Origin of the sequence: Caballeronia sp. INDeC2 (genome assembly GCF_023631325.1) — a bacterium.
In the GTDB taxonomy this organism is placed as follows: Bacteria; Pseudomonadota; Gammaproteobacteria; order Burkholderiales; family Burkholderiaceae; genus Caballeronia.
Map to the genome: position 1 here is coordinate 1 of NZ_JALQDG010000040.1, position 110,629 is coordinate 110,629.

Below are 110,629 nucleotides of genomic sequence, written 5' to 3' on the forward strand. Positions count from 1 at the left end.
CGCGATGCGAAGAAGGGTCTCGCGTCGCTGTGCATCGGCGGCGGCATGGGTGTCGCGCTGGCTGTGGAACGTCCGTAACGAAAGCAACAAACCGGCGCCGCACACACGCCGCCCGACGCGATATCCAACACTACAAGCGTCGAGGCGACATCGCAGCGCCGGTGCCATTCCGAGCTTCATCAACCTGAGAGAAATTGACGAGGAGTATCAGCATGACTAAGCGTATCGCATTGGTGACGGGCGGCATGGGCGGCCTCGGCGAAGCCATCAGCATCAAGCTGCACGACGCCGGTTACGCGGTCGTCGTGACGCATTCGCCGGGCAACGCGAAGGTCGGCGAATGGCTCGCGAGCATGGATCGCCAGGGCTACAACTTCCGCGCGTACGCCGTGGACGTCGCCGACTACGATTCCGCCCAGCATTGCGTGGCGAAGATCCAGGCCGAAGTCGGCCCGATCGATATCCTCGTGAACAACGCCGGCATCACCCAGGACACGACCTTCAAGAAGATGACCAAGGTGAACTGGGACGCCGTGCTGCGCACCAATCTCGATTCGGTCTTCAACATGACCAAGCCGGTTTGCGAAGAGATGGTGTCGCGCGGCTTCGGCCGCATCATCAACATTTCGTCGGTGAACGGCTCGAAAGGGCAGATCGGCCAGACGAACTATGCGGCCGCGAAGGCGGGCATGCACGGCTTCACGAAGTCGCTCGCGCTCGAAGTCGCGAAGAAGGGCGTGACTGTGAACACGATTTCGCCGGGCTATCTCGCGACCAAGATGGTGACCGCGATTCCGCAGGAGATTCTCGACACGAAGATTCTTCCGCAGATTCCGGCGGGGCGTCTCGGCAAGCCCGAGGAGGTCGCCGCGCTCGTCGCGTTTCTGTGCTCAGAAGACGCCGGCTTCGTCACCGGCTCGAACATCGCGATCAACGGCGGTCAGCACATGAGCTGATGCTCGCAAGCGGCGCGCGATGCTTCGTGCGCCGCCTCACGTCTTCATCGATTCACATCTTCGCGCCATGAACGACATCAGCGCAGGCATATCTCTCTATAGCGTCGGTCATCTCGATTCGGCGATCGACCATCTCGAGCAAGTGCTGAGCCTCGAAGGCGCGAATTCGCTCTTCTCCAAGACATACTGGCGCCAACGCGTCATGCAGGCGATCTCCACGCCGGGGCTCGCGCCCTGTCAGCATTCGCGTCTGCAACGCCTGCTGGATCGCATCGCTCAGGCTTGAGCGGGAACATCGGATCGCACACGCGGTCGATCGTGAATGCCGGAATACAGCGCGCCTGTCCTGCGGTTTGTGAAGAAAATCGCAGGCGCTTGTACCATTCGGGTCGATCTCAAAATTCACGATCCACCAGCATGTTCTCTTACCTAAGATCAATACGCCCCGCGCCGCGTGCTTTCGGGGCGCTCGCATTCGCATTGCTGCTTGCCGCATGCGGCACGACCAACGGCGTCACGGCCGGCGCGCAGCCCGACACGTACACGGTCACCGGCAAGGCGACGGGCACGCGCATGTCGTGGGTGACCGCGCGCAACGCGGCGATGGACGCCGCCGCGGATTACTGCAAGCAGCGCTCGCAGCGCGTCGCGATCAGATCCGAAGCGACGAGCGGCGTGCGCTCGCTTCAAGAGCAGACGTCGACCGTTTCGTTCACTTGCGTGCCGGAGAATGCCGCGCGCGGCTGAGCAATTCTTCCGACGACATCACCGCCGCGTACTTCTGCGCCATATCGAAGAGACTGGCGTCGTGCGGGCCGAGCGCGCGATCGCCGACGCAATCGGATAGCACCACGGGACGAAAGCCGTACTGCATCGCATCGACGACGCTTGCGCGCACGCAACCACTCGTCACCGCGCCCGCGACGACGAGCGTACGCACGCCGCGCATCGTGAGCCAGCTTCCGAGGGAGGTGCCGAAGAACGCCGACGGTACGTTCTTGCGCACGACGAGTTCGCCCGGCGCGGGCGCGAGTTGCGGCACGATTGCGCTGTCGTGCGCGTGCTCTTTCAACGTCGACATGCCGGGCACTTTGAGCGAGAAGACGTTCGCGTCCGAGTCGTCGTCGGCATAGACGATACGGCTGTGCGCGACCGGCCAACGCATCTCACGCGCCGCGTGCAGAAGCGGCACCGTGCGCTCGATCGCTTCCGCGATGTTGCCGCCGCCGAACACGTCGGGATTCGCGAAACCGTTCACGAAATCGACGATCAGAAGCCCGATCTGCCCTTCGATCTGCAGCTCGTTGCCGAAGCCCTGACGTTGATAAACCGGGTCGTCGCTCATAACGTGTCCTCGATGGTCTTGCCGTCGCGAACCACGTCCACGCCATCGAGCGAGACGGTGCAGCGGCGCAAGGGAATGTCGATATGGCATGCGGTCGTGCGCGTGCCGCCGCCTTCGTTGTTCGGTCCGAGCGAGATCAGGAAGTTGCCGTCGAACGCGCGCGCGTCCATGCCGAGCGTCGCTTCGCGATCGTAGAGACCGAGCGTCGACCAGTGCGCGCGCTTTTGCAGTCCCCAGCCGATATGCGAGATCGCGAAGGCTTCGGGATCGTCGAAGCAGAGCATGTATTCGCGCAACAGATCCGCATCGACGCCGCCTTCGATCTTGCGCGCATAGCCGCCTTCGACCGTCAACGCGATCGGCTCCGAGCAATAGCTTTTTTGCGGCAGAAGAATGTCGCCGCGGTCGATCACGATGCGTCCGCTCGCGCCGCCTTCGTTCGGAAACGTGAGCGCGAAGCCGCTCGGCCAATGATCCCAGCGGCCGGGTTCATCGACGAAACCGTATTCGGCGATCGCCGGAAACTCGCCGAGCGGGCAGCGCAGATCGGTGCCCGCTTTCGACGTGATGCGCATCTCGCGCGCGTGCCCGATGCGCGTTGCGGCGGCGAGCACGCGCGCTTTGTCCGCGAGCGTGGGCGTCATGCGCACGAGCACTTCCGGCGGCTCGACGGCGAGCAGGATCTTCGTGCCCGACGCGAGAATCTCGTGCTGCTCGGGAGAAAAAAGCAGCGTCATCAGATCGAGCACGAGATCGCTCGCTTTCAATGCGGCGATGGCCGCGCGATTCCCGGTGAGCGGCGTTTCGCCGAGATAGGCGAGGGCGTCCCGGCTCAGCGCCTTGTCGCCGTTGACGGGCGGAAGATCGAGCCGATTGACGATCGCGCCCATCGATTGCGTTGCGATCGATGCGCACGCGAGCGTCTGCGGATGCGTCGCCGCGCCGGTGAGGATGGTGACGGTCTGCCCCGCTTCCAGCCGCGAGAGCGTGAGCACCGTTTTCCACGCTTCGATGAATTGATAATCGCTGATTGGCATGATTTGTCGCCTCAAATGAGCGGTGCGCCGAAGAACGAACCGATCGCGCGATGAAAGCCCGCTTCGTCGTCCCACGGAATCATATGGCCCGCCTTCGGCACGTTCACGACTTCGAGCTGCGGCATCAGTTCGCGCATTTCGGCGATGTCCACGTCGCGGATTACATCGCCTTTGCCCGCGGTCATCAAAAGCGCGGGTTGCCGGACGTGCGGCATGTCGGCGTGAATGTCGTCGGTGTGGAAGCCTTCGAAGCTCGCGCGGATCGCGCGTTCGTCGCAGGTATGCAGCCACTGCGCGCGCAGACGCAATTGATCGTCGGTCCAGCTCGGGCAGAAGGCGCGCATGCCTTCGGCGTCGATGCCTTTGCGTGCGAGCGCGATCGAATCGACATACCACGCGAGTTGCGCGGGATAAGCGCGCCGGCCGGGACCGGAGACGGGCGGATCGATGAGCGCGAGCCGCGCGATGGTCTTCGCTCGTCGCGCGGCGCGCAAGGCGATACGCGCGCCCATCGAATGACCGAGCACGCTTGCCTGCTTCAGACCGATCGCATCGATGAACGCGACGAGATCCTCGGCCTGCGCATCGAGGCTGTAATCGAGCGTCGATGATGCTTCAGATAGACCACGTCCGCGCACATCGAGAACATACGTATCGAACTGACGGCCGACGGTTTCGGCGACGAAGCCCCAAGTCACCGCCGGACTCGTGATGCCCGGAACGATCACGATCGCATTGCGTTCTTCGCGCGCGCCGCCATAACGCAGATAGTGCTGACGGATGCCGTTCGCGTGGACGTTCGCGCCGTAGAGAAAGGTCGATGCCATCGATCAGTACGCCCCTGACAGCAGCGCGCCCGCGCCCGGCACGATCGGCTTGAGATCCAGTTCGCGCAGCATCGCGTAAGTGGTGGCGATCGCGGCGGTCACGACGGGCTTGCCCGTCAGCGCTTCGACCATCGGCACGACGGGCAGCGAAGGCATCTGCACGCACGCGGAGAGCACGATTGCATCGGCGTTCGCGTAGTTCATCGATTGCACGATGCCCGGCAGATTGCGCGGATCGTGACGCGCGACATCGAGGTTGTCGGGAATCTCCAGCGCACGATAGTCGATCACTTCGAAGCCTTCGTTGCGGATGTAATCGACGACGAGCTCGGTCAAGGGCTTCATATAGGGCGCAACGACGACGACGCGCTTTGCCTTCATCACCTTCAGCGCGTCGATCAATGCGCCCGCGCTCGTGATGACCGGCGCTGCGCCGCCGTTGTGCGCCGTGTGTTTCGTCAAGCGCGCCTGGGATACGCGGTGATACCCGTGCCCCATCGCCATAATCGCGACGAGACACGCGTAGCCGAGCACATCGACGCGCGCATCGGAAAGCTCGACGGCGCAGCGGTCCGATTCGGCGTCCATCGCGGCGAGCTCTTCCTTCATGACTTTCTTCATGCGCATACGGCTCGAATGAAACGTGAAGCGCTCCGGCTCGGTGGCTTGACGCGCCATCAGCATCGCGGGGATTTCGGTTTCCATCGTCGTATTCGAGCTCGGGACGATCTGCCCGATGCGGTACGTTCTGTTCGACATGTCAGGCCTCCAGGGAAACATCGGACAAGGCCGCGCGCGGCGCGAAGTCCGTCGCGTTGTACGCATAGACCCAGTTCGCCTGGATGCCCGACGCCTGCGGATTCAGATACGACTTGAACTTGTAGATGAGATCGCGCTTTCTCTGCGCGAATGCGCTCGGCAAGTGATACGTGCGGCCACGCTCACGCGATTCGAGCTGCACGCGGCTCGTGCGCGGCAGGCGCTCGGCTTCGTAATCGCGCAGTGCATTGCCGATGTCCTTGCCGTGCGCCGCGAGCGATTGCGCGAGCACATAGCCGTCCTCGATCGCCATCGCCGCGCCTTGCGAGAGGAAGGGCAGCATCGGATGCGCGGCGTCGCCGAGCAGCGTGACGTTGCCGCGCGACCACGTGCGCATCGGATCGCGATCGAACAAGCCCCATTTGAAGACCGATTCCGCGCGCTCGAAGAGACGCTGCAAATTCGGATGCCAGCCTTCGAACGCGGCGAGCAATTCTTCGCGGCTCGATTTCGCATTCCACGATTCCTCGACCCAGCTCTGCGTCTCCGCCACCGCGACGATGTTCACCGCCGCGCCGCCGCGCACGTAATACGTGACGACGTGCGCGTGCGGGCCGAGCCAGAAGGACGAATCGGGGCTGACGAACGCCGGCGTTTCATCGAACGGCACCACCGCGCGGAAGCACATGTTGCCGGTGAAGCGCGGCGCTTCCTCGCCGAACAGTTTCGAGCGCGCGATCGAGCGCACGCCGTCCGCGCCGACGATCAGATCCGCTTCGAACTCGCTGCCGTCGTCGAACACGGCGACGGCGGCGTCTTTTTCCTGCCGTACGTCGATGCAGCTAGTCGACAAACGCGCGGCATCGGCGGACACCAGCGTCGTCAGAATGCGATGCAGATCCGCGCGATGCACGTGATAGAAGGGCGCGCCATACAGCTCGGGGCACGTCGATGCGAGCGGGATGCGAAAGTTCTCGCGCGACGTCTCCCAGTTGCGGCCGACGATCGCTTGCGGCACGAACGCGACATCGCGCAGCGCATCGCCGATACCGAGCGCCTGCAGCACCTTGACGGCGTTTGGCGTCATCTGGATGCCCGCGCCGACGTCCCCGAAAACGCTCGCGCGCTCGAAGAGCCGCACTTCGATTCCTTGCTGCGCGAGTGCGCCCGTCAGGGCCACGCCGCCGATTCCGCCGCCGATCACGCCGACGCGAAGTGTTCTGCTCATGATCTCGTCCTTCCGAATGAAGTCGTGTGGATTCGGAACAGATATTATATGGCCGTATAAATAAATGCAATCTTCCATGCGATGAAGCCCGTGACAGCGTGATAGGCTGCGCCCTTAACGCACCCGAACGACAAGGACGAATCAAGCTTTGATCAAGGCCATCTTGTGGGACATGGACGGCACGCTCGCGGAAAGCGAGTCGCTGCATTTGCGCACGCTGATCGCGGCGCTCGCGCGACATGGCGTGGAGGCGGGCGAGGAGATGCATCCGCTCATCTTCGGAAAGACGGGGCGCGAAGTGCATGCGCTATGTTGTGAGCGCTTCGGCTTGTCGGTGGATTACGCGGAGTGGTCCGCGTTTCGCGCACGCGCCTATCTCGACGGTGCGCCCGCGCTCGTGCCGCGTCCGGGCGCGCTCGAGGTATATCGCGCGGCGAAGGCGCAGGGCATCACGCAGGCGATCGTGTCGAATGCATCGCGCATGCTGCTCGAAGCGAATCTGCGGGCGCTGGGCATAGAAGAGCCGTCGCTCGTGAGCATCAGCGTCAACGATGTGCGCAACGGCAAGCCGAGCCCCGAGCCCTACGAGCGCGCGGCCTGGTTGCTGCGCCTCGCGCCCGAGGAAGTGATCGCGGTGGAAGACAGCCCGACCGGCGCGCGCGCCGCCATCGCCGCGCACATGCGTGTGCTGGCATGGCCTTTCGACGATGAAGGCGCCGCGCTCTTTCCCGCGCAAGCGCAGGTCGTGCGATCGCCGCGCGAACTGGCGCAAGCGCTGGGTCTCGATGCGGCGCGGCTCGCTGACTAAGCGGTCCGATCGTCGAGAACGATCTTGTGGATGTTCGTCGCGTAGACCCAGTTGCGCGCCTGCCGCTCGACCAGGTCGATGAAAGCACGCGGGCCGCTGCAGTAGATCTGCGTGCTTGCGTGCGTCGGACTCATGGCGACGGCGCTCTTTTGCGCGCGCAGATCATCGGGCAGATCGAAATGATGATAGACCTCGCCGTGACCGCGAAGCGCGTCGAATGCTTCGAGCATAGCCGCGCGGTCGGCCGATCGCGCGAAGTTGTGCACCTCGAATCCTCGCCCCGCCGATGCGAGCCGCCTCGCGATGTCGACGATCGATGCTGTGCCCGTTCCACCGCAGTACAGAATGGATCGCACACGAGCGTGCTGAGCACGGGGAGGCATGCCGACGAATGGCTCGTCTCGTTCGATGACGGATTGCAGGTTGCCGCGCATGACTTCTCCAATAGAGCCTGCGTCCTCCACAATGGGATGACGAGGCGATGTATGGATCGTACGGAATGGCCGACCCGGCAGCTATGGGAGGGCTGGCTCACATGCAGGTTAGGGCGGACAGCAATCGCCGACAAGGCGCTGCGGTTGAATACCAGTCATATCGTCGTGCCGATGAGCGCAACACGGCGAGATCGGGGAAAGTGCCCTATTTTTAGGGCCGAAAACGCCACGAGCGACCGCAATGGGTCGCTCGTGAAAACATGCCGGAAGCGGGGCGATGAACCCCGCGTCGACTTACATCGGGTGGCCGGCCACGAAGTTCTTGTACGAGTAGTAAGCAGCCTTCGGCGTTTGTCCGTCCGACTTCATCAGACCGAAATTGCCTTCGGAGTCGTCATAGAGTTCGAATGCCTGGATCGACTGGATGTTGTACTTCGATGCAACGCTCTGAAACTGCGCCATCATCGTATTGCCGGCCATGTAATTCGCGATCTGCTGATCGGTGCCGTAGTTCGGACGCACGCCGAATTCGTTGACCCACACCGGCTTGCCGAACGAATGGAGAATGCCCAGCATGTCGTAGCAACCCGTGCCGCCGCATGCATGCGTCATGTCGTTCTGATTCGAATACCAGTGCCACGCGGTGACGTCCCAGCTCACCGTCGGGTGACCGCGCGTGCCGTCGGGCTGCGAGCCGTCCATCAGCATCTGGAAGAACGCGTAGTGCAGCCACGTGCCGTTCACGACGATCTTCGCCGAACCGTCCACCGACTTCACGCCCGCGATCAGCCCGCGAATGACGCCGCGCGCGAGGACGTAAGGCTGGTTCTTGTAGTGCGTCCAGCTCGTGCCGTCGACGTTGCCGTTGAGCGCTTGCGCCTCGAGCTCGTTGCCGACTTCGTAATACTTGTACTTGTAGGTGCTCGCGACCTGCTGGCCGAGCGTGTAGGCCGCGTTGTACGCATCCTGCTCGGAATTGAAGCCGGTGCCCAGCAGAATCACGGGGTACACGGTGACTCCGCTCGCTGCCATCGTTTGCGCCATCTTCGCGACGACCTTCGCGGAGTTCAGGCTGTACACGTCGTTACGATAGATCGTCGCGCCGATGTCCTTCAGTTGCGCGAGCTGCGTCGTTACGGACGTCGCGTCATACGCGCCGCCGTTCGTGTTCCGGCCGTTCGCGCCGTAGAAGATGGAGGTGCTGGTCGCGGCCTTCGCCGTCGACTCGGGCGCGGCGCTCTTGGCGGTGGCGTCGTCGAGGGCGCTTTCGCCGCCGCCGCCGCAGGCGGCCAGCAGTACGCTCGTGAGAACTGCTGTCGCGATTGCCGCGGCCTTGCGTGCCGAGAAAACGTTGAGGTTGCGATGGGAGGTGTGATTTCGATTCGTCATTGCAGTTAGCATTGCTAATTGATTGTCGTAAGGCTCTTAAAATCCGAAACGCTGCCAGACCTTCTCAGTGATTCAAGATGCGTATCGCGGTAATCCGTGCCGTTGTCTGGGTGACACTAATTAGTCATCCAAAGTACCGGCGCAGCACGAGTCGGTCTGTCCGATGCCGACATTCAGGCATTGAGGGGCAGACTGCACGGCACGGAGTCACTGACCGGGTCCATAGCGCAACACAGCAAGCGCTCCGGATGGCGGAGTCGGGCAAACGATTGCGTTCGCCCGCATGGCCTTACGAAATGACAAACCAGCTCAGTTCGAAGGCGGCGTCGTCGGGAAGTGGTAACGTTTGCGCAATTTCGGTCAAAACACCCGAATATTTCGGGTTCTTCGCGCTACATCGGCAACCGTTGCCGAAAAACCTGACTGACGGCAGCAAGGTTATCGTCTTATGAGATGAATGTAAATCCCTGTCACAGTAAAAAAATCTTGCGTTACGCCGGGTCGCAGAAAAACTTACTTCATACGAGTGAATGAGTGGATTCGGCCGGAGGGGGAGACGCGCGCCATGCGCTCATAGGTAGTGCCCCGCGATCTGTTGTATCTTTCAAAGCGACTCCGGATAACCAGACTTTGAGCGGATGCCCGCAGGCGTCATCGCTTAGAGCCAGAACGCCAAGGGAAAAACATGCGAGCTGCCGACATCATGACGACATCGATCGTTTCCGCCACGCCCGACATGTCCGTGCGCCAGGCCGCAGGAACGATGGTCTTCGCGGGCATCAGCGGCATGCCCGTGATCGACGAGGACGGCAAGTTGCTCGGCATCGTCACGGAGGGCGATCTGATGCATCGGGCGGAGATCGGGACGGGCGTGAGGCAGCGCGCGTGGTGGCTCGAACTGGTTGCATCGACGCGTGAACTGGCGAGCCAGTATGTCAAGGAGCACGCGCGCAAGGTCAAGGATGTAATGACGACCGACGTCGCGACCGTGAGCGAAACGTGCCCGGTCGCCGATATCGCCGAATTGCTCGAACGCAAGCGCATCAAGCGCGTGCCAGTGATGCGCGACGGAAAGGTCGTCGGCGTCGTGAGCCGCGCCAATCTGATTCGCGCGCTCGTGACGATGGCGCCCGAACTGCCCGTCGAAGCCGATATCAGCGATCACTCGATCCGCGAGGCGGTTCTCGCCGCGATGGCGGCTCATCCTTGGGCGCTGCCTCGGGAGAATGTCATCGTGGAGAACGGGACGGTGCATCTGTGGACGCGCGTCACGAACGAGGACGAAGCGAAGGCTATTCGCGTGGCGGCGGAGAACGCACCGGGGGTGAAAGAGGTCGTTACGCACGTCGGTCCTCCGGCGGCCGTTCCGCCGTTGGGCTAGCAACGCGCTTCGGCGTCGAACGGCGAACCATTTTCGATGCGAGGTGCGGCCATGAAAAATCCTGATGGTGACGACTTCGCATGATCGGCTCGCAACACCGGCAAGAAAACCGGCTTCTGGCTGGAGGAATTCGCGGCGCCTTATTTCACATTTCTCGATGCGAGCGTCGACATCACGGTGTGCTCGCCCAAGAGCGGGCAGCCGCCCGTCGATCCGAAAAGCGATACGCCGGAAGGCCAGACCAAGCTGACCGAACGTTTCAAGGGCGATGCCGGCGCGCAGCGCGTCCTCGCCAACACCGCGGTCCTCCCCGACATGAACGCCGACGACTACGACGCCGTGTTCTATCCGGGCGGTCACGGACCGCTGTGGGATCTCGCGCAGGATGCGCATTCGATCGCGGTGATCGAGCGCTTCTACGAAAGCGGCAAGCCCGTTGCATTCGTATGTCACGCGCCGGGCGTGTTGCGTCACGTCGAAGTGAGCGACGAGCCGCTCGTGAAGGGCGCTCTCCGGCTTGACGAACTCGGAAGAAGAAGCGGTGCAACTCACGAACGTCGTGCCGTTCCTCGTGGAAGGCGAACTCAAGCGCCTCGGCGGCCGTTTCGAGAGAGTCGAGGACTGGCAGCGCTGTCGATCATCGATGGACGTTTCGCGCGGGGATCTGATGGAGGTGCTGCGCGGGTAGGATCGGGACGTGCCGATGCGAAAGTCGAGCGCTTACGGCACGAGCTGACCGACGCGCATGATTAGTTATCCGGAGTATGCGCATTTCCAAGCGCGACATATGCGCGAGCTTTCATCCTTGGCGCCGATCAGATGAAGCTCGCGCCTCCATTGACCGGAATGGTCTGCCCGGTGATGAATGCATTGCCGATGAGCAACATCACGACGTCAGCGACTTCGCTCGCTTCACCCAGCCTTCCGACGGGCAACCTCTCTGCAACATTCGATGCCTTGAGCGGCCCGGCCATTTCGGTGTCGACCGGTCCCGGCGCGACGGCGTTGACGGTGATGCCGTCGCGCGCGAGCCGGGCCGCATAGCCGCGCGTCAGGCCTTCGAGACCCGCCTTCGATGCGTTGTAATGGATGCCCACCAGACCCGGCCCGCGCGCCGCCGCTGATGACAGATTCACGACGCGGCCCCAGCGCCGCGCGCGCATCCCAGGAAGCACGGCCTGCGTGCACAGAAACGCGGACTTCAGATTGACGGCGAGCGTCTGATCGAACTCAGCCTCGGTGAGATCGTCGATGTCGATCATCGTCGCGGTGCCGGCGTTGTTCACGAGTATGTCGATATGGTCGAGTCGCTGTTCGATGTCGGCGATCATCGCGTCGACTTCGCCGCTGAGCGATACGTCGGCGCGCACAGCGATCGCACGGCCGCCGAGGCGCTCGATTTCCGCGACGACATCGGCGGCTTCGTTATCGCGCTGCCGAAAGTTGATCGCCACCGTTGCGCCACAAGACGCAAGGGCGAGCGAAATCGCGCGTCCGATGCCGCGTGAGCCGCCGGTCACCAAGGCGACGCGGCCGTTCAGGTCGAGGATACGAGCGGGCATGATGGGATCCTTTCTGGCGAGGAAGAAGGGGATAGTTTGCGCGCGTCGTAATGATCTCGCTGATTGTGGATCGGCTTGAGCTGCGTGTGCGTTGCGTCGGGGCGCTTGATGAAAAAAACCGATGTCCGGTTAAGGACATCGGTTCTTCCTTGCACTGCGCTGCTTGATTAACGGCCGCCGTGGCCTCCGCCGCCACCACCGCTGCCGCCACCGCCGTGACCGCCGCCATGGCCGCCACCGCCGTTGCCGCCGCCGTTGCCGGCGCCGCTGCCGCCACCGCCATGGCCACCACCGCCGTTACCGCCGCCGCCGTTGCCGCCATTACCGCCGTTACCGCCGTTGCCGCCGTTGCCGCCGTTGCCGCCGCCATGGCCACCACCGCCGTTACCACCGCCACCGTGACCACCACCGCCGCTGCCGCCGCCGCCGTTACCGCCGCCGCCGTTACCGCCGCCGCCGTTACCGCCGCCGCCGTTACCGCCGCCGCCGTTACCGCCGCCACCGTTGCCACCACCGCCGTTACCGCCGCCACCATGGCCACCACCGCCGCTGCCGCCACCGCCGTTGCCGCCGCCACCGTTGCCACCACCGCCGCTGCCGCCACCGCCATGGCCACCACCGCCGTTACCGGCGCCACCGTGGCCGCCACCGCCGCCATGGCCACCACCGCCGTTGCCGCCGCCGTTGCCACCACCGCCGTTGCCACCACCGCCGTTGCCGCCGCCGCCGTTGCCACCGCCGCCGTTGCCACCGCCACCGCCGCTACCGCCGCCGCTGCCGCCACCGCCATGGCCACCACCGCCGTTACCGCCGCCGCCACCGCCATGGCCACCACCGCCGTTACCGCCGCCGCCGTTGCCACCACCGCCGTTGCCACCACTGCCATGGCCACCACCATTACCGCCGCCATTGCCATTGCCGCCACCGCCGTGACCACTACCCGAGCCACTGCCGCCGCCATGACCGCCAGGCGAGCCGTTGCCGTGGCCGCCGCCATCACCGTGGCCGCCATCGCCATGACCGATGCCACCATGACCACCATCGCCGTGGCCACCATCGCCGTGACCGCCGTCGCCATGACCACCATCGCCGTGGCCGCCGTCGCCGTGGCCGCCGTCGCCATGACCACCATCGCCGTGACCGCCGTCGCCATGACCACCATCGCCGTGGCCGCCGTCGCCGTGGCCGCCGTCGCCATGACCACCATCGCCGTGACCGCCGTCGCCATGACCACCATCGCCGTGGCCGCCGTCGCCGTGGCCGCCGTCGCCATGACCACCATCGCCGTGGCCGCCGTCGCCGTGACCGCCGTCGCCATGACCGCCGTCGCCGTGGCCGCCATCGCCATGGCCGTGGCCGCCGTCACCATCGCCATGGCCATGACCGTCGCCGTGTCCATCGCCATGTCCGTCACCATGACCGTGACCATCGCCGTCACCATGACCGTGGCCATCGCCGTCACCGTGGCCGTGGCCGTGGCCGTGGCCATCGCCATCGCCATCGCCATGACCGTGTCCATCGCCATCGCCGTGACCATGGCCATCGCCGTCACCATCGCCGTGGCCATGACCGTGACCGTGACCATGTCCATCGCCGTCACCATCGCCATCGCCGTGGCCATGACCATGACCATGACCATGTCCGTGCCCATCTCCGCCCGTGTCCCCGCCCGAATCACCACCGCCGGAATCGCCACCGCCGGAATCGCCACCACCCGAGCCCGGGCCCGAGCTGCCGTTTCCGCTTCCGGTCGATCCTCCCGTACCCTTGCCGCCGCCCGAGTTCGTGCCGCCCGCGCCCGCCGTCGAACCCGGTCCGCTGCTGGCCGAGCCCTGGCCGGAGCCGGTGCCTGCGCCGGACCCTGAGCCGGATCCAGAGCCAGCGCCAGAGCCGCCCGAACTTACTCCAGCCGATCCATCGCCACCGCGCCCGCCCTGGAGCAAAGGCACGACCGCCGACACCGTATCGACCGTCGGTTCCGTCGACGGCGATACGCTCGTCGACGAGTCCATCGCCGCAACCGTCATCACGGCGCTCGGGCCGATCGGCGCACATCCCTCGGAAGTCTGGTTGCCGCAAGGATTCCCCGCCGATTGCGCCGACGCGAAATTCGACATGGCCGCCGCGATCACGATCACGCTGAGCTTGATTGCGGTATTCAATTTGAATTTTTTAGGATTACTCATGTGTACCCCTTGTAATGTTTCTTAGCCACGCGTCCACCTGGAGAGTCAAACGCGATGTGGGGCAAGAATGACAGGCTGTACGCAGCGTTCTGTGCGGTACTGAACCGGAGGCGAGGGCGGCGTCGTTTCACGCCGTGCGGGAGCGCGCAGAGAACGTTTGCGGATGATCGAAAGAGCCGGAATGCGTTCGACAGTTGCGGCTTCACTCCTCGAAGCATGGCCGGGAATGACGGCCATTGCGACCGCCAGCTTTGTCCGGAACCCGCGTGCGAACACGAAAGCTGTTTATAGAGTATGTGTAGGCTATCTGTATGGAATGGGCGGCGTCAAACGCGCTGTGTGCTGTGGACCGCAGATCGAATCGCACGATCGATCACACGGCGCGAAAACGCCCTTATCCGCTGATCAAAGTCGATAGGTCGAGATCGGCCAAAATTTGAACTAGAGTTCATTATTGTTCGCTTTCCTGATCGTATTGCCATGCGTGCGCTCGCATTCGTCGAAGTTAAGCGCGCACCGGAACCCGGGTCATACCCGCATGCATCCGACGAATCAGACCACGAACGCGTCATCGATCAAACGGCGTAGCGTTGTTCATAAGAATTAGGAATACCAAACAAATGGAAGACCGATGTTCATCAGACACATCGTATCCATCAACCGGAGGGTGTCATGCAAAGAACGAAACGAGTCGCCTGCGTGGAGGCGACGGCGGTTGTCGCACTGTCGATAGCGAGCGCGAACGTCGCATATGCGGAAGATGAAGTCGTCGTGAATACGAATCCGGCCGCATCGCGCGCAGCAACGGCGGATGTCTCGAGTCTCAAGCCGGTGGTCAACGTGCTTCTGCCTCCGGACACATCAACGATCGTCCCGAACACCGGTCCCGAACCTTATGCGGCGGGCGTGAACACGCAAAGTGGCATCGTGAGCAATGCGCAGACGAGAGCGTATGGCGATTTCGGCATTCCCTATACGACAGGCCGCGTGCAGGACGGCAATCAGAGCGCGGCCGGCACGACGAGCGCGAATTTCCTCAGCACGACCTATCCGTATCGCGCGATCGGCAAGCTCACCTTCTCCGCCGGCTACTGCACCGCGAGCCTGGTTCGCAGAAGCGTGATCGTCACGGCGGCGCACTGCATACAGGCGTTCGGAAGCGGGAATTCGCTGTACTCCAACTGGCAGTTCATTCCCGGACATTACGGCGCTTCCGGCGCCACCGCGGCCCAGATTGCGCCTTATGGCAGGTGGACATGGGCTGGGCTCGTGCGGCCATCGACATGGGCGAACGGCACCGATACCGGATCGGGTTCGGCGCGCAACAACGATCTCGCGGTGATCGCGATAGCGAAGAACGCATCGAATCAGTTCATCGGCGACATCACCGGCTATCTGAACTATGGGTACAACAACTATTCCTTCGTATCGTCGCCGAAGACCGGCAATCTTCAGACGGCGGCCGTGACGACCTTCGGCTATCCCGCATTGATCGATGGCGGCGCGATCATGCAACGCACCGATGGCCCGACCTATACGACGACGGTCAGCGGCGCATCGCAACTCTGGCAGGGCAGCAATCTCACGGGCGGCGCAAGCGGCGGCCCGTGGATCGTGAACTTCCGGGCGCGCGATGCCGTTCTCTCCGGCGGCGCGGTGATAGGCAATTCGTCGACGCTCGCGATCGTCGGCGTAACTTCGTGGGGATCGTCCGATCCGAACGCGCCCAAGGACAACTATGCGTCGCAGTTCCGTCAGAACACGCAGTATCCGAACGCGACGTATGGCAGTTACGGGTCGGGCAATATCGCATCGCTGCTGAATACGCTGTGCGGCAGCGCGGCGCCGGGCGGCGGCACGTTCGCATCGCAGGGATATTGCAATTAGCCTAGCCTTCGGTGGCTCGCTCGTTCGAATGGACGACGAGCCGCCGGCTTTTTCTGTCGATGAAAGAAGATGCGATGCGGCGACTCACGATGACGTCTCTGATCGCCCTTCAGACGAATTCACTCGAACATGCCTGAAACGCCCTTAAAATAAGAAGCGATCCGGGCCGCAAGCCAGACGCGGCTTCTCACTTCATCGGCAGCACCGCCCAGGCATGACGAAAGACGACACCACTCACGTCCGCGCACATGGCGCGTCGAGCAAGCGCAAGCGGCTCGGCCGCCCGACGGGCAACATCAATCAGCGCGAGAACATCCTCGACGCGGCCGAGGTCGATTTCTCGCAGCGGGGCTACGCTGGCACGTCGCTCAAGGAAGTGGCCGCGTCGTGCGGCGTCACGCAGGCGCTCATCACGTATTACTTCGGCACGAAACAGCAACTTTTCGAACAGGTGTTTCTGCGCCGCGCGATGCTCATCTCCGAGGAGCGCGTGACGCTCCTGCGCCAACTGACCGACGGCAAAGAGACGAACGTGCGCGACATCGTGCACGCGTTTCTGCTGCCGCTCGTCGCGCTGCGCAAGACCGATGGCGGCCGCGCGTTCATTCGCCTGCAGGCGCGGTTGCACACGGAGCCGCCCGAAATCTCGTACAGCCTGCGCAGCACCGCATATGGCGATTCGACCGATGCCTACGTCGAAGCCCTGCGCGCCGCGCTGCCCGGCCTTCCCGCGAAAGATCTCTACTGGCGCGTGACGATGATGATCGGCGCGTATCTCTACGCGTTCTCCGACACGCATCGTCTCGATGTGCTCGCCAAAGGCGCGTGCGATCCGTGGGACGCGAACGAGACGCTCGAGCAGTTGACGAACTTCATCGTCGGCGGTCTGGAAGCGCAGGCGAGCGCCAAGAAGACCAAATCGAAGACGACCCGCGCCGCCTGAAAAGATCAGCGCCGCAAACCGATTTCCATCGATTCGATGACCTGCGCGATGGTCGAATGCATCGACGCAAGCGTCGCGCCGGGCAAGTCCGACGACGCCGTTTCGCCGATCATCTCCCGCAGCGTCTCCTGCACATCCGCCGATGCCTGTTGCGGCAGCGCCGCGGCGATCACGCTGAGCGCCGCGGTTAGGCCGTGCAGCTTGCCGGTCAACGTTTCTAGTTCCTGACTCATATTTGCTTCCTGTCGTTACGGTGAGGTGAAGCGAGCCGCCCGCTGTGCGAGCGGCCCGCGGACAATCAGGCGTGTTCCGTCTGCGGATGCGCCTTGAGCTTGACGAAGAGTGCGATGCCCGCGATCACCGAAGGCACCGCGAGCAGCGCGAAGACGGCGGGCAGGCCGAGCTTCCATTGCGCGAAGAGGCCGCCGAGCGCGACGCCCGCGATGCCGCCGAAGCGCCCGACGCCGTACATCCACGAGACGCCCGTCGCGCGGCTTTGCGTCGGGTAGAACATCGCGGCGAGCGAGGGCATCGACGATTGCGCGCCGTTCATCGTCGTACCCGCGAGAAAGATCAGCGCGCTTACGAGCCCGACGCTGCCGATCGCCTGACCGACCACGAAGATGAGCACGGCGGTCAGCAGATAGCCGAGCATCACGATGACGTTCGCGTTCCAGCGATCCATCAGCCATCCCGACGCGATCGTGCCGATGCCGCCGCCGAGCGGAAAGAGCGCGGTGAGCAGCGCGGAGCGCTCCGGCGTGAAGCCGGCTTCGTTCATGAGCAGCGGCATCCAGCTCATCAGCAGATAGAAGATCACGAGGCCCATGAAGTACACGAGCCACAGCATCAGCGTGCCGACGACGTAGTTGCGCGAAAGGATCGCGCCCACCGACGACTTCGCGTGCGTCTGCGCGCGCTCGGACAGGCGAAACGAATCGATGCGCGCGAGATCGAGCGGCGCGATCTTCGAGAGCGGCGCCCAGATCTGCTCCTTCGGCGCGCCGCGCTTGACGAGATAGCGGACCGATTCCGGCACGAGCATCACGACGAAGCACGCGAGCACGAGCGGCAGTACGCCGCCCACCACGAAGAGGCTATGCCAGCCGAACGCGGGAATCAGCCACGACGAGATGAAGCCGCCGAGCGCCGCGCCGACCGTGAAGCCGCAATACGTCGTGTTGACGATGATCGAGCGGCTTTTCGCGGGCGCGTATTCGGAGACGAGCGTGATGGCGTTGGGAATCGCCGCGCCGAGTCCAATGCCCGTCAGGAACCGCAGCGTGACGAGCGATTCGATCGAGCCGCTGAACGCGGTCGCGAGGCTCATCGCGCCGAAGAACGCCGTCGCGGCGATGAGCACGGCGCGCCGCCCGAATCGATCCGCCGCGGGACCGGAGACTACCGCGCCGGCCGCGAGCCCGAAGAGCGCGGCGCTCAGGACGGGCGCGAGCGCGCCTTTCGTGATGCCCCAGCCTTTGACGAGCGCCGGCGCGATATAGCCGATGGCCGCCGTGTCCATGCCGTCGATCAGCACGATCAGGAAGCACACGCCCATCAGCGTCCATTGGAAGCGCGAGAAGCGGTGTGCGTCGATGAACTCCTCGACGGGCACGCTCCCGCTCCATGCATCGGCACGGTCGGATGCCGTCGAATGCCCGGCGCGCGGCGGAAATGCCGGGCCAGTGTGAAGCTCTGCTTGCGACATGTACAACTCCTCGTTGTCGACGGCTCGCGCCGTCTCGAATGCCACTGGGCCGGCGACATGCCGGTGTTCACGCGAAGCGGGGGCCCGCCGGTTTCGACGCTGGTTTATTATATGTATCTATAATTAATAAACGCAATCGGGGAAAAAAATAGTCGCAGGGGAGGAGGAACGTCTTCACGCATCGATGGCCCACATGGGACGAGAATTAAGAGCCACGGATTCGCCCGACGCGAAGACCGCATCGAAGGCGCGAAGAGGGGCGCTGTGGAAGCCGGACCTCTCGAAAGGCTTGCCGACGGAGCCGGCGACCCTGCGCTCGTCGGCTTAGAGGCGTGACCGCAAAATGTCGCGCGTGCTGGCGGGTTTTCGAATGAAGAACTGGAAGCGTTCGCCATGCGATTCGGCGAGCGGCGCGCCAACAAAAAGCCCCGCGCGAAGCGGGGCCGATGAACGCGCTATCCGCAGCGGCGAACGCGCCGCCGCTTGCGGAGACTTCTGCCTACTCGACCGAGCCGTGATCCTCGTAGGCGAGCACCCGGCTGCCGCAAGCCGTCAGATAACCGTGCAGCGCGACGCCCTTGCCGTTCGTGTCGGTCAGCATGTGCGAGCCTTGGATGATTGGATTCGTGCCGTGCTCGGGGCATGTCACCAAGTCACCCATGCGGGCGACTCTGCGCCCCTTGATGTCCATCGTCTCCGAACCGGTGATGATGCGACCACGGTGAGTGGTTTCGTCGCCTACGCATGCGATTGAGGTCATATGTGCGCGTCTCCTTGCGACACAGAAGCCATTAATTTTGGAAAGGGATGTTTCTTGACATGCCCCTTCTTACGAACTCGCAACCAATCAATCGGCCGTTGAACACGAAGCAATTGCCGCTGTGCAAAGCAGTGCGTATCCCGTAGGTCAGCAGTTGCTCGTCTGTCGGCAGTTTTTCAAGTTGGCTTATCAAGTCTTGCAAGCCAAATGTTTCCAGCCCCAGTTCGGTCGAATTGTTCTGACGCATTCTCGCTCGTTGCAGGATGAACGACACACGGTCTGACTGAGGGTTACCGTGAATTTCTTCTGCATCAGCCGCGTTCAAAACCGCGAGTAGTGGCGAAATCCAGTCCCTCTTATCGAGATCGCCGGTCAACGAAATCAAGTGTCCAATATTGCTCATTACAAACAGCCCTCCCTCGAAACGTTCACGCCGGTCCGTGTTCCAGTTTGTAGCATCTCGGGCTCGCCCCAATCATTGATGTGCGTCCACCCCCACGCCCACGCATCGCCTTCGGATGGTGCTCCTCGCGGAACACTCAGCATGATCCCACCGGGGCCATCCTTGTTGGCGTGAGACAGTGCCAAATCCTTATTTGGCGTCCAAGAGACATACTGACTTTGTCCCGTGAGTCCGCCCTCGGCATGAGCTTCCGGCGATATATTTGCCTTTGGATTCGCGGGTTGCACAATACCGTTCTTCGCATCTCCTATCGCGGGATGATTCGCACGTACGCCTCGGTACAGCATCGGACATGTGGTGAGCCCAAGAGGATCAACCCACTGCGCCGGGTTAGCATTGCCGTATCGATAAACGTTCGTCCCGCCGGCCAGCCCGATCGGGTCCGGCGTAATGTAACGCCCTGAGATTGGATCGTAGTGCCGGTTCCGGTTGTAATGCAGACCCGTCTCGTCATCGACATACTGACCTTGGAACTGGAAGCCATCAAAGAGTTTTCTGACGACGAGAAACAGACCGTGCGTGAACTGCTCGAAGGACTGATCCTCAAGCATCAGGCGCGGCGTTGGGGAAACCGCACCACGGCACATAAAGCAGCAGGACGATGAAGGAGAGAAGGAGCACGTAAATGAAGCGCGGGCCGCATGGGCGGCAACCCACACGGCCCGCTGACCACCACCAACTCAATACAGGAGTTGATCATGGCTAACGCAAATCTTAAAGCACGACCACCTGTCACGGAACGGTTCGTGACCATTCAGCAGGCGTGGCGACCTCCGCACTACAGCAGCCTGTATGCAACACAGCCGCTATATTCGAAGGCCCGATCTACAACCTTTGCATCGCTCAGGCTCGCGGGCGTCTGGTTGGAGAACGCCGGATTTGAACCCGGCTCTCGCGTTCGCGTTCACATCGAACACGGACGACTCACCATTACCGCCGAGTAAAGGGACAAAGGGCCGCGCGAGCGACCCTTTGTCCATTCATTTATGGCGTTCCAAGATATCCATGGGTAATGCTTTCAATGTTTATCCAGTCACACAGGAACGCGAGCTCTGTCCCGCTCAAACACTTCACTCGCACAACAACTGATTCGCCTACGTCCTCGAAATCAAACGTATCGACAATGTTGTCATGTGCCCATTGTTCAAACCTCATGCCCCTAATGCCAATGAACGATAGCTCCAAATAAACTTGGTCGTAGTCCTTCGGCCATCTACGAGGAGGTGACTTAGGTTTCTGACCAGTTACGAGCTTAACAAGCAACCTTGGCTCACCCTCTTTGAATCGGGCTTCCGTAAGTCGTGCTCCTCGAAGCGACGGGAAATCACCGTAAGTAGAAACTACAGCCTGGGGATTTAAAATCCGAGCGGTCGTCGTCATTTCTTATTCCGGCAATTGAAGTAATAGTGATCATCCATACCATCAACCTTGCCCGTTCGCTCATCGCCTTCCGGTCGCACGTTGTGGTGCGATGGCTGATCACCAACGCCACCTTGGCCGTAGTAGTGGCCCGCCGAATGGTCTTGAATGACTACATTCTGGCCATTTACATTATAGGTTAGCTCCCTCGTTCGAATGGGTTGCTTACCATCGCCGAGAATCCAATCGCCATTTGAATCAGTCAACGGAACCATTTTTTGACTTATCGGTTGAACGTGCTGTTCTTCCGCGATCAGATTGTCTGCATCGTCGTAATGGAGACGAACGACACTGCTATTGGTCTGCGCCGTAACGAGCCGTCCGCGCGCGTCGTAATAAAACTGTTCAGCCGAATGTTTGCCGATGGTTCGTTTTATGAGCCGCCCCATCGGGTCACGCTCATAGCGCGTCTCGACACCGGCCTCGGTCGATGCCGCAAGCCGTCCGGCGTCGTCCCATTCATAAGCGACGCTGCGCCCGTCGAAGCCGGTCTGCTCGATCAACTGCCCGAGCGCGTCATAACGGAACGTCGTCAATTCATCGTTCTCGTTGCGCAGCTTGATAAGCCGCCCCTGCCTGTCATAGTAGTAGCCGATGCCGTCGCCCCATTCGCCGGGGACAGCCGCCGTGCGGCGTCCGTACAACTGGTTGAGCTGGTCGTACCCGTAACGCGTCTCCGTGCCCGCGCCATCGCGGTAGGTCAGCAGATTGCCGTTGCCGTCCCATGTGAACTTCTCGACTGTCCCATCGGCGCGCGTGATGCTCTGCATCTGTCCGCGCGCGTCGCGCCGGTAGCGCGTTCTGCTTGGTCGCCGATGGCCTTGACCCCTTGAGAGGCAAAGAGCGACACTGCCTGACCCGCCGCGACCGTATAGTTGCCGCCGATCGCGGCATCGGCATTGCCGCCCGTGGTCGTGAACAGATGCCCGCCCGCCGACAGTTGCATGTGCTCGCCGCTCGTGAGCGCGACGCCATGCGGAGCGGACGCAAGCAGCACCGCCTGCTGCAAGTCCTTCAGTTGCGTTTCCAGCAGCGCCTTCTGCGCTTCGCAGTCGGCGACGACCGCTTGTGCCTTCTTGACCGCTTCCGATAAGCTCTGCATCCGCGCTTGCGCCGTCTGCAACTGTGAGAGCGCGGCCGACATGTCGAGCACCTGACCGCCTGCGACCTTCTGCGTATCGGCGGACAGAAACAGCCCCTTACCTCCGCGCAGCGCCCCCCACGAATCCGAGCGCAGCTCGAACCCTTCACCTCGTTTCTGGCGTCCGGAATCGACGATGTAGCCCAGATTCAGTTGCGTCTTGCCGCCGTATTCTGTGGCGAGCTTCGCGCCTTCTTTGCCCTTGGCGTCTTCGAGCCTGAGCTTGTTATTGCTGACGGTGCGAATGACGTTGCGCGTGTTCCATCCGTCGCGCCCGTAGATCAGGTCGGTCGCGAAGCTGTGATGATGCACATGGGCGATAAACGGATATCGCGGATCGCCTCCCGCAAATGCGATGCCGACTTCCGTGTTGCGCAACAGTGGAAAGTGCATGCCCGTCTGGTTCGCCCCTGCAAACGGCTTCGCCAGTCGCATCTGCACGCTTTCACCGCCGCCCGGCCATTCGTCCGTGTCGAAGTCGAAGCGCACCGAATAGTGGCCGTGCTCGTCCATTTCGGCGAACTCGGCGTCGTCGTCCCGCGTCGTGATGCGTGCGCTCAACGTGCCGGCGATCTTCGGCCAAAGATGCTCGCGCATCGGCATCCGGTAGGGCCGGTCGGACGGAATCGCCCGGAAGGTGTTGTGATACGACTTGTCGCGCGCCGCCTGATGAATGACTTCGACCAGCACCATGCCATGCGGCGCATCGGTCAGCTTCTCGTCGGTGCGCACTACGAGTCCCGCGCAGAACGCGGACACCGTGCTCGTGCCTTCGAACCGAATCTGCCCGGATAGCGCTTCCTCGTGGCGCAGTCGCGCCTCCCATTTGGCGCTGTCGGCATCGAGATGATGACTGCCCCACGTGTAGGACTGGCCGTACGTGGTCTTGTCGTCGCGCGCGAGGTTGGCTTCCGACTCGAACGGCTCCCATGATTTCGCCGGGTTGTAGTTTCGAACCCGCACCGATTGGGCGACCGTGACGCTGTGCGTCTGCAACGAGAGAATCGCTTCGTTGCCGGTTTCGAGGCCCGACGTTTCGCGCACCATCGCGGGGGCGCGAAAGCTGTAGTCGTAGCCGTCGATATCATCGGCGAAGATCACCTGATCCCCGAAATCGCCCGGTCGCGCATAGCAGAAGAGACCCACCTGACGCATCAGAAGATGGACGAACTCCCAATCCGACATCTGGTGCTGCATGTGGAAGGCGAGCTTCGGGAACGTGCGTCGCAGCTTGAATGCGAACTGATGCGTGAGAAAGCCGTGCGACAAGAGGATCGCCTCGATGATCTCGGCGACGGTCTTGTTTTGATAGTTGCGCGAGCGCTTGGTGAGGCGCAATCGCGCGAGCGGCGACTCGACCACGACGCGAAACGCGCAGAAGTCGCGCGTCTTGCGGGTGCGGGTGAAGCGCGTGATGACGCCGTTGAACTCGCGCGGCGTGCCTTCGTCGGGCGCTGGCTCGATGCTGAAGGTGGCGTTGCGCCCGAGATAGTCGGCGCGCGCCAGCTCGACGTCGGCGGTCAATTCGAGCGTAATGTGATACGGCTCGCCTAAGCGCTCGACTGCTCTGAACGACTTGATCGACAGGCCATCGGTCGGGGCTGCGCCGCGAACCTTGAGGTAATAAGACTGCATGCCAGTGATCCAGCGCGCGAGCGCACTGGAGCGCTTTGCTTGTGCTTCCATTGGGGTTCCGTGCGAAATCGAGGGATGGTAGACGTGATGCCTGACGATCGCCGAGGGTTGACACTGCTGATTGTTTTAGAGGGGTGTTACAGCGGGCGCAAGGAGATCTATCTGAAAGGGGCGCGTCTTGATTCAAGTCGCGGCTGCGTTGACGCGGCGGGAATCATCCACGCGTCTACACGTGCTCAGGAAAAGGGAAACCGCGAAGAAAAAAGCCGCTTCGATCATTAACGACCGAAGCGGCTTCGAAAAACGATCCTACTGACTTGCGCCCGTGCCGATGCCGGCCTTCTTCTGCGCGTTCTGAATATCCTGCGGGTAACTCGCGTCGTCGCGCTTCGCGGGGTTGTAGCCGGCATCTTCGAGCTTCTTGAGCTCCGCGTTCTTCTTTGCGCGCGCCTGCTTGCGTGCGGCTTTCTTATCCGCCTTCGTGGCCGGCGCGGCCTGCGTCGTGCCGGTGGCGGTCGTCGCGTTGTTCTGCGCGCTCGCGAGCGGCGCAGTCGTCACGCCGAAAGCGGCCATCATCAACGAGACGGCGAGTTTGCTGCCAAACGTTGCTTTCATTTCCCTCTCCAAAGATCGGTTGACCAACAAGCCCGGCCGATGATGCGTTTCCTCGTGGCCGCGGCGACACGCGTGCGCAATGTCGCGGATTCATTGTAAGGCGGCCCGTCCAAACGTTCAGCGAGATGAAAGTATCCGAACGAACGTGCCGAAAAGCGCTACAGTGCTACCCTTCGCGAGCATGTCCGAGGGCCGCCACGGCGCGGAGTCGAACCGGGTATGATGCGCACCGGCTGAACAAAAATTACAACTTTCGGGATGGTCGCCGTCATACGGGCCGCGTCGATACATCGGCCCGGCGCGACCTTCACGCTTATCGGAGCTGTCTATGCCATTGCGGTCCGGTGTCGACGAGGCCAGTTTTCGTCGCATTCTCCTTCGCAACATCGCGCTGCCGCTCGGAACGGGCGTCGTCACCGCGATCGCGTTCGTCGTGCTCGTGCTGTATCTGCTGTCGGGCATCAACTGGGTCGAACATTCGGAGCGCGTGATCGGCAACGCGCAGGAAATCGGCCGGCTCGTCAGCGAGAAGGAAAGCGCGGTTCGCGGCTATCTGATCACAGGCGACGAAGCGTTTCTCGCGCCCTATGAAACCGCGAAGCCGAAGCTCGTCGCCGATATCGACACGCTTGCCGATCTCGTCTCCGACAACACGCCGCAAGTCGACCGCCTGATCCGCGTTCGCGCGTTGCAGATGCAATGGGACAAGGTCGCCGAGGGCTTGATCGACGCGCGCCGCCACGCGCAGGATTCCGTCGCGCTCGTGCGCGCGGGCCGCGGCTCGGCCGAACGCGCGGAAACAGAACGCGAGCTCGCCGCGTTTCTCAACATCGAACAGACGTTGCGGTTGCAGCGCGTGGAGTCCGCGAAGCAGCTGACCACCGTGACCGTCGTCGTGTTTCTGTTTCTGAGCTTGATGCTCTCGGTGATTCTCGCGATCTTCGGCAGACGCGAACTGATGCAGCTTTCCAACGCGTTCGGGGCCGCGATCGACGAACAGGAGCGTCAGACCCGCGCGTTGCAGGAGCAAGCGTGGCTCAAAGAAGGGCAGACGCAGCTCGCGGAGAAAGTCATCGGCCAGCAATCGCTCGATCAGCTTTGCCAGACGATACTCGATTTCCTCGCGGATTACCTGAAGGTGTCGATAGGCGCGTTCTACGTGCGCGAAGGCAATGGCGCATTGAAGCGCACCGCGAGCTTCGGCTTCGATCCTGAGACCGCGCCGGTGCCGGAGTCGCTCGGGGGCGTGAAGAGCCTCGTCGGACAGGCGGTGCACGCGCGCAAGCTGACGACCATGAACAACGTGCCCGGCGATTACTGGAAGGTGACGTCGGCGCTCGGCGCGAGCGTGCCCGCGAGCCTCGTCATCGTGCCGGTCGAAAACGAAGGCCAGGCGAACGGCGCGATCGAACTCGGCGCGATGCACACGCTGACCGAGCGCGACGAGCAGTTCCTGAAGACGATCGCGGGCAATATCGGCGATTACGTCGAGGCGGCGCAGTATCGCGAGCGGCTGCAACATGTGCTCGAAGAAACGCAGCAGTTGAACGAAGAGCTGCAGATGCAGCAGGAAGAACTGCGCACGACCAACGAGGAACTCGAACAGCAAACAACGGCGCTTTCGCAGGCGCAGGCGTATCTCGCGAATCAGAAGGCGGAACTGGAGCAGACCAACGATCAGCTCGCGGAACAGGCGCGCGTGCTCGACGAACGCAACGTCGCGCTCAACGCCGCGCAGGGCGAACTGGAAACGCGTGCCGAAGCGCTGCAGCGCGCGAGCCGCTACAAGTCCGAGTTCCTTGCGAACATGTCGCACGAATTGCGCACGCCGCTCAACAGTTCGCTGATCCTCGCGAAGCTGCTCTCCGAGAACAAGGCCGGCAATCTCACGAACGATCAGATCAAGTACGCGCAGACGATCTATTCCGCGGGCAACGATCTGCTCAATCTCATCAACGATATTCTCGATCTCTCGAAGGTCGAGGCGGGCAAGCTCGATCTGCATATCGAAGACGTGCCTTTGCAGCGGATCATGGATACGCTCTCGCGCACGTTCGATCCGCTCGCGCGGCAGAAGAAGCTCGGGCTCGAGCTTCGCAACGAAATCGACGAATATCCGACGCTCACGACCGATTTCCGGCGTCTCGAACAGATCCTGAGGAACCTGCTGTCGAACGCGCTGAAATTCACGGACGCGGGCACGGTGTCGCTCACGCTCAGGCGCGCGGGCGGAACGGGAGACATGAGCGCGGTACAGTTCGTCGTGACGGATACGGGCATCGGCATTGCGCCGGACCAGCTCGAAGCGATCTTCGAAGCGTTTCAGCAAGCCGACGGCACCACGAGCCGTCATTACGGCGGCACGGGTCTCGGCCTGTCGATTTCGCGCAGCCTCGCGCACTTGCTCGGCGGCGATATCTCGGTGCGCAGCACGCAGGGCACCGGCAGCACGTTCACGCTGACGATGCCCGTCGTCTATGGCGCGGCCGCGTTGCCGGGCGCCGTCGACGAGGCGCCGGCGCCAGTGCCGGTTGTCGTCGAAGAACGTGCGCCGGTCGAAAAACCGATCGAAGTGATCCACGTCATCGACGACGATCGCGCCGAGACCACGCCCGGCCGCCTCGTGCTCGTCGTCGAGGACGAACCGGACTTCGCGCAAGTGCTGCTCGATCTCGCGCACGAACTGGGTTATCGATGCATCGTGAGCGGAACGGCGAGCGAGGCGCTCAAGCTCGCGCAAGACAACGCGCCGAACGCGATCCTGCTCGACATCGGCTTGCCGGATCGCTCGGGACTCGTGGTGTTGCAGGAACTGAAGGCGAATCCGAAGACGCGGCACATTCCGGTGCATGTCGTGTCGGCGTCGGACAGAAGCGAGGCCGCGCTGCATCTCGGCGCGATCGGCTACGCGGTGAAGCCGACCACGCGCGAGCAGTTGACGACGATCTTCCAACGGCTCGAAGAGAAGAGCAGTCAGAAGATCAAGCGCGTGCTGCTCGTCGAGGACGATGCGCGGCAGCGTCAGAGCATCGTCGAACTGATCAGCGACACGGACGTGGAGATCACGCCCGTCGAGTTCGGCCGCGACGCGCTCGAACTTTTGAAGACGACGATCTTCGACTGCATGATCATCGACCTGAAGCTGCCCGACATGCATGGCGGCGACCTGCTGCGGCAGATGGCCGGCATCGACGCGTATTCGTTCCCGCCGGTGATCGTCTACACGGGCCGCAATCTCACGCACGAAGAGGAAGCGGAACTCATGCGCTACTCGCAGTCGATCATCATCAAGGGCGCGCGCTCGCCGGAGCGTCTGCTCGACGAGGTGACGCTGTTCCTGCACAAGGTCGAAACGGATCTGTCGGCGGATCGCCAGGCGATGCTGCACGTCTCGCGTTCGCGCGATCGCGTGCTCGACGGCCGCCGCGTGCTGCTCGTCGACGACGACATCCGCAACATCTTCTCGCTATCGAGCGCGCTGGAGCATCAGGGGCTGAAGGTGGATATCGGCCGCAACGGGTTCGAGGCGATCGAAGCGCTCGACAAGCATCCGGACATCGACATCGTGCTGATGGACGTGATGATGCCCGGCATGGACGGACTCGAAGCGACGCGGCGCATCCGCGAGGACGCGCGTTTCAGGAAGCTGCCGATCATCGCGATCACGGCGAAGGCGATGAAGGACGATCAGGAGCAATGTCTCGCGGCGGGCGCGAGCGATTATCTGGCGAAGCCGATCGACATCGACCGGCTCTACTCGCTGCTGCGCGTGTGGATGCCGCGGCGCGTCTAGATATTCAAGGCGCGCTTGTCCACGGCGAGCGCGGCCTCGCGCATTACTTCCGACAGCGACGGATGCGGATGACAAATGCGCCCGATATCCTCGCTCGCCGCCTTGAACTCCATCGCCACGACCGCTTCGGCGATCAGATCCGACGCGTTCGCCGAAATGATGTGCACGCCGAGAATCTCGTCGGTTTTCGCATCGGCGATGATCTTGATGAAGCCGTCCGTCTCGCCGATGCCCATCGCGCGGCCGTTTGCGAGCATCGGGAACTGGCCGGCCTTGATCGCGCGGCCTTCGGCCTTCAGCGCCTGCTCGGTCTGCCCGACCCAAGCGATTTCCGGATGCGTGTAGATCACCCACGGAATGCAGTTGTAGTCGATGTGCGGCTTCTGCCCGTCGATGATCTCCGCCACCAGCACGCCTTCGTCTTCGGCCTTGTGCGCGAGCATCGGGCCGCGCACGACATCGCCGATCGCGTAGACGTTCGCGACTTTCGTCGCGCAATGGCCGTCGACGGGAATGAAGCCGCGCTCATCGACTGACAGGCCGATGGAATCGAGGCCGAGATCGTCCGTGTTCGGCACGCGGCCGATCGACACGATCAGGCGATCCGCCTCCAGCGTCTGCGCGTTGCCGTCCTTGTCCTTGTACGAAATGGCGACGCTCGAATCCGTCGTCTGCACGCCGTCGATCTTCACGCCGAGGTGAATAGTCAGACTTTGCTTCTTGAAGACCTTCGCGGCTTCCTTTTGCAGGGCGATATCGGTCGTGCCGAGGAATTCGGGCAGCGCTTCGAGTATCGTCACTTCCGCGCCGAGCCTGCGCCACACGGAGCCGAGCTCCAGCCCGATCACGCCCGCGCCGATCACGGCCAGCTTCTTCGGCACGGAGGTGAAAGCGAGCGCGCCTTCGTTGTCGGAGACGATCTTGTTGTCGACCGGCACGTTCGGCAGATGACGCGCCTTCGAGCCCGTCGCGATGATCACGTGTTGCGCGGTGTGGCTTTCGCTCTTGCCGTCGCCGCTCACGTCGATCTTGAAGTTGGCGCCGTCCTTGCCCGCGAGCTTGCCGTGACCTTTGAGCCACGTGATCTTGTTCTTGCGAAAGAGGAACTCGACGCCGCCCGTGATCTTCTCGACGATCGCTTCCTTGCGCCCGACCATTTTGTCGACATCGACGGCAAGGTTGTCCATCGTGATGCCGAGTTCGCCGAAATGCAGTTGCGCCTTCTCGAATTGCTCGCTCGATGCAAGCAGCGCCTTCGACGGAATGCAGCCGACATTCAGGCACGTTCCGCCGAGCTTCGGCTTGCCGGCGGGGTTGATCCATTCCTCGACACACGCGACCTTGCGGCCGAGTTGCGCGGCGCGGATCGCGGCGATGTAACCGCCGGGACCGGAGCCTATGACGATGACATCGAAGTCGGCCTTCTGGCCTGAAGCAGCGGCGGGGGCGGGCGCGGGTGCGGGCTGAGCAGCAGGTTGCGCGGCGGGTTTTTCCGGTGCGGGAGCGGGCGTAGCGACGGAAGCCTTCGCTTCCGTATCGATGATCGCGAGCAGTTCGTCCGCGTGAACGATATCGCCTTCCTTCTTCACCACTTCCGCGAGCGTGCCGGCGGCGGGCGCGGGCACTTCGAGCACCACCTTGTCCGTTTCCAGTTCGACGAGGATTTCGTCTTGCGTCACCGCGTCGCCCGCTTTCTTCTTCCACGGCAACATCGTCGCTTCGGTGACGGATTCGGAAAGCTGCGGAACCTTGACTTCAACCCTGGCCATTCAGATTCTCCTTGTGAGCGATTTCTCGCGATTGGAAACGTCAGGTGTTGCGTGACTTGCGGATGCGGCCTTCGGGCCGGGCCGGCGCGCCGAAGTCGTAGGATACGCCCTGTCCGCACGCGGCGCGCGGATGTGACCCGCGACCCGTGTTTTTGCCGTCGTTATATTCGGTGGTATATTGCGAAACACATCCGGCCCAGCCGATCGAGCACGAGGTGATGATGCAAACCCCTCCGTTTCAACTCGCCCGCACGAACGCTCACGCGCATCGCGACGCCTGCTGTCAGCCGACGGAGGCCGACTTGCGCACGTCGCGCCGTCGCGCGCGCCTTGCGGAACTGGATCCGCATCTGCATTGCTCCGTGATCGGCACCTGTCTTTCGACGGGCGAACTGCGCAAGCTCGTGCCGAAGTTCACCGACCTCGACCGCCATCACGCGAGCGATCTCGAGATTCATCATGCGGCCGTCGAACTCGCGAGTGCGGGCGGCGCGGGCGCGAAGGCGTTGAATAAGGCGCTCGACGAACGCTACGCCGGCGCGATCCGCCGCTTCGACGCGGCCCGCGATTCGCAGGCGCTTCTCGATCTTTGGAACGACGCGCTGAAATCCGGCGATATTCCGCCCGCGTACTGGGCGGTGATGTCGCATCCGCACGCGACCATCGACGTGCGGCAGTCCGCGTTCGGCGAGTTGCACATGCTGTCGCATCTGGTCGGCGCGGCGAACCGCGCGGATATCCGGCGTCTCGTCGCGCTCGAAGCGGAGAATCAGGAACTGAGGGAAAAGGTCGAACGTCAGCAGGCGCGTCTGCTCGAACTGAGCGCGGAACGCGATGCGTCCGTCAGGCAATCGAACGAACTCGCGCTGCAACTCGCCGCGCTCGGGCAACGCAGCGCGGACATGTCGACCGCCGAACTCGAAGCGGAAATCGAGCGTTTGCGCGAGAAAGTCGAGGATGGCGAGCGGCGCCTCGCGCTGCACACGAGCCGCCGCGAAGCCGCCGAGCAGCGCGCGCTCGCCGAAGAGGAAGCGACGCGCGCGTTGCGCAACAAGCTGGGCGAAACGCGTGCACTGTTGAACGCGGTGCAGGCCGAATGCGCGGCGCTCGAACGCGCGACGCTGGCTGTGGACGATCAACCCGGCGTGCGCCGGCGCGGCGTCGAATGGGTAAGCGGCAAGCGCATCGTCTATGTCGGCGGAAGGCCGAACTCGAATGCGGTGCTGAAGACGCTGGTCGACGCGGCGGGCGGCGAGTTGATCGTTCACGACGGCGGCATCGAGGATCGCAAGGGGCTGCTCGCGGCCGCGCTGCCGAACGCGGATGTGGTGCTCTTTCCCGTCGACTGCATCGATCACGATTCGATGAGCATGTTGAAGCGCGTGTGCGAGCGGCACGGCGTCGAGTATTCGCCGCTGCGCACGGCGAGCGTCGCGAGCTTCGTGGAGTTCGTCGCGCGGCTAGGCGCGAGCGTGCGGAACACGCCCGCGAGCGCACCGCCGCCCTCGGCGTTCTGCTTGCGTCACGGTTAAGGCTTGAGCAACTGCGTGAGCGATTCGATCTGCGCGGCGCAGGCCGCTTGCGCCTGCGTTTCGACATCGCGATAAAGGCGGACGATGCTCTCGCCGACCGGCGTCAGCACGCAGCCGCCGCCGCTTTGCCCGCCTTGCTCGGAAATCGTCGCGGGCGATTTCAGCGAACGGTTGAGCTCGTCGATGAGGAGCCACGCCCGCCGGTACGACATGTCGAGACTGCGCGCCGCCGCCGATATCGAGCCGTGCTTGCGCACCGCTTCCAAGAGCGAAATCTTGCCGGGACCGATGGCGATCGTCTCGCCTTTCGTGATGCGCATGCGAAAGCGCACTTCGGCCGGCTGGTTCGCCATGTCCGTCGCCTTTGCGCTGTCAGTCGTCTTCAGGGTCGTCGCCATGCCCGAGAGAATACACGAACGAAACCGGACGGACGTTTCATGGGGGGCCGCCGGCGTTATCGGTTGTCCGGATAGCAGAAAGCGAAATCCTCGCATCCCGGACAGCCTGGCGACCAGGTCGGCACGACGCCTTTCGCGCGCGCGACTTCCTGCGCGAGAAACTTTTTCCAGCGCAGATTCGCAACATTGCGCGCGATGAGATTGGGATAGTGACGCCCGAGCATATCGGTGACGTCGTCGCGTCCGGCGAGACCGAGATCGCGCCACAGATGATCGGGCCGCAGCGACGCCGCGGCAATGATCGACGCGAGACACGCCGCGTCTTCCCGATGCCGCGCCGCCGTGCGATCGTGCCACATCAAGAGCCCGCGCAGATCGCGCACGAACGGCCAGTGCGCCGACCAGAGCATCGCGGCCGGCGGACGATCGATCGTCGCGCCGGGAAAATGTCGGCCGATCAGTTGTGAGAGCGCGCCCGCGCCGAGGCCGAGCAGAAGCAGATCGCCCGATTCGATGCGCGCGCCGATGAGCCGCGCGAACAGCACGGAATCGGGCGCGTCGGGATGGATAGCGTGCGCGAGCAGCGCGCGCGCGGATTCGTTCATCGATGCGATGTCCCCAGCACGTGCGCATCCACACGCACGAGGCGCTTCATGTGGCGCGGCGCATGCACCGTGTCCGCGCCCGACACGAGCACCGGCAAGCCGTCGTCGATGCCCAGTTCGCGATCCGCGCACTCATACGCGACGATCACCTGCGCGCCGATCGGCGTATTGAACAGTTCGTGCCATGAAAACGTCACGGCATAGCCGTCGTGTGCGTGCGCAAGAAACACGGTCCGCTTGAAATCCGTGTTGTCGGGCCGGCGCACGCCCGCCGCGTCGAGCAGCACGCGCAATTGCACGCCGCGATAGCTTCCCATCGGACGAATGTAGCGGCCCGTCGAAAAGCACACGAGATCGAACGGCTCGATGCTCGCGCACGCGAACTCGCGCAATGCGGCAAGATCGAGCGTGAGCGGCCTTTGCACCGCGCCGCCGATCTCGACGACAACGGGTTGACCGGCGAGCGATGACGAAGGAAGCGAGTAAGCGAGGTCCATGAGTGTGGCCTTGAGCAGCGTTATGTCTGCGAATATATTACGATGTCCGGTGCGATGCCATGCTTTGCGCGGCATGCCGGACATGATCTTCGGCTTATCGATGGGAGAAGCGCATGAACCGGCGCGCGATGGCGGCATTCGCGGTATCGATATTCCTCGCGGCGTGCGGCTCGGTCGCGCCGGGCACGGGCGCGCAGAACGTGCCGCTCGCGGGCACGCCGAACGGCGTCGCGGTGCGCGATTCGGACGGCGCGGTCTTCGTCACCGACGACAGAACCAACGGCATCGTGATGACGACGCATATCGGCGACGAGGACGCGCCCGCGTTCTCGCTCTACGCGCGCATTCCGGCGGCCGCGGGCGAGCGCCCCGGCCTGAGCCAGATCGCGTTCGCGCCGAACGGGCATCTGCTCGTCGAGCAATTCGGCTTCGGCACGGCGGCCGCGGTGTTCGACGTCGCGCCGAGCGGCCAGGTGGCGCTCGCATCGGACACGAATTCGGCGCGGCGTCGGCTGGGCTTGCTCGTGCTCGACAGCGGCACGTTTCTGTCGAGCTGGTTCGTGAAGGAAGGCAGCGCGCCGGCCGAAGGCGGCGTCAGCCTGATCACGCGCGGCAGTGCGCCCCGGCAGATGATCGAGCGCGACATCGTCACCGGACTGGCGAAACCGGTCGGGCTCGCGGCGGTCGGCGACATGCTCTATGTGAGCGATCAGGCCGCGAACCACATCTACAAAGTGGACTTGCAGGCGGCGCGGGCGGCGAACGCGCCCGTGCCCGCGAGCGATGTCTTCGCGACCGTCGACGCGCCCGATCTCATGGCCGCGACGCCCGACGGCACGCTCTACACGAAGTGCGGCGCGCATGCCGTGTGCAGCTTCTCGAAGCGCGGCCGGGCCACGGTCGTCGCCGACGGTTTCGAAGCGCCGCGCGGCGTGGCGGTGGATGTCGCGCGCAAACGGCTAATCGCTGTGGACCGGTCGAGCGCGCCGGACAAGCCGAGCGCGCTGCGCGTGGTGCCGATCAGATGACGGTGCTTCAGCGCGGCGACGACCAGCCCTTGTAGCTGCCGACGTTCTCCCTTGTCACCAGCGTCGACGGCAACAGGATCGTCGTGCTGCTCGGCTTCTTGCCGTTCATGAGATCGTAGCCGACGCTCACCGCCTGCTGCGCCATCGCCCACGGATCCTGGCTCGCCGATGCCTGCACCATGGTGTCGGACTTGAGCGCCGTTTCGATATCCGGCGCGCCATCGACCGACGTAATGACGATGTTGTTCCGATGCAGTTGCTTCGCCGCGAGGTCCGTGCCGATCGCTTGCGGATCGTTGATCGCGAACACGCCGTCGAGTTTCGGGAAGCGCGTGAGATAACCCTGCATCGCGTTCATGCCGCCTTCGCGCGAGCCTTTCGCGTCCTGATCGTCGGACAGGATCTTGATGCCCGGGCTCTTCGCGAGCACGGTCTTGCAGCCGTTCACGCGATCGATCACCGCCGACACCTGCGGCCCGTTCTCGATCACGACGTTGCCCTTGCCGTTGAGCCTCTTCGCCAGATAGTCGCAGGAGATTTCGCCGGCCTGCACGTTGTTGGTTTGCACGGTGGCGTCCGCGCCCGCCGCCGCGACGTCCACCGCGACCACGACGATGCCCGCCTTCTGCGCCTTCTTCACGGCCGGCTCGATCGCTTTCGGATCGACGGCGTTCAGCAGAATCAGATCGACGTGCGCCGAGATGAAGTTGTCGATCTGCGTGAACTGCTTGTTCATGTCGTAGTCCGACGACACCGCCTGCACCTTGGCGTTCGGGTTGATCGCCTTGGCTTTGGCTTCCGCGCCCCTCGAGATGGTGACGAAGTACGGATTGCCGAGCGAACCGACCGTGATGCCGACGGACTTCAATTGCTTGTCGGCGGCGTTGGCGGATAGCGACAGGGTGAAACCGAGAGCGAGTGCGACGCTCGCGAAAAGCTTATTGTGTTTGCGCATGTTGTTGTCTCCAGTGGGTCCATTTTTCGAGGGCGGGCGCACGCGGACCCGAATGCGCCCGGATAGCGGGAATTCAGGTGCGAGCCGAGCCGCGTTGACGGTATCGATCGAGCGCCACCGCGCCAATGATCACGAGGCCCTTGATGATGTACTGCCAGATATCGGACACGCCGAGCAGCACGAGACCGTTCGTCAGCACCGCGATGATAAGCGCGCCGACCAGCGTGCCGACGATCGAACCCACGCCGCCGACGAAGCTCGTGCCGCCGAGAATGACCGCGGCGATCGCATCGAGTTCATACGACTGGCCGAGCTGCAAGCCGTTCGCGGCGTAGAGACGCGCGGCGGACATCACGGCGCCCAGACCCGCGAGCAAGCCCGAGATCGCGTAGACGAAGAGCTGGATGCCCCACACCTTGATACCCGAAAGACGCGCCGCCTCGGGATTGCCGCCGACCGAATAGATGCGCAGGCCGAGCACCGTGCGGCGCAGGATGAACCACGACACGATCACGACCGCGATCGCGATCACAACGAGCCAGGGCACGCCGAAGAGCGTGTCGTTGCCGATGAACGCGAACGACAGTTGCGGATTGAAGATGGTCGTGTCGTGCCCGATCAGCCGCGCGATGCCGCGCACGGCGGTGAGCGAGCCGAGCGTCACGATGAACGGCGGCAGCTTGAGCAGGGCGATCAAGAGGCCGTTGACGACGCCGAAGCCGAGACCGACCGCGAGCGCGGCCGGAATGCCGAGCCACCCCCAGCCCGGAATATTCGATGCGAGCAGCGCCGTGACCGCCGCCGCCGACAGCACCGAGCCGACCGACAAGTCGATGCCGCCCGTCAGAATCACGAAGGTCATGCCCGCCGCGAGCACGATGTTGATCGATGCCTGCTGCGCGACGATCGACATGTTCTGGAAGCTGAAGAAGCCGTCCGTCACGATGCCGAAGCCGATGCACAGCAGGATCAGCACGGGCAGCATGCCCGCGGTGCGCATCAGCACCTGCATGCGTTCGCGATGCTCGATGCGGCTCTGCCGCTGGGATGTGCTTTCCGCTTTTGCAACCGGCGCGCCGCCCGTGTCGTGGTGTTTCGTGCTGTTTGCCATGTCTCTCTCCGAATTCCTTGGTTGCTCAAGCCGCCTGATCGAGCGCGACCTTCGAGCCCGTCGCCAGTTCGATGATCCCTTCCTGCGAAATCGGCTTGCCGGAATGGCCGCCGAGTTCGCCCGCGATTTCGCCTTCGCGCATCACGAGCACGCGGTCCGCCACGCCGATGACTTCCGGCAGCTCGCTCGAGATGACGATCACGCCGACGCCCGAGCGCGCGAGATCGTTGATGATCCGATAAATCTCCGACTTCGCGCCGATATCGACGCCGCGTGTCGGCTCGTCGAGGATCAGCACGTCGGGCTTGGTTTCGAGCAGACGCGACAACAGCACCTTCTGCTGATTGCCGCCCGACAGCGCGCCCACGTTCACGCGCATGTTCGGCACGCGGATGGTGAGCGCGGCGATCGCGTCCTTCGCGCGCGTGTTGCCGCGCGCGAGATCCATCACGCCCGCTTTCGCGTCGCGCCCGGCGACCGTGATGTTGATGTTGTCGCGCACGCTCATGTCGAGAAAGAGACCTTGGCCCTTGCGGTCTTCGGTGAGATAGACGAGGCCCGCGTCGATCGCGTCGCGCGGCGTGCGCAGCTTCACCGGCTTGCCGTGCATCGACACTTCGCCGCGCACTTTTTCCTCCGCGCCGAAGATGAGGCGCGCGAGCTCCGTGCGCCCCGCGCCGACGAGTCCCGCGATGCCCAGTACTTCGCCCTTGTGCAGATCGAGGCTGCATCCTTTGACGCGTTTGTCGTCGGCGATATCGCGCACGGACAACACGACGTTGCCCGGATCGTAGGGCGCGTGCTGCTTCTTGTAGAAACCGGAGATATCGCGGCCGACCATCATCTTGACGAGGCTGTCGGCGGACAGTTCCTCGCGCATCAAAGTGCCGACGTACGATCCGTCGCGCAGCACCGAGACGCGATCCGACAGCTCGTAAATCTCCGCCATCCGGTGGCTGATGTAGATGATCGCGATGCCTTCCTCGCGCAACCGCCGCACGAGTTCGAAGAGCCGATCCGTTTCGCGCGACGAGAGCGGCGTGGTCGGCTCGTCCATCACGAGGATGCGGGCCTGCGCATGCACGGCGCGCGCGATTTCGACGAGTTGCCGCTCCGCGATCGACAGATCGCCGACGAGCGTGTGCGCCTTGAAGCTCGCGCCGAGGCGTTTGAGCACGTCCTCGCAGCCGCGCTCCATGCCTTTGCGATCGACGAGCCTGCCGCGCCGCAACTCGCGTCCCGCGTGGATGTTCTCCGCGACGGAAAGATTCGGCGCGAGGCTCAGTTCCTGATAGATCACCGCGACGCCGAGCGCGCGCGCGGCGAGCGGCCCGTCGATGACGACCGGCTTGCCGTCGATGAGAATCTGGCCGCCCGCATCGGCCTGATAGGCGCCCGACAGGATCTTCATCAGCGTGGACTTGCCCGCGCCGTTTTCGCCCATCAAAGAATGCACTTCGCCGGGATAGACGGACAGGCGCACGTCGTTGAGCGCGCGCACGCCGGGAAAGGTTTTGCTGATGCCGCGCATTTCCAGAAGCGGCGGAGGGCGGGAAGGGTCATGCGGCATGGTTCACCTCTTGCGTTTTGATGCCCGCGTGGCGAATGGCCGCGCGCGGTGAGAAGTTGAAGAACATCGGCAGCGTGGCTGCGCCGATCGCGCCCGCATCCGGGCCGAAGGAACCGCGCACGAGCGTCGGGGTGCCGCGCGCTTCGGGCGCGTTGGCGGCGAGCGTCGTCGAAAGGCGCTTGACGAGTTTGTCGAGCAGGCCGCCGTCGATGTCGGCGTCGATCACGACCATCGGCACGTCGAGCACGCAGAGCGTCGCGCGCAGGGCGGGCGCGAGCGCCTCGATGCAGTCGTCGATCCATTCGTCGACGGCGGGAAGATGCCTCTCGATGCACGCCTGCAAGTCGATGCGGTTGTCCGCGGCCGCGCCGCAATAGTTGAGATGGCGCACGAGCGCGTTCAGCGACGCGCGCGAGAGCAGGATGTCCCACTGCCCCGCGGGCTGCGGCGCGGACGGCAGGCGGCTCGGCGGAACGGGAATCACGCCGATGTCGCCCGCATTCCCCGACGCGCCGCGCAGACAGTCGCCGTTGATCGCGATGCCGCCGCCGATCGCCGAGCCGAGAAACAGATAGACGAAGTCGTCGCAGCGGCGGCCGTGACCGTAGAAGAGTTCGGCGGTCGCGGCGGCGTTGCCGTCGTTTTCGCTGAAGACGGGCAGCGAGAGCGCGCGGCCGAGTGCATCGGCGAAATCGGTTTCGTCCCATGCGCGGAAGGTTTCGGCGGGTAGCCCGAGTTCGCGCAGCCAACTGCCGAGATTGAACGGCTGCGCGATGCCGACGCCCGCGAGCCGCTCGCGCTCCTGGGCGGAGAGCAGGCCGAGCATGTTTTCGATGTCCCGCCGTACGATCTCCAGCACGTCAGACGGATGCGGCAGCACGGCGTCGAGTGCGCTGCGCGCGAGCACGTCGCCGGCGAAGTTAACCAGCACCGTCTCGATGCCCGTGCGATCCAGCCGCACGCCGATACCGAACGCGCCGCGCGGATCGAGTCGGATCAGCGACGCGGGCTGGCCGCGCTGGCCTTCGAGACGGCGTCCGGTGTATTCGATCAGGCCCGCGTTTTCCAGCGACTCGACGATGCTGCCGACCGCCGTGCTAGTCAGATTCGCGTGACGCGCGAGTTCGGCTTTCGATGCCGGCTCGGCGCGCCGCAGCGCCTGCAACAGCAGGCGCTCGTTGTACCGGCGCACGTTCGCGGAGTTGCTGCCTCTGCCGCTTGCGGGTTTCACGTGCTGTCTCCGAAGGACGGCCGTCGAGTAGCGGCCATTAATTAAATCAAGTTGATTTATTTAAGAACGACGGCGCATCGAAGTAAAGGAGGGAAATCCCGGAGCCGGTTTTAAGCATGTATTGGGAAGGCGTTCTCGCGCTTGAGCGAGACGTTTTACAGCCGCAAGTGATAGACCCGGTGCGCTTCCACACTAGGCGATGCAATCGGCACTGCCAAGCCGCGCGCCGTTGCTTTCCGGCCAGCTTACGAGCGGCGAAAAACCAGCTTTCGACGGGCGGCCCGGGCGAAGCGCCGGGCGGATCGATGTGCTATCGTCGGCGACACTTTTCGACGTTTCCCTCGCCTTTTCATGTTCCAGATTTCCCAAGCCACGCACGCCGGCAAGGCCGCGCAATACGACGATCTGCTGCAGCAAGCCCGCGCGCTCATCGCCGATGAAACCGACCTCATCGCCAATGCGGCGAATTTTTCATCGCTCGTCTATCACACGCTGCCCGATCTGAACTGGGCCGGCTTCTATCTCTTCGATGGCACCGAACTCGTCGTCGGACCGTTTCAGGGCAAGCCGGCGTGCGTGCGCATTGCGCTCGGACGCGGCGTCTGCGGCACGGCGGCGCGCGAACGGCGCACGCAGGTCGTGCCGGATGTGCATGCGTTTCCCGGCCATATCGCGTGCGATTCGGCGTCGCGCTCCGAGATCGTCGTGCCGCTCGTCGCGAGCGATGGCGCGCTGATCGGCGTATGGGATGTCGATAGCCCCGTGCCCAACCGCTTCGACGACGAAGACGCGCTCGGCATGGAAGCGCTCTGCACGGCGTTCGTCGCGCTCGCGTGGGGCAAGCGGACGGAGCGCTGATATGTCGAGCGGGCCGATCGACAACGGCGTCGTCACGATTGCGAGCGCACACGGCGCCATCGCGACCGCCGACAAGCTCGAAGCGTTGGTCCGCGCGCGCGGGCTGATGCTCTTCGCGCGCATCGACTTCAGCGGCGACGCCGCGCGCGCCGGGCTCACGATGCCGCCGAGCCAGTTGCTCGTGTTCGGCAATCCGCAGGCGGGCACGCCGCTTATGCAGGCCGTGCCGACCGCCGCGCTCGATCTGCCGCTCAAGGTGCTCTCATGGGAAGACGCGGACGGCCGCGCGTGGCTTTCCTATAACGCGACGGAGTATCTGCGCGCCCGCCACGGACTCGACGCCGGCGCGATGAAGCCCGTCAGCGGCGTGGCCGCGCTCGTGGAAGCGGCGGCGCGCTGACAATTTGGCGTCCTCGGCGGCCGGACGCCTGCGTCTACAATGAGACGTTTTCATCCGTCTCGATACTCCATGACGAGCCTTGTCCGCCGACGCCTGCTTGCCGCTTGCGCGCTGAGCGCGTGCGCGTTGGTGCGCGCGCGCGACGTGCGCGCGGCATCCGACAAGGTCACCGTCGCGCTCGTCATGAAGTCGCTGAACGATCCGTTCGTCGTGTCGATGATCGAAGGCGCGCGCAACTACCAGCGGCACTACGCGTCGCAACTCGATCTCGCGACCAACGGCACGTTAACCGACAACGACGTCGCCGGGCAGATTCACATCGTCGAAACGTTCATCGAGGCGAAGGTCAACGCGATCGTCATCGCGCCCGCGGACTCGAAGGCGCTCGTGCACGTGGCCGCGAAGGCCATCGCGGCTGGCATCGTCGTGATTGCGATCGACAATCCATTCGACGAGGCCGCGCAGGACGCGGCGAACGTCACGATTCCGTTCGTCGGACCGGACAGCCGGCGCGGCGCGAAGCTCGTCGGCGCGTATCTCGGCTCGAAGCTGAAGGCGGGCGACGAGGTCGGCGTCATCGAGGGGCCGCCGAACGATCTCAACGCGCAGCAGCGCACGCTCGGCTTCAAGGAGGCGATGAGCGCGGCGGGCATGCGCATCGCCGGGTCGGACAGCGGCGACTGGACCGTGACGAGCGGCAAGACGATCGCGTTGCAGATGCTCTACGCGCATCCGGACGTGCGGGGCCTGCTCTGCGCGAACGACAATATCGCGATGGGCGCGATCGATGCGATCCGCATCGCCGGCAAAAAGGGCCGCGTGCTGGTGACGGGCTACAACAACATCGATGCCGTGCAACCGATGCTCGACGACGGCCGCCTCCTGGCGACGGTCGAGCAGTTCGCCGCGCGGCAGGCGGTGTTCGGCGTGGATGTCGCGGTGAAGGCGCTGCTCGAAAAGCGGCGGCAAAGGGATTTGTCGCCGTATATGGAAACGCCGGTTCAGCTGGTGACGAAGGGGCAGGCGAAGGGGTTTCGGTTCGGGGCGTCGTGAGGCGATCGCAGGTTCGAGAGAAGTCGCGTAGGCCGTCTGGTTGAGTTCGCATAGTCTCGTCGAACACAAAGTGCGAATTCGGACGAGACCGTTGCACGATTACACGAGACGCTCATCATCACCGTCAGTTCAAGCAGCCACAAAAGGCGTGGAAAGCCATTCCCACAGACGTCGTGCCGCTCTACGTGCGGTCCGCGCACAGAGAGGCCATTCGCTTCGAGGCTGTTTCCGGGGCGGACTACGATGCGTGAATAACCGCAATCACGATTCGAGTGCGCGAGGGCTTTTTCAGCTTTTACGCGCGCAATACGATTTGTATCTCACGGTTCGCCGCGCCTGTTCTGCGTTTCGCTCACGACGCCGAGCCGGATATCGCGGACTCAAGCTAATCGAAGCAGCGCGCGCAACCAGGAGCCAGCGCCCCTGACGCACTCACCCCGCCTTCGCCAACAACCCCCGCGCCGCGAGACTCCGATACAACGCGCGCACGCCGAACGTCCACGGCTCGATCTCCGTCGACAATCTCACCGTATTGACCAGCGCGCCGAGGCTCGGCGTCGAGATCGTCACGACATCGCCGAGATGATGGGTGAACCCGCCGCCCTCGGTATCGCGATCCTTGATCGGCGAGAACATCGTGCCGAGGAACAGCATGAAGCCGTCCGGATACTGATGATGCGCGCCGTGCGTCTGCGTGACGAGATCGGCCGGATCGCGGCTGATTTCGCTCATGTGGCTCACGCCTTCGAGCACGAAGCCGTCGTCCGCGCCTTCGATGCGCAGCGACAGGCTCGACGCGCGCACCGAATCCAGCGTGAAGCGCTCATCGAACAGCCGTACGAACGGACCGATCGCGCACGACGCGTTGTTGTCCTTCGCCTTGCCGAGCAACAGCGCGCTGCGGCCTTCGATATCGCGCAGATTCACGTCGTTGCCGAGCGTCGCGCCGACGATCTCGCCGCGCGCATTCACCGCGAGCACGATCTCCGGCTCCGGGTTGTTCCATTGCGATGTCGGATACAGGCCGACGTCCGCGCCGAATCCCACCGACGACATGGGCTGCGACTTCGAGAACACCTCCGCGTCCGGCCCGATGCCGACTTCCATGTATTGCGACCACGCGCCGCGACGCTCCAGTTCGGCCTTCAGCTTGGCCGCGCTCTCGGAACCCGGCTTGATCTTCGACAGATCCGCCCCGATCAGCTTGTTGATCGTGTCGCGCACTTCCTGCGCGCGGCTCGCGTCGCCGCCGGCCTGCTCCTCGATCACGCGTTCCAGCAGGCTCACCGCGAACGTGACGCCGCACGCCTTCACGGCTTGCACGTCGCAGGGCGCGAGCAGGCGCGGGCCGTCGGAGGAACCATCGAGCGTCGCTTGCAGCAAGTCCTGCACGTTGCCGAGATGTTCGCCTGCGGCGTTGCGGGCGAAGTCGAGCGCATTGGCGTCGTCGAAGAGATCGGCGGTCGTCGGCGCGGCGCGCGTAATGTCGAACACTTCGCCACGGCGCACCGCGACGACGGCAGGACCGTTCACGGGCGCGGGACGCCAGACGCGGCCGATCAGCACGGCATCGGCGAAATCTTCGGGCAGAAAGGAGGAGACGTTGACGGTTTGCATGGCTGCGGATGACGGGCGGGAAAGGAAAGCCGATCCTAGCCCGCGTGCGTGACCGTGTCCATCGGGTTGATTAATTATCCAACCTGTTGGAATATGGCTGCTCGCAATGCCCGAACCCGCACATGGAAAAAGCCTACGACGTCCCCGCGCTGCGCCGCGCGAGCGACATTCTCGAAGTCCTCGCCGCCGCCGCGAAACCGGTGCGCGCCGCGTCGCTCGCCGAAGAGACCGGCCTGTCGCGCAGCACGCTTTATCTGATGCTCGAAACGCTCGCGCGCATGCAATGGATCGAAAAACACGACGACGGCTACATGGTCGGCGTCGGTCTGTTCGAGCTCGGCAACGCGTACGTGCGCCACGACAAGCTGCAGGCCGCGTTTCGCGAGGGCGCGGGCGCGTTCATCAATAAGCACAACGAGGTCGTGCAGCTCGCGGTGCTCGACGGCGTGCAGGTCGTCTATATCGCTCGGGAGGACGCGCATCGTCCTGTGCGGCTCGTGTCCGATCTCGGCTCGCGTCTGCCCGCGCATTGCTGCGCGCTCGGCAAGGCGCTGCTGGCGGGAATGGCCGATGAAACCGTGATCGAGCGCCTGCCCGAGCGTCTCGAAGCGGTGACGCCGCGCACCATCACGCGGCGCGCGGCGTTGTTGCGCGAACTCGCGTCGATCCGCGCGAGCGGGCTTGCGGTCGAGCGCGAGGAAGTGGCGGAAGGACTTGCGTGTTTCGCGGCGTATGTCGGGATGACGCCGGCGGGCAAGCGCGTCGCGGTATCGACGAGCGTGCCGATCGGCCGGCTCGATCCGAAACGTGAGAAGCAGATCTCGATCGGCATCGTGCAACTCGCGGCTCACTTGCGCGGCGCGCTCTGACGATACGACGCGCGAGCGTCCATGCGGCCCGCCGAAGCAGCGAAGCGCGTTTCGACCGACTCCATTCCCTTATGCGCGGGCGAAGAAGCCGGCACATGCGCCGCGATCAGCACGTCGCAGCGCGCATGTGAGCAGACCACGTCGCGCAGACGCGCTTCGCCGTGACGCCAGCCGGTGTCCGCCTCGCCGCCGAGCACGATGAGATCCGCGCCCGCCGCCTTAGCCTCGTTCGCGATCAGCTCGCCGACGCTCGTGCCGTCGAGCGGCTGCGTGATGCTGCGCGCGATGCCGTCGATGCCCGCGCTGTCGATCAGCCGCGCCGCGTAGCGTGTCACGGCGCGCGCGTGATCGTCGATGACGTGGAGCGTGTCGCCCGGACTGCTGTCGGCGGTGACGATGGCCCACCACGGCATCTGATCGACGATATGCAGCGCCGTGAGCCGCGCGTTGCAGGCGCGGGCGCGCGTGATGGCGGTGGTCAGGGCGCTTTCGCTGAGGCTCGTGCCGACCGCGACGAGAATGTGCTTGTACATGATGGCTCTCCGGTGTGTATCGCTCAGACCGGATGATCGGCGCGCAAAGTTAGCCGCGAATGAGCGCGAGCCTGCATCTTTTACAAAGGAACTTAACAATCGTGCCGACCGGCATCGGCGTGCGATGTTGCGCTTTCATGCCAGCCCGCACACACGTTCGGTTTCAGCGGCATCGCGCTGCGTGGGGAACGCTGTTTGCTTGCCGAGAGCGCTCGAATGCAATCACGCAAGTTCAGCCTGCGGTTCCGCCCGGCGTCCGTCCGGGATCCATCCGAAAGTGAGCGGCGATGTCAGACCGAGACGACTCCGACAAGCAAGACGACGCGCGAGAACGCGAGCGCGCGTCCTCGCACGACGATGCGAGCGACAAAGACGATAGAAAGAAAGACGACGGCGACGATGAAAAGAAGCCCGCCAAGAAGCCCGGAAAAAAGCCGCTGATCATTCTCGGCATCGTGGTCGTCGTACTTGCGATCGGTGCGTTCGTCTGGTGGTTCATGACGCGCAATCAGGTCAGCACCGACGACGCCTACACCGACGGCGACGCCGTCACGATCGCGCCGAAGGTGTCGGGCTATGTCGTGACGATGAACATCGACGACAACCGCTTCGTGCATCAGGGCGATCTGCTCATCAAGATCGATCCGCGCGATTATCAGGCACAACTCGATCAGGCGAACGCGCAACTCGGGCTCGCGCAGGCGCAACTGCATGCGTCGGAAACGCAGCTCGAAGTCGCGCGCGTGCAGTATCCCGCGCAGCTCGCGCAGGCTCAGGCGCAGGAACTCACTGCGCGCGCCAATCTCGTGCAGGCGAGCGCGGCGTACGAACGGCAGCATTCCGTCGATATTCGCGCGACCTCGCAACAGAACATCGACACCGCGACGGCGCAGCAAAAGAGCGCGCAGGCGAACGTCGCGCAAGCGCGCGCGCAGGTTCGCACCGCGAGCCTCGTGCCGCAGCAGATCGCGCAGGTCGTGGCGGCGGTCGAGGAGCGGCGTCAGCAAGTGCGTCAGGCGCAGGCGCAGGTCGAGGCCGCGCAACTGAACCTCTCGTACACGGAACTGCGCGCGCCCGCGGATGGCTGGATCACCAAGCGCAACGTGCAATACGGCACGTTCCTGCAGGCGGGCACGTCGATTCTCACGCTCGTCACGACGCGCGTATGGGTCACGGCCAACTTCAAGGAATCGCAACTGGATCGCATGCAGCCGGGCGACAAGGTCGATATCGACGTCGACGCCTATCCCGCGATGAAGCTGCACGGTCATGTCGACAGCGTGCAACTCGGCAGCGGCTCGCGCTTCTCCGCGTTCCCCGCCGAAAACGCGACGGGCAACTTCGTGAAGATCGTGCAGCGCGTGCCGGTGAAGATTCTCATCGACGATGGACTGAAGCCGGGGACGTCGCTGCCGCTCGGGTTGTCCGTTGTGCCGACCGTCATGCTGCGGCATTGAAACCATGAGCGATACGACCGCGCAACACGACCACAGCGGCTGGAAGCCGAGCGCGAATCCGTGGCTCATCGCCGTGGTCGTAACGCTCGCGGCGTTCATGGAAGTGCTCGACACGACCATCGTGAACGTCGCGCTGCCGCACATCTCCGGCACCATGTCCGCGAGCTACGACGAAGCGACGTGGACGCTCACGTCCTATCTCGTCGCGAACGGCATCGTGCTGCCGCTTTCCGCCTACTTCTCGAAAATTCTCGGACGCAAGCGTTACTTCCTGATCTGCATCGCGGCCTTCACGGTGTGCTCGTTCATGTGCGGTATCGCGACGAATCTCGGGCAACTCATCATCTTCCGCATCCTGCAGGGCTTCTTCGGCGGCGGCCTGCAACCGAGCCAGCAGTCGATCATTCTCGACACCTTTCCGCCCGAGCAGCGCGGCCGCGCGTTTTCGATTTCGGCGGTCGCGATCGTCGTCGCGCCCGTGCTCGGCCCGACGCTCGGCGGCTGGATCACCGACAACTTCACGTGGCGCTGGGTCTTTCTCATCAACGTGCCTGTGGGCGTGCTGACGACCATCGCGGTGATGCAGTTCGTCGAAGATCCGCCGTGGGAAAAGCGGCAGGATCCGAAGAAAGTGGGCATCGACGTGGTCGGCATCGGGCTGATCGCGCTCGGGCTCGGCTGTCTGCAAGTGTTTCTCGATCGCGGCGAGGACGACGACTGGTTCTCGTCGAACTTCATCGTGACGTTCGCGGTGCTCGCGGCGGTGGGCATAGTCGGCGCGACGTTCTGGTTGTTGTACGCGAAGAAACCGGTGGTCGATCTGCGCGTGCTGAAGGACCGCAATTTCGCGCTCGGCTCGGCGGCGATCGTCGGCTTCGCGTCGGTGCTTTACGGGAGCGCCGTGCTGATACCGCAACTCGCGCAACAGCAACTCGGCTACACCGCGACGCTCGCGGGTCTCGTGCTGTCGCCCGGCGCGATCTGCATCGTGTTTTTGATTCCCATCGTCAGCAAGTTGATGAACGTGATCCAGACGCGCTTTCTCGTTGCGTTCGGCTTCTTCCTGATGGGATGCGCGTTGCTGTATTCGCATCATCTCGTGCCCAACATCGACTATGTGACGCTGACGAAGATGCGCAGCGCGCAGTCCATCGGCATCGGCTTTCTGTTCGTGCCGGTGACGACGCTCGCGTATCTGTCCTTGCCGAAGTCGATGAACAACGACGCTTCCGCGCTCTTCACAATGTTCCGCAATGTCGCCGGTTCGATCGGCATATCGCTCGCCACCGCGATGATCCGCGAGCGCACGCAGGCGAACATGGCGCATATGGTCGAGCATCTGACGCCGCTCAATCAGCCATACAACGACACGGTGCAGCGCATCGCGCGCACGCTCGTGGACTCCGGCCAGACGATGACGCAGGCCATGTCTGCGGCGACCGGCCAGATGTACAAGACGCTCGTGTCGCAAGCGACGATCCTCGCGTATCTCGACGTGTTCGCCGCGTGCGCGATCTTCGCGTTCCTGTTCATTCCGCTGACGTTCTTCTTTTCGCCCGTGAAGGCGTCGGGCCAGGCGGGAGGGCATTGAGATGAAGCCACGTCACTGTCTGCCGATGCTCGCGCTCGCGTTGAGCGCATGCGCCGTCGGCCCCGACTACGCGCCGCCGAAAGCCGATGTCCCGGCCGACTGGAGCGACACGCAGCGCGCGCTGAACGCGCCCGACGATCCGCGCGTGCCGCGTGCGGATGCGCCGTCGACGGCGCAGACATCGGCCGATCCCGATCCGCGCTGGTGGAAGCAGTTCGACGATCCGATGCTGGATTCGCTGATCGAACGCGCGGTCGCGGGCAATCTCGACTTGCAGAGCGCCGTGCTGCGCATCGCGGCGGCGCGCGAAGAAAGCGTGTCGGCGGCGGCGCAGGGCTTGCCGCAGGTGAGCGCGAGCGCGAGCGTGATGCGTCAGCAATTGGGCGTGAAAGGGCTGCTCGAATCGGAAGGCGTGTACGACCGGATCGATAGCCTCGGCGCAAACGGTGCGCAGATACGGCAAGGTATCGACTCGGCGACGGGCCCGGTCACGCTCTTTCAGGATGGCTTCGATGCATCGTGGGAACTCGATCTCTTCGGTCGCGTGCGGCGCTCGGTCGAATCTGCGAATGCGCAGACGCAGGCCGAGATCGAAAGCCGCAACGACGCGCTCGTGTCGCTCGAATCGGAAGTGGCGCGTACGTACGCACAGTTGCGCGGCGCGCAGGCGATCAAGCAGATCACGCTCGCCGAGATCGACGCGGAGCAACAGATTCTCGACCTCACGCGCGAACAGGCGCGCGTCGGTCTGACGAGCCAGCAGGACGTGCAAAGCGCAAGCGCGCAAGTCGGATCGTTGCAGGCGCAACTCCCGACGCTCGACGCACAAATCGCGCAGGCCATGAACGGTCTTGCCGTGCTGACCGGCGGCGCGCCGGGCACGCTCGACGCGGAACTGTCCGATGCGCGCGCGTTGCCGCCCGTGCCGCCGACGGTGCCGGTCGGCTTGCCATCGACGCTCGCGCGCCGGCGCCCGGATATTCGTCGCGCCGAAGCGCAACTGCATGCCGCGACCGCGGAAGTGGGCGTCGCGGTCGCGCAGATGTATCCGGATATCTCACTAACTGGGCAAGTGGGCACGCGCGCGACGAAGGCGCGTTATCTCGCGCATTGGTCGAGCCTTTTCTGGTCGGTCGGGCCGAGCATTTCGCTGCCGATCTTCGAGGGCGGCGCGCTGCGTGCGAACGTGCGAGTGGCGAAGGCGCAAGCGGGGCAAGCGGCGTTGCAGTATCGGCAAACGGTGCTCAATGCGCTGCAGGAAGTCGATAACGCGCTGGTGTCGTATCGCACGGAGCAGGATCGGCGCGCGGCGCTCACGCGAACTGTCGAAGCGAACCGCGTCAGCCTGCAACTCGCGACGGACAGTTATCGCAAGGGACTCACGCCGTTCGTGACCGTGCTCGATGCCGAACGCCAGCTTGCGCAGACGCGCGAACAGCTCGCGCAATCGACGGTCAACGTGACGACGGATCTCATCGCCGTGTACAAGTCGCTCGGCGGCGGATGGCAGGACGGCGAAGCGGCCACCGCGCAAAATTAACGGCGGCGTTTTTTCCAGTCGTAATCGGCGGGCGGATCGGCGACGCCCGGCTTGCCGACCGCATGCGGGTTTTCACTGCACAGCGTGACGAAGCCGATGTCCTCGCCGTCGGCCTGGCGCTTGCGCAGGTCTTCCGCGAAGCGAAGCGCGTCGGCGAGCGCGTGTTCATCGAACCTTTTGAAGCATGCCGCGCCGTCGATATCAGGGTTGCCGCCGAGCCAATACACGACGAACATCGTTTAGCCTCTCGTTTGGGGATGTGTGCACCATCGTCGACGCCCATGCACGGCGATGAAGATCCTGCACGGCGCACGTGCATCTGCGCGCCGCGACAGCCACGGGGTATTCCCGAAGTTTAACGTCGGCGAGGCGCATGCCGTCTCACGATGACTTCGGCAAGCTCGCGAGGGAATGATCGTTGCTGTCATCTTCGCTCATTCCGAGGCCCAAACGATGCAACGACACGACCGTGTTCCTCCGCAAGCGCTGTGGCAGATTCCGCCGCGCGCGACGCGCTATGTCGAGCCGCGCGTGCTCATCGCCGATGACGACATGGAGGCGACGCGCGCGATCTGTCTTGCGCTCGAGGACGCGGAGTTCACCGTGCGCGCGGTGCACACCGGTCTCGACGCGGTGTCGCTCGCGCGCAAGTGGCGGCCGGGCGTGGTGCTGCTCGATCTGATGATGCCGCTCGGCGACGGCTGGGAGGCGGCCGAAGCGATCCGCGCGATCGATCTTTCGATGTTGTTGATCGCGCATACGAGTTGCACCGATCCGGAGGACCTGACGCGCGCGCAACGCACTGGCTTCAACGGCTACTTCGTCAAGCCGACGGAGATCGACGGCATGATCGCGCTGCTGCGCGACTATTTCTCGGCGCGGGAAGGCGAAAGCGATCACGCATCGGTGCGCTTGCGCTGAATGTCGGCGAGCCTTGGCACGAGCTGATCGATATCGCGCTGCGCGTGCTCCTTCAGCATGTCTTCCCAGTACTGGCAATAACCGGCCCAGAACGGCATCTGCGTATGCGCGGATGCGGCCGTCGGCAACGGATCGGGCAGCATCCTGCTGAGACGACGGATCTCCTTGTGCTTCCATTGCAGCAGCGCGCGGCGATGTCCGCGTCGCGGCGGACACATCTCGTTCATTCTCGCGACGGCGATCGAAAAGCCTTCGGCGGGCCGCGATGCCATCTTCGTGAGCACTGCTGTTTGCGGGCGCGGCCCGCGTTCGTGACAGATGATCGCGCCGATCTGGCCAAGGATGAACATCGCTTTCGCCATCGGCGGCTCGGAATAGTGTTGCATGGCGCCTCTCGGATTTATCGTTATGAGTCTTCTTGCAACGGGCGTCGAAGTATTCTCGGTATTGATCTTGATACGCGGTGTCTTCGCGTATTTATAAGATACCGTATTCAGATTGATCTGAATTCTGTATCGACAAAAAGATACAGTGGCGCAAGGATTGATGGCGATGCAAAGCAGAAACGCCCCTGCGTTTGCATGCAGGAGCGTTTTCATTTGATGATGCGTGCGGGATTAGTGCTGCTTGAAATCAAGATGTTGCGGCTCTTCGATGCTTACCGGCACTTCCTTCGCCCGATAATGCTCGGCTGCGGCATTCGCGCCGCGCTCGTAGAACGACTGCGCCGTGTGCTGCTCGAGCGCTTCGATGACGGAAAGCTGCTCTTCCGCGATCGAGTGCATGAGGCTGAGAATATCGCGCTTCATCGTGTCGGGGAAGGTCGAGAAATGCTCGAATCCGCTCGGCGCGGCGACCATGTTCACGAGCGACGAAAGCAGGCGCGCGCGGCTCTTGCAGTGCTCGCTGATCGGCATGGAATGGGAGACGACGGTATTGCCCTGCGTGTCGACAGTGATCTGGACGCCTTTCATTTCGCACCCGGCTGTTTGTGGATGTCGACATCAAAGCCGAGTGCGCATTAAGAATCGGTGGAACGCCTCTCAAGCGCGCGGTCCGCATCCGCAATGGATTGGAGCGGAAATCGAAACGGCGCGTCCAGAACGTGGCGGACGAACAGGTCGCGCACGCCCGTTGGCGCGTCGTGGCTATCGCAGGTTGTGGCGGCGACGATCCGCTCGCGCGGCGCGACGAAGATGAACTGCTCGCCGTGTCCGGACGCGAAGACGTAGCGCGGATCGATCCAGCAAAGATAGCCGTATTGCGCGTCGTCCATCGGTGGACCACCCGCGCTTTGCACGGACATGGCTTCGTCGATGAAGGTTTCGCCGATGAGCTGCGTGCCGCGCCATACGCCGCGATGCATCATCAGAAGGCCGAGGCTGATCATGTCGGACGTGCGCAGCATGAGCCCGCGGCCGCCGAATGTGTGGCCTTCCTCGTCGCTGATCCATTCGCTCGTCGCGATGCCGAGCGGCGCGAACAGCGTGTCGCGCGCATAGCGTTCGAGCGTGCGTCCCGTCACCGATTCGATCACGAGCGACAGCAACTGGACCGCATGCGAGTCGTATTCGAAGCGCTCGCCGGGCTGCGTGATCGGCCGCGACAGAATGAAATGCAGACGGCTCTCGTCGTGACGAAAGCGATCGCATGGACCGAGCACGCATTCGTCGATGACGCTCTGATCCCATTCGAAGCCCGATGTCATCGTCAGCAGATGGCGCAGCGTGATGCGCTGTACGCGGCTGTCGAACTCGGGCTCGCGCATCGACGGCAAGATGCGGCTGACGGGCGTATCGAGCGGCGGCAACACGCCTTCATGCAGCGCCGCGCCGATCGCGAGTCCGACGACCGTCTTCGTGACAGAATTGATGTCTTGCAGGCTGTCGGGCGCAACGTCTTGCCGATAATGCTCGAACACGATGCGATCATCGTGCGCGACGATGAAACTACGCACGCCGCTTTGCTCGGTCAGCGCGCGTTGCAATGAATCGTGATTGACCATCGTGAGAAAAATATAAAGGATATCGAATCAAAATACGATCGTCATGCAGCTTTATCCGAATCGTGTTACACATTGAGCAATCCGGATGCCAGACACGACGGCATTGCAGTCTTCCAGCGGTTTCAACTCACTTTCAGCGAGCCTGAATTTGTTTGTCCGACGACTCGCGACGCTCTGGCGCCTTGGCCGGGCGTTCGTCCACGAAAGCCATCAGACGCATCTTGCCGACGACGGCGCGGCGATGACACACGTCGCGCGCTTTTTCGCGTCGCATGGCGCGCGCGCCGCGCCGCTCGGAGCCGGCGTGCCCGCGCTCTCTCAGCTTTCGCGCGTGCTGGAAAACGCATCCGGCGCACTGGCGCGTCATCCCGCGCTCGCGGAAACGGCGGTGCGCGTCGCGCTTGCCGAACTCGACGGACTTTTCACGCCTTACGATGCAGCTCGCTTTCGCGCGGCTTGCAAAGCGGCGTTTCCCGTTACGCTCGCCTTCGAGCTCACCGCGCTGTGCGACGTGCCGTTGCGCTCGGGTGTCGCGGAACAGACGCATGTCGCGCGCATCGGCGCGTTGCCCGTGCGCGTCACGCTTCTGCGCGCGGACGCCCATGCCGAACTCGAAGACGATCTGGATCTCGCGCTCGCGGCGGCGCGTTTCGCGGAACGGCGCTCGGCGAAGGCGCGCGACTTGCATCCGGTGGAGTGGGTGCGCCGCGCGCGCGAGAGCGTCGACGCGATGATCGACTTGCGTCAGCGCGCCGCCGACCAGAGCTACTTGCGCTTCCGTCTGCGCGACGACGATCGCCTCGCCGTGCCTGAAGTGCTTTGGGACTATTGCAACGATGCCGTGCTGACCACCCGCGCGATCGAAACGGCGGCGCTGTCGGATGCGGATGCGCTCGCATCATGCGGGCTCGATCAGGCCGATGTCCTCGCGACGCTCATCGAAGCATTTTTCGAAATGGCGCTCGGCGTCGGGCTGTATCACGCGGGGCTGGACGCGGCGGGCGCGCGCGTGAGCATCGAGCCGGACACGCGCGGCCAGATCGTGCTCGAAGCCGATAACCCGATGATGATCTTCGCCGCTCATGAGCGCGATTTTCTCGTCGGCGTGTCGCATGCGCTCATGGACGGCGATCACAAGGCGGCGGCCCGCGTGCATCTCGAGCACGGCCGGCCCGAGGCGAACGCGACGCATCACGAGGTGCGCGTCGAAGCGACGTATCGGCGTGAGGCGGAGCGTTTCGCGTCGCCGCATGCGAGGCGAAGCGCGGGCGTCGCGTCGCTGTTCGGCGCAATCGGCAAGGCGCCCGCGGAGCACATGTTCAGCGTGGCGCACGGGCGCATCGCGTCGCGGGCGATGCTGCTGTCGAGAGCGGCGGAAAGGATCGAGCGCGTCGCGCAGGACATCGCGCCGAACGTCGATGTATGGAAGATCGCACGCAAAGTTATCGTGCGGCTCGCGGCGGACCAGTTTAGTTGCAGGAATCTGGCGGCGCGCCTCGCGCATGAAGCGACGCATTGGCCGCATACGCTGCCGCGTTTGCCGTCGCTCATCGCGCATCGTGCGGCGGCGGCGCAACGCACGCGGCGCACGGTGTTTCGTTAGCGCGTGCCGGGGCTCATGCGCTCCGCGATCGCGCGGCACGCTTCCTTCAGCGGCGTGATGTAGGTTTCGAGCGGCGTTGCGCTCTTTCGGAACAGCGGAATGCTGACGCTCACACAGCCGAGCGTCGCGCCGTTCGCGCCGACGATCGCGCTGCCGTAGCAAAAAATCTGCGCCTCGTTTTCTTCGCGGTCTTCGGCGTAACCGCGCGTTTGCGTCGCGTCGAGTTCGGCGTCGAGCGCTTTGCGGTCGACAATCGTGTTCGGCGTGAAGCGCGCGAACGCGATGCCTTGCAGGAGCGCGTCGCGTTCGGCGGGCGTTTGCGTCGACAAATACGCCTTGCCGACAGAACTCGAATAAAGCGTCACCCGCGTGCCGATGCGCGAGGCCATGCGCACCGCGTGCGGGCTTTCGAGCTTCTCGACATACACCATCTCCGAGCCGCTGCGCACCGCCAGATGCACGGTTTCCTGCGTTGCGTCGCGCAGCGCCTGCAAAGCATCGGCCGCGGCGATACGCAAATCCGAGCGCTCCCAGCTTCGGCTCGCGAGCGACATCAGCCGAGGGCCGAGCGCGTAGCACCCGCCGCGCGCGTTCTCGACGACCAGCCCTTCCGCCAGCAACGCGCCGACGATGCGATACACCGTCGGGCGCGGATAACCGCTCGCCGACGTGAGACGCGCGATGGTCGGCGGCTCGTCGGCATCGGCGATCAGCTGCAGCACCGCCATGAACTTCGAGAAGGCGGCGGTGCCGGTGGCTTTGGCGGCGTCGAGGGAGGTGGTGTCTGAAAGCATGATGCGCGAATCATGCCACGAGATAGCCGCCATCGACGGGCACGACCGCGCCCGTCATGAACGACGCCGCCGGCGACGCGAGAAACGCCGTCACCCGCGCGACGTCTTCGGGCAAGCCCCAGCGCTTCATCGGCGTGCGATCGAGGATCGCCTGCGAACGGCCGTCGTCGTCTTGCAACGCTTGCGTGAGCGGCGTCGCGATCCAGCCGGGCGCGACCGCGTTCACGCGAATGCCGTCGGCGGCGTAGGCGATCGCGAGCGACTTCGTCAGTTGCGCGACGCCGCCCTTGCTCGCGCTGTACGCGGGCACGAGGCCGCCGCCGAAAAACGTCAGCATCGACGCCGTGTTGACGATCGAGCCGTGGCTCTTCGCGAGCAGCGGGCGCGCGGCCGAACACATGCGCATCGTGCCGTTGAGATTCACGGCGATCACGCGCTCGAACGTTTCGATGTCGTGCTCGTCGCCGCGACGGATCATGCCGGCGCAATTGACGAGCACGTCGAGCGTGTCGAGCGTCGCGAACAGCGCGGCGGTGCTGCCGGCATCGGCGACATCGAGTGCGGCGAGTTCGACGTTACCGCCCAAGGCATCGCGTTGGGCATCGGTCGGCGCAAGACCCGCTGCAACGACGCGCGCGCCGAGCGCCGCGAACTGCTGCGCGATGCCCGCGCCGATGCCCTGCGTGCCGCCCGTGACGACGACGGTCTTGCCCTTGAAGAGATCAGCTTGAAAAGTCATATCGGTGAGAGTCATACGACGGGAACGGGCGCGGCCTGCTGCTCGACGTCCTCGATCGGCGCACGCACGACGAACATGTAGACGAGCGCGGCGGCGAACGCGACGCCCGCGCTGATCAGGAACGCGTTTACGAACGAGTGCGTCTTGTCGACCACGAGACCGGTGATGAACGGCGCGAACGAGCCGCCGAAATAGCCGCCGAAGTTCTGAATGCTGCCGAGCGACGCAACCATGTGGCGCGGCGCTGCGACCGAAACGAGCGCCCAGGCCGCGCCGCTCGCCATGTTGACGAAGAACATCGCGGCCGAGAGATAGACGATCGCGAGCGTGAGGTTCGGGGTGAACGCGGCGGGCACCGTGAAGAGTGCGCCGCCGATGAGGCCCGAGCAGATCGGCCACTTGCGGCTGCGGATCGGAGCGACGCCGCGCGCCATCAGACCATCGGCGATAAATCCCGACGACAGCATGCCGAGCGTGCCCGCGAGATACGGAATCGTCACGATCCAGCCGGTCTTCGCGATCGTCAGATGACGCTCGTGTTCGAGATACGCGGGTAGCCACGTCAGATAGAGCCACACCATGTAGATCACGCCCATGAAGCCGAAGATCATGCCCCACGTGGTGGCCTTGCCGAAGAGGCCGCGCCATTCCGCGAAGGTCATGTTGCGTTCCGCACGCTGCGCCGGCTCGCCTTCGGTCAGATGCGCGAGCTCCTGCGGTTCCAGCTTCACGTCGCGGCGATTGCGATAGACGATGTACCAGCCGATCGACACCGCAATGCCGAGCGCGCCCATGATGATGAACATGTTGCGCCAGCCGAACGACAGCAGGAGCACGGTGAGAATCGGCGGCGCGAGGGCGGGTCCGATCGTCGATGACGTGACGAAGATGCCCGTCGGCTTACCGCGCTCGCGTTGCGCGAACCATTCCGACACGACCTTCGCGCCCGCCGGAAACTGCGGCGCCTCGCCGATGCCGAGCGCGATGCGCGCCGCGAGGAACTGATGCAAGTTGGTCACGAGCCCGCCGAACAACTGTGCGACCGACCACACGAACATGCCGAGGCCGAGCATGATGCGCGCGCCGAAGCGGTCGAGCATCACGCCGATAGGCAACTGCGAAAACGCATACGCGAACGAGAACGCGGAGAGCAGCAGGCCCATCTGCGACGCCGAGAGACCGAGCTCCTGCGTGACGGAATGATTGGCGATCGACAGCGTGCTGCGATCGAGATAGTTCACGATGCCCGCGAGCATCAGAAACGCGATCGCGACGACCTGAACGCGCTTCAGGCGCGGTGATTTTTCCAGCATGGTTGTCTCCTCCGAATGCTCTTTTGAGTCTGCTAGAGGTGGTTTGGGAAATTAACGAATGAACTGATCGACGAAATCCGCGCCGAGACCGACGGACTCGTAGTGCTTGCGGCACATGTCGACCTTGGTGAATACGTCCTCGTAGCCGGTGTAGTTGCCGTACGGGTCGCAATAGAACATCACGCCGTTGACCTGGAAGTAGGTGATCATTTCTTCCACGTCTTCCGGGACGTAGAGCGTGTGCGTTTCGCCGGGCGGCTCGAAGACGTAGCTGCCTTCGGTCGCTTCCCAGTCATGCTCGAGATAGCGCCAGCGGCCTTTCAGCACCATGCCGTGAACCGCCTGCGGATGACGATGACGCGACAGCACGCCGGACTTTCGCACGCGCAGAAGGTTCATCCAGTATCCCGTCGATACGTTCAGGCACAGCGGGCGGAACCAGACGTTTTCGGCTTGCGGAACCCATTCGCGCTCGTCGGCGGGAATCGCGGAAGGAACGACGATTTCCTTTTGCGCTTCTTTCGGGAAGGGAAGTTGATACGGCGTCATGGCGTCCGCCGCGGGTTTTGGCGCGCTCATCGCGTCTCCTTGTCCATATTGTGGATATATCATTCAAATTATGGACAAATATTCTGCTTGGTTCAGCGAATTGTCAAGATTCTTCACCGGATGCCGATTCTTGCAGGAGACGATCAGATCGCGGACGAAAAAAAAGCGGACCCGCGAACGGGCCCGCCTTTTCGATTGCGCTCGGTGAAGCTGAGCGGCTTATCGCGCCATCATCAGCATATGCACGTTATGCATCACCCAAACCGTGCCGACGATCAGAATCAACGACATGAGGATGGTGTAAGCAAACGACATCGCATGCCAGCGCTGTCCCTTCGACGCGTTCACGTGCAGGAAGAACACCACGTGCACGATGACCTGCACCGCGGCCAGCACCGCGAGCGCGACGATTGCGCTCTCGCCCTTGAATGCGCCCGACGCTGCTGCCCAGAACGACGCCACGGTCAGCACCACGGCCAGCACGAAGCCGATGAGATACCCGCGCACCGTGACGTGCGGCAGATCGCCCGAGTTGGTATGAGCATGTGCCATCAGACGACGCTCCCGAGATAGACGAAGGAAAACACGCAGATCCAGACGATGTCGAGGAAGTGCCAGAAGAGGCTAAGGCAGGCGAGGCGACGCAGTTCGCGCTCGTTCATTTCCGGATTGCTCGCGATCTGCACCGCGAGCACGACCAGCCAGATCAGGCCGACGGTGACGTGCAAGCCGTGCGTGCCGACCAGCGTGAAGAACGACGACCAGAACGCGCTGCGTTGCGGGCCCGCGCCTTCGGCGATCAGATGCGCGAACTCGTGCACTTCCAGCCACAGGAAGCCCGCGCCCAGCACGAACGTGACGAAGAGCCACGCGAGCGCCGCGCCCGACTTCCGGCGAGTCGCCGAGATCATCGCGAGACCGAAGGTCAGGCTGCTCGTGAGAAGCAGCGCCGTTTCGTACGCGACGTCCGTCAGGTTGAAAAGATCCTTGCCCGTCGGGCCGCCTGCTGTCTGCATCGCGAACATCGCGAAGGTCGCGAAAAGCGACGCGAACAGCACGCAGTCGGTCATCAGATAGGCCCAGAAGCCGAACACCGATTGCGGCTGGTGCTCGTGCTCATGCCCATGCGCGTGCTGCGCGGAAAGTGTCGATTGCGACATTTACATTGCCTCCAGTTCGAGTTCGCGCTCCGCGCCGGCCTTCACAGGCGACTTCGGCGGACGATTGCGCTCTTCGGTCGACCTCACGGTCGCAGCCGGGATGATGAAGCCCGCGTTCTCACGGAAGCTGTAGCCGATCACCGTCGCGGCGATGCCGACGAGGCCCACGACCGCCAGCCACCAGATGTGCCAGATCGCGGCAAAGCCGAATGCGAGGGAGAACAAACCGATCACGAGACCCGCGCTCGTATTCGACGGCATGTGGATGTCGCCGAACGGGCGCGTATCGATGCGGCCGTGTTCCTTGGCGTCGGCGAAATCGTCGAGTTCACGCACAGCCGGGATATTCGCGAAGTTGTAGACGGGCGGCGGCGAGCTCATCGTCCATTCGAGCGTGCGGCCGTTCCACGGATCGCCGGTGATGTCGCGATATGCAGGCTGATTGCGGCGGACGATGCTCACGACGATCTGCAGAACCTGGAACACGACGCCCAGCGCGATGATGCCCACGCCGACAGCAGCGGCGATGAAGAACGGCTGCCATGCGGGGTTGTCGTAGTGATTCAGGCGGCGCGTCGCACCCATGAAGCCGAGGATGTAGATCGGCACGAACGCGACGAAGAAGCCCACGAACCAGCAGATGAACGCGTTGCGGCCCAGCTTTTCGTCGAGCTTGAAGCCGAACACCTTCGGCCACCAGTACTGCACGCCCGCGAAGTAACCGAACACCACGCCGCCGATGATCGCGTTATGGAAGTGCGCGATCAGGAACAACGAGTTGTGCAGCACGAAGTCCGCGCCCGGGATCGCCAGCATCACGCCGGTCATGCCGCCGAGCGTGAAGGTGATGATGAAGCCGATGGTCCACAGCACCGGCGTGGTGAACTGCACGCGGCCGCGATACATCGTGAAGAGCCAGTTGAAGATCTTCACGCCGGTGGGAATGGAGATGATCATCGTCATGATGCCGAAGAAGGCATTGACGTTAGCGCCCGAGCCCATCGTGAAGAAGTGGTGCAGCCACACGAGGAACGACAACACCATGATGCAGCACGTCGCCCAGACCATCGTCTTGTAGCCGAACAGCGGTTTCTTCGAGAACGTCGCGACCACTTCCGAGTAGATGCCGAATGCGGGCAGAACCAGGATGTAGACCTCGGGGTGACCCCAGGCCCAAATCAGGTTCAGGTAGACCATGGGGTTGCCGCCGCCGTCGTTCGTGAAGAAGTGCATGCCCATGTAGCGGTCCAGCGCCAGCAGCGCGAGCGCCACGGTCAGGATCGGGAACGTGGCCATGATCAGCACATTCGAGCAGAACGCCGTCCACGTGAAGACGGGCATCTTCATCCACGTCATGCCGGGCGCGCGCATCTTCACGATCGTGACGAAGAAGTTCACCGCGGTCAGCAACGTGCCGACGCCGGACAACTGCAACGCCCAGATGTAGTAGTCGACCCCGACGCCCGGATTGAACTGCGTCTCCGAAAGCGGCGGATACGCGAGCCAGCCCGTCGACGAGAACTCGCCGATGAACAGCGACAGGTTGATCAGGATGGCGGCCACGGCCGTCATCCAGAACGAGAGCGAGTTGATGAACGGGAAGGCCACGTCGCGCGCGCCGATCTGCAGGGGCACGACGAGGTTGAAAAAAGCGACCAGGAGCGCCATCGCCATGAAGAAAATCATGATGGTGCCGTGCGCCGAAAAAATCTGGTCGTAGTGATGCGCCGGCAGATAGCCCGGCCCATCGAGCGCGATGGCCTGCTGAATGCGCATCATGACCGCGTCGGCGAACCCGCGCACGAGCATCAGCCCGGCGACGACGAGATACATGACGCCGATGCGCTTGTGATCGACCGAAGTCAGATACTCGCGCCAGAGCCAGCCCCATTTGCCGAGTTTGGTGAGAAGGGCGACCGTACCGAGTGCGAGGATCGCCATGAAGACGGTCGCCCCCATGATGATGGGCTCGTGGTACGGGATCGCCTCAAGCGTTAATTTGCCGAACATGGCTTACCCCTTTGTTACACAATTTGCGCCTACGACCGAGTTGCCGTAGTTGTACTTCGCGACGATGTTGCTGAAGAGCTTCGGATCGACGGTCGAGAAGTAGCGCACGGCGACCTTCTCGCTCGGGCGCGCGACGCCGGCGTAGACGTCCATGCTCAATGCATCGGGCGCGTTCTTGACTTGCTTGAGCCACGCGTCGAAGTCGGCGTTGGACATCGCCAGTGCGCGGAACTTCATGTCGGAGAAGCCCTTGCCGCTGTAGTTCGCCGAAATGCCCACGTAGTCGCCCGCGTGATCGGCCATGAGGTGCAGCTTCGTCTGCATGCCGGCCATCGCGTAGATCTGGCTGCCGAGTTGCGGGATGAAGAACGAGTTCATCACCGAGTCCGACGTGATGCGGAAATTCACCGGCGTGCCCACCGGAAACGCTAGCTGGTTCACCGACGCCACGCCCAGATCCGGATAGATGAACAGCCATTTCCAGTCCAGCGCCACGACTTCGACGTTGATCGGCTTGACGTTCTGCACTTCGAGCGGCTTGTACGGATCGAGCTCGTGCGTGGTTCTCCACGTCAGCATGCCGAGGTACAGGATGATGACCGCGGGGATGGCCCAGACTACGACTTCGATGGCCGTGGAGTGCGCCCACTTCGGCGCGTAGGTGGCGTTTTTATTGGACGCCCGATAGCGCCATGCGATGAACAGGGTGAGCAGAATCACCGGAACTACGACCAGAAGCATGGCGTAAGTCGCGGTGGCGATCAGCGAAGATTCCGCTGTACCAATCACGCCTTTCGAGTCCAACACCTCCAGCTTGCATCCCGAAAGACAGACACTGGCTATCAACCCCGATAACAATGGCACTGCTAAACGTTGGGTATTTTCATTCATTGCATTCGCTGGTTTCTATGATCGAAGCGTCCCGGGAAGAACGCCACTGCACGGCTTTGCGCCGCGTCAAGATCATGCCACGCGCGATTTTTCGCGATGGCGCGAATGTTTGGAAAATTGTTTCAGATCAAGCCGATGCGACAGGGTGTCGCGCAGGATCGGGGCCTTTCGGCGTCATCCGGAAAGGGTATGGGAGTCTACAACGAATGGATGACGCCGCGGGTGTCATAAAGCGTGATTCGGCGCGCGTCAAATCATGTCGCAAGAATCAAATTATCGAATCGCGTCGATGAAAATGCTCGTCCGGCGCACGCCTTATCGGCGGGCGCCGATTTCCAGAAGGCATCCGACAACATGAAAAAGAAAATCCTGATTCTCGCCGCCAGCTTGCTGGCGCCCGTTTTGGCCAACGCCGCATGTTCCGATTTCATGCAGACATGGATGGACAAACTGCACCACGGGCGCACCCTCGACACGAGGCTTGCCGTTTGCAAGGAATGGCCGGCCAATCCGGATCTCACGCTCGCCGTACTGCCCCTTCCCCGGAGGGCCAATAACGAAGACGAGGGAACCGACGATGTGGAAATCCTCGTGGCCGACAGCGCATCCGGCTCGGTGATCGCGCACGTCTACGAGCCGGACGCGATTACGTTCGACGCTGTTCGCGTCGACAGCATCGAACTTGATACTGCGCGGTATCAACTGAAGCCGGGAAATCGTGCATTCGGCGTGCGGGTCAATTACTACGGCACGTCGCGTCCGAATCCATTTGGCTGGACGTCGCTGAACCTTTACACCGTCGAAGGTCAGACATTGCGCAAGCTCGTCGACCGGCTCGTTATATCGAGCTACAGCGGGGAAAACAACGGCCCATGTGACGGCTACCACGATTCAACGACCCGTACGATCGATATCGGTCCTGCGGGCCGCGAGGAATACGCGGCTCTGAAAATCGCTGAAAAGTCGACACACAGCGTGAACGGAAGCGTCGGCGAAAACTGCGCAGACGAGGATTCGCCGGCGAAGCGCAGGAACTTCACATTGGAATACAACAACGGACGTTACGTCGTTCCGAAGGCGCTGCGACAGGACTAAAAACGGCACGGTGCGGCCTCGACCTCACCGCGCCGTTTCATTCCACCGCGCGGAACGCCCGCCGCGCCGGCCCACCGTCAGTACGCTCGCGCGAACCGCGAACGCGCTAAGCCATCGGAACTACGCCGCACTGACTAGCGGCACATCGCCGCCGCATCCGCTTGGCGGATAGGCGTCTCGCGCGACGCTCCGTACCCTTGTCGACAAAGCAGCAACGACAAGGAAAGGACGATGAGCGTCGTCGACACAACCCGCGATCCAAGAGCATCTGCCGACACGCGCGCATGGCGCGTGCTCGGCGCCAGCACGTTCGCATTCACGATCTGCTTCGCCGTGTGGATGGTGTTCGCCATCCTCGGCATTCCCCTCAAGAAGCAGTTGCATCTCAGCGATACCGAGTTCGGCCTCATCGCCGCGACGCCCGTGCTCACGGGTTCGCTCCTGCGCGTGCCCCTCGGCATCTGGACCGACCGCTTCGGCGGCCGCGTCGTGTTCTTCTGCACGATGGCCGTCACCGTCGTGCCGATCTGGCTGATCGGCTACGCCACCGAACTGTGGCAATTCCTCGTGCTCGGCTTGTTCGTCGGCATTGCGGGGGCGTCGTTCTCGGTCGGGACGCCGTATGTCGCGCGCTGGTTTTCGAAGTCGCGCCAAGGTCTCGCGATGGGCATCTTCGGCGCGGGCAACTCGGGCGCCGCGCTCACCAAGTTCGTCGCGCCCGTGCTGATTCTCGCAGCGGGCACGTGGACTATCGTGCCGAAGGTCTATTCGATCGCGATGCTCGTCACCGCGCTGGTCTTCTGGTGCGTGTCGGCCTCTGACCCCGCGCATCGCATTGAAGGCGCACCGGGCTTCGCCGCGCAGATGGCCGTCCTCAAAGACCGCCGCGTGCTGCGTTACGCGCAGTATTACTCGGTCGTGTTCGGCGGCTATGTCGGCCTTGCATTGTGGATGCCGCAGTACTACGTGAGTCAATACGGCTTCGGCATCGAACGCGCCGCGTTTTTCGCGGCGTGCTTCTCGCTTCCGGGCGGCATGCTCCGCGCGGTGGGCGGCTGGATGTCCGACCGCTTCGGCGCGTATCGCACCACATGGATCGTCATGTGGATCGCGCTCGCGTGCTTTTTCGTGCTGAGCTATCCGGTCACGGATTTCGTCGTCCACGCGAAGGACGGTCCACGCACGTTTCACATCGAGACCGGACCGGTCGCGTACACCGCGCTGATGTTCGTCCTGGGCGTTGCGATGGCGGTCGGCAAAGCATCCGTGTTCAAGTTCGTGTCGGATGAATTCTCCGCGAATATCGGTGCGGTGTCGGGCATCGTCGGCCTCGCGGGCGGTCTCGCCGGCTTCCTGTTGCCCATCCTCTTCGGCGTGCTCGTCGATCTCACCGGCGTGCGCACCACCTGTTTCATGCTGATGTTCGGCGCCACCGCCGTCAGTCTCATCTGCATGCACTTCACGTTTCAACCCAAACACTAGCCATGTCATCAAGATATCTGCTCACTCGATGGGAGCCCGAGAACGCCGCCTTCTGGCGCGCGACGGGCGAATCGGTTGCCCGCCGCAACCTCTGGATCTCGATTCCCGCGTTGGCGCTGGCCTTCGCGGTGTGGTCGCTGTGGAGCGTGGTGGTCGTCAGTCTCGACAAAGCCGGCTTTCACTTCACGAAGGACCAGTTGTTCTGGCTCACCGCGTTGCCGGCGGTGTCGGGCGCGACGCTGCGCATTTTCTATTCGTTCCTCGTGCCGATCTTCGGCGGCCGGCGCTTCACGGCGTTCTCGACGGCCAGCCTGCTGATTCCGGCAATCGGCATGGGCATCGCGCTGCGCGATCCGTCGACGAGCTATCCGACGCTTCTCCTGCTCGCGCTCTTGTGCGGCTTCGGCGGCGCGAACTTCAGTTCGTCGATGGCCAACATCAGCTTCTTCTTTCCGAAAGCGAAGAAGGGCTTCGCGACCGGTATGAATGCGGGCATCGGCAATCTCGGTGTGTCGATCGTGCAGTTCGTGACGCCGCTCGTCATTTCCGCGAGTGTGTTCGGCGCGCTTGCCGGCGAGAGTCGGACCTACACCGTGCAGGGCGTCGAGCACGGTATCTGGCTGCAAAACGCGGGCTTCGTCTGGGTGCCGTTCATCGTGATCTCGGCGCTGGCGGCATGGTTCGGGATGAACGATATCGCGGACGCGAAGGCATCGTTCGCGGAACAGGCCGTCATCTTCAGGCGCAAGCACAACTGGCTCATGTGCCTGCTGTATATCGGCACGTTCGGCTCGTTTATCGGTTTCTCGGCGGGACTCGCGCTGCTGACGAAGGCGGAGTTTCCGTCGGTCAATCCCACCGCCTACGCGTTTCTCGGGCCGCTCGCAGGCGCGTTGACGCGTCCTGTCGGCGGCTGGATCTCCGACCGCCTCGGCGGTGCGCGCGTCACGTTTTGGACCTTCATCGCGATGATCGCTGCGGTCTTCGGCGTGATGGCGTTCCTTCCGCACGGCGGCTCGGACGGCAGCTTCGCGGGCTTCCTCGCGATGTTCATCGCACTGTTCGCGCTGACGGGAATCGGCAACGGCTCGACGTTCCGCATGATTCCGGTGATCTTCCTCACGCAGAAGCAACGCGAAGCCGAGGGCCAGGCCGACGATGCCAAGCGGCAGGCGCTGCACGAAGCGGGCAAGGAATCGGCGGCGGTGCTGGGCTTCGCGGGCGCGATCGGCGCGTACGGCGGCTTCTTCATTCCGCGCAGCTTCGGCACGTCCATGAGCATCACCGGCTCGCCCGACGCCGCGCTCTTGTGCTTCATCGCGTTCTACGCGATATGCGCGGCCGTGACGTGGTTCTGCTATGCGCGCCGCAATGCGGACATGCCGTGCTGAGCTAGTCCTAAAGGCGTAGGCGCGCTAGTCCTCATGAGCCGAATCGATTGCCCCATTCGGGGAATGGTCGCGCGCGCATCGCGTCCCTACACTCGAATCAATGAATTCATGGCGGCGCACGTCCGCCACGCCCGGAGAAACGGATGAGTCACTTTCTGGATCGGCTGAAGTTCATGTCGCGCATCAAGTCCACGTTTGCGAACGGACATGGCGCGGTCGTGAACGAAGACCGCAAATGGGAAAACGGCTATCGCAGCCGCTGGCAGCACGACAAGATCGTGCGCTCCACGCACGGCGTGAACTGCACGGGCTCCTGCTCGTGGAAGGTCTATGTCAAGAACGGTCTGATCACGTGGGAAACGCAGCAGACGGACTATCCGCGCACGCGCCCCGATCTGCCGAATCACGAACCGCGCGGCTGTCCGCGTGGCGCGTCGTATAGCTGGTACGTGTACTCGGCGCAGCGCGTGAAGCATCCGATGATTCGCGGCCGTCTCGTCGAAATGTGGCGTGAGGCGAGGAAGACGCTCGATCCTGTCGCGGCGTGGGCCTCGATCTGCGAAAACCCGGAGAAGGCGAAGCGCTACAAGAGCGTGCGCGGTCTAGGCGGTTTCGTGCGCGCGGACTGGGACACGGCGACCGAGATCATCGCGGCGGCGAACGCTCATACCATCGGCAAGTACGGGCCTGATCGCGTGATCGGCTTCTCGCCGATTCCCGCGATGTCGATGGTTTCCTACGCCGCCGGCGCGCGCTATTTGAGCCTGATCGGCGGCGCGTGTCTGTCGTTCTACGACTGGTATTGCGATTTGCCGCCCGCGTCGCCGCAAGTCTGGGGCGAACAGACCGACGTGCCCGAATCCGCGGACTGGTACAACTCCACGTATCTGATGGTGTGGGGCTCCAACGTGCCGCAAACGCGCACGCCGGACGCGCACTTCTACACGGAAGTGCGCTACAAGGGCACGAAGACGGTTGCGGTGTCGTCGGATTACGGCGAAATGGTCAAGTTCGGCGACATTTGGCTCGCGCCGAAGCAAGGCACCGACGCCGCGCTCGCCATGGCGATGGGCCATGTCGTACTGAAGGAATTCCACGCGAGCGGCAAATCCGCGTATTTCCGCGATTACGTGAAGCGCTATACCGACATGCCGATGCTCGTCGTGCTGCGGGAACACGAAGGCACGCTCGTGCCCGACCATTTCCTGCGCGCATCGCAACTGCAGGACGGTCTCGACGAGGCGAACAATCCGCAATGGAAGACGCTCGTCATCGACGAGACGAGCGGCAGGATCGTCGCGCCGAACGGCACGATCGGCTTTCGCTGGGGCGAGTCGAATCACGACGACGGCGCGAAGGTCGGGCGCTGGAATCTCGAACAGAAGGACGGCGGCTCGGGCCGGGATATCGATCCGCGCCTGTCGCTCGTCGGTGCGCACGACGAAGCGGCGGATGTGAGTTTCCCGTACTTCGGCACGGAGCACGACGCCTTGCTCGCGCGCCGCGTGCCCGTGAAGCACATCACGCTCGCGGACGGCGCGAGGGCGCGCGTCGCGACCGTGTACGACTTGCAGATGGCGAACTACGGCGTGGATCAGGGTCTCGGCGGCGCGAACGTCGCCACATCCTACGATGACGACGTGCCGTACACACCCGCGTGGCAGGAGAAGCACACGACCGTGCCGCGCCATCTCGTCATTCAGGTGGCGCGCGAGTTCGCGGACAACGCGGACCGCACGCAGGGCAAGAGCATGGTGATCGTCGGCGCGGCGCTGAATCACTGGTATCACAACGACATGATCTATCGCGGCATCATCAATCTGTTGATGATGTGCGGCTGTATCGGCAAGAGCGGCGGCGGCTGGGCGCATTACGTGGGTCAGGAAAAGCTGCGTCCGCAATTCGGATGGGCGCCGCTCGCGTTCGCGCTCGACTGGTCGCGTCCGCCGCGCCAGATGAACGGCACGTCGTTCTTCTATAACCATACGAGCCAGTGGCGCCACGAGAAAGTGGCCGTGGACGAGATCCTCGGGCCGACCGCCGACAAATCGCGCTACGAGAACCTCTCGATGCTCGACATGAACGCGAAGTCGGAACGCATGGGCTGGCTGCCGTCGGCGCCGCAGCTCGGCGCGAATCCGCTCGATATCGTCGATGCCGCGAAGCGCGCGGGCCGCGATCCGATCGAATACACGGTGGAGCAACTGAAGTCGGGCGCGCTCGGTTTCGCGTGCGACGATCCCGACAATCCGGCGAACTTCCCGCGCAACATGTTCGTGTGGCGTTCGAACATTCTCGGCAGCTCGGGCAAGGGCCACGAATACTTCCTGAAGTATCTGCTCGGCACGCAAAACGCGTTATTCGGCGACGAAGCCGATGCGATCAAACCCGGCGAAGTGAACGTGCGCGACGCCGCCGAAGGCAAGCTCGATCTCCTGACCGTGCTCGATTTCCGCATGAGCACGACGTGTCTGTATGGCGACATCGTGCTGCCGAGCGCGACGTTCTACGAGAAGAACGACCTGAACACGTCGGACATGCATCCGTTCATCCATCCGTTGTCGGAAGCGGTGCAGCCGTTGTGGGAAAGCAAGAGCGACTGGGAAATCTACAAGGCGATTGCCAAGAGGTTCTCGGAGATCGGCGGCAAGCATCTCGGCACGCGCACCGATCTCGTGTGCACGCCGCTCATGCACGACACGCCCGGCGAACTCGGACAGGCGTTCGAGCCGAAGGACTGGCGTCATGGCGAATGCGATCTTATCCCCGGCAAGACCGCGCCGTCGATGACGCTCGTCGAGCGCGACTACAACGCAATCTACGACAAGTTCACGTCGGTTGGACCTTTGCTTGCGAAGTTCGGCAACGGCGGCAAGGGCATCAACTGGAATACGGCGCATGAAGTGGGTGAGCTCGCGTCGCTGTCCGGCGAGAACGAGGGGCGTCCGCGTCTCGATACCGCAATCGATGCCGCCGAGATGATCCTCACGTTCGCGCCCGAAACGAACGGCCATGTCGCCGTGAAGGCCTGGGAAGCGCTCTCGAAGATCACGGGACGCGACCACTCGCATCTCGCGCTCGGCCGCGAGCATGACAAGATTCGCTTTCGCGACGTGCAGGCGCAGCCGCGCAAGATCATTTCCGCACCGACGTGGTCCGGGCTCGAATCGGAAGAAGTCAGCTACAACGCAGGCTACACGAACGTGCACGAGTTGATCCCGTGGCGCACGCTCACCGGCCGGCAGCAGTTCTATCAGGACCATCGCTGGATGCTGGATTTCGGCGAAGGCTCTTGCGTCTACAAGCCCGCGATCGACACCAAGACCATTTCGCCGATGCTCGGTGCGAAGCCCAACGGCGAACATGAGCTCGTCTTGAACTGGATCACGCCGCACCGGAAGTGGGGTATCCACTCCACTTACACGGACAACCTGCGCATGCTCACGCTGTCGCGCGGCGGTCCGCACGTTTGGGTCTCGGAAGCGGAAGCGAAAGAGGCCGGACTGAAGGACAACGACTGGGTGGAAGTGTTCAACGTGAACGGCACGCTGACGGCGCGCGTCGTCGTGAGCCAGCGCGTGCCGCGCGGCATGTGCCTGATGTATCACGCGCAGGAGAAGATCATCAACGTGCCGGGCGCGGAGACGAGCGGCATGCGCGGCGGCATCCATAACTCGGTGACGCGCACGGTGCTCAAACCGACGCACATGATCGGCGGATACGCGCAACAGGCCTACGGCTTCAACTACTACGGCACCGTTGGAAGCAATCGCGACGAATACGTCATCGTGCGCAAGATGAAGAACGTCGACTGGGTCGAAGGCCGGCTCAAGGAAGGAGCAGCATCATGAAGATCCGCGCCCAGGTTGCGATGGTCTTGAATCTGGACAAGTGCATCGGTTGCCATACGTGTTCGGTCACATGCAAGAACGTGTGGACGTCGCGCGATGGCGTCGAGTACGCGTGGTTCAACAACGTCGAGACGAAGCCGGGCATCGGCTATCCGAAGGAGTGGGAGCGCCAGGAGAAGTGGAACGGCGGCTGGATCCGCAAGAACGACGGCCGCATTGAACCGCGTCAGGGTCCGAAGCTGAAAGTGCTCGCGAACCTCTTCGCGAACCCGAATCTTCCGGCCATCGACGACTATTACGAGCCGTTCACCTTCGACTACGCGCGTCTGCAGAACGCGCCGCTTTCGCAGACGCCGCCCACGGCGCGCCCCGTGTCCGCGATCACCGGCAAGAAAATGGACAAGATCCATTGGGGGCCGAACTGGGAAGACGATCTCGGGGGCGAATTCGAGTCGCGCAGCCGCGATGCGCTCTTCGAGAACGTGCAGAAGGAGATGTACGCGACGTTCGAGAACACCTTCATGATGTATCTGCCGCGCCTATGCGAGCACTGTCTGAATCCGGCTTGCGTGGCGTCGTGTCCGTCGGGTTCGGTGTACAAGCGCGAGGACGACGGCATCGTGCTCGTCGATCAGGACAAGTGCCGCGGCTGGCGCATGTGCGTGTCCGGCTGCCCGTACAAGAAGATGTACTTCAACTGGAAGTCGGGCAAGGCCGAGAAGTGTGTGTTTTGCTATCCGCGCATCGAGGCGGGCGAGCCGACCGTGTGCTCGGAAACGTGCGTGGGGCGCATCCGCTATCTCGGCGTGATGCTGTACGACGCGGACCGCATCGAAGAAGCAGCCTCCGTCGAAGCGACGACGGATCTCTATCAGTCGCAACTCGACCTGTTCCTCGATCCGCACGATCCGCAAGTGCAGGCCGAAGCGGCGCGCCAGGGCATCGCGCAAAGCTGGCTCGACGCGGCGAAGCGCTCGCCGGTTTATCGGATGGCGTGTGAGTGGAAGGTTGCGTTCCCGCTGCATCCCGAGTACCGCACGTTGCCGATGGTGTGGTACGTGCCGCCGCTTTCGCCGATTCAATCCGCGGCCGACGCCGGTCATATGGGACTGAACGGTGTCATACCCGACGTGAAGAGCCTGCGCATTCCCATGCGCTATCTGGCGAATCTGCTTACCGCGGGCGATGAAGCGCCGATCGTCGCCGCGCTCGACCGCATGCTCGCGATGCGTGCCTACAAGCGGGCGCAGAACGTGGACAACGTGAGCGATGACGCTGTGCTGAACAACGTCGGCCTCACGGCATCGCAAGTGGAAGAGATGTACCAGTTGATGGCGATCGCCAACTACGAGGACCGTTTCGTGGTGCCGTCGTCGCACAAGGAAATGGCGCAGGACAGCTTCGACGAGAAGGGCAGTTGCGGCTTTTCGTTCGGTAATTGCGGCTCGCCGGGAACGTCGGACGGATCGCTGTTCGGATCGCGAACGCATGGCGAAGTAAGCTACGCGGCGCTGCCGAAGTCGCGCAAGAAAGCGCTGGCGGACGGTTGATCAAGGAATAACCATGTCGCTCTATCCCATTCTTTCCGCGCTGCTCGATTATCCGGAGCCCGCGTTGCTCAACGCGCTGCCGGAGATCGAAGCCGCGCTGCATGACTGGCCGCAGGCAGGCACGCGCCTCGCTCCGCTGATCGCGTTGCTGAAGCTTCCGCTGATCGACGCGCAGCAGAACTACGTTGCCACGTTCGATCGCAATCCGTCGCATTCGCTGCATCTCTTCGAGCACGTGCACGGCGAAAGCCGCGATCGCGGTCAGGCGATGGTCGATCTGCTCGACGAGTATCGCGGTCTCGGCCTCGATGTCGCATCGAACGAATTGCCCGATTACGTGCCGCTCTTTCTCGAAGTGCTCGGCGCGGTCGAACCGGATCGCGCGCAGTCATTGCTCGACGATGCGATTCACGTGCTCGATGCAATCGGAGAGCGTCTCGCGCGCGATCAAAGCCCTTATGCAGCCGTGTTCGCCGTCTTGCGTGAGCTCGCCACGATCGAGCCGCGCCCGCTCGCGCAGCCGCCCGTGCGCGACATGGACGAGATGCTCGAAACCTTCGGGCCGGGTCCGGACGGCGTCGAGCCGCTGCTCGCGCCCCATGCGCGACCGGACACGCATACCATTCGCTTTCATCCGCGCGGCGCATCGGCGGCCGGCGCGGGCGCACCCATCACAAAGGACGCACGATGAACCTGTTCAACGCCTTCGTGTTCGGCATCTATCCGTATATCGCCGCCAGCATTTTCCTGTTCGGCAGCCTCGTGCGCTTCGAGCGCGAGCAGTACACGTGGAAGGCGGACAGCACGCAGTTCGTCGAACGCGGCAACCTCAGGCTCGGCAATATCCTGTTTCACGTCGGAATTCTGGGGCTGTTCTTCGGACACCTCGTCGGCTTGCTCACGCCGGTCGCGGTGTGGGACGCACTCGGCATCGAGCACAGCGTCAAGCAGGTAATCGCGATGGTCGCGGGCGGCGTGATGGGCACGATGTGTCTCGCCGGGCTGCTGATCCTGCTGCATCGTCGCCTGACGAGCGTGCGCCTTTCGGCACTGACGAAGATCGGCGACCGCGTGCTGTTGCTGTGGATTCTGATCACGCTGCTGCTCGGGCTTTCGACGATCGGCGTATCCGCCGGTCACATAGACGGCTCGATGATGGTGCGCCTCATGACCTGGGCGCAGCACATCGTCACGTTCAGAGCCGATGCCGCGCGCTATGTCGCAGATGCGCCGCTGCTCTTCCGCGTACATTTGTTCATGGGCATGAGTCTGTTCGTGATCTTCCCGTTCACGCGTCTCGTGCACGTCTGGAGCGGCTTCGCTTCGCTCGGCTATCTCGGACGCGCGTGGCAACTGGTCCGCAGCCGCTGAATCCGTCAACAACGCAGCATGTCATTGCCGTCGTTTCGCGAACGTCTGACTACACGCATCGTCACGTTGTCGATGGTGTCGCTCGTCCTCGTGCTCGCGATGATCGGCGGTACGCTCTGGTTATCGTGGCAACTCCAGGGCGCGGGCGCGGCGATCAACGACGCGGGTAGCCTGCGCATGCGCGCGAACGCGGTGGCGATCGTCCTGATGCAGCGCCCGAAGTCTTCGGAGCCGATGTTGCTGTTCCAGATCGAGCAGATGAACGCGACGCTCGATCGCCTGCGCAAAGGCGATCCGGCACGACCGCTCTTTCTTCCCGACGATACCGACGTGCGCCGCCAGTTCGATCATGTCGAAAATTCGTGGCGCACGCAGCTCGAACCCGAAGTGCGCAAAGGCATGGCCGCCGAACCGCAAGCCGTATCGCGCTATCTGCTGGAGTTGCGCACTTTTGTCACGGGCGCGGACGAACTCGTTGGTCTGATCGAGCGGGAAAACGCGCGCAAGACCGCGTGGCTGCGCACGTCGCAGATGGCGCTCGCGGCCGTCGCGTGTCTGGGCACCGCGGCGATCGTCTACCTGCTCCATCTATGGATCGTCGTGCCCGTGCAGCGCTTGCAGGAAGGGCTCGCGCGCATCGAAGCACGCGAGTTCGACGCACGCCTGCCCGTCGAAACGCAAGACGAGTTAGGACATCTTGCGGCAGGCTTCAACCGCATGGCCGCGGAATTGCAGACCCTCTATCGCGATCTCGCGGGCCGCGTCGATGCGAAGACGGCGGAGCTCGCCGCGCAAAACCGCGAACTCACGGCGCTCTATGAAATGGCGGCGTTCCTGAATCAGTCGAATGACGTCGATGCGCTATGCCGCGGCTTTCTCACGCGCCTCACGCGTCAATTCGACGCGGACGGCGCGGCGGTTCGTCTCGTCACCGAAGACGGTCAGGTGCGTCTGATCGGTTCGGAAGGGCTGCCCGCCGCGTTGCTTCAGGACGAACGCTGCTTTGCCGCCGACGGCTGCGTATGCGACGAACGGCCTTGCCGGGACGCGGGCTTCGTGAGCGTGGCGGCGTTCGACATCGTTTCGCAAGGCGAAAAGCTCGGTGCGTTCTCGCTGCATTTCAGGGCAGCGCGGATCATTCCCGCGTCGGAAGCGCAACTGCTCGAAACGCTCGGCGCACATTTCGGCACGGCGCTCAAGAGCAGACGGAACGCGGCGCTCGCGCGGCAACTCGCGGTGTCGGAAGAGCGCAATCTAGTCGCGCAAGGCTTGCATGACAGCATCGCGCAGAGCCTCAACTTTCTGAAGATGCAGGTGCATCTGCTCGACGCCGCCACGCGTGAAGCACGCATGGACGAGATTCGCGAGATCGTGCCCTTGCTCGCGGGCGGTGTGGCCGAAAGTTATGTCGACGTGCGCGAACTTCTCATGAACTTCCGCACGAAGCTCGGCAGCGGCGAACTCAGGCGCGCGGTAAATGAATCTATCGAACGTTTCGGCATGCAGACAGGCGTCGTGCCCACGCTTGACTATCGCGATCAAGGCGGCCTGCCCTTGCCGCCGGATCAGCAATTGCAGGCGCTTTTCATTCTGCAGGAGGCGCTCTCGAACATTCGTAAGCACGCGGAGGCGCAGCGCGTTAGTGTGACTATCGTCAATGATCGCGACTTTAGCCTCCTTGTCGAGGATGATGGCCAGGGATACGATCCAGAGGAGATGGCCGTCCTTGGCGAGACGCATGTCGGCTTTCACATCATGCGCGAGCGCGCGCAACGGCTCGGCGCCACGCTTCGGTTGACCGGAGCGCCCGGGCGCGGCGCGCGCGTCGAACTCGTCTTGCCGGGCCCGGCGCGTCAGGCTGCATGAACGAAAGTCGCGCGCTGGTTTCGAAAGCTGATTCGAGTTGTGTCATGACCATCCGCATTCTGTTGATCGACGATCACGCGCTGTTCCGCTCAGGCGTTCACGCCATCTTGCAGCGTCAATCCGATTTCGAAATCGTCGGCGAAGCAGCCGATGGGCTCGAAGGCCTGAAGCGCGCGAAGCAGTTTCGTCCGGACGTGATCCTGCTCGATCTGAACATGCCCGGGCTTTCGGGGCTCGAAACTTTGAAGCTGCTCGTGCAGGACGTGCCGGAAACCGCGGTGCTCATGCTGACCGTTTCCGAGGATCTCGAGGAACTCGCGCTCGCATTGCGCGATGGCGCGTGCGGCTATCTGCTCAAGAGCATCGAAACCGAGACGCTCGCCAGCGCGATCCGCAAAGCGGCGGCGGGTCATCCCGTCATCGCCGACGACATGACGGCGAAGCTCATCGCCAGCATGCGCGCACCGAAGGCCGCGCCGGTTTCGGCTCCTGCCGCCGCAGCCGATCCACTCACGACACGCGAGCGCGACATCATGCGCGAACTGGCGCGCGGCGCGAGCAACAAGGAAATTGCGCGCACGCTGATGCTCGCGGAAAGCACAGTGAAGATCCACGTGCGCAACATCCTGCGCAAGCTCAATCTGACGAGCCGCGTGCAGGTCGCGATATACGCAGTCGGGCACGATACGGCGCAACCGACGGAAGCCGCCTGAATGTTCACCGACATGCATCGAAGCTCGCATCACATCAAGCGGTACACCATGAATTCTTATCAAACTGAGTTGCCCATGACCTCTCACGATCATCCCTTCGCGCCGCTCACGATCCGCGGCCGCAATCTGCTGCCGATCGTGCAGGGCGGCATGGGCGTCGGCATTTCCGCGCATCGCCTGGCGGGCAGCGTGGCGCGTGAAGGCGCGCTCGGCACCATTGCGAGCATTGACTTGCGTCATCATCATGAGGACTTGCTCGCGATGTGCCGTGAAGACCAATCACGTCCGACGCTCGAGCGCGCGAACCTGATCGCGCTCGCGCGGGAGATCAAGGCGGCGCGCGCATTGTCGGAAGGACGCGGCATGATCGCCATCAACGTGATGAAGGCCGTGAGCGCGCATGCGGATTACGTACGCGTCGCCTGCGAAGAGGGCGCCGATGCCATCGTGATGGGCGCGGGACTTCCGCTCGACTTGCCCGATCTCACGCAAGGCTGCGATATCGCGCTGGTCCCGATTCTTTCCGACAGCCGCGGCGTGACCCTCGTTCTCAAGAAGTGGATGAAGAAAGGCCGCTTGCCCGACGCCATCGTGATCGAGCATCCGGCGCACGCCGGCGGCCATCTCGGCGTGAGCGACGTCGCGGACATGCACGACGAGCGCTTCGGTTTCGAACGCGTGTTGAAGGAACTCGATGCGTCTTTTGCATCGCTCGGGCTGAAGCGCGAGGATGTGCCGGTGATCGTCGCGGGCGGCATCAATAGTCACGAAGCCGTGCGCAAGTGGCTCGCGGCTGGCGCGAACGGTGTGCAGATCGGCACGCCGTTCGCCGTCACCGAAGAGGGCGATGCGCATCCCGAGTTCAAGCGCGTGCTCGCCGAGGCGACGCCGGAAGATATCGTCGAGTTCGTGAGCGTGACCGGCCTGCCCGCGCGCGCCGTGAAGACGCCCTGGCTCATGCGCTATCTGCGCAACGAGGAACGCATCCGCACGAAGATCGGCGCGCGAAAGCAGACGTGTCCGTCGGCGCTCGAATGCCTGAGCGCGTGTGGCCTGCGCGACGGCATCGAGAAGTTCGGGCACTTCTGCATCGATACGCGCCTTGCCGCGGCATTGCGCGGCGATGTCGGCAATGGTCTGTTCTTCCGCGGACGCGAGAAGCTGCCCTTCGGCGCGGCGATCCGCAGCGTGCGCGATCTGATCGAACTGCTGTTGACGGGCGCGACGAAGGCCGCGCCGGCAGCGTGTTGAAAATACCGAAACGCCGTGTTTCGGCGGCAGCCGTGAACGATCGTCCCCTTCCTATTGGCTGCGAACGGGCGCGGTTCTAGTCTTGATGTCGCTGGTTCACAGGCCGTGATCGAGGGAATTTCAACGCCATGTCGAAGCGCTTTCCGCTGAATCCGAAACATCCTGAGCGAAATTGCTGGGGCTGCGATCACTATTGCGCGACGGACGCTTTGCGTTGCGGCAACGGTTCGAGCCGCACTCAGCATCCGGCCGAGCTGCTCGGCGAAGACTGGTACGAGCAAGGCGAGTGGAATCTCGATATCGTCGGGGATGCGAAATCGATTCAGCCGGGCTGCGCGCGGTCGGATTAAGCGGCCAGGATCGGCGAGCGCGCGGCGGGTGACGCTCAGAGAGCCTTGCCAGCTTCCAAAGGAACACGCGCGGTGAAGCATGTCCCGTCATTGATAGACGAGCACACTTCGAGCGTACCGCCGTGTGCTTCCACAATCTCTTTGCAGATGTACAGTCCCAGGCCCAGTCCCCCGCCCGGTGCGCTGGTCTTCGGTCGCCAATATGGTTCGAACACCCGCTGTAGTACCTGCGATGGAATTGGCTCGCCACCGTTGGATACGGAAAGTACGAGCGTCCCCGAATCGACGGCGGCGCGCACGACCACCGGCGCTTCCGGCGAGCCGTGAGTGAACGCATTCGCGAGCAGATTCGACATGAGCTGCTGCAAGCGAGCGAGGTCGCATCGAGCCGGCCCGTCCACGGAGATGGCGCAATCCACCACTCGTGACGGATACGTCATGCACAGTTCATCCACGACCGCACGCAGATGAACGCCGAGGTCGAGTTCATCGTTCAGTGCGATAACCATGCCTGATCCCATGCGGCCCCGCGCGAAGTCCATCACGTCATCGATGAGCCGGGCCATTCGCAACGCCGAGCGCTTGAGGCGATGTCCGATCGCCGCAATGTCCGGTTCCGTTTGACGCCGGCTTAATAACTCAGCCGTTGCGCTGACCGCCGACAATGGGCTGCGCAAGTCGTGGCCCAGCACGGCGATGAATTGCTCGCGCAAAGTGGCCGTTTCCCGCTCCCGAATCAACTGCGACTCGGTCGACAATTGCCTTTGCTCGCTGTCGAGTTGCATGCCGATGAGGTTGGCGAACACTTCGAACATGCGAACGATTTTCGGGTCCGAGACTGCCGCTGGCCGCGCGTCGATTGCGCACAGGTTTCCGAAATACTCGCCGCCTGGCAAGACGATCGGGACGGAGATGTAGCTTCTCAGCCCGTAAATCTGCGGCGTATGGTGATCGCGATACTTGTCGCTTTGGGTGAAGTCGTCGATGACGATCGCGAGGCGAGCGGCGCGAGATTCGAAGCACAGCGTGGAGTGAAGCTGGAGTTGTCCGCCCGGTTTGAGGCCGAATCCGACTTTGTCGAGCACCGCGCAGGCCGTCCAGGTCGCATCGGTCACGCGCGCGACGGCGGCGAAACCCATCCCCGTCTCTTCGCAGATCATTTTCAGCATCGAAGGGACGGCGCCGATCCGGACGACGGCGCCGATATCGCGCGCCAGTGCTTCACCGGAATCAACTGCGTTGACGATGTTTTCCATGCTGCACACGCATCCGGGTTAGGAATCGACGAAATCAGTCGAATATTAGGGCATTGACGCGATGGACCTCCGCAATCCAGTCAGCGTACTACATCAATCGTCGGCATGGTTCCTGCTCTTCCGCTCAAGGGCCCTAACACTTATTCATACGATTCGGTCCGCATGTGCAGATGGACGGAGGCAAAAATGAAGAAAGTAAGAATCGACCTCTTGCGTCCCACACAGGTGACGCACGGTTTCCGCGAAATACTCGACAAGACGAAAGTCTATGAGTCGCTATCGGGTCATGATCTGGAAATGGCGATCGCTGAAAAGCCGGTTCCTGTCGTGCTCGGGCCGGGCGGCGCGCCGTTCGCGATCGACCATCATCATGTCGCAACCGCGTTGTGGCGCGCCAAAATAAAGGTCGTGCCTGTCGTTCTGGTCGCTGATCTGTCGTCGCTCAGCAAGGCCGACTTCTGGCTGACGATGGAAAATAATCGTTGGGCCTATCCCTATGACGCGCAGGGGCGGCGCGTCGCGTTCGCCGATTTTCGGGACCATGTGTGGGAATTGATCGACGATGACTTTCGAAGTCTGTCGGCGGCGGTGCGCGACGCGGGCGGCTACGAGAAGACACCGGTTCCGCTGGAAGAATTCCGCTGGTCCGATTTCCTGCGACGCCATTTGCCGCCGCCCAAAAGCGACGCCGAGTACGATGCGCTCGTCGAACAAGGCGTGAAGCTCGCGAAGACCAAAGCCGCGCTCGGACTTCCGGGGTATCTCGGCCCGGCTGACTGACGCTGACGGAAATCGTCTCCACTGCAAGTTTGCGCTGGCCAGGCAGCTTCATCACTGGAGGACCCGATGAACATCCTCGTAGCGATATTCGGCGAAGGCAGGGATCTCGATGCCCTACAGATGGCCGCAAGAACGGTCGTCGTCTTTTTCGCGGCGCTCGTCTTCATCCGCATCTCCGGCCGACGCTCGTTCGGGCAACGCTCTCCCTTCGATTACGTGGTCGCGATTCTCCTTGGCGCCACGTTGAGCCGCGTTATCGTCGGTGCTTCGCCGGCAATTCCTACGCTGGTTGCTTCGCTCGTCATGGTGCTGATCCACCGGGCGCTCGCGTGGGCTTGCATCCATTCGCCGCGACTGGAATCGCTCGTGGTCGGAGTGGAAAGAGAAATCTTCAAGGATGGCCGGTTCAACGAAAATCAGATGTCGGCGGCACTTATCACGAGAACCGACGTGTTCGAGACCGCGCGCCAGGAACTTCATACGCTCGATCTCGATGACGTGCATTCGGCCATACTCGAGCGCAACGGGCAGGTCAGTCTTGTGCGCAAGAAGACGGAGCGAAAGCAAGATAGCTGAGCGTCATCTTCGACGAGCGGGCAGTGGTTCGAGCGCCAGCCGTCGAGCTTCGACCGCCTGCAGTGAGCTTTCCAGCAAGGCGCCGTTGTTCCACATCCAGAGCGGCAGCACCGTAATGACAGCATGATTGCCGATGTCCTGCACGACGACGAAGCAGCAGTCATCCGCTTTGCTGTAGAGGAGGCTCAGGCCCCTGTTCGCCGACGACTCGCCGAGCCAGATGCATCGGCCCGCGTCGATCATCGAGCGAACCGCGGTTGTCGACAAGGAACATCGTTCGTTCACGCGTTCCTTGGCGTGCGGCGAAATCCAGGAACGGCGCGGGTTCGATCGTCGCTTCGAAAAGTGCACGTCTTTCAGCCTAGGTCGGAGCGAATACCACCGCGCCAGCGTCGGCGATGTACGTGAAGCTTCGAAAGAACCGATACGCCTGATCGCCGACCGTCATCCGGTTCAAACCAACTTGAGTCGATTCAAGCATTTCTCGCGCTATCGCCGACGTAATCGTGCCCTGACTGGTCAGCTTCACGTCCTCTTCGGACGGATCGCCAACGTAGACCGCAAAGAGGTCTTGACCGCGACGCATCATCACGACGCACTTACCCTTTTCCAGCGACAGTTCCAGATATGCGGCCAGCGTTCGAAGCGATTCGGGCGTACGTCCGTCAGCGCCGGACGTTGGTTCTAATGTGGTGGCCATTTTGCTGTCTCCGTCGAAGGAAGTAGGTCCAGCCCCAAAAGCTTACTCCTTTGCTGCACGCCTTCGCCTCGAGACAATATCGGATTGTTCGTCCGCGTCGGCTTGTCTGTTCAGACCGCGATACTTTTTCCCACGCCAAAGCCCGCTTAGAGTGTCAGGCTCAATCTCATATTCGTCGCCATGCAAATCGATACGCCTACGACCTCAGCGTCGCAGTACGGAACCACCACATCGTTGCGCCAATGGCTTTCCGTGGTCGCGGTGGCTGTCAGCGCATTCGCCTTCGTCACGGCCGAATTCTTGCCGGTTGGCCTGTTGATCCAGATTGCGCACGATCTCGGCATCAAACCCGGCGTCGCCGGCTTGATGGTCACGACGCCCGGCATCATGGCCGCCATCTTCGCGCCAGCGTTGATTGCGGGCGCCGGACGCATGGATCGCCGCGTCGTATTCCTGCTGTTGACGGCAGTGCTTCTGGTTTCCAACGTTCTGTGCGCAATCGCGACGAGTTTCCCGGTGCTCCTCGCAGGACGCGCCTTGCTCGGCGCCGCGCTCGGCGGATTCTGGACGCTGGCGACGGCCGCCGCGCCGCGACTCGTCGAACCGAAGGATGCCGCGAAGGCCACCGCGACCATTCTGACGGGCGTCACGTGCGCGACGGTCATCGGCGTTCCGCTCGGAACGTTCATCGCGTCGTTCGCGTCGTGGCGAGCGTCGTTTGCCGCCACCGCAGGCCTGGTGGCGCTCGCGTTGATCGCACAGGCGTTTCTCGTGCCGTCTCTGCCGTCTGCGTCGGGGCTGCGCGTCGCCGACTTCAAAACCCTGCTTCGCCGTCCGCACACCCGTTGGAGTCTGTTGATGGTGGCGCTCGTGTTCGGAGCGCATTTCTCGACCTATACGTATATCGCGCCGCTGCTGGAACAGGATTTCTCCGTGCGCGGCATCACGCTGCTGCTGTTTGGATTTGGCCTGGTCGGATTCTTTTCGAATGCCCTGATGTCGATGGCCGTCGCAAACCATCTGAAGAAGTCCGTCGCGGCGATGATTTTGCTTCTGCTCGCCGCCATATCGTCGATGCTGCTGCTCGACCATTCGATCGGGGGCGAAGCTGCGGGGATGCTGCTTTGGGGCGTCGCTTTCGGCGCGCTGCCGCTGTGCTTCAGCGTATGGATTCAGCGCGGCACGGCGGATATGCCTGAAGCGGGATCGGCGATGTTCGTCAGCATCATTCAGGTCGCCATCGCTGCGGGTTCCGCGGTGGGCGGTTCTATCGTCGACCATGCCGGACTGAGCGCCGACTTCACGATGGGGTGCGGGCTCGCCGTGCTCGGGCTGATAGCGCTCCAGCGACTTGCAGCATTGGAGCGGCCGACCGGGAAATCGGCGTTCGTCAGCGAGTGCGAACCGTCGGCGGATTGACGATTCGCATGCGATCGTCGCGGCGTCAGGGCTGTCGCGTCATCACGACGATGCCCAGGCCCGAGACGATCGTTCCGACGAGCATCGGCCAGGAAAGCGGTTCTCCGAACATCGCCCAGGCCCAAACGAACGTGACGGACGGACTCAGGAACAGCACGCTCGATACGCGCGCGGGCGACGAACGCCGCAGGCACACCCAGTACAGACCGTAGCCGCCGAGCGTCGAGATGACCGCCGTCCAGCAAACGCTGGCTGCGAAGCCTTTGGTCGCGACGGGCGTCACGCTTCCTTGCGACAACTGCAAACAGACGAACGCGAGACACGACACGACGCAGTGGATCCAGAGCGTAGGCAAGAGACTTAGCGATCCGCTACGAGATGCGCTTCGTTGCTGCCAGACGGTGGCCACCGCCAGCGACATCATGCCCGCGACCGGCAACGCATACGCCCAGACGGGAGCGGAGCCCAGCGTCAATGCGTCCCGACTGACCATGAGCACACCGGCCAGCCCGAGCGCGATGCCGGCCCACGTCCGGCCCGACGTGCGTTCCCTCAGAAATATCGACGAAATAACGACCGTGCCGATCGGCAAAAGATTCGCTATCAGCGCGGAAAGACCCGCCGATACGCCCAGTTCGATCCCCTTCGCCACGCCCGCGATATAGCCCGCCAATGCGAACAAGCCGATCGCGGCCTGTCGCAACACCACGGATCGCGGCGCGTCGATTATGTCCCGCACGACAAACGGAAACAGGCAGATGGAAATGGCGGCGCAACGCCACAACACGACGAGAAAGACCGGTGCGTAGTCCGTCGAGAATCGCATGCCGACGAAGCCCGAACTCCACGCGATAACCATCAACGCTTCCAGTGCAGGCAAAGGAAGGCGCAGCGTGCCGATGGCAGGCGCGTGAGAAGCAATGCAAGGTCGCGTAGCTTTTGTCATGCATCCAGCCTAATCTCCGCGCGACGATTCGAAAATCAAAACATACTGACGAGGTCGTTCAATTTGGTTGAACCATCATGGAATCGGTCCTCGATATCGAACTCCTGCGCACCTTTCACGCGGTAGCGCGACTCGGCAGATTTCGCTCGGCGGCCGAGCATGTTCACAGAAGCCCGGCTGCGGTCAGCATCCATATCCAGCGTCTCGAAGCCATCGCCGGCGGCAGGCTGCTCGATCGGGACAATCAGTCCGTCACGCTGACCGCGCTCGGCAAACGGATGCTTGCAAGTACGAGCGAGCTGTTGAGCGCGCATGACCGCGTGCTGCGGGATCTTCAGGGGAAAACGCTCGCGGGACGCGTCGTGTTCGGTGTGCCGGACGAGTACGCCGCGCATATCGTCCGGGATATTCTTCCGGGCTTCGCGGCCAGTTGGCCTAACGTGGTACTGGAAGTGAAGACCGCGCCGAGCCTCAAGCTTCGCGATTGGGTCACGCGCGGCAAGCTCGACGTAGCGTTACTCGTTCAACCCGCCAAGGCGAGCAGACCGGCCGATGTCCTGACGATGACCACGCCCGTCTGGGTCGGGAGCTCGACCTTCGTGCTGGCCGAGGACCGTCCGCTTCCGTTAGCGTTGTACGGGGAGCCTTGTCCCTATCGCGCGGCGATGATGAGCGCGCTCGAGCGTGCCGGACGCAAATGGCGCGTCGTTCTCGATAGCGCGTCGAGCCAGGTCATCAAGACGTGCGTCGAATCGGGGCTTGCGGTGACGCTGCTGGACCGCGCGCGCGTCAGCGAAGATATGCGCGTGCTGGACATGCTCCCGCGAATCGGCGATCACGAAGTGGTCCTGATGCGCGATGGCAACGGCCGCGCAAGCGAAGCGATGGACGTGCTCATCGCCACCATCAAGGAAAACTTCAGGCTCTAGTATCAGCTTGGGCGCGCCGCATCGATATGCGCAGCATCGCTCTCCAGTATCCGCGGCACCACGTCCTTGATGAACTCGACGAAAGTCTTGACCTTCGCATTGAGATACTGCCGCGATGGATACAGCGCATGAAGCGTGAGCGCCTGCAATCGATACTCGGGCAGCACGCGCACGAGCGCGCCGCTTGCGAGCATCTTGCTCGCCGTCGACATCGGCAGCGCGCCGATGCCCATGCCCTCGCGCAGCGCCACCGCGAGCGCGCCCGCGACATTCACGCCGAAGTTCGTCTCCGCAAGCGCGAAGGTTTCCATGCCGTTGGGGCCTTCGAAGTTCCAGACATCGCGCGGAAAGATCGGCGAGACGAGCTGATGGCACGGATGCCGTGAGAGCTCCGCGAGCGTGCGCGGCTCGCCATTCTCGCGCAGATACCCCGGTGACGCACACAGCACGCTATGCACCGTGCCGAGTCTTTGCGCGACGAGGCTTGAATCCGGCAACTCGGCGATGCTCGCCTGCACCGTGAGATCGTAGCCTTCGTCGATGATATCGGGCGTGTGCTGCGACAGCGTCAGATCGATCGACACAGCCGGATGACGCGCCCGATAACGCACGATGGCGGGCACGACATACGACTGCCCGAGGCTTGTGGATGCGTGAATGCGCAAGTGCCCGGAAGGGCGCAACTGCGCATCGGCGGCTTCGGCTTCGGCCACGTCGACGCACGCGAGAATCTGCTCGCAGCGCTGCAGATAGCGCTTGCCCGCTTCGGTGAGGATCACGCGCCGCGTGCTGCGATGCAGAAGCCGCGTATTCAGATGCGCTTCCAGTGCGGCGATGGCCCGCGAGGTCGCGGCCGTCGATATGTTCATGCGTTGCGCGGCGGCGGTGAAACTGCCTTCCTCGGCTACGCGGGCAAACATCCGCATGCTGCTGAGTGTGTCCACTTTCTTTGTGCCCGGAGACGGATCAATCGATACGCTTCTGCCATGCCGCGACCACGCTCGCGCACAAGGCGATGCCGATGATGTAGTAGAAGCCATCCAGCGAACTGAGGAAGTTCGCCTGCTGCGTGACGATACGGCCGATCTCGACGAGCGCAAGGCTCTTCGCTTCGGCTGCGCCATGCCCCATGCGCTCGAACGCGCCGAGCAGGCTCTGATACACGCTCTGAAACGTCGGGTCATACGGATTGACCGTTTCGACGAGCCGCGTCTGATGCAGCGCCACGCGATGCTGTTCGAGAATGATGATCGTCGCCGTGGAGAACGAATACGTCAGTTGCTTGACGATGTTCTTGAAGCGATAACCGTGGCTGTACTCGTCGATGGCGAACACGCGGAACGTCAGGTTCGCGACCGGCAGCGCGATGAAGAGCAGGAGCAATCCGCGCAGGACCATCGGCGCGATGAGCCACGGCATGCTCACATCGGGCGGCATGTTGATCATCCACGTGCCGATGAACGCGGCCATCAGAAAGCCGGTCATGATCATCCACTTCTTGTGTTTGATGCGCGACGAATAACGGAAATAGACGACGGCCATCGCGAGTGAGACCATCGACGTGAAGCCGACGAGCCGCCCCGCGTTTTCGACCGGATAGCCAAGCCCGCCTTCGAGCAGGCGCGAGACGAGAAAGCTCATTGCGTTGTTGATGTAATAGAACGCGATATACAGCACGATGCCCACCTGAAACGTCTTCTCGCGCAGCGCGTGCAGCCGCAAGAGCGGCTTCGGATGATGCCACTGATGCCACGCGAACCAGCCGAGCGACAGCAGCCCGGCGACGGTCAGCACGATGAGTTCGGGCGACGTGCTGAAAAGCTCGAAACGGACTTGCTGCATGACGATCTGCAACGCGCCCTGCGCGAACGCGAAGATGATGTACGGCCAGAAGTGCGCTTCGCCGCGATGCTCGGGATGCACGCGCCCCGTCGACGGCACCGCGACGAACGCCAGCACGCCGAGCGCGACGCCCGCGACCGCGGTGCACGAGAAGAGCGCGCGCCAGCCGAGCGATGCAACCAGGTAGCCGCCGCACAACGGAGCGAGCGCGGTGCCGAGCAGGATCATGTTGAGGAAGCGGCGCGTCGCGGCGGGGCGCGTCTGCGGCGTGAAGCGCGTCTGAATGAGGATGCGCGCGGCGCTCATCATCGGGCCGATGAAGTAGCCCTGAAAACCGCGCGCAAGCGCCAGCTCGATCGCCGATTCGGACAATGTCGCCGCCGCCGCGCCCGCCGCGAACAGGAAGAGGCATCCCGCGATATAGCGCCGGTTGCCGAGCCGTTCGATCCACCATTGCTGTTGCAGAATGCCGAGCACGGAAGCCACCGCATACGCGCTCGATGCCCACACGAGTTCATCGGACGATGCATTCACGCCGCCCGCAATATAGCTCGTGAAGAACGAGAAGACGGAGTTGTCGAAGTAGTCGAGGCCGGTGGCGAGCGCGATGGCCCACGGAAACAGATCGCCGAGAAGACGCTCCGCGATCTGCTTCGGATATCGAAACGAAGTGATCATGGGTCGATATCCCTGCGCTGCTTGCGCGCGGCCAGGCGTTCCTGAAGCAGCGCTTCCTTGCTTTCGCCCGCGATTCTGCGCCGCAAATAGTCGAGGTCGCTCGCGAGTTCGCTGCGCACGGTCTGCGCTTCCTTCAGTTCGCGGCGCACGGCGGCAATGCGCGCATCGACCGATTCGATCTGCTGCGACAGCGCCTGTTCGATCTCACGCAACGACGAAGCCGAATAGCCGGTGCGGCCTTCGCCTTGCGTTTCCATCGGCCGCTTCAGCATCTCGACGATGCCCTGCAACGAGAACCCGAGCGAACGCAGCCGCAAGATACGCGCGAAGAGTTCAAGATCCTGCTCGCTGTAAAGGCGGTAACGGCCTTCGCTGCGCGAGGGCGTGACGAGGCCGCGCTCTTCGTAATACTTGAGCGTTCGCGGCGTGACTTGCAGACGCTCGGCGGCGTCGCGGATGGTGAGGAACGCGGACTTGGTCGCGGACATGGCGGCATCGAAGGGTCTGAGTCGGTGCCGCGCATTATAACGCAAACCTGTACGTGCGCGTACAGGTTTGCCGGGCATGCGGAGTGCTAAGGAAAGAGGGCGCGATGATAGACTTGAAAGCCTCGCGGCGCTGGCCGTCGGCGCCGCCCGAACGTCAAGAAGACACAAACGAATGAAACGATTCTCGATGATCCGCGAATTCAACCTGGCCGACTGGTTCACGCTGAGCAATGCGGTGTGCGGCACGGGGGCGCTGTTCTCGTCGATGTCCTATCTCGACGATTCCGACGTGCTGCATATCTATCTCGCGTGCGCGCTCGTGTTCGCGGCGCTCGTTTTCGACGTGCTCGACGGCCGCATCGCGCGGTGGCGTCAGAAGGCGTCGCTGCTCGGCAAGGAACTGGATTCGCTCGCCGACGTGATCTCGTTCGGCGTCGCGCCCGCGATCATCGGCTATGGATTCGGCATGCGCGGGCTGTATGACCGCGTGGTGCTGGCGTACTTCGTCGCGTGCGGCGTGTCGCGGCTCGCGCGCTACAACGTGACGACCGAAGAGATGTCGGCCGGCGCGGGCAAGGTCACGCATTTCGAGGGCACGCCGATTCCCACGTCCTTCGTCATCGTGCTGCTGCTGACCGTCGGCGCATGGTCCGGCGCGATCGGCGAGAGCATGTGGCTCGGCACGTGGCGCGTCGGCGGTTTCACGCTGCATCCGCTCGTGCTGATCTACGCGATTTCCGGCTCGCTGATGATCAGCCGCATCCGCATTCCTAAGCCGTGACTTCCTGAGCCATCACACGCGGCGCGCTTGCCGAAGGCGCCGTGTCGAACTTGTCCTTCAGGGACGTCGCAAGAAATTCGACGAACGTCCTGATCTTCGCGTCGACATGCTGACGGGACGGATACACGGCATACACGCTCGCGCCCAGCAGCGGATAGTCGGGGAAGAGGCGCACGAGCCGGCCGGCTTTGATGTCGTCGGCGACGAAGTAATGCGGCATCGCGGACACGCCCGCGCCCGCCAGCAGCGCGACGCGAATCGCCTCGGCGTCGTTGACCACGATCTGATCGATGCCGCCGCCGCCGACTGTGCCGGAGGCAAGTTCCGCATGCCAGTCGCACGGATGCGCGAACGGCGCGTTGATGCGCGTGAGCGCGTGCATCGGCAGATCGGAGATGGTTTCCACCGCGTGACGCTTGAGATACGCGGGCGCCGCGACCAGCACACGCTGAAAGCGTCCGACAATCCGGTACGTGTTGCCCGAATCGGGCAGCGACGCGGCCGACAGCACCGATACGTCGAACTGTTCCTGCACGAGATCCGGCATGCCCGGCATGAGCTTCAGATCGACCGTCACCTGAGGATGCGCGCGCCGGTATTCGACGATCGTCGACATCAATTGCGCGAGGCCCAGATCGGGCACTGCATGCACGCGCAGGCGGCCGCGCGGGATCGTGGCGGCGTCGCTCGCTTCGGCGTCGGCGGCGTCGATGTCGGCGAGGATCGTCTTGCACTTGCGGTAGTAGCGCTCGCCGCTGTCGGTGAGCGACACGCGCCGCGTCGTGCGTTGCAGGAGCCGCGTGCGCAGCGCGTCTTCGAGCGAAACGACCGCCCGCGACACGATGCCCACGCTGCAATCCATGTCTTTCGCGACCCCGCTGAAGCTGCCGGTTTCGGCGACGCGTGAGAACACGCGCATGCTGAAGAGCTTGTCCATGTCCGCTTCGCCTCCGGTTCCGTCGTGTCATCGATGGAACCAAGATACGTTCGCGAAGCGTTTCGCGCCATCAGCCGTGGATACAGCCCGCTTATCCTTGCGTATAGGTTCTGGCCGAATGATGACGGCCGATCAAAACGAAATGCGCCAGCGCGACGAGCGGAAACGCCGTGGCGACGATCGCGACGAGCGTCCAGCCGCCGTGCTCGTATAGCGGGCTCGCAAACGCCGAGCCGAACGCGCCACCTACGAAGATGCTCGTCATGTACACGGCGTTCAGCCGGTTGCGGCTCGCGGCGTGCAGCGCGTAGATCTCGCGCTGGCCGAGCACCATGTTCATCTGTACGGCGAAGTCGAGCACGATGCCCGTCACGACGAGCGCGCCGACGCCCCACGCCGGATGCATCACGACAGGCAGATACGCGAGCGCCGCGAGAATCAGCGCGATGAAGGTCGCGCGCACCGTATGGCCCGCATCGGCGAGACGCCCGGCGATCGGCGCGGACGTCGCACCCGTCGCGCCGATGAGCGCGAAGATGCCGATGGCCGTCTGCGAGAGGCCGTAATGCCGCGTCAACTCGACGGGAATGCCGGTCCAGAAGAGACTGAACGACGCGAACATCAGCCCCTGATACAACGAACGATGACGCAGCACCGGCATCGTGCGCACGAGGTGGCCGAGCGAGCCGATCAATTCGAAGTACGTCGCCTGGTGGCTCGGCTGGCGGCGCGGGATCGTGAGCGCGAGCACGGTCGTGATGCCGATCATCAGCACGGCGGCGGCGCCGAACATCACGCGCCAGCCGAAGTGGCCCGCGACGAGGCTCGATATCGGCCGTGACAGCAAAATGCCTAGCAACAGTCCGCTCATGATGGTGCCGACCACCTTGCCGCGCGATTCGTCCGGCGCGAGGTGCGCCGCGAGCGGAATCAGGATCTGCACCGCCACCGACGAAAAGCCGATCATCAGCGAGATCACGAGGAACCAGCCGGGCGTGTGCGTGAACGTGGCCGCCGTGAGACTCGCGATCGACACGAGCGCGGTCGCGATCATGAGCTTGCGGTTTTCGAGCAGATCGCCGAGCGGCACGATGAAGAACAGACCGAGCGCGTAGCCGATCTGCGTGAGCGACACGATCAGGCTCGCCGTGCCGCCCGCCATGTGCAGATCGGGCGCGATGAGTTCGGTGATCGGCTGCGCGTAGTACAGGTTCGCGACGATCGCCCCGCAGCAGAACGCGAAAAGCGCGATCAGTCCGCGCGTGAGCTCGACGTGCTTGCCGCCGTCGAGCGCGGTCGAGGTTGGAGTCGACATGTGGTTTTCCCGGAGTTGCAGAACCGGACTATACGGCCTCGGCGCGCAACGCGCTCGACACGTCCCCGGCGCCGGTATCGTCGGATGAATGCGGGAATGAAAGCAGGCGCTTCAAACCTATACGTACATATGATTTCCCGGGCATCGGCGCGTGCGTAAGATGACTCCATCCAAGCGGTGGACCAGTCCCATGCCCGCCGAAATTCACGCACGGTCCAGGACAACGCCCTTGCAATCGCCTTCCAGAGTCTCCGTGATCGACGATGACGAATCCGTCCGCGTCGCCTCTTCCAGCCTGTTGCGCTCGCTCGGCTGGGAGGTCAGTCTGTATCCGTCGGCGGAGTCGTTTCTCGACGCCGATCCGCTCGACGGCCTCGCGTGCATCATCACCGATCTCAACATGCCCGGCATGTCCGGCCTGCAACTTCAACAGCGTCTGCGCGAGCTGAAACCGGGCGTGCCCGTCATGTTCATCACCGCGTTCGCATCCGACGCCGCGCGTCGGCAGGCGCTTGACGGCGGCGCGGTGTGTTTTCTGAGCAAGCCCGTCGATGGAACCGCCGTCGCCGATTGCCTGGAACGTATCAAGCAAGGATTTTGGAAGGTCTAGAATTCATTGCGTCATCCGGCCGGCGCGCAGGATGCTGTCCGCCGCGCGCGCCGCGATGTTTCCAACGAACGTTTTCTTCGAACGCTCAATGACCATGCCGCCTGTCTCGTTCGTCGTTCGTTTCCATTCGCCGGCGTCCGGCCGGCCGTGATGGAGACATTCCAGAGCGCGCCGCGCGCGGTGCGTCACGATACCCGCATCGTGTCGATGCTCGCGGCGGCCATCGCGCTCGTCGTGTTTCTGTTCGACGCGCTCACGCCACTCGATATCGCCATCGCGGTGCTGTATGTGATCGTCGTGCTGCTGATCGCGTCGACGGGCAATCGTGCCGCGACCATCACGACGGCATGGGGCTGCGTCGTGCTCACGCTCATCGGCTTCGTTCTCTCGCACGACGAAAACGTGTCGGGCGGCGCACTCGCGCGCTGCGCGGTGAGCCTGCTCGCGATCGGCACGACGGCGATCTTGTCGCTACGCAATCAGGCCACGACGACCAAGATGCAGGAGCAGCTCGAACTGCTCAATCTCGCGCACGATGCGATCGTCGCGCACGACATGAACGACCGCATCACGTTCTGGAATCGCGGCGCCGAAGCGCTCTACGGCTTCCCGGCGCGCGAGGCGATCGGCCAGCCGATCCAGCGCATGACGCAATCGAATTCGCCCGTTCCGCATGCGCAGATTCGAACGGAGCTGTTGCGTTCGGGACGATGGGACGGCGAGATCACGCGCGTGCGGCACGACGGCAGCGAGATCGTGATTGCGAGCCGCGCGGCGTTGCTGCGCGACGCGAAAGGCCTGCCGTGCGCCGTGCTCGCGACCAGCAACGACATCACGCAGCGCAAGCGCATGGAAGCGGAATTGCAGCGCCAGCGCGATGCGCTCAAGCGCAGCGAGGCGTTCCTGCTCGACGCGCAGCGCCTGTCGCGCACCGGCACCATCGCGACGCGTCTGCCCGCGGGCACGATGTGGTGGTCCGACGAGGCGTACCGCATATTCGATTACCCGCGCGATGTCGAGCCGTCCATCGACGCCATTCTCGCGCGCACGCATCCCGACGACATCGGCATCGTGCGCGGCGCGCATGAAGCGGCGATCGGCGGCGCGTGCGACATCGACGTGGAGCATCGGCTTCTGTTGCCGGACGGCTCGGTCAAGCATGTGCACTTCGTCGCGCATCGTGCGTCGACGGAAGCCGACGGCGACGAATACGTCGGCGCGTTGATGGACGTCACCGACACCAAGCTCGCGCAGGAAGCGCTCGCGCGTTCGACCGCCGAACTCGCGCACGTCACGCGCGTCACGATGCTGGGCGAACTGGCTGCGTCCATCGCGCACGAAGTCACGCAGCCGATGGCCGCGATCGTCACGAACGGCGATGCCGGCCTGCGCTGGCTCAACCGCGCGCAACCGGATATCGCGGAGGCGCAGCAATCCATCGCGCAGATGATCCGCGACGCCAAGCGCGCGAGCGAGGTCATCGCACGCATTCGCGCGATGGCGAGAAAGCGCGACAGCCAGCCCGCGACACTGGACGTGAACGAGATCGTCGGCGAGACGATCGAGCTCGTGCGGCGCGAGCTCGAACGGCATCGCGTGGACGTGCGCACGGAACTCGCGACGCCGTCGCCCACCGTGCAGTGCGATCGCGTGCAGTTGCAGCAGGTGCTCATCAACCTGATGATGAACGCCGCGCAGGCCATGTCCGGCGTGAACGGGCCGCGCGTGCTGCGCATCGCGACCGGCGAGAGCCGGAGCGACGAGGGTTACGCGCGGATCACCGTGCAGGATTCCGGCACGGGCATCAGTGTCGACAACGCGCGCCGTCTTTTCGACGCGTTCTTCACGACGAAGGCCGAAGGCATGGGCATGGGCTTGTCGATTTGCCGTTCGATCATCGAGGCGCACGGCGGCAGGATCTGGGCGGAGTCGCCCGATGAAGGCGGCGCGCGCTTGCGCTTCGTGCTGCCCGAAGACAAGGGGGGAGACGATGAGCATTGACAAGGACGCGGACACGAAGACGAACGCCACCATGGTCTACGTGGTCGACGACGACGAATCGATGCGCGACGCGCTTCGCTCGCTGCTGCGCTCGGTCGGCCTGAACGTGATGACGTTCGCGTCCGCGCACGAGTTCCTCGCGTACGACATGCCTGAAGTGCCCAGTTGCCTGATCCTCGACGTGCGGCTGAAAGGGCAGAGCGGCCTTGCCGTGCAGGAGCAGATGGCCGCGAGCCAGTTGGGCTTGCCGATCGTCTTCATGACGGCGCACGGCGACATTGCGATGACCGTGAAGGCGATGAAGGCGGGCGCGAGGGATTTTCTCGCGAAGCCGTTTCGCGATCAGGACATGCTCGATGCCGTCGCGCAGGCGCTCGAAGCCGACGAGGAACGGCGCGCGGCGAGCCGCTCCGTCGCGGATCTGCGCCGCTCGTACGAATCGCTGACGCCGCGTGAGCGGGAGGTCATGGCGTTCGTCGTGTCGGGGCTGATGAACAAGCAGATCGCCGCGGAGATGAATCTGAGCGAGATCACGGTGAAGATTCATCGCGGCCAGGCGATGAAAAAGATGGCGGCGCGTTCGCTCGCCGATCTCGTGCTGAAGGCCGAAGCGCTCGGCGTGAAGATGCCGCAGGGCGCGTCGACGCCGTCGCGCGCGCAGTGGCCTTGATGCGCGTTTATCGTTGCGGCGTGTTCATCGACGATGCTGCTTCTTCATCGAGCGCGATCCGCTCGAGCGGCAACTCGGTGTCGTAACCCGCGCGATGGAGCGCGCTCCAGTCATGCGGCGCGTTCATCGAATACCATGTGCCGAACGTCAGCACGGCGGCGCAACCCGATAACAACACGCGTGTCGATGTATCGCTCATGATGCGCTCCCAGTGCATGACCATGACGTCAGCTTAGAGAAGCGCACGCGCGCCGGCCATTCTACGAACGACTCGGCGCGCTCATACCAACGTGTGATGCCTTACCACGCGCGGCCGCGTTCGCCCAACGCGCCGACGACCTGCTCATCATTCACGATCGCATCGCCATCGCAACCTGAAAACCGATAGCCGCCCCGTTCCTCAGATTTCGCTTCATACAACGCCGCATCGGCGCGCTTCAACGCGCTTTCGAACACTTCCCCCGGATGCGCGAGCGCGATGCCCACGCTCACGCCCACGCGCACCGTCTGCCCGCACGAGAGCGCGTACGGCGCGGACAGTTCGCGGATGATCTTGCGCGCGAAAACGGCATTCGACGCATCCGCGATATACGTCGCGACGATCGCGAATTCGTCGCCGCCCAGACGCGCGGCCAGCTCGCCGTGGCGCATCGCGTTGCGCAGGCGATCGGCGACGAGCTTCAGCAGGTCGTCGCCCGCGTTGTGGCCGTGCGTGTCGTTGACGCGCTTGAAGCCGTCGAGATCGACATACATCACCATCACTTTTTCGCGGCCCGCGCCGCTCGTCATCAGACGCTCGGCGTGATCGCCGAGATAGCGCCGGTTCGGCAGGCCCGTGAGCGAATCGTGATGCGCCCAATGCAGGATCTTCGCTTCGGCTTTGCGGCGCTCCGTCACGTCCTCGATGATGATCACCGCGCTGCCGTCCGGCACCGGGTTGCGGCTCAGTTCGAGATGCCGGCCGTCGCGCAACGGCAGATCGAGCGGTCGATTGCCCGCTTCGAGCCATTGCGTGCAACGCTCGGAGAACTGCGCGCGCAGCGTCTCGCCGAACTTCGACACGCCCACATAGCCGATGAACTCCGGCAAGGACACGTTCAGCCGCAACATTTCGACGGTCGCGCCGAACAACTCCGCCGCCTTGCGATTGGCGATCACCACCTTGCCCGATGCATCGACGGTGCAAAGACCGTGCGGCATGTGCGCGAGCGCCGCGTCGAAGCGCGCGGCGATTTCGGCATGGCCCTGCTCTGCGGTCATCAGCGCGACGAGGCCGCGATAGTGGCGCTGCACGACCGCGCACATCGCGCCGATATAGAGAAAGAGCGGCGGCACGAGAATCCAGTAGCCGGGCGGCCCGAACAGCCCGCCGACGCCGATCGGCAGCGCGCCCAGGCACACCTGCGCGATCGCCAGATGCGGTGTGCCCGCGTTGCGTGACGCGATGCCGCCGAGCAGACCCGCGGTCACCATGATTGCGAGCGACGCGAGGACGGCATCGCCGGAAATCACGCAGGCCATCGCGCCTAGACCCGACACGAGACACGTCGCGAGCGCGAACGGGGCGTAGCGCGCGGCCCACGGGCCGGGATGCGGCGCGCTCGGGCGGCTGAGCGCCCGATAGCGGCACACGATGGACAGGCGCACGGCGAGCAGGAGCGCGTCGGCGGCGACCCAGAGCATCGCCCAGATCGCCTGCTGACGGCCGAGCGCGATCACCGCGACGAACGCGCTGGACATGCCCGACAGCAGGAGCGGGCGGATGTCCTCGACGAGTGTCGATAGAAGGGACGCGCGAATCGCGGCCGTGATGCGCCCGTTCTCTGTCGCCGGCGTGGCCAGAATCGAATCGATCAAGGACGGATTGCCTGACATACGGAAGACCGGGGCCAGCGAGAGTACGAAGAGGGCGCGGCGGCGATATTGTCACCGCCGGTCCTCGTGTATACGGCCGCTGGTGCACAAACTTTAGGCACGACCTGGACGCCGCTTCAAAGGCGCCGTTGCCGATTATTCATCCCCAGCGCATTCTGACTTTCCTTCCAGCACAATTATGCTGCCGGGCCGACATAGTAATCTTCCGCTCACGCCTTTCAGCAGCGGCCCGGCGCGCGGGTTTTGCCTCATCGAAAGCTTTCGATTCAGGGGCGATCATGAATGGATGCCTGCGCGCGACCCGCGCGGACGTCGTCGGCGAAGAACAAAAGCGCAGCATCGTCGTAAAGATGGCCACAGAAACCGTCGTGCGAAATCAAAAATGGAGACGTCATGGACACGAACTCTCTCTCACCCGGCGCACAAGGCGAGTCGCACGCCGAGCACCGGAAGCAGACGAAGAAAGCCACCGCGAGCGGCTGGATAGGCTCCGCGCTCGAGTACTACGACTTCTTCATCTACGCGCAGGCCGCCGCGCTGATCTTTCCGCAACTCTTCTTTCCGTCCGGCAATCCGAAAGTGGCGATCGTCGCATCGCTCGCGACGTATGGCGTCGGCTATGTCGCGCGGCCGATCGGCGCGTTCGTGCTCGGCCATTACGGCGACACGCACGGCCGCAAGACCGTGCTCGTGCTGTGCATGTTCCTCATGGGCTTCTCGACGATGGCAGTCGGCCTGTTGCCGACGTATCACAGCGTCGGCATGCTCGCGCCGGCGCTGCTCGTGATCCTGCGGCTGATTCAGGGCTTCGCGGTCGCGGGCGAAATCTCGGGCGCGAGCTCGATGATTCTCGAACACTCGCCGTTCGGGCGGCGCGGCTACTTCGCGAGCTTCACGCTGCAAGGCGTGCAGGCCGGGCAGATTCTCGCCGCCGCCGTCTTCCTGCCGCTCGCGTACTTCATGCCGGAGGATTCGTTCAATTCATGGGGCTGGCGCATTCCGTTTCTGCTCTCGGCGATCGTGCTGGTCGCGGGCTACATCATCCGCCGCGAAGTGCACGAGACGCCCGCGTTCGAGAAGGAAGGCGAAAGAGGCGCGGTGCCGCGCTCGCCGATCGTCGATGCCTTCAAGTACAACCTCGGCGACATGTTCCGCGTCGTCTGCATGGCGCTCATGAACGTGATTCCCGTGGTCGCGACCATCTTCGGCGCGGCGTACGCCGTGCAGGCGGCCTACGGCGTCGGCTTTCACAAGAGCGTGTATCTGTGGATTCCGGTCGTCGGCAACATTCTCGCCGTGGTGGTGATCCCGCTCGTCGGCAATCTCTCCGACAAGATCGGGCGCAAGCCGCCGATCATCGTCGGGGCAATCGCGTCGGGGCTGCTGTCGTATCTGTATCTCTACGCGATCAGCATTCACAGCGTGGGCTTGGCGATCGTCGCGTCGCTGCTGATGTGGGGCGTCGTCTATCAAGGCTATAACGCGATCTTCCCGAGCTTCTATCCCGAGCTTTTCCCGACGCGCACGCGCGTTTCCGCGATGGCGATCTCGCAGAACGTCGGCACGACGATCACCGCGCTCCTGCCCGCGCTCTTCGCGACCGTCGCGCCGCCGGGATCGACGAACATTCCGCTCACGATCGGCTCGATCACGCTCGCGGTCACGATCATCGCCGCCATCGCCGCTTGGAGCGCACGCGAGACGTATCGCATTCCGCTCAGCCAACTCGGCGAGCAGGACGCGCGGCCGGTCGAGAAGTCCGAGTACGAGCGCCTGCGCGCGGAATCGGTCGCGAACGCGCGCGCTTCCTAAGGTTCATTTCCTCGATTGCTGTTGTCACGGCGGCGCGCAACCCGCGCCGCCCGCGTGCCTTCGCGCGCGCTCTTTCTATCGATCCGGTGAATTCAAGTGAATACTGACTCAACGAAAACACGCATCGCGGTGGCGGGCGCGGGCTATATCGGCCAGGCGCACATGGGCGTCGCGCAGGCGAGCGCGACGTGCACGCTATCCGCCATCGTCGATCCGGCGCCGGGGGCGCAAGGCATCGCGGAGAAAGCAGGCGTGCCGCTTTACAGGACGCTCGACGAACTGCTCGCGAAGGATCGCCCGGACGGCATCGTGCTCGCGACGCCGAATCAATTGCATGTGGAGCACGCGCGCATCTGTCTCGAGGCCGGCGTGCCGATGCTGCTGGAAAAGCCGATCGCGCCGACAGTCGAGGAAGCGCAGGCGCTCGTCGATGAAAGCGAACGTTCAGGCGTGAAAGTGCTGATCGGCCATCATCGCGCGCATAGCCCGATCATGGCGCGCGCGAAACGGGTGATCGACGAAGGGCGGCTCGGCAAGCTCGTCGCGGTGATGGGCAGCGCGGTGTTCTTCAAGCCCGACGAGTATTACGCAAGTGCGCCGTGGCGGCGCGAACCGGGCGGCGGCCCGATCCTGCTCAACATGATCCACGAGGTGCATAACCTGCGCATGCTGTGCGGGGATATCGTCGCGGTACAGGCGTTCGCTTCGCATGCGACGCGCGGCTTTCCTGTCGAGGACACCGTCGCGATCAATCTGCGCTTCGCCAATGGCGCGCTCGGCACGTTCATGCTGTCCGACACGGCCGCGTCGCCGCGCAGCTGGGAGCAGACCTCGCAGGAGAACAAGGCCTATTCGACTTATCCCGATGAAGACTGCTACGTGATCGCGGGCACTTTCGGTTCGCTCTCCGTCCCGACGATGCGTCTCAAGTCCTACGCGACAGCTTCCGACCGCTCATGGTGGAAGCCGTTCGAGCAAAGCATCGTGCCGATGCAGCGCGACGATCCGCTCGCGCGTCAGATGGAACATTTCGGGCGGGTGGCGCGCGGAGAAGCCGAGCCTATTGTCAGCGCGCGCGACGGGCTGCAGAATCTGCGCATCACCGAGGCCATCGCGCGCGCCGCCACGAGCGGCGAGATCGTCGAGACCGCCTGACTCTTTCAATTCCCCATTCCGTTCAAGGAAATCACATGGCAAAGATCCTGACGCTGCACGGCGTCAACCTCAACATGTTCGGCAAGCGCGACCCGAAGCAGTACGGCACGGCGACGCTCGCGCAGATCGACGAGCAAATGGCCGCGTTAGGCCAAGAGCTGGGCGTGGACGTGGAGTGCTACCAGACGAATATCGAAGGCGAGATGTGCTCGCGCATTCATCGCGCGTTCGAGGAAAAGGTCGATGCGATCGTGATCAACGCCGGCGCTTGGACGCACTACAGCTACGCGATCCGCGATGCGCTCGCCATTCTGACGGCGCCAATCATCGAAGTGCATATGTCGCACGTTCACGCGCGCGAGGAGTTCCGCCACAAATCGGTGTTCGCGGAAATCGCCAAGGGGCAGATTTCGGGCTTCGGCGTGGACAGCTATCTGCTCGGCTTGCGCGCGGCGGTCGCTGCGATCAATGCCGGCAAGTAAGATGCTTTTCCGGCGAGGCGTGTGGGCGTCTCGCCGGCGTTACCGGGTCAGACCGGACGGCTGAAATCCTTCGATGCAGGCGCCACCGGCTCGCGTTCCTTCTGCACACGCCGCGGTTCCTGATTGTCCTGCGCCGCGCCGCGGATGAAGAGCACCGCGCCGAACGCGCAAACTCCCCAGACCGCGGCGATGATCGTAAAGTAGCTCATTTCCCTTCTCCCCGATGCTGCAAGCGGGCGGCTCGTGCCGTCACCGCTGGCCCTGTTGGTCCGTTACGCCTGCGACGCGGGCAGCGCCAGCAAACGTCCGATCAGCTCTTGCGCAAGCGCATGCTGCTCGGTGATGGTCACGGCATCGTCGGCGGTGGCATCGCGCTCGCCGCGCAACTTGCCCGCAAGGCGCATGATGTTGTCCGACGCCGCCTGCAGCGCGTGCAGCAATTCGGCTTGGTTTTCCGCCGCGCTGTCCTGCGATCCTTCAGCGAAACACTGCGCCGTGCGATGCGGCCTGGCGTTTCCTTCCATCGTCTGATACATGGCGACCCCGTCGTGAGTGGATGATGCGATTCTCCCGCCGATGCGCGCCGATCAATCCTCCGAACAACCCCTGATTCCGGCCTCAAATCGTTTGTTGTGCGGCGTTGAAGATCGATTCGCGCGCTGCAGTAGGTCCGCCCATCAAGGCTCCTGGGGTCGCCGGGCGGTAAAATCGCAGATCCGTGGACAGATAATCGGCCTTTTTTGCAGCGCCCTGTGGGGTCATCCGCACGAAAAAACAACACTTTTTATCTGAAAAGAAGAACGGAAAGTCGGACGAAACGACTCGGTCGATCGTTCGGTCATACGAGAGCGGTAATTTTTGCGGTTCAGGCAGGCATCGACATGGTTTCAGGCAACACGAACGAAGCGCCCCGGCAGGACACACTCAAGCGCGGGCTCAAGAGCCGCCACATTCAATTGATCGCGCTCGGCGGCGCGATCGGCACCGGACTTTTCCTCGGCGTCGCGCAGACGATCAAGCTCGCGGGGCCGTCCGTGCTGCTCGGCTACGCGATCGCTGGCCTGATGGCGTTCTTCATCATGCGGCAGCTGGGCGAGATGATCGTAGACGAGCCGGTCGCCGGTTCCTTCAGCCATTTCGCCGATAAATACTGGGGCCACGCCGCCGGGTACATCTCCGGCTGGAATTACTGGGCCATTTACATTCTGGTGAGTATGGCGGAGCTGTCGGCGATCGGCATCTACATGCAGTACTGGTGGCCGGGATTGCCGACGTGGATATCGGCGCTCGGGTGCTTCGTCATCGTGAATGCGATCAACCTGACGAGCGTGAAGTCCTACGGCGAGACGGAGTTCTGGTTCGCGATCGTGAAGGTCGCGGCGATCGTCGGGATGATTCTGTTCGGCGGCTATCTGCTCGCGTCGGGCAAGGCCGGCCCGGAGGCGAGCGTCACGAACCTGTGGCGGCTCGGCGGCTTCTTTCCGAACGGCGTGAACGGGCTAGTGATGTCGATGGCCGTGATCATGTTCTCGTTCGGCGGGCTGGAGCTCGTGGGCATCACGGCGGCGGAAGCGGAAGATCCGTCGCGCAGCATTCCGCGCGCGACCAATCAGGTCATCTATCGCATCCTGATTTTCTATGTCGGCGCGCTCGGCGTGCTGCTCGCGCTCTATCCATGGGACAAGGTCGCGACCGGCGGCAGCCCGTTCGTTTTGATCTTCCGCGAAATGAACAGCACGCTCGTGGCGAACGTGCTCAACGTGATCGTGCTGACGGCCGCCCTGTCCGTGTACAACAGCGGCGTGTATGCGAACAGCCGCATGCTTTACGGTCTCGCGCAGCAGGGCAACGCGCCGCGCGCGCTGCTGAACGTGAGCGAGCGCGGCATTCCGCTCGCGGCGCTGGCGGTGTCGGCGTTCGTGACGGCGGCGTGCGTCGTCATCAACTATGTGATTCCGGGGCGCGCGTTCGGACTTCTGATGGGCCTCGCGGTATCGGCGCTCGTCATCAACTGGGCGATGATCAGCATCATCCACCTCATGTTCCGCCGGAAAAAGCGCACGGGCAACGAAACGACATCGTTTCCGAGCTTCGGCCATCCGTTCACGAACTACGTCGTGCTCGCGTTTCTCGCGGGCATCGTGTGGGTCATGTACGAGATTCCGGACCTGCGCCTGTCCGTCTACCTGATCCCCTTCTGGCTGGCCGTTCTCGGAATCGGCTACTATCTCAAAAAAAGGGGCGATGACGCGAAGTGCGCCAACCGCCTGCAATCTCGCTGATCTCTCGTCCTGATACCGACACCATGTTCGAACATATCGATGCCTACCCCGGCGATCCCATCCTGTCGCTGAACGAAAACTTCCAGAAGGACCCGCGCACCAACAAGGTCAACCTGAGCATCGGCATTTACTTCGACGACGAAGGCCGCCTGCCCGTGATGCAGGCGGTGCGCGAAGCGGAACTGTCGATTCTGAAGGATCTCGGCCCGAAGCCCTACTTGCCGATGGCCGGTTTCGCGCATTATCGCGACGCGGTGCAATCGCTCGTGTTCGGCAACGACAGCCCGTCGCGCGCGGACGGCCGCATCGCGAGCGTGCAGACGCTCGGCGGCTCGGGCGCGCTGAAAGTGGGCGCGGATTTCATCAAGCGCTATTTCCCGCAATCGAAAGTGTGGGTGAGCGATCCGACGTGGGAGAACCATCGGTTCATCTTCGAGCGTGCGGGCTTCGAGGTGAACACGTACCCGTACTACGACGAAGCCACCGGCGGCCTTCGCTTCGACGCGATGCTCGAAGCCATCGACAAGCTGCCCGCGAAGAGCGTCGTCCTGTTGCACGCGTGCTGCCATAACCCGACGGGCGTCGATCTCGATCAGGCGCAATGGTTAAAGATCATCGACGTGCTGCAAAAGCGCGATCTGCTGCCGTTCGTCGATATGGCGTATCAGGGCTTCGGCGCGGGTCTGGACGACGACGCGTTCGCCGTGCGCGAGCTCGCGCGCCGTGGCGTGCCGGCGTTCATCGCCAATTCGTTCTCGAAGAATTTCTCGCTGTATGGCGAGCGCTGCGGCGGTCTGCACGTCATCAGCGACGATGCCGCCGAAGCCGATCGCGTGCTCGGCCAGTTGACGAGCGCGGTGCGCGCGAATTACAGCAATCCGCCGACGCACGGCGCGAAGATCGTCACGCATGTGCTGAACACGCCCGAGCTGAAGCAGTCGTGGGAACGGGAACTCGCGTCGATGTGCCAGCGCATCGCGCGCATGCGCCAGGCGATTCACGACGGCCTGAAGGATCACGTGCGCGGCGAAATGCTCACGCGCTACATCAAGCAGCGCGGCATGTTCACGTACACGGGCCTGGTCGCCGAGCAGGCGGATCGCCTCAAAGAGGAATTCGGCGTGTATATCCTGCGCTCGGGCCGCATGTGCGTCGCGGGTCTGAACGACAGCAACGTGCAGATCGTCGCCGACGCCATCGGCAAGGTGCTCGCCGCGAAGTAACCGTTACAGGGCGGGACAGGACAGCACTTTCTGCGGCGGCAGGCTGCCCGGTCCCATGTCGACTTTCGTGCCGCGCGGCGGCGTCAGGATGAGCCGCGCGCTGGTCGAACTTTCATTCGCGAGCACGTACAGGTCGCCGCTTCCTTCTGGCTGCCAATACACGCGATACACTTCGCCGTCCTTGTAGACGTGCAGCGCGCCGTGCCGCACGGCGCCGCCCCGCCAGAAATTCACGCTTTCTCCTTCGCGCAGCGCGATCATGCCGTCCTGCCCGTTCGTTGCGCTTTCGAGCGTGCCGCAAACGGCATCGTCGGCGTGCGCGTGCGTGCACACGGCGAGCGTTGCAAGCGCGGCTGTGCAAATCGCGATTGATGTGCGTTTCATCGTCGGTCGACTCCTCGTGAAGAAATGGCGCGTGCGCCGTCCCGCGCTCGTCGCAAGATATGCGCCGACGTTCCTCTGCGCGTGTGCTACTTTGAATGAGAGCAGGCTTCGATCATGGAGGCGCTCATGACTGTAATCGCACCGGACGAAAGGGCGGATTTCCTCGCGATTCTCGCGCGCCATCGGCTCGATGAAACCGATTTTCTCGTGCAGGAAGGCGGCGCCTCCGATGTCGTGGACGATGTCTATCCGTTGCAGGGTGTCGTCACCATCACGCGGCGTTCGACGCTGAAGGAACGCGAATATCGCATTGGACACGGCACGCATTGGACCGCCGCGTTCGAAAAGGATTTGAACAAAGGCGTGTTCGGCTGAACGAGCACGCCGCATGCAGGTTTTTTTCACGCACTTCTTTGAAGCGGAGCACGCGATGAGACCGACCGAATTCAAATCGTTCAAGGCGCATGTCGCGATGCTGCTGCGCGATCTCCCGCGCGGCATGACCGCCGATCTGACCGATGTCGCCGTCGCGTACTGGAACGGCACGCAAGTGGTCGGGGCGTATCTGCGCGACAACGGCCGCATCGACGAGGATTTCGATTTCGACGAAAACGCGTGGGGCAACTGGAGCGACGAGTTCCTGATGTGGTTCGATGCGCCGCGTTTCTCCGAACGCGCCGATCTCAAGGCGGCGTTCGTTTCCGGCGTCATGCCCGCGAATGCGTGCGGCGGGCTCTGGCCACGGCCGCTCTGACCGGAAGGCGCGCACGCGCCTTTTCTCCGAAAGTCATCTGTAAAGCCCGCCTCGCACACATCATCTCCCGCCGAACGGCACAACGTTTGCTCCTACCCACGGCGCGACAGCGTCCGAACCACGACCGTTTATCGGCCGTGTTCCGCCATTCATCGTCACGGAGGGTTTCAGCATGGCTGGCAACGGAAGACTTCATCCGCTCACGTTCTTCACGGCCATCGTGTTCATCGTCATCGGCCTGTTGCTGGCGGCGGGCGGTGCGTGTCTCGTGTCGCTGAAAGGAACGTGGTACTACGCGATCACCGGCGCGGCCATCGTCCTGACGGGGATTTTGCTTCTCATACGGCGGCGTTCCGCGCTGCTGCTCTTCGCGCTCGTGCTGTTCGGCTCGACGATCTGGGCCGTGTTCGAAGTGCATTTCGATTTCTGGCAGTTGATGCCGCGTTTGTGGATCTGGCTTTTGCTCGGCATCTGGCTGCTGATTCCGTTCGTGCATCGCGGCGCGCTGTTTGGTCCGCCTGCGACCGCGCGCGCGGCGCGCACGCCGCTCGCCGCCGCGATCGTGCTTGCGCTGCTGCTCGGCATCGGCACGTATTTCAACGATCCGCATGACCGGCCGGGACGCATCGACGTGAATGTGGCCGCCGATGCGAATCAGCCCGATACCAACGCCGCGACCGGCCGCGCGCCGGGTGACTGGATCGACTATGGCGGCTCGCCGCTCGCGCAGCGTTACGCGCCGCTCACGCAGATCACGCCGGAAAACGCGCATCAACTGAAGGTGGCGTGGACGTATCGGACGGGCGACATGCCCGGCCCCGGCGATCCGACCGAGACCACCGACGAGAACACGCCGCTCAAGGTCGGCGACACGATCTTCCTGTGTACGGCGCACAGCAAGGTGATCGCGCTCGATGCGGCGAGCGGCAAGGAAAAGTGGCGTTTCGATCCGCAAATCCAGAGCCCGATCGGCTTCAAGCATTGGGAGCATATGACTTGCCGGGGCGTCGCTTATTACGATGCGTCGATGCATCCGATGCCCGCCGAAGCCGCGGCGGCATCCGCACCGGTCGAAGCGAGCGCAGCGGATGCGTCGTCCGATGCGCAAGCCGCATCCGGTCCTATGGCAGCATCCGAACCCGCCGCGCCCGTGCAGACGCCCGCGCAGACCACGGCGCTCGCCGAATGCCCGCGCCGCCTCTTCCTGCCGACCGCCGATGCCCGCCTGATGGCCCTCGACGCGGGTACCGGCAAACCGTGCGCGAGCTTCGGCAAGGGCGGCGCGATCGATCTGCGCGCCAACATCGGCCCGTTCACGCCGGGCGGCTATTACTCGACGTCGCCGCCGGCGGTGTTCCGCAACCTCGTGATCGTCGGCGGCCACGTGACCGACAACGAATCGAACAACGAGCCTTCGGGCGTGATCCGCGCGTTCGACGTCAACGACGGCCATCTCGTCTGGAACTGGGATCCGGGCAATCCGGACGCCACCGAGCCCATCGCGGCGGGCGGCACCTACGTGCGCAACTCGCCGAATATGTGGTCGATGTTCAGCGTCGACGAGAAGCGCGGCATGATCTTTCTGCCGATGGGCAATCAGACGCCCGACCAGTGGGGCGGCCAGCGCACGCCGCAGGCGGAGAAATACGCGGCGGGCCTCGTCGCGCTCAATGCCGCGACGGGCAAGGTGCGCTGGAACTATCAGTTCACGCACCACGATCTGTGGGACATGGACGTCGGCGGCCAGCCGACGCTCGTCGACCTGCAGACGGCGCAGGGCACGCAGCCGGCGGTGATCGCTTCGACGAAACAGGGCAGCATTTACGTGCTGAATCGCGAAACCGGCCAGCCGATCGTGCCGATCAACGAAGTGGCGGTGCCGCAGGGCGCGGCGAAGGGCGATCACACCGCGCCGACGCAGGCGGTCTCCGCGCTCAACTTCAATCCGCCGCACGTGAAGGAAGCCGACATGTGGGGCACGACGCCGTTCGATCAGCTCTGGTGCCGCATCAAGTTCAGGAGCCTGCGCTACGACGGGCCGTTCACGCCGCCGTCGGAGCAGGGGACGCTGGTGTTCCCGGGCAATTTCGGTGTGTTCGACTGGGGCGGGATTTCGGTCGATCCGGTGCGGCAGATTCTGATAGCGAACCCCGATTACATGGCGTTCACGTCGAAGCTGATTCCGCGCGAGAAGCTCCAGGAAGGCGCGACGAGCACGAGCGAGACGAGCGGCATCAAGCAGGCGCGCGGCACGCCGTATGCGTATGAAATCAGCGCGTTCCTGTCGCCGCTCGGAATTCCGTGTCAGGCGCCGCCGTGGGGCTACATGGCGGCTGTCGATCTGCGCACGAACAAGATCGCGTGGATGCACAAGAACGGCACGATCGTCGACAGCGCGCCGCTGCCAATTCCCATGCCGCTCGGCGTGCCGAGCCTCGGCGGGACGATCGTGACGGCCGGCGGCGTCGCGTTCCTGACCGGCACGCTCGATCAGTATGTGCGCGCCTACGACGTGCGTGACGGGAAGAAGCTCTGGGAAGCGCGGCTGCCGGCAGGCGGGCAGTCGACGCCGATGAGCTACGCCGATGCGAGCGGCAAGCAGTATGTGCTCGTCACGGCGGGCGGTCACGGCTCGCTCGGCACGAAGGCAGGCGACTACGTGATCGCCTACACGCTGCAATGAGCGATGAAAGAGGGCGCGGGAATAATCTCCCGCGCCCGCGCGTTACGAACGGCGATAGGCTTCGGCCATCAGCGCGCTGACCTTCGCGCGTGCGACGAGCGCGTCGCGCATAGCGGCGCGCAGCTTGGCGGCGATAAAGGAAACGAGGGCGATCGGCGTAGCGGCGATGATTCCCATGGTGGACTCCGTACTAGGGGTAACTAATTAGGTAATAACCCTAGGTTAGCATAGTTTGACGCGTTGCAACAAATTCGTTGCGCGGAAGCGAATCGTCGCGTTGTTCCGTCTCTGGGAGAGGAGCATGCAGATGAAAACCCGGTTTCTGACTCTGTCCGTCGCGGCTGGCGTCGCGCTCGCCGTGGCGATCATCGGTGCGTGCAGCGGCGGCGGTTCCAGCGGCGATACCGCGGCGGCGGCGAGCGGCGGCAGCGCGCCCGCCGCGGCATCGAGTCCGTCGAGCGCATCGGCGCCTGTCGCGGCGCTTCCGATGGACGTGGCCACCTGGCACAACGACATCGCCCGCACGGGTCAGCAGCTCGCGGAAACCGTCCTCACGCCAGCGAACGTCAATTCCGCCAGCTTCGGCAAGCTCGCGACGTTTCCCGTCGACGGCGCGGTCGATGCGCAACCGCTCTTCCTCACGGCCATACCGATCTCGGGCGGCACGCACAACGTCGTCTATGTCGCGACGGAAAACGCCAGCGTCTACGCGTTCGACGCCGACAGCGGCAGCGTGCTCTGGAAAATCTCGACGCTCGGCAACGGCGAGTCGCCGAGCGACGACCACAAGTGCACGCAGATCACGCCGACCATCGGGGTGACGGCAACGCCTGTCATCGACCGGTCGCGCGGCCCGCACGGCGCGATGTATGTCGTGGGCATGTCGAAAGACGCGTCGGGCGGCTATCACCAGCGAATCCACGCGCTCGACATCACGACGGGCGCCGAACTTTTCAACGGCCCGACCGAGATTCGCGCGACTTATCCGGGCAACGGCGCGGGCAGCCAGAACGGCACGCTCACGTTCGATCCGGGCCAGTACGCCGAGCGCGCGTCGTTGCTGCTGCTCGGTGGCGTCGTGTACACCGCGTGGACTTCGCACTGCGACTTCATGCCGTACACCGGCTGGGTCATGGGCTATGACGCGAACACGCTGCAGCAGGCGAGTGTGCTGAACGTCACGCCGAACGGTCAGATGGGCTCGATCTGGATGAGCGGCGCCGGCCTCGCGTCGGACGGCGAAGCGATCTTTTTCCTTGACGCGAACGGCACTTTCGACCCGACGCAAAACGCGCAGGAAATGCCCATCAACGGCAACTTCGGCAATGGCTTTTTGAGGCTGAACACCTCGCCGCTGAGGGTGCAGGATTATTTCCAGCCGTCGAACACGGTGCAGGAATCGAACGAAGACGAGGATTTGGGCTCCGGCGGGGCGATGGTCCTGCCCGATTTCGCCGATGCAAGCGGCACGGTCCGGCATCTCGCGGTCGGCGCGGGCAAGAACGCGACGATCTACGTCGTCAACCGCTTTTCGATGGGCAAGTTCGATTCGAACGCCGATCACATCTATCAGGAACTCGTCGGCCAGATTCGCGGACCGATGTTCGGCGCCCCCGCGTACTTCAACAACACGGTCTATTTCGGCGCGGTCGGTGACAGCGTCAGGGCGTTTTCGGTGACGAACGCGGCGCTGTCGGGAACGTCGACGAGCCAGACATCGAATGCATTCGCCTTCCCCGGCGCGACGCCGAGCATTTCCGCGAACGGCACGGCGAACGGCATCCTGTGGGCGGCGGAAAACGGCACGACCGGCGCGCTGCGTGCGTACGACGCGACCAATCTCGGCCGCCAGCTCTACAGCAGCAACGATGCCGGGACGCGCGACCAGTTCGGCCAGGGCAACAAGTTCATCACGCCGACGATCGCGAACGGCAAGGTGTATGTCGGGACGAAGAACAGCGTCGCCGTGTTCGGGTTATTGCCGAAATAAGAAGGGATCGCGCACCGGAATCGCGTTTCGCTATATTCTTGTAGATATAACAAAACGGATCGAGTTACCGGGCATCATGCTGAATCCACCCATAGACGCACCCAGCCGCGAACCCGCCGACGGCGGCTACGGCGCGACCATCATCACCGTGAAGGCGGCGCGCGACCACGAGCGCGCCGAATCGATACGCGATCTCGTGGATGCGCATCGCCGTCTGCAGGGCAGCGTGCTGCGTTTTCTTTCACTTTTCGACGACGCGCGCACGAGCGTCGCCCACGACGGGCGTGAATCGCTCGAAGCGCTCGTCGGCGTGCTGGAGAAAAAGGCGCGCGCGGCTGGATTCGCGCGCATGCGCGAGTTGAGCGCGGCCGTGCAGGAAGCGCGGATTGCGGCGCGGCAGCGTGACTGGCTCTTCTTCGATTCCTTCGGCACGGATGTGCCCGCACTGCGCGCGGCCGCGAGCGCGCTGGAGCGGCTGGACGCGACGCTCGTCGGCTTATGCGTGGAGCATGTCCTGCGCGCGAACGCGTTGCCGGGCGCGAAGCCGCGAGTGCGTCGCGGCTAGACCGGCGGATTCACTCTCGGCGGCACGGCGTCGAGCTGCCGGAACACGCTCAGCCAGTCTTCGAGATGCCAGGTTTTCGACACCAGTCCGTCGCGCACTTCGTGAAACGAATGTATGGCGAAGCGGATCTGCTTCTTCGTCGCGGCGATGCCCAGCAGCGGCCCCGACTGCGTGCCGCTTACTTCCGCGCGAATGCCGACGCGATCGTCCTGCACCAGCATGTCGAGAATGTCGATGCGCATGTCGGGCAGCGCGGTCGCGAGATCGTCGAAGATGGGGATCATCTGATCCGGACCAGGTTTTTGTCCGGGCGGCTCGGGGATGTACTGCCAGTCGGGCGTGACGGCCTGCCGCAAGAGCGCGACGTCCTTCGTCGAGAACGCGCGATAGAGACGCTCGACCGCTTCGCGCGCGGCCGATTGAGTCAGGTGACCTGCCTGCATGGTGCCTCCTTCTCGGTGCTGTCTGCGTGACGTGGGAACGGCGGCATTGCCCACCCACTGTACCGCAACCGGCCTGATGAACGCAGGAACGCGCATGCAGCCGTGATAAGCTCACGTTTCTTCGTTGGGGAGTAGCCGGCTTTTCCGCAATGGAAAAGCGCTCATGTCAACACGCTCGGTCGTTCAGACCGTGGCATGAGCAACCGTCACAGGTTGGCAAGACCATCGACAGAATGCGCGACCGGTCGGGCGCGCGTTTTGTCGTTCCATCTTGCCCGACCAGAGCGCTACCCGATGAACCTCGCTTCCACAATATTTCTCGCCTTCGCCATGTCCACCGACGCATTCGCCGCCGCGGTCGGCAAGGGCGCGACCCTGCACAAGCCGCGCATCGCGGAAGCGTTGAAGACCGGCGTGATCTTCGGCGTGATCGAGGCGCTGACGCCGCTCGTCGGCTGGGCGCTCGGCAAGGCTGCCGCGCAGTACGTGACGGCCTGGGATCACTGGATCGCGTTCGGCCTGCTGTTCGTGCTCGGCGCGCGCATGATTCGCGAAGGCTTCAGCGAAGCGGCCCACGACGAGGAAAAGCCCGACTCGCATTCGTTCTGGGTGCTCGCGCTCACCGGTTTCGCGACCAGCATCGACGCGATGGCGGTCGGCGCGGGCCTCGCGTTCATCGATGTCGATATCTTCTCGACGGCCGCGACCATCGGCTTCGCGACCATGCTGATGGTGACGATCGGCGTGATGCTCGGGCGGCTCGTCGGTGCGACGATCGGCAAGCGGGCGGAAATCGTCGGCGGGCTGATCCTGATCGGCGTCGGCAGCGTCATTCTGGCCGAGCATCTCGGCTATCTGAACTGAGCCTGCGCGCTTGTTCGCCGCGCGGCGTGAAGACGGCGAGCGCGGCGGCGACGATGAAAAGCGCGGGGACGTCGCCCGCGAGATGGCCGAGATGTCCCGCGCCGCCGAACGATTGCACGGCCATGATCGCGCCGTGCACGACGCTCGACCAAATCGTGAACCAGATGAGGCTCAAGTGCCGCATCGGCTCGCGCGACGCGATGAGCAGAAACACGCCGAGCGTCGCGTAGATGCCGACGATCATCAGCGCATATTCGGAGCGGCCCGCGTGGCCGCTTTCCCATGCCCATCCCGCAGGCCAGAGCAGCATCAGCGGATAGATGCCGAACAACGCGATCAGCCCGACGACGACGAGCACGATGCGCAAGCAGGCAAGACGGCGGGCGTCGTTCATGGCGTGATCCTCGGCGGCGCGACATGAGCGACACGATACCGCGAAGCGTGCTTGAACGGCTCGAAGGCGAGCAGGTATATCGACCAAAAAATCGCGCAAATTAATTAACAACAACTGCGATTTGGCCGATACGATTCGTCGATCCACTGCCTTCAACCCTGAACACAGCACGTCATGCCACGTCCGATTTCCGCGCGCATTCATCTCGACGCCGTTCGTGAGAACCTTCGACTCGTCAAACGCATGGCGCCGTCCTCGCGCGTCTGGTCCGTGATCAAGGCGAATGCCTACGGACACGGTATCGAGCGCATTTATCCGGCGCTCGCGGAGGCGGACGGCATCGCGTTGCTCGATCTCGACGAAGCCGTGCGCGTGCGCGAGCTCGGCTGGAAAAAACCGATTCTGCTGCTCGAAGGCATTTTCGAAGCCGCGGATGTCGAGACGGCGGATCGTCATCGCCTCACGGTGACGGTGCATTGCGACGAACAACTCGCGCTGCTGAAAGCGGCGCGGCCGCACGAGCGCATCGACATCCAGTTGAAGATGAACTCGGGCATGAACCGGCTCGGCTTTCGGCCGGGCGAATTCGAGGCCGCGTGGGAGCGTGCGTCGGGCATCGGGGCGGTCGGCTCGATCGGCCTGATGAGCCACTTCGCGAACGCGGACGATGGCGCGATCGACTGGCAAGTCGGCGAATTCGATGCCGCCACGCGCAATCTGCCCGGCACGCGTTCGCTGTCGAATTCGGCGGCGGTGCTGTGGCATCCGCGCGCGCATCGCGATTGGGTGCGGCCCGGCACGATCCTCTACGGCGCATCGCCGACGGGCCGCGCGCGCAACATCGAAGACTTCCATCTGCGCGCGGCGATGACGCTCGAAAGCCGCATCATCGGCGTGCAGACGCTCGCGCCGAACGAGACGATCGGCTATGGCCGCACCTTCACCGCGGATCGCGCGATGAAAATCGGCGTGGTGGCGTGCGGTTACGCGGACGGCTATCCGCGCCACGCGCCGACGGGCACGCCCGTGATGGTCGACGGCGTGCGCACCAGTATCGTCGGACGCGTGTCGATGGACATGTTGACTGTCGATCTCACGCCGTGCCCGGCGGCGGGCATCGGATCGCCGGTGGAACTCTGGGGCGAGCGCGTCAGGGTGGACGAAGTGGCCGAGCCGTCCGGCACGATCGGCTACGAGTTGATGTGCGCGCTTGCGCGGCGCGTGCCGGTGAGCATCGACGCGGGCGTGACCGGCGAGGAAGCGCATTCGGCTTGACGCACGCGCGGGCGCGAACTCAAGCTCTCGAATCGCCGATCACGCCGGCGAGGAGCTCGATACCTTTGCGGATCTGATCGACCGGCACGCTCGCATAGCCGAGGATCAGTCCGGCGGGCCGCGACCGCGTGGCAACCGAAGGCGCGACATAAAGCGGCGACACCGGATAGACGCCCACGCCCTTCGCGTGTGCGGCGGCTACGAGCGCGGCTTCATCGTTCGAATCGAGAAACGGCAGCCACAGCGTGACGTGCAGCCCGGCGGCGGTGCCGGTCACCTCCGCGCTGCGCGGCAGAAGACGCGCGATGGCATCGAGCAACGCCGCGCGACGCCGCTCGTATTCCCGCCGCACGCGCCGCACGTGACGCTCATACGCACCGCCGTCGATGAGAGACGCGAGCACGCGTTGATCGATAACCGCGGAATGACGGTCGCTCAGCCTCTTGGCCTGACGAAACACCGGCACGAGATCGTGCGGCAGGATCATGTAGCCCAGCCGGAGATGCGGCGAAAGCGCCTTGGAGAATGTGCCGATGTAGATCACGCGGCCATTCGAATCGATCGATTGCAATGCATCGATCGGGCGCTGGCCGTAGCGGAACTCGCCGTCGTAATCGTCTTCGATGATCCAGGCGTCCTGCCGCTCTGCCCATTCGAGCAGTTCGAGCCGGCGTCCGACCGGCAACACGCCGCCCAACGGAAACTGATGCGATGGCGTCACGTAG

The 110,629-nt window shown here is 63.5% G+C and carries 113 protein-coding genes, 1 pseudogene and 1 riboswitch (1 of these 115 cut by a window edge); of the genes and pseudogenes, 57 read left to right on the top strand and 57 right to left on the bottom strand.

Annotation, left to right across the window (positions count from 1 at the left end; genetic code table 11):
• The 4 genes from NCS28_RS33390 to NCS28_RS24455 form a co-directional block, all read left to right on the top strand.
• Positions 1 to 220, top strand: a 220-nt coding sequence (locus tag NCS28_RS33390; protein ID WP_350029815.1) for a hypothetical protein, incomplete at its 5' end; no start/stop codon positions are given.
• On the top strand, positions 213 to 956 hold the full coding sequence (gene phbB, locus NCS28_RS24445; protein WP_250516358.1) for an acetoacetyl-CoA reductase: 744 nt from the start codon (positions 213 to 215) through the stop codon (positions 954 to 956). The genes NCS28_RS33390 and phbB, both read left to right, overlap by 8 nt.
• A 67-nt stretch (positions 957 to 1,023) precedes the next feature.
• Positions 1,024 to 1,242, top strand: a complete 219-nt coding sequence (locus tag NCS28_RS24450) for a hypothetical protein (RefSeq protein WP_250516359.1) — start codon at positions 1,024 to 1,026, stop codon at positions 1,240 to 1,242.
• A 131-nt stretch (positions 1,243 to 1,373) separates the two neighbouring features.
• Positions 1,374 to 1,703 carry a hypothetical protein gene (locus NCS28_RS24455; RefSeq protein ID WP_250516360.1) on the top strand — a complete coding sequence of 110 codons (330 nt, stop codon included), beginning with the start codon at positions 1,374 to 1,376 and terminating at the stop codon, positions 1,701 to 1,703.
• Here NCS28_RS24455 and NCS28_RS24460 read toward each other — a convergent pair.
• The 5 genes from NCS28_RS24460 to NCS28_RS24480 are packed head-to-tail and all read right to left on the bottom strand — an operon-like array spanning position 1,669 to position 6,152.
• Positions 1,669 to 2,301 carry an isochorismatase family protein gene (locus tag NCS28_RS24460; protein ID WP_250516361.1) on the bottom strand — a complete coding sequence of 211 codons (633 nt, stop codon included), beginning with the start codon at positions 2,299 to 2,301 and terminating at the stop codon, positions 1,669 to 1,671. The genes NCS28_RS24455 and NCS28_RS24460 overlap by 35 nt on opposite strands.
• Positions 2,298 to 3,338, bottom strand: coding sequence for a 2,5-dihydroxypyridine 5,6-dioxygenase NicX family protein (locus tag NCS28_RS24465; RefSeq protein WP_250516362.1), 1,041 nt, complete (start codon positions 3,336 to 3,338; stop codon positions 2,298 to 2,300). The genes NCS28_RS24460 and NCS28_RS24465 overlap by 4 nt, the downstream gene beginning before the upstream one ends.
• A gap of 11 nt (positions 3,339 to 3,349) precedes the next feature.
• Positions 3,350 to 4,165: an alpha/beta fold hydrolase gene (locus NCS28_RS24470; RefSeq protein WP_250516363.1), complete on the bottom strand. Its 816-nt coding sequence runs from the start codon at positions 4,163 to 4,165 to the stop codon at positions 3,350 to 3,352.
• A 3-nt stretch (positions 4,166 to 4,168) separates the two neighbouring features.
• Positions 4,169 to 4,924, bottom strand: a complete 756-nt coding sequence (locus NCS28_RS24475) for a maleate cis-trans isomerase family protein (RefSeq protein ID WP_284505813.1) — start codon at positions 4,922 to 4,924, stop codon at positions 4,169 to 4,171.
• A gap of 1 nt (position 4,925) precedes the next feature.
• A complete protein-coding gene (locus NCS28_RS24480) occupies positions 4,926 to 6,152 on the bottom strand; it encodes an FAD-dependent monooxygenase (protein WP_250516364.1) in 1,227 nt (408 codons plus the stop codon).
• Positions 6,153 to 6,300: 148 nt separating this feature from the next.
• Here NCS28_RS24480 and NCS28_RS24485 point away from each other — a divergent pair, with 148 nt between their 5' ends.
• Positions 6,301 to 6,960: an HAD family hydrolase gene (locus tag NCS28_RS24485; RefSeq protein ID WP_250516365.1), complete on the top strand. Its 660-nt coding sequence runs from the start codon at positions 6,301 to 6,303 to the stop codon at positions 6,958 to 6,960.
• Here the strand turns inward: NCS28_RS24485 and NCS28_RS24490 are convergent.
• Both NCS28_RS24490 and NCS28_RS24495 read right to left on the bottom strand, forming a co-directional pair.
• Positions 6,957 to 7,394, bottom strand: coding sequence for a ferredoxin reductase domain-containing protein (locus NCS28_RS24490; RefSeq protein WP_250516366.1), 438 nt, complete (start codon positions 7,392 to 7,394; stop codon positions 6,957 to 6,959). The two genes, NCS28_RS24485 and NCS28_RS24490, sit on opposite strands and share 4 nt — an antisense overlap.
• Positions 7,395 to 7,688: 294 nt before the next feature.
• Positions 7,689 to 8,783: a glycosyl hydrolase gene (locus tag NCS28_RS24495; RefSeq protein WP_250516367.1), complete on the bottom strand. Its 1,095-nt coding sequence runs from the start codon at positions 8,781 to 8,783 to the stop codon at positions 7,689 to 7,691.
• Between the two features lie 685 nt (positions 8,784 to 9,468).
• Between NCS28_RS24495 and NCS28_RS24500 the strand changes: the two genes are divergently transcribed.
• Positions 9,469 to 10,164 (top strand): CBS domain-containing protein, encoded by a 696-nt coding sequence (locus NCS28_RS24500; protein WP_250516368.1) that lies wholly within the window; start codon positions 9,469 to 9,471, stop codon positions 10,162 to 10,164.
• A gap of 64 nt (positions 10,165 to 10,228) precedes the next feature.
• Positions 10,229 to 10,917: pseudogene (locus NCS28_RS24505) on the top strand (type 1 glutamine amidotransferase domain-containing protein).
• Between the two features lie 62 nt (positions 10,918 to 10,979).
• Here NCS28_RS24505 and NCS28_RS24510 read toward each other — a convergent pair.
• On the bottom strand, positions 10,980 to 11,726 hold the full coding sequence (locus tag NCS28_RS24510) for an SDR family NAD(P)-dependent oxidoreductase (protein WP_250516369.1): 747 nt from the start codon (positions 11,724 to 11,726) through the stop codon (positions 10,980 to 10,982).
• A gap of 179 nt (positions 11,727 to 11,905) precedes the next feature.
• On the opposite strand from NCS28_RS24510, the gene NCS28_RS33255 reads away from it, so the two are divergent.
• From NCS28_RS33255 to NCS28_RS24530, 4 genes are all read left to right on the top strand, one after another.
• Positions 11,906 to 13,591 carry a hypothetical protein gene (locus NCS28_RS33255; protein ID WP_284505817.1) on the top strand — a complete coding sequence of 562 codons (1,686 nt, stop codon included), beginning with the start codon at positions 11,906 to 11,908 and terminating at the stop codon, positions 13,589 to 13,591.
• Positions 13,572 to 13,937, top strand: coding sequence for a hypothetical protein (locus NCS28_RS24520; protein WP_250516370.1), 366 nt, complete (start codon positions 13,572 to 13,574; stop codon positions 13,935 to 13,937). The genes NCS28_RS33255 and NCS28_RS24520 overlap by 20 nt, the downstream gene beginning before the upstream one ends.
• 647 nt (positions 13,938 to 14,584) lie before the next feature.
• Complete coding sequence (locus NCS28_RS24525; RefSeq protein ID WP_250516371.1) at positions 14,585 to 15,799, top strand: trypsin-like serine peptidase; 1,215 nt, start codon at positions 14,585 to 14,587, stop codon at positions 15,797 to 15,799.
• Positions 15,800 to 16,013: 214 nt separating this feature from the next.
• Positions 16,014 to 16,742, top strand: a complete 729-nt coding sequence (locus tag NCS28_RS24530; RefSeq protein WP_250516372.1) for a TetR/AcrR family transcriptional regulator — start codon at positions 16,014 to 16,016, stop codon at positions 16,740 to 16,742.
• Positions 16,743 to 16,747: 5 nt separating this feature from the next.
• Here the strand turns inward: NCS28_RS24530 and NCS28_RS24535 are convergent, their stop codons facing one another.
• The 5 genes from NCS28_RS24535 to NCS28_RS33395 all read right to left on the bottom strand — a co-directional run bounded on the left by NCS28_RS24535 (position 16,748) and on the right by NCS28_RS33395 (position 20,185).
• Positions 16,748 to 16,975, bottom strand: a complete 228-nt coding sequence (locus tag NCS28_RS24535) for a hypothetical protein (protein ID WP_250516373.1) — start codon at positions 16,973 to 16,975, stop codon at positions 16,748 to 16,750.
• A 65-nt stretch (positions 16,976 to 17,040) separates the two neighbouring features.
• A complete protein-coding gene (locus NCS28_RS24540) occupies positions 17,041 to 18,450 on the bottom strand; it encodes an MFS transporter (RefSeq protein WP_250516374.1) in 1,410 nt (469 codons plus the stop codon).
• Between the two features lie 499 nt (positions 18,451 to 18,949).
• Complete coding sequence (locus tag NCS28_RS24545) at positions 18,950 to 19,210, bottom strand: PAAR domain-containing protein (protein WP_250516375.1); 261 nt, start codon at positions 19,208 to 19,210, stop codon at positions 18,950 to 18,952.
• Between the two features lie 31 nt (positions 19,211 to 19,241).
• On the bottom strand, positions 19,242 to 19,613 hold the full coding sequence (locus tag NCS28_RS24550) for a hypothetical protein (protein WP_250516376.1): 372 nt from the start codon (positions 19,611 to 19,613) through the stop codon (positions 19,242 to 19,244).
• Positions 19,613 to 20,185: an RHS repeat-associated core domain-containing protein gene (locus tag NCS28_RS33395; protein WP_350029821.1), complete on the bottom strand. Its 573-nt coding sequence runs from the start codon at positions 20,183 to 20,185 to the stop codon at positions 19,613 to 19,615. Before NCS28_RS33395 ends, NCS28_RS24550 begins: the two co-directional genes overlap by 1 nt.
• Here NCS28_RS33395 and NCS28_RS24560 point away from each other — a divergent pair.
• Positions 20,108 to 20,278: a hypothetical protein gene (locus NCS28_RS24560; RefSeq protein WP_250516605.1), complete on the top strand. Its 171-nt coding sequence runs from the start codon at positions 20,108 to 20,110 to the stop codon at positions 20,276 to 20,278. The genes NCS28_RS33395 and NCS28_RS24560 overlap by 78 nt on opposite strands.
• Before the next feature lie 93 nt (positions 20,279 to 20,371).
• Positions 20,372 to 20,617, top strand: a complete 246-nt coding sequence (locus NCS28_RS24565; RefSeq protein WP_250516377.1) for a SymE family type I addiction module toxin — start codon at positions 20,372 to 20,374, stop codon at positions 20,615 to 20,617.
• 40 nt (positions 20,618 to 20,657) lie between these two features.
• On the opposite strand, the gene NCS28_RS33400 is transcribed toward NCS28_RS24565, so the two are convergent.
• From NCS28_RS33400 to NCS28_RS24575, 3 genes are read right to left on the bottom strand one after another with little or no spacing between them, the layout of a single operon-like run.
• Positions 20,658 to 21,053 carry an immunity 50 family protein gene (locus NCS28_RS33400; protein WP_350029816.1) on the bottom strand — a complete coding sequence of 132 codons (396 nt, stop codon included), beginning with the start codon at positions 21,051 to 21,053 and terminating at the stop codon, positions 20,658 to 20,660.
• Positions 21,050 to 21,862 (bottom strand): HNH/endonuclease VII fold putative polymorphic toxin, encoded by an 813-nt coding sequence (locus NCS28_RS24570; RefSeq protein WP_250516378.1) that lies wholly within the window; start codon positions 21,860 to 21,862, stop codon positions 21,050 to 21,052. Before NCS28_RS24570 ends, NCS28_RS33400 begins: the two co-directional genes overlap by 4 nt.
• Positions 21,793 to 23,919 carry a type VI secretion system Vgr family protein gene (locus NCS28_RS24575; protein WP_250516379.1) on the bottom strand — a complete coding sequence of 709 codons (2,127 nt, stop codon included), beginning with the start codon at positions 23,917 to 23,919 and terminating at the stop codon, positions 21,793 to 21,795. Before NCS28_RS24575 ends, NCS28_RS24570 begins: the two co-directional genes overlap by 70 nt.
• Positions 23,920 to 23,955: 36 nt before the next feature.
• Between NCS28_RS24575 and NCS28_RS24580 the strand changes: the two genes are divergently transcribed.
• The gene (locus NCS28_RS24580; protein ID WP_250516380.1) at positions 23,956 to 24,150 is read left to right on the top strand and encodes a hypothetical protein; all 195 of its coding nucleotides are present in this window, start codon (positions 23,956 to 23,958) and stop codon (positions 24,148 to 24,150) included.
• A 27-nt stretch (positions 24,151 to 24,177) separates the two neighbouring features.
• On the opposite strand, the gene NCS28_RS24585 is transcribed toward NCS28_RS24580, so the two are convergent.
• Positions 24,178 to 24,483, bottom strand: a complete 306-nt coding sequence (locus tag NCS28_RS24585) for a DUF4148 domain-containing protein (RefSeq protein WP_250516381.1) — start codon at positions 24,481 to 24,483, stop codon at positions 24,178 to 24,180.
• A 328-nt stretch (positions 24,484 to 24,811) separates the two neighbouring features.
• On the opposite strand from NCS28_RS24585, the gene NCS28_RS24590 reads away from it, so the two are divergent.
• Positions 24,812 to 28,276 (top strand): response regulator, encoded by a 3,465-nt coding sequence (locus NCS28_RS24590; RefSeq protein ID WP_250516382.1) that lies wholly within the window; start codon positions 24,812 to 24,814, stop codon positions 28,274 to 28,276.
• Here the strand turns inward: NCS28_RS24590 and lpdA are convergent.
• Positions 28,273 to 30,045 carry a dihydrolipoyl dehydrogenase gene (gene lpdA / locus NCS28_RS24595; protein WP_250516383.1) on the bottom strand — a complete coding sequence of 591 codons (1,773 nt, stop codon included), beginning with the start codon at positions 30,043 to 30,045 and terminating at the stop codon, positions 28,273 to 28,275. The two genes, NCS28_RS24590 and lpdA, sit on opposite strands and share 4 nt — an antisense overlap.
• A 221-nt stretch (positions 30,046 to 30,266) precedes the next feature.
• Between lpdA and NCS28_RS24600 the strand changes: the two genes are divergently transcribed.
• Positions 30,267 to 31,577 carry a DUF2325 domain-containing protein gene (locus NCS28_RS24600; protein ID WP_250516596.1) on the top strand — a complete coding sequence of 437 codons (1,311 nt, stop codon included), beginning with the start codon at positions 30,267 to 30,269 and terminating at the stop codon, positions 31,575 to 31,577.
• On the opposite strand, the gene NCS28_RS24605 is transcribed toward NCS28_RS24600, so the two are convergent.
• Genes NCS28_RS24605 through NCS28_RS24615 form a run of 3 tightly spaced genes read right to left on the bottom strand, consistent with a single transcriptional unit; the run spans position 31,574 to position 33,077 of the window.
• Positions 31,574 to 31,975 (bottom strand): winged helix-turn-helix domain-containing protein, encoded by a 402-nt coding sequence (locus tag NCS28_RS24605; protein ID WP_250516384.1) that lies wholly within the window; start codon positions 31,973 to 31,975, stop codon positions 31,574 to 31,576. The two genes, NCS28_RS24600 and NCS28_RS24605, sit on opposite strands and share 4 nt — an antisense overlap.
• Before the next feature lie 56 nt (positions 31,976 to 32,031).
• On the bottom strand, positions 32,032 to 32,580 hold the full coding sequence (locus NCS28_RS24610; RefSeq protein WP_250516385.1) for a nitrogen fixation protein NifQ: 549 nt from the start codon (positions 32,578 to 32,580) through the stop codon (positions 32,032 to 32,034).
• Positions 32,577 to 33,077, bottom strand: a complete 501-nt coding sequence (locus NCS28_RS24615) for a molybdopterin-dependent oxidoreductase (RefSeq protein WP_250516386.1) — start codon at positions 33,075 to 33,077, stop codon at positions 32,577 to 32,579. Before NCS28_RS24615 ends, NCS28_RS24610 begins: the two co-directional genes overlap by 4 nt.
• A gap of 113 nt (positions 33,078 to 33,190) precedes the next feature.
• On the opposite strand from NCS28_RS24615, the gene NCS28_RS24620 reads away from it, so the two are divergent.
• Positions 33,191 to 34,105: an SMP-30/gluconolactonase/LRE family protein gene (locus NCS28_RS24620; protein WP_250516387.1), complete on the top strand. Its 915-nt coding sequence runs from the start codon at positions 33,191 to 33,193 to the stop codon at positions 34,103 to 34,105.
• Between the two features lie 7 nt (positions 34,106 to 34,112).
• Here NCS28_RS24620 and NCS28_RS24625 read toward each other — a convergent pair whose 3' ends face one another.
• The 4 genes from NCS28_RS24625 to NCS28_RS24640 form a co-directional block, all read right to left on the bottom strand.
• Positions 34,113 to 35,060 carry an ABC transporter substrate-binding protein gene (locus NCS28_RS24625; RefSeq protein WP_250516388.1) on the bottom strand — a complete coding sequence of 316 codons (948 nt, stop codon included), beginning with the start codon at positions 35,058 to 35,060 and terminating at the stop codon, positions 34,113 to 34,115.
• 73 nt (positions 35,061 to 35,133) lie between these two features.
• Positions 35,134 to 36,171: an ABC transporter permease subunit gene (locus tag NCS28_RS24630; RefSeq protein ID WP_250516389.1), complete on the bottom strand. Its 1,038-nt coding sequence runs from the start codon at positions 36,169 to 36,171 to the stop codon at positions 35,134 to 35,136.
• Between the two features lie 25 nt (positions 36,172 to 36,196).
• Positions 36,197 to 37,741 (bottom strand): sugar ABC transporter ATP-binding protein, encoded by a 1,545-nt coding sequence (locus tag NCS28_RS24635; RefSeq protein ID WP_250516390.1) that lies wholly within the window; start codon positions 37,739 to 37,741, stop codon positions 36,197 to 36,199.
• On the bottom strand, positions 37,731 to 38,972 hold the full coding sequence (locus tag NCS28_RS24640; RefSeq protein ID WP_250516391.1) for an ROK family transcriptional regulator: 1,242 nt from the start codon (positions 38,970 to 38,972) through the stop codon (positions 37,731 to 37,733). Before NCS28_RS24640 ends, NCS28_RS24635 begins: the two co-directional genes overlap by 11 nt.
• A 351-nt stretch (positions 38,973 to 39,323) precedes the next feature.
• Here NCS28_RS24640 and msrC point away from each other — a divergent pair, with 351 nt between their 5' ends.
• The 3 genes from msrC (at position 39,324) to NCS28_RS24655 (ending at position 41,283) form a co-directional block, all read left to right on the top strand.
• A complete protein-coding gene (gene msrC, locus NCS28_RS24645) occupies positions 39,324 to 39,830 on the top strand; it encodes a free L-methionine (R)-S-oxide reductase MsrC (protein ID WP_250516392.1) in 507 nt (168 codons plus the stop codon).
• A gap of 1 nt (position 39,831) precedes the next feature.
• Positions 39,832 to 40,230: a DUF302 domain-containing protein gene (locus NCS28_RS24650; protein ID WP_250516393.1), complete on the top strand. Its 399-nt coding sequence runs from the start codon at positions 39,832 to 39,834 to the stop codon at positions 40,228 to 40,230.
• A 69-nt stretch (positions 40,231 to 40,299) separates the two neighbouring features.
• Positions 40,300 to 41,283, top strand: a complete 984-nt coding sequence (locus tag NCS28_RS24655) for a substrate-binding domain-containing protein (RefSeq protein WP_250516394.1) — start codon at positions 40,300 to 40,302, stop codon at positions 41,281 to 41,283.
• Positions 41,284 to 41,715: 432 nt separating this feature from the next.
• Here NCS28_RS24655 and NCS28_RS24660 read toward each other — a convergent pair whose 3' ends face one another.
• Positions 41,716 to 42,900, bottom strand: a complete 1,185-nt coding sequence (locus NCS28_RS24660) for a fumarylacetoacetate hydrolase family protein (RefSeq protein WP_250516395.1) — start codon at positions 42,898 to 42,900, stop codon at positions 41,716 to 41,718.
• A gap of 122 nt (positions 42,901 to 43,022) precedes the next feature.
• Between NCS28_RS24660 and NCS28_RS24665 the strand changes: the two genes are divergently transcribed.
• A complete protein-coding gene (locus NCS28_RS24665; protein ID WP_250516396.1) occupies positions 43,023 to 43,769 on the top strand; it encodes an IclR family transcriptional regulator in 747 nt (248 codons plus the stop codon).
• Here the strand turns inward: NCS28_RS24665 and NCS28_RS24670 are convergent.
• Positions 43,748 to 44,302, bottom strand: a complete 555-nt coding sequence (locus NCS28_RS24670; protein ID WP_250516397.1) for a universal stress protein — start codon at positions 44,300 to 44,302, stop codon at positions 43,748 to 43,750. The two genes, NCS28_RS24665 and NCS28_RS24670, sit on opposite strands and share 22 nt — an antisense overlap.
• 287 nt (positions 44,303 to 44,589) lie before the next feature.
• On the opposite strand from NCS28_RS24670, the gene NCS28_RS24675 reads away from it, so the two are divergent.
• Genes NCS28_RS24675 through NCS28_RS24685 form a run of 3 tightly spaced genes read left to right on the top strand, consistent with a single transcriptional unit; the run spans position 44,590 to position 48,890 of the window.
• Positions 44,590 to 45,759 carry an HlyD family secretion protein gene (locus tag NCS28_RS24675; protein WP_250516398.1) on the top strand — a complete coding sequence of 390 codons (1,170 nt, stop codon included), beginning with the start codon at positions 44,590 to 44,592 and terminating at the stop codon, positions 45,757 to 45,759.
• Between the two features lie 4 nt (positions 45,760 to 45,763).
• Positions 45,764 to 47,350, top strand: a complete 1,587-nt coding sequence (locus tag NCS28_RS24680; protein ID WP_250516399.1) for a DHA2 family efflux MFS transporter permease subunit — start codon at positions 45,764 to 45,766, stop codon at positions 47,348 to 47,350.
• 1 nt (position 47,351) lies between these two features.
• Complete coding sequence (locus NCS28_RS24685) at positions 47,352 to 48,890, top strand: efflux transporter outer membrane subunit (RefSeq protein WP_250516400.1); 1,539 nt, start codon at positions 47,352 to 47,354, stop codon at positions 48,888 to 48,890.
• On the opposite strand, the gene NCS28_RS24690 is transcribed toward NCS28_RS24685, so the two are convergent.
• Positions 48,887 to 49,126 carry a hypothetical protein gene (locus NCS28_RS24690; protein ID WP_250516401.1) on the bottom strand — a complete coding sequence of 80 codons (240 nt, stop codon included), beginning with the start codon at positions 49,124 to 49,126 and terminating at the stop codon, positions 48,887 to 48,889. The two genes, NCS28_RS24685 and NCS28_RS24690, sit on opposite strands and share 4 nt — an antisense overlap.
• Positions 49,127 to 49,343: 217 nt before the next feature.
• Between NCS28_RS24690 and NCS28_RS24695 the strand changes: the two genes are divergently transcribed.
• A complete protein-coding gene (locus NCS28_RS24695) occupies positions 49,344 to 49,811 on the top strand; it encodes a response regulator (protein WP_250516402.1) in 468 nt (155 codons plus the stop codon).
• Here NCS28_RS24695 and NCS28_RS24700 read toward each other — a convergent pair.
• From NCS28_RS24700 to NCS28_RS24710, 3 genes are all read right to left on the bottom strand, one after another.
• Complete coding sequence (locus NCS28_RS24700) at positions 49,787 to 50,197, bottom strand: hypothetical protein (RefSeq protein WP_250516403.1); 411 nt, start codon at positions 50,195 to 50,197, stop codon at positions 49,787 to 49,789. The two genes, NCS28_RS24695 and NCS28_RS24700, sit on opposite strands and share 25 nt — an antisense overlap.
• Positions 50,198 to 50,428: 231 nt before the next feature.
• The gene (locus tag NCS28_RS24705) at positions 50,429 to 50,785 is read right to left on the bottom strand and encodes a hypothetical protein (RefSeq protein ID WP_250516404.1); all 357 of its coding nucleotides are present in this window, start codon (positions 50,783 to 50,785) and stop codon (positions 50,429 to 50,431) included.
• Between the two features lie 47 nt (positions 50,786 to 50,832).
• Positions 50,833 to 51,768, bottom strand: a complete 936-nt coding sequence (locus NCS28_RS24710) for a serine hydrolase domain-containing protein (RefSeq protein WP_250516405.1) — start codon at positions 51,766 to 51,768, stop codon at positions 50,833 to 50,835.
• 196 nt (positions 51,769 to 51,964) lie between these two features.
• On the opposite strand from NCS28_RS24710, the gene NCS28_RS24715 reads away from it, so the two are divergent.
• Positions 51,965 to 53,419, top strand: coding sequence for an AarF/UbiB family protein (locus tag NCS28_RS24715; protein ID WP_250516406.1), 1,455 nt, complete (start codon positions 51,965 to 51,967; stop codon positions 53,417 to 53,419).
• Here the strand turns inward: NCS28_RS24715 and NCS28_RS24720 are convergent.
• The 8 genes from NCS28_RS24720 to cyoA form a co-directional block, all read right to left on the bottom strand.
• Positions 53,416 to 54,213 carry an IclR family transcriptional regulator gene (locus NCS28_RS24720; protein WP_250516407.1) on the bottom strand — a complete coding sequence of 266 codons (798 nt, stop codon included), beginning with the start codon at positions 54,211 to 54,213 and terminating at the stop codon, positions 53,416 to 53,418. The two genes, NCS28_RS24715 and NCS28_RS24720, sit on opposite strands and share 4 nt — an antisense overlap.
• Positions 54,214 to 54,223: 10 nt before the next feature.
• A complete protein-coding gene (locus NCS28_RS24725) occupies positions 54,224 to 54,952 on the bottom strand; it encodes an SDR family NAD(P)-dependent oxidoreductase (RefSeq protein ID WP_250516408.1) in 729 nt (242 codons plus the stop codon).
• Positions 54,953 to 54,963: 11 nt separating this feature from the next.
• The gene (locus NCS28_RS24730) at positions 54,964 to 56,265 is read right to left on the bottom strand and encodes an MFS transporter (RefSeq protein WP_250516409.1); all 1,302 of its coding nucleotides are present in this window, start codon (positions 56,263 to 56,265) and stop codon (positions 54,964 to 54,966) included.
• Positions 56,266 to 56,316: 51 nt separating this feature from the next.
• On the bottom strand, positions 56,317 to 56,844 hold the full coding sequence (locus NCS28_RS24735) for a 2,4'-dihydroxyacetophenone dioxygenase family protein (RefSeq protein ID WP_087124791.1): 528 nt from the start codon (positions 56,842 to 56,844) through the stop codon (positions 56,317 to 56,319).
• A gap of 189 nt (positions 56,845 to 57,033) precedes the next feature.
• Positions 57,034 to 57,366 (bottom strand): cytochrome o ubiquinol oxidase subunit IV, encoded by a 333-nt coding sequence (gene cyoD, locus NCS28_RS24740; protein WP_250516410.1) that lies wholly within the window; start codon positions 57,364 to 57,366, stop codon positions 57,034 to 57,036.
• Positions 57,366 to 57,974 (bottom strand): cytochrome o ubiquinol oxidase subunit III, encoded by a 609-nt coding sequence (gene cyoC / locus NCS28_RS24745; RefSeq protein ID WP_250516411.1) that lies wholly within the window; start codon positions 57,972 to 57,974, stop codon positions 57,366 to 57,368. Before cyoC ends, cyoD begins: the two co-directional genes overlap by 1 nt.
• Complete coding sequence (gene cyoB / locus NCS28_RS24750) at positions 57,975 to 59,984, bottom strand: cytochrome o ubiquinol oxidase subunit I (RefSeq protein WP_250516412.1); 2,010 nt, start codon at positions 59,982 to 59,984, stop codon at positions 57,975 to 57,977.
• Between the two features lie 3 nt (positions 59,985 to 59,987).
• On the bottom strand, positions 59,988 to 60,875 hold the full coding sequence (gene cyoA, locus NCS28_RS24755; RefSeq protein ID WP_250516413.1) for a ubiquinol oxidase subunit II: 888 nt from the start codon (positions 60,873 to 60,875) through the stop codon (positions 59,988 to 59,990).
• A gap of 354 nt (positions 60,876 to 61,229) precedes the next feature.
• Between cyoA and NCS28_RS24760 the strand changes: the two genes are divergently transcribed.
• The 11 genes from NCS28_RS24760 to NCS28_RS24810 all read left to right on the top strand — a co-directional run bounded on the left by NCS28_RS24760 (position 61,230) and on the right by NCS28_RS24810 (position 75,795).
• Positions 61,230 to 61,970, top strand: a complete 741-nt coding sequence (locus tag NCS28_RS24760) for a PA3715 family protein (RefSeq protein WP_250516414.1) — start codon at positions 61,230 to 61,232, stop codon at positions 61,968 to 61,970.
• Between the two features lie 231 nt (positions 61,971 to 62,201).
• Complete coding sequence (locus NCS28_RS24765; RefSeq protein WP_250516415.1) at positions 62,202 to 63,452, top strand: MFS transporter; 1,251 nt, start codon at positions 62,202 to 62,204, stop codon at positions 63,450 to 63,452.
• A gap of 2 nt (positions 63,453 to 63,454) precedes the next feature.
• Positions 63,455 to 64,843, top strand: a complete 1,389-nt coding sequence (locus tag NCS28_RS24770; protein ID WP_250516416.1) for a NarK family nitrate/nitrite MFS transporter — start codon at positions 63,455 to 63,457, stop codon at positions 64,841 to 64,843.
• Positions 64,844 to 64,986: 143 nt separating this feature from the next.
• The gene (locus NCS28_RS24775) at positions 64,987 to 68,694 is read left to right on the top strand and encodes a nitrate reductase subunit alpha (protein ID WP_250516417.1); all 3,708 of its coding nucleotides are present in this window, start codon (positions 64,987 to 64,989) and stop codon (positions 68,692 to 68,694) included.
• On the top strand, positions 68,691 to 70,244 hold the full coding sequence (gene narH / locus NCS28_RS24780) for a nitrate reductase subunit beta (RefSeq protein WP_250516418.1): 1,554 nt from the start codon (positions 68,691 to 68,693) through the stop codon (positions 70,242 to 70,244). Before NCS28_RS24775 ends, narH begins: the two co-directional genes overlap by 4 nt.
• Before the next feature lie 13 nt (positions 70,245 to 70,257).
• The gene (narJ, locus tag NCS28_RS24785) at positions 70,258 to 70,935 is read left to right on the top strand and encodes a nitrate reductase molybdenum cofactor assembly chaperone (protein ID WP_250516419.1); all 678 of its coding nucleotides are present in this window, start codon (positions 70,258 to 70,260) and stop codon (positions 70,933 to 70,935) included.
• On the top strand, positions 70,932 to 71,615 hold the full coding sequence (narI, locus tag NCS28_RS24790; RefSeq protein ID WP_250516420.1) for a respiratory nitrate reductase subunit gamma: 684 nt from the start codon (positions 70,932 to 70,934) through the stop codon (positions 71,613 to 71,615). The genes narJ and narI overlap by 4 nt, the downstream gene beginning before the upstream one ends.
• A gap of 18 nt (positions 71,616 to 71,633) precedes the next feature.
• Positions 71,634 to 73,481: a type IV pili methyl-accepting chemotaxis transducer N-terminal domain-containing protein gene (locus NCS28_RS24795; protein ID WP_250516421.1), complete on the top strand. Its 1,848-nt coding sequence runs from the start codon at positions 71,634 to 71,636 to the stop codon at positions 73,479 to 73,481.
• A 44-nt stretch (positions 73,482 to 73,525) separates the two neighbouring features.
• The gene (locus NCS28_RS24800; protein ID WP_250516422.1) at positions 73,526 to 74,194 is read left to right on the top strand and encodes a response regulator; all 669 of its coding nucleotides are present in this window, start codon (positions 73,526 to 73,528) and stop codon (positions 74,192 to 74,194) included.
• A 75-nt stretch (positions 74,195 to 74,269) separates the two neighbouring features.
• Entirely contained in the window at positions 74,270 to 75,445 is a 1,176-nt protein-coding gene (locus tag NCS28_RS24805) for an NAD(P)H-dependent flavin oxidoreductase (RefSeq protein ID WP_250516423.1), read from the top strand.
• A gap of 128 nt (positions 75,446 to 75,573) precedes the next feature.
• Complete coding sequence (locus NCS28_RS24810; protein ID WP_250516424.1) at positions 75,574 to 75,795, top strand: DUF3079 domain-containing protein; 222 nt, start codon at positions 75,574 to 75,576, stop codon at positions 75,793 to 75,795.
• Between the two features lie 35 nt (positions 75,796 to 75,830).
• Here the strand turns inward: NCS28_RS24810 and NCS28_RS24815 are convergent, their stop codons facing one another.
• The gene (locus tag NCS28_RS24815; protein WP_250516425.1) at positions 75,831 to 77,051 is read right to left on the bottom strand and encodes a GAF domain-containing sensor histidine kinase; all 1,221 of its coding nucleotides are present in this window, start codon (positions 77,049 to 77,051) and stop codon (positions 75,831 to 75,833) included.
• 186 nt (positions 77,052 to 77,237) lie between these two features.
• Here NCS28_RS24815 and NCS28_RS24820 point away from each other — a divergent pair, with 186 nt between their 5' ends.
• On the top strand, positions 77,238 to 77,831 hold the full coding sequence (locus NCS28_RS24820) for a ParB-like protein (protein ID WP_250516426.1): 594 nt from the start codon (positions 77,238 to 77,240) through the stop codon (positions 77,829 to 77,831).
• Between the two features lie 66 nt (positions 77,832 to 77,897).
• A complete protein-coding gene (locus NCS28_RS24825) occupies positions 77,898 to 78,407 on the top strand; it encodes a DUF421 domain-containing protein (protein ID WP_250516427.1) in 510 nt (169 codons plus the stop codon).
• Positions 78,408 to 78,410: 3 nt separating this feature from the next.
• Here the strand turns inward: NCS28_RS24825 and NCS28_RS24830 are convergent, their stop codons facing one another.
• Positions 78,411 to 78,674 (bottom strand): hypothetical protein, encoded by a 264-nt coding sequence (locus NCS28_RS24830; protein WP_250516428.1) that lies wholly within the window; start codon positions 78,672 to 78,674, stop codon positions 78,411 to 78,413.
• Between the two features lie 94 nt (positions 78,675 to 78,768).
• Positions 78,769 to 79,107: a hypothetical protein gene (locus tag NCS28_RS24835; protein WP_250516429.1), complete on the bottom strand. Its 339-nt coding sequence runs from the start codon at positions 79,105 to 79,107 to the stop codon at positions 78,769 to 78,771.
• A 180-nt stretch (positions 79,108 to 79,287) separates the two neighbouring features.
• Between NCS28_RS24835 and NCS28_RS24840 the strand changes: the two genes are divergently transcribed.
• Positions 79,288 to 80,526, top strand: coding sequence for an MFS transporter (locus NCS28_RS24840; protein ID WP_250516430.1), 1,239 nt, complete (start codon positions 79,288 to 79,290; stop codon positions 80,524 to 80,526).
• A 25-nt stretch (positions 80,527 to 80,551) separates the two neighbouring features.
• Here the strand turns inward: NCS28_RS24840 and NCS28_RS24845 are convergent, their stop codons facing one another.
• Positions 80,552 to 81,472, bottom strand: a complete 921-nt coding sequence (locus NCS28_RS24845; RefSeq protein ID WP_250516431.1) for a DMT family transporter — start codon at positions 81,470 to 81,472, stop codon at positions 80,552 to 80,554.
• 77 nt (positions 81,473 to 81,549) lie between these two features.
• Here NCS28_RS24845 and NCS28_RS24850 point away from each other — a divergent pair, with 77 nt between their 5' ends.
• Positions 81,550 to 82,401, top strand: a complete 852-nt coding sequence (locus tag NCS28_RS24850) for a LysR substrate-binding domain-containing protein (protein ID WP_250516432.1) — start codon at positions 81,550 to 81,552, stop codon at positions 82,399 to 82,401.
• A gap of 2 nt (positions 82,402 to 82,403) precedes the next feature.
• Here the strand turns inward: NCS28_RS24850 and NCS28_RS24855 are convergent, their stop codons facing one another.
• The 3 genes from NCS28_RS24855 to NCS28_RS24865 are packed head-to-tail and all read right to left on the bottom strand — an operon-like array spanning position 82,404 to position 85,409.
• Positions 82,404 to 83,345 (bottom strand): LysR family transcriptional regulator, encoded by a 942-nt coding sequence (locus tag NCS28_RS24855; RefSeq protein WP_250516433.1) that lies wholly within the window; start codon positions 83,343 to 83,345, stop codon positions 82,404 to 82,406.
• A gap of 22 nt (positions 83,346 to 83,367) precedes the next feature.
• On the bottom strand, positions 83,368 to 84,921 hold the full coding sequence (locus NCS28_RS24860; RefSeq protein WP_250516434.1) for an MFS transporter: 1,554 nt from the start codon (positions 84,919 to 84,921) through the stop codon (positions 83,368 to 83,370).
• Positions 84,918 to 85,409, bottom strand: coding sequence for a MerR family transcriptional regulator (locus tag NCS28_RS24865; RefSeq protein ID WP_250516435.1), 492 nt, complete (start codon positions 85,407 to 85,409; stop codon positions 84,918 to 84,920). The genes NCS28_RS24860 and NCS28_RS24865 overlap by 4 nt, the downstream gene beginning before the upstream one ends.
• Before the next feature lie 172 nt (positions 85,410 to 85,581).
• On the opposite strand from NCS28_RS24865, the gene pssA reads away from it, so the two are divergent.
• Positions 85,582 to 86,190, top strand: a complete 609-nt coding sequence (gene pssA, locus NCS28_RS24870; RefSeq protein ID WP_250516436.1) for a CDP-diacylglycerol--serine O-phosphatidyltransferase — start codon at positions 85,582 to 85,584, stop codon at positions 86,188 to 86,190.
• Here the strand turns inward: pssA and NCS28_RS24875 are convergent.
• Positions 86,180 to 87,127 (bottom strand): LysR family transcriptional regulator, encoded by a 948-nt coding sequence (locus tag NCS28_RS24875; protein WP_250516437.1) that lies wholly within the window; start codon positions 87,125 to 87,127, stop codon positions 86,180 to 86,182. The two genes, pssA and NCS28_RS24875, sit on opposite strands and share 11 nt — an antisense overlap.
• 91 nt (positions 87,128 to 87,218) lie before the next feature.
• Positions 87,219 to 88,442, bottom strand: a complete 1,224-nt coding sequence (locus NCS28_RS24880; RefSeq protein ID WP_250516438.1) for an MFS transporter — start codon at positions 88,440 to 88,442, stop codon at positions 87,219 to 87,221.
• 229 nt (positions 88,443 to 88,671) lie between these two features.
• Here NCS28_RS24880 and NCS28_RS24885 point away from each other — a divergent pair, with 229 nt between their 5' ends.
• The 3 genes from NCS28_RS24885 (at position 88,672) to NCS28_RS24895 (ending at position 91,723) form a co-directional block, all read left to right on the top strand.
• Positions 88,672 to 89,052, top strand: coding sequence for a response regulator transcription factor (locus tag NCS28_RS24885; RefSeq protein WP_250516439.1), 381 nt, complete (start codon positions 88,672 to 88,674; stop codon positions 89,050 to 89,052).
• A gap of 150 nt (positions 89,053 to 89,202) precedes the next feature.
• On the top strand, positions 89,203 to 91,053 hold the full coding sequence (locus NCS28_RS24890; RefSeq protein WP_250516440.1) for a PAS domain-containing sensor histidine kinase: 1,851 nt from the start codon (positions 89,203 to 89,205) through the stop codon (positions 91,051 to 91,053).
• Positions 91,043 to 91,723: a response regulator transcription factor gene (locus NCS28_RS24895; RefSeq protein ID WP_250516441.1), complete on the top strand. Its 681-nt coding sequence runs from the start codon at positions 91,043 to 91,045 to the stop codon at positions 91,721 to 91,723. Before NCS28_RS24890 ends, NCS28_RS24895 begins: the two co-directional genes overlap by 11 nt.
• A gap of 7 nt (positions 91,724 to 91,730) precedes the next feature.
• On the opposite strand, the gene NCS28_RS24900 is transcribed toward NCS28_RS24895, so the two are convergent.
• Positions 91,731 to 91,922: a hypothetical protein gene (locus tag NCS28_RS24900; protein WP_250516442.1), complete on the bottom strand. Its 192-nt coding sequence runs from the start codon at positions 91,920 to 91,922 to the stop codon at positions 91,731 to 91,733.
• Between the two features lie 101 nt (positions 91,923 to 92,023).
• A complete protein-coding gene (locus NCS28_RS24905; RefSeq protein ID WP_250516443.1) occupies positions 92,024 to 93,598 on the bottom strand; it encodes a sensor domain-containing diguanylate cyclase in 1,575 nt (524 codons plus the stop codon).
• Positions 93,599 to 93,991: 393 nt separating this feature from the next.
• On the opposite strand from NCS28_RS24905, the gene NCS28_RS24910 reads away from it, so the two are divergent.
• From NCS28_RS24910 to aroQ, 3 genes are all read left to right on the top strand, one after another.
• Complete coding sequence (locus tag NCS28_RS24910) at positions 93,992 to 95,410, top strand: MFS transporter (protein WP_250516444.1); 1,419 nt, start codon at positions 93,992 to 93,994, stop codon at positions 95,408 to 95,410.
• 96 nt (positions 95,411 to 95,506) lie between these two features.
• A complete protein-coding gene (locus tag NCS28_RS24915; protein WP_350029818.1) occupies positions 95,507 to 96,565 on the top strand; it encodes a Gfo/Idh/MocA family protein in 1,059 nt (352 codons plus the stop codon).
• Between the two features lie 35 nt (positions 96,566 to 96,600).
• Positions 96,601 to 97,047, top strand: coding sequence for a type II 3-dehydroquinate dehydratase (gene aroQ / locus NCS28_RS24920; protein WP_250516445.1), 447 nt, complete (start codon positions 96,601 to 96,603; stop codon positions 97,045 to 97,047).
• A gap of 47 nt (positions 97,048 to 97,094) precedes the next feature.
• Here aroQ and NCS28_RS24925 read toward each other — a convergent pair whose 3' ends face one another.
• Together NCS28_RS24925 and NCS28_RS24930 are read right to left on the bottom strand one after the other, a co-directional pair.
• Positions 97,095 to 97,256 carry a hypothetical protein gene (locus NCS28_RS24925; RefSeq protein ID WP_250516446.1) on the bottom strand — a complete coding sequence of 54 codons (162 nt, stop codon included), beginning with the start codon at positions 97,254 to 97,256 and terminating at the stop codon, positions 97,095 to 97,097.
• Between the two features lie 63 nt (positions 97,257 to 97,319).
• Positions 97,320 to 97,583, bottom strand: coding sequence for a hypothetical protein (locus tag NCS28_RS24930; RefSeq protein ID WP_250516447.1), 264 nt, complete (start codon positions 97,581 to 97,583; stop codon positions 97,320 to 97,322).
• A gap of 345 nt (positions 97,584 to 97,928) precedes the next feature.
• Here NCS28_RS24930 and NCS28_RS24935 point away from each other — a divergent pair, with 345 nt between their 5' ends.
• A complete protein-coding gene (locus NCS28_RS24935) occupies positions 97,929 to 99,329 on the top strand; it encodes an amino acid permease (protein WP_250516448.1) in 1,401 nt (466 codons plus the stop codon).
• A gap of 23 nt (positions 99,330 to 99,352) precedes the next feature.
• Complete coding sequence (locus NCS28_RS24940; protein ID WP_250516449.1) at positions 99,353 to 100,552, top strand: amino acid aminotransferase; 1,200 nt, start codon at positions 99,353 to 99,355, stop codon at positions 100,550 to 100,552.
• Positions 100,553 to 100,555: 3 nt separating this feature from the next.
• Here NCS28_RS24940 and NCS28_RS24945 read toward each other — a convergent pair whose 3' ends face one another.
• The gene (locus tag NCS28_RS24945; protein ID WP_250516450.1) at positions 100,556 to 100,936 is read right to left on the bottom strand and encodes a hypothetical protein; all 381 of its coding nucleotides are present in this window, start codon (positions 100,934 to 100,936) and stop codon (positions 100,556 to 100,558) included.
• Positions 100,937 to 101,062: 126 nt separating this feature from the next.
• On the opposite strand from NCS28_RS24945, the gene NCS28_RS24950 reads away from it, so the two are divergent.
• The 3 genes from NCS28_RS24950 to NCS28_RS24960 all read left to right on the top strand — a co-directional run bounded on the left by NCS28_RS24950 (position 101,063) and on the right by NCS28_RS24960 (position 104,373).
• Complete coding sequence (locus NCS28_RS24950; RefSeq protein WP_250516451.1) at positions 101,063 to 101,311, top strand: hypothetical protein; 249 nt, start codon at positions 101,063 to 101,065, stop codon at positions 101,309 to 101,311.
• A 55-nt stretch (positions 101,312 to 101,366) separates the two neighbouring features.
• Positions 101,367 to 101,690 carry a hypothetical protein gene (locus tag NCS28_RS24955; protein WP_250516452.1) on the top strand — a complete coding sequence of 108 codons (324 nt, stop codon included), beginning with the start codon at positions 101,367 to 101,369 and terminating at the stop codon, positions 101,688 to 101,690.
• A 172-nt stretch (positions 101,691 to 101,862) separates the two neighbouring features.
• Positions 101,863 to 104,373: a membrane-bound PQQ-dependent dehydrogenase, glucose/quinate/shikimate family gene (locus tag NCS28_RS24960; protein WP_250516453.1), complete on the top strand. Its 2,511-nt coding sequence runs from the start codon at positions 101,863 to 101,865 to the stop codon at positions 104,371 to 104,373.
• 42 nt (positions 104,374 to 104,415) lie between these two features.
• On the opposite strand, the gene NCS28_RS33260 is transcribed toward NCS28_RS24960, so the two are convergent.
• Positions 104,416 to 104,550: a hypothetical protein gene (locus NCS28_RS33260; protein ID WP_284505905.1), complete on the bottom strand. Its 135-nt coding sequence runs from the start codon at positions 104,548 to 104,550 to the stop codon at positions 104,416 to 104,418.
• A gap of 130 nt (positions 104,551 to 104,680) precedes the next feature.
• On the opposite strand from NCS28_RS33260, the gene NCS28_RS24965 reads away from it, so the two are divergent.
• Together NCS28_RS24965 and NCS28_RS24970 are read left to right on the top strand one after the other, a co-directional pair.
• Positions 104,681 to 106,363, top strand: a complete 1,683-nt coding sequence (locus NCS28_RS24965; protein ID WP_250516454.1) for an outer membrane protein assembly factor BamB family protein — start codon at positions 104,681 to 104,683, stop codon at positions 106,361 to 106,363.
• A 76-nt stretch (positions 106,364 to 106,439) separates the two neighbouring features.
• Positions 106,440 to 106,928, top strand: coding sequence for a hypothetical protein (locus NCS28_RS24970; RefSeq protein ID WP_250516455.1), 489 nt, complete (start codon positions 106,440 to 106,442; stop codon positions 106,926 to 106,928).
• Here the strand turns inward: NCS28_RS24970 and NCS28_RS24975 are convergent.
• The gene (locus NCS28_RS24975) at positions 106,925 to 107,371 is read right to left on the bottom strand and encodes an ester cyclase (RefSeq protein ID WP_250516456.1); all 447 of its coding nucleotides are present in this window, start codon (positions 107,369 to 107,371) and stop codon (positions 106,925 to 106,927) included. The genes NCS28_RS24970 and NCS28_RS24975 overlap by 4 nt on opposite strands.
• 114 nt (positions 107,372 to 107,485) lie before the next feature.
• Positions 107,486 to 107,657: riboswitch (yybP-ykoY riboswitch) on the top strand.
• 8 nt (positions 107,658 to 107,665) lie between these two features.
• Here NCS28_RS24975 and mntP point away from each other — a divergent pair.
• On the top strand, positions 107,666 to 108,235 hold the full coding sequence (gene mntP / locus NCS28_RS24980) for a manganese efflux pump MntP (RefSeq protein WP_250516457.1): 570 nt from the start codon (positions 107,666 to 107,668) through the stop codon (positions 108,233 to 108,235).
• Here mntP and NCS28_RS24985 read toward each other — a convergent pair.
• Complete coding sequence (locus tag NCS28_RS24985; RefSeq protein ID WP_250516458.1) at positions 108,201 to 108,629, bottom strand: DUF6632 domain-containing protein; 429 nt, start codon at positions 108,627 to 108,629, stop codon at positions 108,201 to 108,203. The genes mntP and NCS28_RS24985 overlap by 35 nt on opposite strands.
• A gap of 174 nt (positions 108,630 to 108,803) precedes the next feature.
• Here NCS28_RS24985 and alr point away from each other — a divergent pair, with 174 nt between their 5' ends.
• Positions 108,804 to 109,904, top strand: a complete 1,101-nt coding sequence (gene alr / locus NCS28_RS24990) for an alanine racemase (RefSeq protein ID WP_250516459.1) — start codon at positions 108,804 to 108,806, stop codon at positions 109,902 to 109,904.
• A gap of 19 nt (positions 109,905 to 109,923) precedes the next feature.
• Here alr and pdxR read toward each other — a convergent pair whose 3' ends face one another.
• On the bottom strand, positions 109,924 to 110,629 hold the final stretch of the coding sequence (pdxR, locus tag NCS28_RS24995; protein ID WP_250516460.1) for a MocR-like pyridoxine biosynthesis transcription factor PdxR. It continues 749 nt past the right edge of the window; 706 of the gene's 1,455 nt are visible here — the last part of the coding sequence; the start codon falls outside the window, past its right edge; it ends in the stop codon at positions 109,924 to 109,926.

Excerpts from the sequence above, each read along its gene's own strand:
- NCS28_RS24535 (WP_250516373.1), bottom strand. The coding sequence starts at position 16,975 with ATGAGTCAGGAACTAGAAACGTTGACCGGCAAGCTGCACGGCCTAACC.
- NCS28_RS24550 (WP_250516376.1), bottom strand. The coding sequence starts at position 19,613 with ATGAGCAATATTGGACACTTGATTTCGTTGACCGGCGATCTCGATAAG.
- NCS28_RS24825 (WP_250516427.1), top strand. The coding sequence starts at position 77,898 with ATGAACATCCTCGTAGCGATATTCGGCGAAGGCAGGGATCTCGATGCC.
- NCS28_RS24775 (WP_250516417.1), top strand. The coding sequence starts at position 64,987 with ATGAGTCACTTTCTGGATCGGCTGAAGTTCATGTCGCGCATCAAGTCC.
- lpdA (WP_250516383.1), bottom strand. The coding sequence starts at position 30,045 with ATGGCCAGGGTTGAAGTCAAGGTTCCGCAGCTTTCCGAATCCGTCACC.
- NCS28_RS24895 (WP_250516441.1), top strand. The coding sequence starts at position 91,043 with ATGAGCATTGACAAGGACGCGGACACGAAGACGAACGCCACCATGGTC.
- NCS28_RS24965 (WP_250516454.1), top strand. The coding sequence starts at position 104,681 with ATGAAAACCCGGTTTCTGACTCTGTCCGTCGCGGCTGGCGTCGCGCTC.
- narJ (WP_250516419.1), top strand. The coding sequence starts at position 70,258 with ATGTCGCTCTATCCCATTCTTTCCGCGCTGCTCGATTATCCGGAGCCC.
- NCS28_RS24675 (WP_250516398.1), top strand. The coding sequence starts at position 44,590 with ATGTCAGACCGAGACGACTCCGACAAGCAAGACGACGCGCGAGAACGC.
- cyoB (WP_250516412.1), bottom strand. The coding sequence starts at position 59,984 with ATGTTCGGCAAATTAACGCTTGAGGCGATCCCGTACCACGAGCCCATC.
- NCS28_RS24470 (WP_250516363.1), bottom strand. The coding sequence starts at position 4,165 with ATGGCATCGACCTTTCTCTACGGCGCGAACGTCCACGCGAACGGCATC.
- NCS28_RS24955 (WP_250516452.1), top strand. The coding sequence starts at position 101,367 with ATGAGACCGACCGAATTCAAATCGTTCAAGGCGCATGTCGCGATGCTG.
- NCS28_RS24495 (WP_250516367.1), bottom strand. The coding sequence starts at position 8,783 with ATGACGAATCGAAATCACACCTCCCATCGCAACCTCAACGTTTTCTCG.
- NCS28_RS24865 (WP_250516435.1), bottom strand. The coding sequence starts at position 85,409 with ATGTCCGCGACCAAGTCCGCGTTCCTCACCATCCGCGACGCCGCCGAG.
- NCS28_RS24530 (WP_250516372.1), top strand. The coding sequence starts at position 16,014 with ATGACGAAAGACGACACCACTCACGTCCGCGCACATGGCGCGTCGAGC.
- NCS28_RS33400 (WP_350029816.1), bottom strand. The coding sequence starts at position 21,053 with ATGACGACGACCGCTCGGATTTTAAATCCCCAGGCTGTAGTTTCTACT.
- NCS28_RS24835 (WP_250516429.1), bottom strand. The coding sequence starts at position 79,107 with ATGGCCACCACATTAGAACCAACGTCCGGCGCTGACGGACGTACGCCC.
- NCS28_RS24480 (WP_250516364.1), bottom strand. The coding sequence starts at position 6,152 with ATGAGCAGAACACTTCGCGTCGGCGTGATCGGCGGCGGAATCGGCGGC.
- NCS28_RS24475 (WP_284505813.1), bottom strand. The coding sequence starts at position 4,924 with ATGTCGAACAGAACGTACCGCATCGGGCAGATCGTCCCGAGCTCGAAT.
- pssA (WP_250516436.1), top strand. The coding sequence starts at position 85,582 with ATGAAACGATTCTCGATGATCCGCGAATTCAACCTGGCCGACTGGTTC.
- NCS28_RS24545 (WP_250516375.1), bottom strand. The coding sequence starts at position 19,210 with ATGACCTCAATCGCATGCGTAGGCGACGAAACCACTCACCGTGGTCGC.
- NCS28_RS24730 (WP_250516409.1), bottom strand. The coding sequence starts at position 56,265 with ATGCTGGAAAAATCACCGCGCCTGAAGCGCGTTCAGGTCGTCGCGATC.
- NCS28_RS24460 (WP_250516361.1), bottom strand. The coding sequence starts at position 2,301 with ATGAGCGACGACCCGGTTTATCAACGTCAGGGCTTCGGCAACGAGCTG.
- NCS28_RS24650 (WP_250516393.1), top strand. The coding sequence starts at position 39,832 with ATGTCGAGCGGGCCGATCGACAACGGCGTCGTCACGATTGCGAGCGCA.
- NCS28_RS24810 (WP_250516424.1), top strand. The coding sequence starts at position 75,574 with ATGTCGAAGCGCTTTCCGCTGAATCCGAAACATCCTGAGCGAAATTGC.
- NCS28_RS24600 (WP_250516596.1), top strand. The coding sequence starts at position 30,267 with ATGCAAACCCCTCCGTTTCAACTCGCCCGCACGAACGCTCACGCGCAT.
- NCS28_RS24575 (WP_250516379.1), bottom strand. The coding sequence starts at position 23,919 with ATGGAAGCACAAGCAAAGCGCTCCAGTGCGCTCGCGCGCTGGATCACT.
- narH (WP_250516418.1), top strand. The coding sequence starts at position 68,691 with ATGAAGATCCGCGCCCAGGTTGCGATGGTCTTGAATCTGGACAAGTGC.
- NCS28_RS24570 (WP_250516378.1), bottom strand. The coding sequence starts at position 21,862 with ATGCAGAGCATCACGCGCGCCGATGGGACAGTCGAGAAGTTCACATGG.
- NCS28_RS24510 (WP_250516369.1), bottom strand. The coding sequence starts at position 11,726 with ATGCCCGCTCGTATCCTCGACCTGAACGGCCGCGTCGCCTTGGTGACC.
- NCS28_RS24960 (WP_250516453.1), top strand. The coding sequence starts at position 101,863 with ATGGCTGGCAACGGAAGACTTCATCCGCTCACGTTCTTCACGGCCATC.
- NCS28_RS24940 (WP_250516449.1), top strand. The coding sequence starts at position 99,353 with ATGTTCGAACATATCGATGCCTACCCCGGCGATCCCATCCTGTCGCTG.
- NCS28_RS24560 (WP_250516605.1), top strand. The coding sequence starts at position 20,108 with ATGCAGACCCGTCTCGTCATCGACATACTGACCTTGGAACTGGAAGCC.
- NCS28_RS24610 (WP_250516385.1), bottom strand. The coding sequence starts at position 32,580 with ATGAACGAATCCGCGCGCGCGCTGCTCGCGCACGCTATCCATCCCGAC.
- NCS28_RS24875 (WP_250516437.1), bottom strand. The coding sequence starts at position 87,127 with ATGGACAAGCTCTTCAGCATGCGCGTGTTCTCACGCGTCGCCGAAACC.
- NCS28_RS24670 (WP_250516397.1), bottom strand. The coding sequence starts at position 44,302 with ATGTACAAGCACATTCTCGTCGCGGTCGGCACGAGCCTCAGCGAAAGC.
- NCS28_RS24725 (WP_250516408.1), bottom strand. The coding sequence starts at position 54,952 with ATGACTTTTCAAGCTGATCTCTTCAAGGGCAAGACCGTCGTCGTCACG.
- NCS28_RS24525 (WP_250516371.1), top strand. The coding sequence starts at position 14,585 with ATGCAAAGAACGAAACGAGTCGCCTGCGTGGAGGCGACGGCGGTTGTC.
- NCS28_RS24840 (WP_250516430.1), top strand. The coding sequence starts at position 79,288 with ATGCAAATCGATACGCCTACGACCTCAGCGTCGCAGTACGGAACCACC.
- NCS28_RS24635 (WP_250516390.1), bottom strand. The coding sequence starts at position 37,741 with ATGCCGCATGACCCTTCCCGCCCTCCGCCGCTTCTGGAAATGCGCGGC.
- NCS28_RS24985 (WP_250516458.1), bottom strand. The coding sequence starts at position 108,629 with ATGAACGACGCCCGCCGTCTTGCCTGCTTGCGCATCGTGCTCGTCGTC.
- NCS28_RS24590 (WP_250516382.1), top strand. The coding sequence starts at position 24,812 with ATGCCATTGCGGTCCGGTGTCGACGAGGCCAGTTTTCGTCGCATTCTC.
- NCS28_RS24905 (WP_250516443.1), bottom strand. The coding sequence starts at position 93,598 with ATGTCAGGCAATCCGTCCTTGATCGATTCGATTCTGGCCACGCCGGCG.
- NCS28_RS24770 (WP_250516416.1), top strand. The coding sequence starts at position 63,455 with ATGTCATCAAGATATCTGCTCACTCGATGGGAGCCCGAGAACGCCGCC.
- NCS28_RS24490 (WP_250516366.1), bottom strand. The coding sequence starts at position 7,394 with ATGCGCGGCAACCTGCAATCCGTCATCGAACGAGACGAGCCATTCGTC.
- NCS28_RS24720 (WP_250516407.1), bottom strand. The coding sequence starts at position 54,213 with ATGCTTTCAGACACCACCTCCCTCGACGCCGCCAAAGCCACCGGCACC.
- NCS28_RS24820 (WP_250516426.1), top strand. The coding sequence starts at position 77,238 with ATGAAGAAAGTAAGAATCGACCTCTTGCGTCCCACACAGGTGACGCAC.
- NCS28_RS24970 (WP_250516455.1), top strand. The coding sequence starts at position 106,440 with ATGCTGAATCCACCCATAGACGCACCCAGCCGCGAACCCGCCGACGGC.
- NCS28_RS24465 (WP_250516362.1), bottom strand. The coding sequence starts at position 3,338 with ATGCCAATCAGCGATTATCAATTCATCGAAGCGTGGAAAACGGTGCTC.
- NCS28_RS24580 (WP_250516380.1), top strand. The coding sequence starts at position 23,956 with ATGCCTGACGATCGCCGAGGGTTGACACTGCTGATTGTTTTAGAGGGG.
- NCS28_RS24935 (WP_250516448.1), top strand. The coding sequence starts at position 97,929 with ATGGTTTCAGGCAACACGAACGAAGCGCCCCGGCAGGACACACTCAAG.
- NCS28_RS24585 (WP_250516381.1), bottom strand. The coding sequence starts at position 24,483 with ATGAAAGCAACGTTTGGCAGCAAACTCGCCGTCTCGTTGATGATGGCC.
- NCS28_RS24620 (WP_250516387.1), top strand. The coding sequence starts at position 33,191 with ATGAACCGGCGCGCGATGGCGGCATTCGCGGTATCGATATTCCTCGCG.
- NCS28_RS24890 (WP_250516440.1), top strand. The coding sequence starts at position 89,203 with ATGGAGACATTCCAGAGCGCGCCGCGCGCGGTGCGTCACGATACCCGC.
- NCS28_RS24795 (WP_250516421.1), top strand. The coding sequence starts at position 71,634 with ATGTCATTGCCGTCGTTTCGCGAACGTCTGACTACACGCATCGTCACG.
- NCS28_RS24705 (WP_250516404.1), bottom strand. The coding sequence starts at position 50,785 with ATGAAAGGCGTCCAGATCACTGTCGACACGCAGGGCAATACCGTCGTC.
- NCS28_RS24665 (WP_250516396.1), top strand. The coding sequence starts at position 43,023 with ATGGAAAAAGCCTACGACGTCCCCGCGCTGCGCCGCGCGAGCGACATT.
- NCS28_RS24930 (WP_250516447.1), bottom strand. The coding sequence starts at position 97,583 with ATGTATCAGACGATGGAAGGAAACGCCAGGCCGCATCGCACGGCGCAG.
- cyoC (WP_250516411.1), bottom strand. The coding sequence starts at position 57,974 with ATGTCGCAATCGACACTTTCCGCGCAGCACGCGCATGGGCATGAGCAC.
- NCS28_RS24450 (WP_250516359.1), top strand. The coding sequence starts at position 1,024 with ATGAACGACATCAGCGCAGGCATATCTCTCTATAGCGTCGGTCATCTC.
- NCS28_RS24950 (WP_250516451.1), top strand. The coding sequence starts at position 101,063 with ATGACTGTAATCGCACCGGACGAAAGGGCGGATTTCCTCGCGATTCTC.
- NCS28_RS24695 (WP_250516402.1), top strand. The coding sequence starts at position 49,344 with ATGCAACGACACGACCGTGTTCCTCCGCAAGCGCTGTGGCAGATTCCG.
- mntP (WP_250516457.1), top strand. The coding sequence starts at position 107,666 with ATGAACCTCGCTTCCACAATATTTCTCGCCTTCGCCATGTCCACCGAC.
- phbB (WP_250516358.1), top strand. The coding sequence starts at position 213 with ATGACTAAGCGTATCGCATTGGTGACGGGCGGCATGGGCGGCCTCGGC.
- NCS28_RS24660 (WP_250516395.1), bottom strand. The coding sequence starts at position 42,900 with ATGCAAACCGTCAACGTCTCCTCCTTTCTGCCCGAAGATTTCGCCGAT.
- cyoD (WP_250516410.1), bottom strand. The coding sequence starts at position 57,366 with ATGGCACATGCTCATACCAACTCGGGCGATCTGCCGCACGTCACGGTG.
- NCS28_RS24805 (WP_250516423.1), top strand. The coding sequence starts at position 74,270 with ATGACCTCTCACGATCATCCCTTCGCGCCGCTCACGATCCGCGGCCGC.
- narI (WP_250516420.1), top strand. The coding sequence starts at position 70,932 with ATGAACCTGTTCAACGCCTTCGTGTTCGGCATCTATCCGTATATCGCC.
- msrC (WP_250516392.1), top strand. The coding sequence starts at position 39,324 with ATGTTCCAGATTTCCCAAGCCACGCACGCCGGCAAGGCCGCGCAATAC.
- NCS28_RS24900 (WP_250516442.1), bottom strand. The coding sequence starts at position 91,922 with ATGAGCGATACATCGACACGCGTGTTGTTATCGGGTTGCGCCGCCGTG.
- NCS28_RS24880 (WP_250516438.1), bottom strand. The coding sequence starts at position 88,442 with ATGTCGACTCCAACCTCGACCGCGCTCGACGGCGGCAAGCACGTCGAG.
- NCS28_RS24680 (WP_250516399.1), top strand. The coding sequence starts at position 45,764 with ATGAGCGATACGACCGCGCAACACGACCACAGCGGCTGGAAGCCGAGC.
- NCS28_RS24850 (WP_250516432.1), top strand. The coding sequence starts at position 81,550 with ATGGAATCGGTCCTCGATATCGAACTCCTGCGCACCTTTCACGCGGTA.
- NCS28_RS24815 (WP_250516425.1), bottom strand. The coding sequence starts at position 77,051 with ATGGAAAACATCGTCAACGCAGTTGATTCCGGTGAAGCACTGGCGCGC.
- NCS28_RS24860 (WP_250516434.1), bottom strand. The coding sequence starts at position 84,921 with ATGATCACTTCGTTTCGATATCCGAAGCAGATCGCGGAGCGTCTTCTC.
- NCS28_RS24605 (WP_250516384.1), bottom strand. The coding sequence starts at position 31,975 with ATGGCGACGACCCTGAAGACGACTGACAGCGCAAAGGCGACGGACATG.
- NCS28_RS24615 (WP_250516386.1), bottom strand. The coding sequence starts at position 33,077 with ATGGACCTCGCTTACTCGCTTCCTTCGTCATCGCTCGCCGGTCAACCC.
- NCS28_RS24690 (WP_250516401.1), bottom strand. The coding sequence starts at position 49,126 with ATGTTCGTCGTGTATTGGCTCGGCGGCAACCCTGATATCGACGGCGCG.
- NCS28_RS24845 (WP_250516431.1), bottom strand. The coding sequence starts at position 81,472 with ATGACAAAAGCTACGCGACCTTGCATTGCTTCTCACGCGCCTGCCATC.
- NCS28_RS24655 (WP_250516394.1), top strand. The coding sequence starts at position 40,300 with ATGACGAGCCTTGTCCGCCGACGCCTGCTTGCCGCTTGCGCGCTGAGC.
- NCS28_RS24945 (WP_250516450.1), bottom strand. The coding sequence starts at position 100,936 with ATGAAACGCACATCAATCGCGATTTGCACAGCCGCGCTTGCAACGCTC.
- aroQ (WP_250516445.1), top strand. The coding sequence starts at position 96,601 with ATGGCAAAGATCCTGACGCTGCACGGCGTCAACCTCAACATGTTCGGC.
- cyoA (WP_250516413.1), bottom strand. The coding sequence starts at position 60,875 with ATGAATGAAAATACCCAACGTTTAGCAGTGCCATTGTTATCGGGGTTG.
- NCS28_RS24630 (WP_250516389.1), bottom strand. The coding sequence starts at position 36,171 with ATGGCAAACAGCACGAAACACCACGACACGGGCGGCGCGCCGGTTGCA.
- NCS28_RS24975 (WP_250516456.1), bottom strand. The coding sequence starts at position 107,371 with ATGCAGGCAGGTCACCTGACTCAATCGGCCGCGCGCGAAGCGGTCGAG.
- NCS28_RS24540 (WP_250516374.1), bottom strand. The coding sequence starts at position 18,450 with ATGTCGCAAGCAGAGCTTCACACTGGCCCGGCATTTCCGCCGCGCGCC.
- NCS28_RS24910 (WP_250516444.1), top strand. The coding sequence starts at position 93,992 with ATGGACACGAACTCTCTCTCACCCGGCGCACAAGGCGAGTCGCACGCC.
- alr (WP_250516459.1), top strand. The coding sequence starts at position 108,804 with ATGCCACGTCCGATTTCCGCGCGCATTCATCTCGACGCCGTTCGTGAG.
- NCS28_RS33260 (WP_284505905.1), bottom strand. The coding sequence starts at position 104,550 with ATGGGAATCATCGCCGCTACGCCGATCGCCCTCGTTTCCTTTATCGCC.
- NCS28_RS24625 (WP_250516388.1), bottom strand. The coding sequence starts at position 35,060 with ATGCGCAAACACAATAAGCTTTTCGCGAGCGTCGCACTCGCTCTCGGT.
- NCS28_RS24760 (WP_250516414.1), top strand. The coding sequence starts at position 61,230 with ATGAAAAAGAAAATCCTGATTCTCGCCGCCAGCTTGCTGGCGCCCGTT.
- NCS28_RS24500 (WP_250516368.1), top strand. The coding sequence starts at position 9,469 with ATGCGAGCTGCCGACATCATGACGACATCGATCGTTTCCGCCACGCCC.
- NCS28_RS24925 (WP_250516446.1), bottom strand. The coding sequence starts at position 97,256 with ATGAGCTACTTTACGATCATCGCCGCGGTCTGGGGAGTTTGCGCGTTC.
- NCS28_RS24455 (WP_250516360.1), top strand. The coding sequence starts at position 1,374 with ATGTTCTCTTACCTAAGATCAATACGCCCCGCGCCGCGTGCTTTCGGG.
- NCS28_RS24700 (WP_250516403.1), bottom strand. The coding sequence starts at position 50,197 with ATGCAACACTATTCCGAGCCGCCGATGGCGAAAGCGATGTTCATCCTT.
- NCS28_RS24800 (WP_250516422.1), top strand. The coding sequence starts at position 73,526 with ATGACCATCCGCATTCTGTTGATCGACGATCACGCGCTGTTCCGCTCA.
- NCS28_RS24685 (WP_250516400.1), top strand. The coding sequence starts at position 47,352 with ATGAAGCCACGTCACTGTCTGCCGATGCTCGCGCTCGCGTTGAGCGCA.
- NCS28_RS24565 (WP_250516377.1), top strand. The coding sequence starts at position 20,372 with ATGGCTAACGCAAATCTTAAAGCACGACCACCTGTCACGGAACGGTTC.
- NCS28_RS24765 (WP_250516415.1), top strand. The coding sequence starts at position 62,202 with ATGAGCGTCGTCGACACAACCCGCGATCCAAGAGCATCTGCCGACACG.
- NCS28_RS24735 (WP_087124791.1), bottom strand. The coding sequence starts at position 56,844 with ATGAGCGCGCCAAAACCCGCGGCGGACGCCATGACGCCGTATCAACTT.